Annotated in this window: 121 protein-coding genes (1 of these 121 running past the window's edge); 47 read left to right on the top strand and 74 right to left on the bottom strand. The window is 56.3% G+C overall.

The genetic code is table 11. The annotated features are described in order from the left end of the window. The 22 genes from LUQ43_RS05615 to LUQ43_RS05720 all read right to left on the bottom strand — a co-directional run. The coding region (locus tag LUQ43_RS05615) for a type IV pilin (RefSeq protein ID WP_299964907.1) at positions 1–260 on the bottom strand (260 nt) is incomplete at its 3' end. A 7-nt stretch (positions 261–267) separates the two neighbouring features. Beyond that, entirely contained in the window at positions 268–804 is a 537-nt protein-coding gene (locus LUQ43_RS05620) for a type IV pilin N-terminal domain-containing protein (RefSeq protein ID WP_299964910.1), read from the bottom strand. Next, positions 804–1,490, bottom strand: a complete 687-nt coding sequence (locus tag LUQ43_RS05625) for a type IV pilin N-terminal domain-containing protein (protein WP_299964913.1) — start codon at positions 1,488–1,490, stop codon at positions 804–806. The genes LUQ43_RS05620 and LUQ43_RS05625 overlap by 1 nt, the downstream gene beginning before the upstream one ends. Positions 1,491–3,212: 1,722 nt before the next feature. Further along, a complete protein-coding gene (locus tag LUQ43_RS05630) occupies positions 3,213–4,481 on the bottom strand; it encodes an ATP-binding protein (protein ID WP_299964916.1) in 1,269 nt (422 codons plus the stop codon). A gap of 666 nt (positions 4,482–5,147) precedes the next feature. After that, positions 5,148–5,453, bottom strand: a complete 306-nt coding sequence (locus LUQ43_RS05635; RefSeq protein ID WP_299964919.1) for a type II toxin-antitoxin system RelE/ParE family toxin — start codon at positions 5,451–5,453, stop codon at positions 5,148–5,150. Beyond that, entirely contained in the window at positions 5,450–5,644 is a 195-nt protein-coding gene (locus tag LUQ43_RS05640) for a hypothetical protein (RefSeq protein ID WP_299964922.1), read from the bottom strand. Before LUQ43_RS05640 ends, LUQ43_RS05635 begins: the two co-directional genes overlap by 4 nt. A 359-nt stretch (positions 5,645–6,003) precedes the next feature. Further along, positions 6,004–6,306, bottom strand: a complete 303-nt coding sequence (locus tag LUQ43_RS05645; RefSeq protein WP_299964925.1) for a hypothetical protein — start codon at positions 6,304–6,306, stop codon at positions 6,004–6,006. A gap of 49 nt (positions 6,307–6,355) precedes the next feature. Then, positions 6,356–7,258, bottom strand: a complete 903-nt coding sequence (locus tag LUQ43_RS05650) for a methyltransferase domain-containing protein (RefSeq protein WP_299964928.1) — start codon at positions 7,256–7,258, stop codon at positions 6,356–6,358. Between the two features lie 584 nt (positions 7,259–7,842). Further along, on the bottom strand, positions 7,843–8,493 hold the full coding sequence (locus LUQ43_RS05655) for a type IV pilin N-terminal domain-containing protein (protein ID WP_299964931.1): 651 nt from the start codon (positions 8,491–8,493) through the stop codon (positions 7,843–7,845). A gap of 10 nt (positions 8,494–8,503) precedes the next feature. Then, positions 8,504–9,457: a type IV pilin N-terminal domain-containing protein gene (locus LUQ43_RS05660; protein ID WP_299964934.1), complete on the bottom strand. Its 954-nt coding sequence runs from the start codon at positions 9,455–9,457 to the stop codon at positions 8,504–8,506. Positions 9,458–9,482: 25 nt separating this feature from the next. Beyond that, positions 9,483–10,124 carry a type IV pilin N-terminal domain-containing protein gene (locus LUQ43_RS05665; RefSeq protein ID WP_299964937.1) on the bottom strand — a complete coding sequence of 214 codons (642 nt, stop codon included), beginning with the start codon at positions 10,122–10,124 and terminating at the stop codon, positions 9,483–9,485. A gap of 7 nt (positions 10,125–10,131) precedes the next feature. Then, positions 10,132–10,938, bottom strand: coding sequence for a type IV pilin (locus tag LUQ43_RS05670; RefSeq protein ID WP_299964940.1), 807 nt, complete (start codon positions 10,936–10,938; stop codon positions 10,132–10,134). A 26-nt stretch (positions 10,939–10,964) separates the two neighbouring features. Beyond that, complete coding sequence (locus LUQ43_RS05675; RefSeq protein WP_299964943.1) at positions 10,965–11,576, bottom strand: type IV pilin; 612 nt, start codon at positions 11,574–11,576, stop codon at positions 10,965–10,967. A gap of 4 nt (positions 11,577–11,580) precedes the next feature. Beyond that, on the bottom strand, positions 11,581–12,384 hold the full coding sequence (locus LUQ43_RS05680; protein ID WP_299964945.1) for a type IV pilin N-terminal domain-containing protein: 804 nt from the start codon (positions 12,382–12,384) through the stop codon (positions 11,581–11,583). Positions 12,385–13,889: 1,505 nt separating this feature from the next. Beyond that, the gene (locus tag LUQ43_RS05685; protein WP_299964948.1) at positions 13,890–14,750 is read right to left on the bottom strand and encodes a hypothetical protein; all 861 of its coding nucleotides are present in this window, start codon (positions 14,748–14,750) and stop codon (positions 13,890–13,892) included. Positions 14,751–14,924: 174 nt separating this feature from the next. Then, a complete protein-coding gene (locus LUQ43_RS05690) occupies positions 14,925–15,551 on the bottom strand; it encodes a type IV pilin (RefSeq protein ID WP_299964951.1) in 627 nt (208 codons plus the stop codon). Between the two features lie 4 nt (positions 15,552–15,555). Then, complete coding sequence (locus tag LUQ43_RS05695) at positions 15,556–16,410, bottom strand: type IV pilin N-terminal domain-containing protein (RefSeq protein ID WP_299964954.1); 855 nt, start codon at positions 16,408–16,410, stop codon at positions 15,556–15,558. Between the two features lie 218 nt (positions 16,411–16,628). Beyond that, positions 16,629–17,417 carry an ATP-binding cassette domain-containing protein gene (locus LUQ43_RS05700; RefSeq protein WP_299964956.1) on the bottom strand — a complete coding sequence of 263 codons (789 nt, stop codon included), beginning with the start codon at positions 17,415–17,417 and terminating at the stop codon, positions 16,629–16,631. Continuing rightward, on the bottom strand, positions 17,410–18,345 hold the full coding sequence (locus tag LUQ43_RS05705; protein WP_299964959.1) for an ABC transporter ATP-binding protein: 936 nt from the start codon (positions 18,343–18,345) through the stop codon (positions 17,410–17,412). The genes LUQ43_RS05700 and LUQ43_RS05705 overlap by 8 nt, the downstream gene beginning before the upstream one ends. Beyond that, positions 18,342–19,163 carry an ABC transporter permease gene (locus LUQ43_RS05710; protein ID WP_299964963.1) on the bottom strand — a complete coding sequence of 274 codons (822 nt, stop codon included), beginning with the start codon at positions 19,161–19,163 and terminating at the stop codon, positions 18,342–18,344. Before LUQ43_RS05710 ends, LUQ43_RS05705 begins: the two co-directional genes overlap by 4 nt. Next, positions 19,160–20,140 (bottom strand): ABC transporter permease, encoded by a 981-nt coding sequence (locus LUQ43_RS05715; RefSeq protein ID WP_299964966.1) that lies wholly within the window; start codon positions 20,138–20,140, stop codon positions 19,160–19,162. The genes LUQ43_RS05710 and LUQ43_RS05715 overlap by 4 nt, the downstream gene beginning before the upstream one ends. A 24-nt stretch (positions 20,141–20,164) precedes the next feature. Further along, the gene (locus tag LUQ43_RS05720) at positions 20,165–21,802 is read right to left on the bottom strand and encodes an ABC transporter substrate-binding protein (protein ID WP_299964969.1); all 1,638 of its coding nucleotides are present in this window, start codon (positions 21,800–21,802) and stop codon (positions 20,165–20,167) included. A 143-nt stretch (positions 21,803–21,945) separates the two neighbouring features. On the opposite strand from LUQ43_RS05720, the gene LUQ43_RS05725 reads away from it, so the two are divergent. Both LUQ43_RS05725 and LUQ43_RS05730 read left to right on the top strand, forming a co-directional pair. Continuing rightward, on the top strand, positions 21,946–22,365 hold the full coding sequence (locus LUQ43_RS05725; protein ID WP_299964972.1) for a hypothetical protein: 420 nt from the start codon (positions 21,946–21,948) through the stop codon (positions 22,363–22,365). Positions 22,366–22,394: 29 nt separating this feature from the next. Continuing rightward, entirely contained in the window at positions 22,395–23,138 is a 744-nt protein-coding gene (locus tag LUQ43_RS05730; protein WP_299964975.1) for a metal-dependent hydrolase, read from the top strand. A gap of 101 nt (positions 23,139–23,239) precedes the next feature. Here LUQ43_RS05730 and LUQ43_RS05735 read toward each other — a convergent pair whose 3' ends face one another. From LUQ43_RS05735 to nifS, 5 genes are all read right to left on the bottom strand, one after another. Further along, complete coding sequence (locus LUQ43_RS05735) at positions 23,240–23,662, bottom strand: molybdenum cofactor biosynthesis protein MoaE (protein WP_299964978.1); 423 nt, start codon at positions 23,660–23,662, stop codon at positions 23,240–23,242. Positions 23,663–23,677: 15 nt separating this feature from the next. Further along, positions 23,678–23,956 carry a ubiquitin-like small modifier protein 1 gene (locus LUQ43_RS05740; RefSeq protein WP_299964981.1) on the bottom strand — a complete coding sequence of 93 codons (279 nt, stop codon included), beginning with the start codon at positions 23,954–23,956 and terminating at the stop codon, positions 23,678–23,680. Further along, positions 23,953–24,702 (bottom strand): HesA/MoeB/ThiF family protein, encoded by a 750-nt coding sequence (locus tag LUQ43_RS05745; protein ID WP_299964984.1) that lies wholly within the window; start codon positions 24,700–24,702, stop codon positions 23,953–23,955. Before LUQ43_RS05745 ends, LUQ43_RS05740 begins: the two co-directional genes overlap by 4 nt. Positions 24,703–24,805: 103 nt before the next feature. Next, a complete protein-coding gene (gene nifU, locus LUQ43_RS05750; protein ID WP_299964987.1) occupies positions 24,806–25,243 on the bottom strand; it encodes a Fe-S cluster assembly scaffold protein NifU in 438 nt (145 codons plus the stop codon). Then, the gene (gene nifS / locus LUQ43_RS05755; protein WP_299964989.1) at positions 25,233–26,429 is read right to left on the bottom strand and encodes a cysteine desulfurase NifS; all 1,197 of its coding nucleotides are present in this window, start codon (positions 26,427–26,429) and stop codon (positions 25,233–25,235) included. Before nifS ends, nifU begins: the two co-directional genes overlap by 11 nt. A gap of 196 nt (positions 26,430–26,625) precedes the next feature. Between nifS and LUQ43_RS05760 the strand changes: the two genes are divergently transcribed. Genes LUQ43_RS05760 through fdhD (LUQ43_RS05770) form a run of 3 tightly spaced genes read left to right on the top strand, consistent with a single transcriptional unit; the run spans position 26,626 to position 28,621 of the window. Beyond that, positions 26,626–26,970: a transcriptional regulator gene (locus LUQ43_RS05760; protein WP_299964992.1), complete on the top strand. Its 345-nt coding sequence runs from the start codon at positions 26,626–26,628 to the stop codon at positions 26,968–26,970. 26 nt (positions 26,971–26,996) lie between these two features. After that, complete coding sequence (larE, locus tag LUQ43_RS05765) at positions 26,997–27,806, top strand: ATP-dependent sacrificial sulfur transferase LarE (RefSeq protein ID WP_299964995.1); 810 nt, start codon at positions 26,997–26,999, stop codon at positions 27,804–27,806. Next, a complete protein-coding gene (fdhD, locus tag LUQ43_RS05770) occupies positions 27,803–28,621 on the top strand; it encodes a formate dehydrogenase accessory sulfurtransferase FdhD (protein ID WP_299964999.1) in 819 nt (272 codons plus the stop codon). Before larE ends, fdhD (LUQ43_RS05770) begins: the two co-directional genes overlap by 4 nt. Here the strand turns inward: fdhD (LUQ43_RS05770) and LUQ43_RS05775 are convergent, their stop codons facing one another. Both LUQ43_RS05775 and LUQ43_RS05780 read right to left on the bottom strand, forming a co-directional pair. Beyond that, entirely contained in the window at positions 28,622–29,554 is a 933-nt protein-coding gene (locus tag LUQ43_RS05775) for a TIGR00269 family protein (RefSeq protein WP_299965002.1), read from the bottom strand. It abuts the gene before it with no gap. A gap of 4 nt (positions 29,555–29,558) precedes the next feature. Further along, positions 29,559–29,753, bottom strand: coding sequence for a MoaD/ThiS family protein (locus LUQ43_RS05780; protein WP_299965005.1), 195 nt, complete (start codon positions 29,751–29,753; stop codon positions 29,559–29,561). 104 nt (positions 29,754–29,857) lie between these two features. Between LUQ43_RS05780 and nadA the strand changes: the two genes are divergently transcribed. Next, a complete protein-coding gene (nadA, locus tag LUQ43_RS05785) occupies positions 29,858–30,778 on the top strand; it encodes a quinolinate synthase NadA (protein WP_299965008.1) in 921 nt (306 codons plus the stop codon). A gap of 714 nt (positions 30,779–31,492) precedes the next feature. Here the strand turns inward: nadA and LUQ43_RS05790 are convergent. Both LUQ43_RS05790 and LUQ43_RS05795 read right to left on the bottom strand, forming a co-directional pair. Further along, positions 31,493–31,741, bottom strand: coding sequence for a hypothetical protein (locus tag LUQ43_RS05790; RefSeq protein WP_299965011.1), 249 nt, complete (start codon positions 31,739–31,741; stop codon positions 31,493–31,495). 3 nt (positions 31,742–31,744) lie between these two features. Next, complete coding sequence (locus LUQ43_RS05795; RefSeq protein ID WP_299965014.1) at positions 31,745–32,443, bottom strand: SOS response-associated peptidase; 699 nt, start codon at positions 32,441–32,443, stop codon at positions 31,745–31,747. Between the two features lie 84 nt (positions 32,444–32,527). On the opposite strand from LUQ43_RS05795, the gene LUQ43_RS05800 reads away from it, so the two are divergent. From LUQ43_RS05800 to LUQ43_RS05820, 5 genes are read left to right on the top strand one after another with little or no spacing between them, the layout of a single operon-like run. Beyond that, entirely contained in the window at positions 32,528–33,082 is a 555-nt protein-coding gene (locus LUQ43_RS05800; RefSeq protein WP_299965017.1) for a hypothetical protein, read from the top strand. A gap of 42 nt (positions 33,083–33,124) precedes the next feature. Further along, entirely contained in the window at positions 33,125–33,352 is a 228-nt protein-coding gene (locus LUQ43_RS05805) for a hypothetical protein (protein WP_299965020.1), read from the top strand. After that, positions 33,339–35,390 (top strand): type B DNA-directed DNA polymerase, encoded by a 2,052-nt coding sequence (locus tag LUQ43_RS05810; RefSeq protein WP_299965022.1) that lies wholly within the window; start codon positions 33,339–33,341, stop codon positions 35,388–35,390. The genes LUQ43_RS05805 and LUQ43_RS05810 overlap by 14 nt, the downstream gene beginning before the upstream one ends. Before the next feature lie 42 nt (positions 35,391–35,432). After that, positions 35,433–36,962: a small ribosomal subunit Rsm22 family protein gene (locus tag LUQ43_RS05815; RefSeq protein ID WP_299965024.1), complete on the top strand. Its 1,530-nt coding sequence runs from the start codon at positions 35,433–35,435 to the stop codon at positions 36,960–36,962. Positions 36,963–37,020: 58 nt separating this feature from the next. Beyond that, positions 37,021–38,388, top strand: coding sequence for a hypothetical protein (locus LUQ43_RS05820; protein WP_299965026.1), 1,368 nt, complete (start codon positions 37,021–37,023; stop codon positions 38,386–38,388). A 331-nt stretch (positions 38,389–38,719) separates the two neighbouring features. Here the strand turns inward: LUQ43_RS05820 and LUQ43_RS05825 are convergent, their stop codons facing one another. The 3 genes from LUQ43_RS05825 to LUQ43_RS05835 all read right to left on the bottom strand — a co-directional run bounded on the left by LUQ43_RS05825 (position 38,720) and on the right by LUQ43_RS05835 (position 43,879). Beyond that, entirely contained in the window at positions 38,720–40,543 is a 1,824-nt protein-coding gene (locus LUQ43_RS05825) for a PKD domain-containing protein (RefSeq protein ID WP_299965028.1), read from the bottom strand. 178 nt (positions 40,544–40,721) lie between these two features. Then, positions 40,722–42,356, bottom strand: coding sequence for a PKD domain-containing protein (locus LUQ43_RS05830; protein WP_299965030.1), 1,635 nt, complete (start codon positions 42,354–42,356; stop codon positions 40,722–40,724). Continuing rightward, entirely contained in the window at positions 42,353–43,879 is a 1,527-nt protein-coding gene (locus LUQ43_RS05835; protein WP_299965032.1) for a hypothetical protein, read from the bottom strand. The genes LUQ43_RS05830 and LUQ43_RS05835 overlap by 4 nt, the downstream gene beginning before the upstream one ends. A gap of 501 nt (positions 43,880–44,380) precedes the next feature. Here LUQ43_RS05835 and LUQ43_RS05840 point away from each other — a divergent pair. The 3 genes from LUQ43_RS05840 to LUQ43_RS05850 all read left to right on the top strand — a co-directional run bounded on the left by LUQ43_RS05840 (position 44,381) and on the right by LUQ43_RS05850 (position 46,920). After that, positions 44,381–45,373, top strand: coding sequence for a radical SAM protein (locus tag LUQ43_RS05840; protein ID WP_299965034.1), 993 nt, complete (start codon positions 44,381–44,383; stop codon positions 45,371–45,373). Beyond that, positions 45,370–46,137, top strand: coding sequence for a polyprenyl diphosphate synthase (gene uppS, locus LUQ43_RS05845; RefSeq protein ID WP_299965036.1), 768 nt, complete (start codon positions 45,370–45,372; stop codon positions 46,135–46,137). The genes LUQ43_RS05840 and uppS overlap by 4 nt, the downstream gene beginning before the upstream one ends. A 75-nt stretch (positions 46,138–46,212) precedes the next feature. Then, complete coding sequence (locus LUQ43_RS05850) at positions 46,213–46,920, top strand: hypothetical protein (RefSeq protein WP_299965039.1); 708 nt, start codon at positions 46,213–46,215, stop codon at positions 46,918–46,920. Positions 46,921–46,929: 9 nt separating this feature from the next. On the opposite strand, the gene LUQ43_RS05855 is transcribed toward LUQ43_RS05850, so the two are convergent. The 3 genes from LUQ43_RS05855 to LUQ43_RS05865 form a co-directional block, all read right to left on the bottom strand. Continuing rightward, positions 46,930–47,556: an undecaprenyl diphosphate synthase family protein gene (locus LUQ43_RS05855; protein WP_299965042.1), complete on the bottom strand. Its 627-nt coding sequence runs from the start codon at positions 47,554–47,556 to the stop codon at positions 46,930–46,932. Between the two features lie 73 nt (positions 47,557–47,629). Then, entirely contained in the window at positions 47,630–49,612 is a 1,983-nt protein-coding gene (gene feoB, locus LUQ43_RS05860; RefSeq protein ID WP_299965044.1) for a ferrous iron transport protein B, read from the bottom strand. After that, positions 49,609–50,325, bottom strand: coding sequence for a metal-dependent transcriptional regulator (locus LUQ43_RS05865; protein ID WP_299965046.1), 717 nt, complete (start codon positions 50,323–50,325; stop codon positions 49,609–49,611). Before LUQ43_RS05865 ends, feoB begins: the two co-directional genes overlap by 4 nt. Positions 50,326–50,491: 166 nt before the next feature. Here LUQ43_RS05865 and LUQ43_RS05870 point away from each other — a divergent pair, with 166 nt between their 5' ends. From LUQ43_RS05870 to LUQ43_RS05895, 6 genes are all read left to right on the top strand, one after another. Beyond that, positions 50,492–51,199 carry a hypothetical protein gene (locus LUQ43_RS05870; protein ID WP_299965049.1) on the top strand — a complete coding sequence of 236 codons (708 nt, stop codon included), beginning with the start codon at positions 50,492–50,494 and terminating at the stop codon, positions 51,197–51,199. Further along, the gene (locus LUQ43_RS05875; protein ID WP_299965051.1) at positions 51,196–52,368 is read left to right on the top strand and encodes a GTP-binding protein; all 1,173 of its coding nucleotides are present in this window, start codon (positions 51,196–51,198) and stop codon (positions 52,366–52,368) included. The genes LUQ43_RS05870 and LUQ43_RS05875 overlap by 4 nt, the downstream gene beginning before the upstream one ends. Positions 52,369–52,384: 16 nt before the next feature. Then, positions 52,385–53,134 carry a diphthine synthase gene (gene dph5, locus LUQ43_RS05880; protein ID WP_299965053.1) on the top strand — a complete coding sequence of 250 codons (750 nt, stop codon included), beginning with the start codon at positions 52,385–52,387 and terminating at the stop codon, positions 53,132–53,134. After that, complete coding sequence (locus LUQ43_RS05885; protein WP_299965055.1) at positions 53,131–53,712, top strand: DUF357 domain-containing protein; 582 nt, start codon at positions 53,131–53,133, stop codon at positions 53,710–53,712. Before dph5 ends, LUQ43_RS05885 begins: the two co-directional genes overlap by 4 nt. 120 nt (positions 53,713–53,832) lie before the next feature. After that, complete coding sequence (locus tag LUQ43_RS05890) at positions 53,833–54,864, top strand: flippase-like domain-containing protein (protein WP_299965058.1); 1,032 nt, start codon at positions 53,833–53,835, stop codon at positions 54,862–54,864. A 52-nt stretch (positions 54,865–54,916) separates the two neighbouring features. Beyond that, on the top strand, positions 54,917–55,369 hold the full coding sequence (locus tag LUQ43_RS05895) for a bifunctional nuclease family protein (protein WP_299965060.1): 453 nt from the start codon (positions 54,917–54,919) through the stop codon (positions 55,367–55,369). A 51-nt stretch (positions 55,370–55,420) separates the two neighbouring features. On the opposite strand, the gene hisE is transcribed toward LUQ43_RS05895, so the two are convergent. The 3 genes from hisE to LUQ43_RS05910 all read right to left on the bottom strand — a co-directional run bounded on the left by hisE (position 55,421) and on the right by LUQ43_RS05910 (position 57,081). After that, positions 55,421–55,723, bottom strand: coding sequence for a phosphoribosyl-ATP diphosphatase (hisE, locus tag LUQ43_RS05900; protein WP_299965272.1), 303 nt, complete (start codon positions 55,721–55,723; stop codon positions 55,421–55,423). 8 nt (positions 55,724–55,731) lie between these two features. Next, positions 55,732–56,175, bottom strand: coding sequence for a NusA-like transcription termination signal-binding factor (locus tag LUQ43_RS05905; RefSeq protein ID WP_299965062.1), 444 nt, complete (start codon positions 56,173–56,175; stop codon positions 55,732–55,734). 165 nt (positions 56,176–56,340) lie between these two features. Further along, positions 56,341–57,081 (bottom strand): SIMPL domain-containing protein, encoded by a 741-nt coding sequence (locus LUQ43_RS05910; protein ID WP_299965064.1) that lies wholly within the window; start codon positions 57,079–57,081, stop codon positions 56,341–56,343. Between the two features lie 193 nt (positions 57,082–57,274). Here LUQ43_RS05910 and LUQ43_RS05915 point away from each other — a divergent pair, with 193 nt between their 5' ends. The 3 genes from LUQ43_RS05915 (at position 57,275) to LUQ43_RS05925 (ending at position 60,137) form a co-directional block, all read left to right on the top strand. Continuing rightward, a complete protein-coding gene (locus LUQ43_RS05915; protein WP_299965275.1) occupies positions 57,275–58,474 on the top strand; it encodes a 3-isopropylmalate dehydratase large subunit in 1,200 nt (399 codons plus the stop codon). 68 nt (positions 58,475–58,542) lie between these two features. After that, positions 58,543–59,031 carry a 3-isopropylmalate dehydratase small subunit gene (locus LUQ43_RS05920; RefSeq protein WP_299965278.1) on the top strand — a complete coding sequence of 163 codons (489 nt, stop codon included), beginning with the start codon at positions 58,543–58,545 and terminating at the stop codon, positions 59,029–59,031. Next, entirely contained in the window at positions 59,019–60,137 is a 1,119-nt protein-coding gene (locus LUQ43_RS05925; protein WP_299965070.1) for an isocitrate/isopropylmalate family dehydrogenase, read from the top strand. The genes LUQ43_RS05920 and LUQ43_RS05925 overlap by 13 nt, the downstream gene beginning before the upstream one ends. A gap of 145 nt (positions 60,138–60,282) precedes the next feature. Here the strand turns inward: LUQ43_RS05925 and LUQ43_RS05930 are convergent, their stop codons facing one another. The 6 genes from LUQ43_RS05930 to cfbC form a co-directional block, all read right to left on the bottom strand. Next, positions 60,283–60,912, bottom strand: coding sequence for a TMEM175 family protein (locus tag LUQ43_RS05930; RefSeq protein ID WP_299965072.1), 630 nt, complete (start codon positions 60,910–60,912; stop codon positions 60,283–60,285). 65 nt (positions 60,913–60,977) lie between these two features. Next, the gene (locus LUQ43_RS05935; protein WP_299965074.1) at positions 60,978–61,916 is read right to left on the bottom strand and encodes a PAS domain-containing protein; all 939 of its coding nucleotides are present in this window, start codon (positions 61,914–61,916) and stop codon (positions 60,978–60,980) included. 167 nt (positions 61,917–62,083) lie between these two features. Then, positions 62,084–62,494 carry a hypothetical protein gene (locus LUQ43_RS05940; protein WP_299965076.1) on the bottom strand — a complete coding sequence of 137 codons (411 nt, stop codon included), beginning with the start codon at positions 62,492–62,494 and terminating at the stop codon, positions 62,084–62,086. Between the two features lie 112 nt (positions 62,495–62,606). Further along, positions 62,607–63,728 carry a nitrogenase component 1 gene (locus tag LUQ43_RS05945; protein WP_299965079.1) on the bottom strand — a complete coding sequence of 374 codons (1,122 nt, stop codon included), beginning with the start codon at positions 63,726–63,728 and terminating at the stop codon, positions 62,607–62,609. Continuing rightward, positions 63,721–64,761, bottom strand: coding sequence for a nitrogenase component 1 (locus LUQ43_RS05950; RefSeq protein WP_299965081.1), 1,041 nt, complete (start codon positions 64,759–64,761; stop codon positions 63,721–63,723). The genes LUQ43_RS05945 and LUQ43_RS05950 overlap by 8 nt, the downstream gene beginning before the upstream one ends. After that, positions 64,727–65,539, bottom strand: coding sequence for a Ni-sirohydrochlorin a,c-diamide reductive cyclase ATP-dependent reductase subunit (cfbC, locus tag LUQ43_RS05955; protein ID WP_299965083.1), 813 nt, complete (start codon positions 65,537–65,539; stop codon positions 64,727–64,729). Before cfbC ends, LUQ43_RS05950 begins: the two co-directional genes overlap by 35 nt. Before the next feature lie 166 nt (positions 65,540–65,705). Here cfbC and LUQ43_RS05960 point away from each other — a divergent pair, with 166 nt between their 5' ends. Continuing rightward, positions 65,706–66,047 carry a hypothetical protein gene (locus LUQ43_RS05960; protein WP_299965085.1) on the top strand — a complete coding sequence of 114 codons (342 nt, stop codon included), beginning with the start codon at positions 65,706–65,708 and terminating at the stop codon, positions 66,045–66,047. Positions 66,048–66,076: 29 nt separating this feature from the next. On the opposite strand, the gene LUQ43_RS05965 is transcribed toward LUQ43_RS05960, so the two are convergent. The 10 genes from LUQ43_RS05965 to LUQ43_RS06010 form a co-directional block, all read right to left on the bottom strand. Continuing rightward, positions 66,077–67,534 carry a potassium transporter TrkG gene (locus LUQ43_RS05965; protein ID WP_299965086.1) on the bottom strand — a complete coding sequence of 486 codons (1,458 nt, stop codon included), beginning with the start codon at positions 67,532–67,534 and terminating at the stop codon, positions 66,077–66,079. A gap of 82 nt (positions 67,535–67,616) precedes the next feature. Continuing rightward, positions 67,617–67,988: a desulfoferrodoxin gene (locus tag LUQ43_RS05970; RefSeq protein WP_299965280.1), complete on the bottom strand. Its 372-nt coding sequence runs from the start codon at positions 67,986–67,988 to the stop codon at positions 67,617–67,619. A 22-nt stretch (positions 67,989–68,010) separates the two neighbouring features. Next, a complete protein-coding gene (locus tag LUQ43_RS05975; protein ID WP_299965088.1) occupies positions 68,011–69,195 on the bottom strand; it encodes an FprA family A-type flavoprotein in 1,185 nt (394 codons plus the stop codon). Positions 69,196–69,199: 4 nt separating this feature from the next. After that, positions 69,200–69,358: a rubredoxin gene (locus tag LUQ43_RS05980; RefSeq protein ID WP_299965090.1), complete on the bottom strand. Its 159-nt coding sequence runs from the start codon at positions 69,356–69,358 to the stop codon at positions 69,200–69,202. 107 nt (positions 69,359–69,465) lie between these two features. Beyond that, the gene (locus LUQ43_RS05985; protein ID WP_299965092.1) at positions 69,466–70,005 is read right to left on the bottom strand and encodes a hypothetical protein; all 540 of its coding nucleotides are present in this window, start codon (positions 70,003–70,005) and stop codon (positions 69,466–69,468) included. Next, a complete protein-coding gene (locus LUQ43_RS05990) occupies positions 70,006–71,271 on the bottom strand; it encodes an AAA family ATPase (RefSeq protein WP_299965094.1) in 1,266 nt (421 codons plus the stop codon). A gap of 133 nt (positions 71,272–71,404) precedes the next feature. Beyond that, positions 71,405–72,004, bottom strand: a complete 600-nt coding sequence (locus LUQ43_RS05995) for a DUF2179 domain-containing protein (protein WP_299965097.1) — start codon at positions 72,002–72,004, stop codon at positions 71,405–71,407. A 130-nt stretch (positions 72,005–72,134) separates the two neighbouring features. Then, positions 72,135–73,028 carry a hypothetical protein gene (locus LUQ43_RS06000; RefSeq protein ID WP_299965099.1) on the bottom strand — a complete coding sequence of 298 codons (894 nt, stop codon included), beginning with the start codon at positions 73,026–73,028 and terminating at the stop codon, positions 72,135–72,137. Positions 73,029–73,047: 19 nt separating this feature from the next. Next, positions 73,048–73,899 (bottom strand): thiamine pyrophosphate-dependent enzyme, encoded by an 852-nt coding sequence (locus LUQ43_RS06005; protein ID WP_299965101.1) that lies wholly within the window; start codon positions 73,897–73,899, stop codon positions 73,048–73,050. Further along, positions 73,896–75,563, bottom strand: a complete 1,668-nt coding sequence (locus LUQ43_RS06010; protein WP_299965104.1) for a 2-oxoacid:acceptor oxidoreductase subunit alpha — start codon at positions 75,561–75,563, stop codon at positions 73,896–73,898. Before LUQ43_RS06010 ends, LUQ43_RS06005 begins: the two co-directional genes overlap by 4 nt. A gap of 308 nt (positions 75,564–75,871) precedes the next feature. Between LUQ43_RS06010 and LUQ43_RS06015 the strand changes: the two genes are divergently transcribed. Further along, entirely contained in the window at positions 75,872–76,777 is a 906-nt protein-coding gene (locus tag LUQ43_RS06015; RefSeq protein ID WP_299965106.1) for a HEAT repeat domain-containing protein, read from the top strand. Positions 76,778–76,799: 22 nt separating this feature from the next. On the opposite strand, the gene LUQ43_RS06020 is transcribed toward LUQ43_RS06015, so the two are convergent. From LUQ43_RS06020 to cutA, 5 genes are all read right to left on the bottom strand, one after another. After that, positions 76,800–77,186 (bottom strand): response regulator, encoded by a 387-nt coding sequence (locus LUQ43_RS06020; RefSeq protein ID WP_299965108.1) that lies wholly within the window; start codon positions 77,184–77,186, stop codon positions 76,800–76,802. A 162-nt stretch (positions 77,187–77,348) separates the two neighbouring features. Further along, complete coding sequence (locus tag LUQ43_RS06025) at positions 77,349–77,624, bottom strand: DUF1894 domain-containing protein (protein ID WP_299965110.1); 276 nt, start codon at positions 77,622–77,624, stop codon at positions 77,349–77,351. Next, positions 77,612–78,085 carry a DUF1890 domain-containing protein gene (locus tag LUQ43_RS06030; protein ID WP_299965112.1) on the bottom strand — a complete coding sequence of 158 codons (474 nt, stop codon included), beginning with the start codon at positions 78,083–78,085 and terminating at the stop codon, positions 77,612–77,614. Before LUQ43_RS06030 ends, LUQ43_RS06025 begins: the two co-directional genes overlap by 13 nt. A gap of 89 nt (positions 78,086–78,174) precedes the next feature. Further along, the gene (gene fdhD / locus LUQ43_RS06035) at positions 78,175–78,921 is read right to left on the bottom strand and encodes a formate dehydrogenase accessory sulfurtransferase FdhD (RefSeq protein WP_299965114.1); all 747 of its coding nucleotides are present in this window, start codon (positions 78,919–78,921) and stop codon (positions 78,175–78,177) included. Further along, positions 78,918–79,280, bottom strand: a complete 363-nt coding sequence (cutA, locus tag LUQ43_RS06040; RefSeq protein WP_299965116.1) for a divalent-cation tolerance protein CutA — start codon at positions 79,278–79,280, stop codon at positions 78,918–78,920. Before cutA ends, fdhD (LUQ43_RS06035) begins: the two co-directional genes overlap by 4 nt. Before the next feature lie 121 nt (positions 79,281–79,401). On the opposite strand from cutA, the gene LUQ43_RS06045 reads away from it, so the two are divergent. From LUQ43_RS06045 to LUQ43_RS06065, 5 genes are all read left to right on the top strand, one after another. Then, positions 79,402–80,550: an LL-diaminopimelate aminotransferase gene (locus LUQ43_RS06045; protein ID WP_299965118.1), complete on the top strand. Its 1,149-nt coding sequence runs from the start codon at positions 79,402–79,404 to the stop codon at positions 80,548–80,550. Then, complete coding sequence (gene lysA, locus LUQ43_RS06050) at positions 80,547–81,839, top strand: diaminopimelate decarboxylase (protein WP_299965121.1); 1,293 nt, start codon at positions 80,547–80,549, stop codon at positions 81,837–81,839. Before LUQ43_RS06045 ends, lysA begins: the two co-directional genes overlap by 4 nt. Before the next feature lie 15 nt (positions 81,840–81,854). Beyond that, positions 81,855–83,159: a nucleic acid-binding protein gene (locus tag LUQ43_RS06055; protein WP_299965124.1), complete on the top strand. Its 1,305-nt coding sequence runs from the start codon at positions 81,855–81,857 to the stop codon at positions 83,157–83,159. Between the two features lie 81 nt (positions 83,160–83,240). Then, positions 83,241–84,218, top strand: a complete 978-nt coding sequence (gene radA, locus LUQ43_RS06060; RefSeq protein ID WP_299965126.1) for a DNA repair and recombination protein RadA — start codon at positions 83,241–83,243, stop codon at positions 84,216–84,218. Continuing rightward, positions 84,212–84,910, top strand: a complete 699-nt coding sequence (locus LUQ43_RS06065) for a phosphoglycolate phosphatase (RefSeq protein WP_299965128.1) — start codon at positions 84,212–84,214, stop codon at positions 84,908–84,910. Before radA ends, LUQ43_RS06065 begins: the two co-directional genes overlap by 7 nt. Here the strand turns inward: LUQ43_RS06065 and LUQ43_RS06070 are convergent. The 3 genes from LUQ43_RS06070 to LUQ43_RS06080 form a co-directional block, all read right to left on the bottom strand. Then, on the bottom strand, positions 84,892–85,146 hold the full coding sequence (locus LUQ43_RS06070; RefSeq protein ID WP_299965130.1) for a PRC-barrel domain-containing protein: 255 nt from the start codon (positions 85,144–85,146) through the stop codon (positions 84,892–84,894). The two genes, LUQ43_RS06065 and LUQ43_RS06070, sit on opposite strands and share 19 nt — an antisense overlap. 84 nt (positions 85,147–85,230) lie before the next feature. Next, the gene (locus tag LUQ43_RS06075; protein WP_299965132.1) at positions 85,231–85,440 is read right to left on the bottom strand and encodes a histone; all 210 of its coding nucleotides are present in this window, start codon (positions 85,438–85,440) and stop codon (positions 85,231–85,233) included. A 54-nt stretch (positions 85,441–85,494) separates the two neighbouring features. Then, positions 85,495–86,373, bottom strand: coding sequence for a CBS domain-containing protein (locus tag LUQ43_RS06080; protein ID WP_299965134.1), 879 nt, complete (start codon positions 86,371–86,373; stop codon positions 85,495–85,497). 65 nt (positions 86,374–86,438) lie between these two features. Here LUQ43_RS06080 and LUQ43_RS06085 point away from each other — a divergent pair, with 65 nt between their 5' ends. From LUQ43_RS06085 to LUQ43_RS06100, 4 genes are all read left to right on the top strand, one after another. Continuing rightward, positions 86,439–87,506: a GTPase gene (locus LUQ43_RS06085; protein ID WP_299965136.1), complete on the top strand. Its 1,068-nt coding sequence runs from the start codon at positions 86,439–86,441 to the stop codon at positions 87,504–87,506. 638 nt (positions 87,507–88,144) lie between these two features. Continuing rightward, complete coding sequence (locus LUQ43_RS06090) at positions 88,145–88,648, top strand: hypothetical protein (protein ID WP_299965139.1); 504 nt, start codon at positions 88,145–88,147, stop codon at positions 88,646–88,648. Positions 88,649–89,068: 420 nt separating this feature from the next. Then, entirely contained in the window at positions 89,069–89,803 is a 735-nt protein-coding gene (locus LUQ43_RS06095) for a TIGR04255 family protein (RefSeq protein WP_299965141.1), read from the top strand. Next, a complete protein-coding gene (locus tag LUQ43_RS06100; protein ID WP_299965143.1) occupies positions 89,803–90,357 on the top strand; it encodes a hypothetical protein in 555 nt (184 codons plus the stop codon). The genes LUQ43_RS06095 and LUQ43_RS06100 overlap by 1 nt, the downstream gene beginning before the upstream one ends. A gap of 529 nt (positions 90,358–90,886) precedes the next feature. Here LUQ43_RS06100 and LUQ43_RS06105 read toward each other — a convergent pair. Next, the gene (locus LUQ43_RS06105; protein WP_299965145.1) at positions 90,887–91,852 is read right to left on the bottom strand and encodes a presenilin family intramembrane aspartyl protease PSH; all 966 of its coding nucleotides are present in this window, start codon (positions 91,850–91,852) and stop codon (positions 90,887–90,889) included. A gap of 69 nt (positions 91,853–91,921) precedes the next feature. Between LUQ43_RS06105 and LUQ43_RS06110 the strand changes: the two genes are divergently transcribed. Both LUQ43_RS06110 and fen read left to right on the top strand, forming a co-directional pair. After that, positions 91,922–92,236 (top strand): hypothetical protein, encoded by a 315-nt coding sequence (locus tag LUQ43_RS06110; RefSeq protein WP_299965147.1) that lies wholly within the window; start codon positions 91,922–91,924, stop codon positions 92,234–92,236. 28 nt (positions 92,237–92,264) lie between these two features. Then, a complete protein-coding gene (gene fen / locus LUQ43_RS06115; RefSeq protein ID WP_299965149.1) occupies positions 92,265–93,266 on the top strand; it encodes a flap endonuclease-1 in 1,002 nt (333 codons plus the stop codon). 121 nt (positions 93,267–93,387) lie between these two features. Here fen and LUQ43_RS06120 read toward each other — a convergent pair whose 3' ends face one another. Beyond that, on the bottom strand, positions 93,388–93,999 hold the full coding sequence (locus tag LUQ43_RS06120; protein WP_299965151.1) for a TetR/AcrR family transcriptional regulator: 612 nt from the start codon (positions 93,997–93,999) through the stop codon (positions 93,388–93,390). 125 nt (positions 94,000–94,124) lie between these two features. Here LUQ43_RS06120 and LUQ43_RS06125 point away from each other — a divergent pair, with 125 nt between their 5' ends. The 4 genes from LUQ43_RS06125 to LUQ43_RS06140 are packed head-to-tail and all read left to right on the top strand — an operon-like array spanning position 94,125 to position 97,719. Next, positions 94,125–95,294, top strand: a complete 1,170-nt coding sequence (locus tag LUQ43_RS06125; protein WP_299965154.1) for an SAM-dependent methyltransferase — start codon at positions 94,125–94,127, stop codon at positions 95,292–95,294. 47 nt (positions 95,295–95,341) lie between these two features. Beyond that, positions 95,342–96,100 carry an alpha/beta fold hydrolase gene (locus tag LUQ43_RS06130; protein WP_299965156.1) on the top strand — a complete coding sequence of 253 codons (759 nt, stop codon included), beginning with the start codon at positions 95,342–95,344 and terminating at the stop codon, positions 96,098–96,100. A gap of 41 nt (positions 96,101–96,141) precedes the next feature. Next, positions 96,142–96,774, top strand: a complete 633-nt coding sequence (locus tag LUQ43_RS06135; protein ID WP_299965158.1) for a DUF2284 domain-containing protein — start codon at positions 96,142–96,144, stop codon at positions 96,772–96,774. Positions 96,775–96,789: 15 nt separating this feature from the next. Next, on the top strand, positions 96,790–97,719 hold the full coding sequence (locus tag LUQ43_RS06140) for an MBL fold metallo-hydrolase (RefSeq protein ID WP_299965161.1): 930 nt from the start codon (positions 96,790–96,792) through the stop codon (positions 97,717–97,719). 60 nt (positions 97,720–97,779) lie between these two features. Here the strand turns inward: LUQ43_RS06140 and LUQ43_RS06145 are convergent, their stop codons facing one another. Beyond that, positions 97,780–98,445 carry a cytochrome c biogenesis protein CcdA gene (locus LUQ43_RS06145; protein WP_299965163.1) on the bottom strand — a complete coding sequence of 222 codons (666 nt, stop codon included), beginning with the start codon at positions 98,443–98,445 and terminating at the stop codon, positions 97,780–97,782. Between the two features lie 167 nt (positions 98,446–98,612). Between LUQ43_RS06145 and LUQ43_RS06150 the strand changes: the two genes are divergently transcribed. Both LUQ43_RS06150 and LUQ43_RS06155 read left to right on the top strand, forming a co-directional pair. Then, complete coding sequence (locus LUQ43_RS06150; protein WP_299965165.1) at positions 98,613–99,824, top strand: YcaO-related McrA-glycine thioamidation protein; 1,212 nt, start codon at positions 98,613–98,615, stop codon at positions 99,822–99,824. Further along, a complete protein-coding gene (locus LUQ43_RS06155; RefSeq protein WP_299965167.1) occupies positions 99,787–100,452 on the top strand; it encodes a TfuA-related McrA-glycine thioamidation protein in 666 nt (221 codons plus the stop codon). Before LUQ43_RS06150 ends, LUQ43_RS06155 begins: the two co-directional genes overlap by 38 nt. A 208-nt stretch (positions 100,453–100,660) precedes the next feature. On the opposite strand, the gene LUQ43_RS06160 is transcribed toward LUQ43_RS06155, so the two are convergent. From LUQ43_RS06160 to LUQ43_RS06185, 6 genes are read right to left on the bottom strand one after another with little or no spacing between them, the layout of a single operon-like run. Next, the gene (locus tag LUQ43_RS06160; RefSeq protein WP_299965170.1) at positions 100,661–101,257 is read right to left on the bottom strand and encodes a CDP-alcohol phosphatidyltransferase family protein; all 597 of its coding nucleotides are present in this window, start codon (positions 101,255–101,257) and stop codon (positions 100,661–100,663) included. Beyond that, complete coding sequence (locus tag LUQ43_RS06165; RefSeq protein ID WP_299965172.1) at positions 101,254–101,766, bottom strand: adenylate kinase family protein; 513 nt, start codon at positions 101,764–101,766, stop codon at positions 101,254–101,256. The genes LUQ43_RS06160 and LUQ43_RS06165 overlap by 4 nt, the downstream gene beginning before the upstream one ends. Continuing rightward, on the bottom strand, positions 101,763–102,821 hold the full coding sequence (gene hisC / locus LUQ43_RS06170; RefSeq protein WP_299965174.1) for a histidinol-phosphate transaminase: 1,059 nt from the start codon (positions 102,819–102,821) through the stop codon (positions 101,763–101,765). Before hisC ends, LUQ43_RS06165 begins: the two co-directional genes overlap by 4 nt. Beyond that, complete coding sequence (locus LUQ43_RS06175; RefSeq protein WP_299965176.1) at positions 102,805–103,935, bottom strand: acetylornithine/succinylornithine family transaminase; 1,131 nt, start codon at positions 103,933–103,935, stop codon at positions 102,805–102,807. Before LUQ43_RS06175 ends, hisC begins: the two co-directional genes overlap by 17 nt. Positions 103,936–103,960: 25 nt before the next feature. Continuing rightward, positions 103,961–104,878 (bottom strand): glutamine-hydrolyzing GMP synthase, encoded by a 918-nt coding sequence (gene guaA / locus LUQ43_RS06180; protein ID WP_299965178.1) that lies wholly within the window; start codon positions 104,876–104,878, stop codon positions 103,961–103,963. Positions 104,879–104,896: 18 nt separating this feature from the next. After that, positions 104,897–106,477 carry a CTP synthase gene (locus LUQ43_RS06185; protein WP_299965180.1) on the bottom strand — a complete coding sequence of 527 codons (1,581 nt, stop codon included), beginning with the start codon at positions 106,475–106,477 and terminating at the stop codon, positions 104,897–104,899. A gap of 160 nt (positions 106,478–106,637) precedes the next feature. Between LUQ43_RS06185 and LUQ43_RS06190 the strand changes: the two genes are divergently transcribed. Continuing rightward, positions 106,638–107,366, top strand: coding sequence for a tetratricopeptide repeat protein (locus LUQ43_RS06190; protein WP_299965182.1), 729 nt, complete (start codon positions 106,638–106,640; stop codon positions 107,364–107,366). 50 nt (positions 107,367–107,416) lie between these two features. On the opposite strand, the gene LUQ43_RS06195 is transcribed toward LUQ43_RS06190, so the two are convergent. Then, positions 107,417–107,848, bottom strand: coding sequence for a PaaI family thioesterase (locus tag LUQ43_RS06195; RefSeq protein ID WP_299965184.1), 432 nt, complete (start codon positions 107,846–107,848; stop codon positions 107,417–107,419). A gap of 126 nt (positions 107,849–107,974) precedes the next feature. On the opposite strand from LUQ43_RS06195, the gene LUQ43_RS06200 reads away from it, so the two are divergent. The 4 genes from LUQ43_RS06200 to brxD all read left to right on the top strand — a co-directional run. After that, positions 107,975–108,205 carry a hypothetical protein gene (locus tag LUQ43_RS06200; protein ID WP_299965186.1) on the top strand — a complete coding sequence of 77 codons (231 nt, stop codon included), beginning with the start codon at positions 107,975–107,977 and terminating at the stop codon, positions 108,203–108,205. A 122-nt stretch (positions 108,206–108,327) separates the two neighbouring features. Then, complete coding sequence (locus LUQ43_RS06205; RefSeq protein ID WP_299965188.1) at positions 108,328–109,035, top strand: dolichyl-phosphate beta-glucosyltransferase; 708 nt, start codon at positions 108,328–108,330, stop codon at positions 109,033–109,035. Beyond that, positions 109,032–110,849 carry a hypothetical protein gene (locus LUQ43_RS06210; RefSeq protein WP_299965190.1) on the top strand — a complete coding sequence of 606 codons (1,818 nt, stop codon included), beginning with the start codon at positions 109,032–109,034 and terminating at the stop codon, positions 110,847–110,849. Before LUQ43_RS06205 ends, LUQ43_RS06210 begins: the two co-directional genes overlap by 4 nt. Then, a protein-coding gene (brxD, locus tag LUQ43_RS06215; protein WP_299965192.1) for a BREX system ATP-binding protein BrxD crosses the window boundary here: on the top strand, positions 110,830–111,050 show its 5' end (the start). Its footprint extends 1,090 nt past the window's final position; 221 of the gene's 1,311 nt are visible here — the first part of the coding sequence; the start codon lies at positions 110,830–110,832; its stop codon lies off the right edge, out of view. The genes LUQ43_RS06210 and brxD overlap by 20 nt, the downstream gene beginning before the upstream one ends.

Raw genomic sequence — 111,050 nt, forward strand, 5'->3', positions numbered from 1 at the left:
AGGTCTTTTGTCGGGATCGGCTCGCTCACCCCGGTGACCGTGGCATAGAATCCGCTTCCCTGCCAGTACCCCGTGTTCACGACTTTCACATCCATGGAGAGCGTCGGGGCCTTCTTTGCGGAACTTCCGCTCATCAGGTTTCCCGAGAACCCGGAGACGATGGCCGCGATGATGATCACGACAACGAGCATCAGCATCACGCCAACCACCGGTGAGACCCCACGCTCACTCCCGTACGGACGGCTGTTCTTGGTCATCATAATACCCTCACGTGGCGATCGTCACGGTGCTCTGCCCGATGGACTTCCCTGCGGAATCCAGGAACAAAAGGTTAAACGAGAGCCCGATGTTCGCTGTATTGTTAAACCCGTACTCTGGGGAATCCGCATCGCCCGTCGAAAAGTCGGGCCGCTGCTGGACATAGGTCAAGTTGCGCTTACTGACGGTGGCTGTGTCGCCCGGTTTGAATGCCTTGACGGCTGCTAAGGTCTGGCCCGAACTGGTGATGACATAACTCTTGTTGACAACCCAGGAATACCGGGTAACATTCTCCCCGAACGCTCGCGAAGGCTGCACCATGATCGTTGTCGAGCCCAGCGGGATCGCATCCCCGCCGTTGTTGGAGATTGTCATCCCGTTCGACTGGCTGTAGGTGGCCTGAACAACTGCCGACGGGGCTTTCGTGGTCCCGCTCACGGCACTCCCGCTGAACGCAGAAACCAGTGCCGCGATGATGATCACGACCACGAGCATCAGCATCACGCCGATGACCGGTGAGACTGCCTGTTCATGACGCTGCATCATTATCCCTCCACCATGACATTCTGGTCAACGAGCGTCTTTCCGGACTTCAAATCGACAACACGTACCGTCACGGTATCTCCCGTCCTCAGGTAACTCCAGTTGCCGCCAAGGATCGACTGCATGGGATCGGGATTATGCGAAGTGCCATACGCATACGCTCCGTTTGCTGCCAGCCCGTACTGGGAGGGCCGGTCGAACGTCGAGGTCCCGGATGTCAGGGTGAAGTTACCCCACATGGCATCCGGCGGGTGAGAGATGTCATTCGCCCATCCGGTCACCCCGTTGCCGTACCCGGTCGGTACCGTCAGGCCGTTTTGGGTTTCACCGTTAACAAAGACTCCACCGCGTCCGGCAGAACTCGTGTTTCCACCCGGCGGGATGCTCGTACCATCTGTCTTGTTGGTGGTCGTCCACGAGGTGATCAGCTGCAGGTTCCTGGTCGGGATCGGTTCGCTCACGCCAAGCACTTTCATGGAAAAGTACGATGTTGCATCAGTTCCCCCGTTTTTTATGTGGAACTCTGCGTTCAGTGTCGGTGCCTTCTGGCTCCCATTCATGGATCCCCCCGCAAATGCGGAGACTACCGCTGCAAGAATGATCGTGACGACAAGCATCAGCATCACGCCGACTATCGGCGAGACGCCATCGTCGCCATTTTTTTTTGTTTGTCTTTTCAGATAATGCATAGAATATTCCTCTTGCTCAAATTCCCATGAGTAGTATCATGACGGAGCACGAGCGGCAGCCGGCACGACTGCTAACAGGTTCGCCATGTCCACCAAAGGTATTAATTAAAAATATTTAACAATGATCATTTGTTAATTTTTCGACGTTGTTTTAAATTTTTTTATTTGGATCAAAATCAATTTTATTGATTTAATTGATTATTAAAATTTCATCCTCGCCGGAGACGGATCAACACAGGATACTACGATAAAAATTAAAAGAAATTAATACTGATATTGAGGTACCGGACGTACCAGGAACTCTTTTTGAACCCTACCTCACTCCCGTGTGCTACGGGAATCATCAAGGAGGAAAGACAGGGATTTCGGGATCCGGTTTTTCCCGATGCTGGTGATCTCTATGATGAGAAGATCATATGCATGAAAAACATTGCACGATACTCTCCGATCCCGGTACTTCACTAAATTTAAGCCCGAATTAAGGGAAAGCGTAAGATCTCAACAGGCAGCGGGTGCCGGATATGGTCACTATATGGCAAAAAAAGCCAGCCGGATACTAAGACATCTTCCAGAAACAGTGCGATCCGGTACCTGCTGACCATCATCTTGTTCCTGTACAAGAATATCCGGGTGTCTCTTCGATGGATTTGCCTGGCCCGTGTTCTCCGTGGTCCCAGAACGATTGACGAAGATTTATTCCGGTTTGATCTCTTCTGGCTCTTCGTCCGGGAAGGGATCTGGAAAAAAACCCAAATCTGTTACTTTTGTTACGGTTCTTCGTAGTTTCAGATGATTGAGATGTGATACGGGTTGCTGACTATCCACTATGCACGGAAGAAATTTCTGAGACGTACCGGGTTCATACAATTTGTCTTGACTCAGGTATTCTCCAGGGCATATTTTTTCAAGCAGACTCTGCTGAAAAAATTTCAATCGCGATCATGAGGTGTCAGTTGATGAGGCTACAATCGGATAATTATCCGACAATATGTATGTACATGCTACAAAATTTTTGATTTGCCGGCGTGAGAGAGGTTGCCGATCAACCGGACCCTGCCTGAAAAATTTTGAGCTGGGGGTGAGGGGGTGGTTGAAATTTTTTTGCCGGAGATCGATTGCGATGCTCATAATGGTGAAACTCACTCAGGTTTTTGGCAGGTAGTGTACACTGCCAGGATTCACGAAGAAATTATGAGAGAAGTACTGGATCCTGAACTAATACCCTGGTACACCCCAGGGACTGTCCTTTACCTTCACCACGTCATACTTCTGATCCGGGCCGGATGGATCCGGTCAGGGTGCAGGTGTACGTTTTATTTTTACCGGTTCCCGATACTTGCCCGTGGCGCAGCTTATCTGTGTATCCCCTGAAAAATCATTGGATTGGGTGAAGAATCCTGCAAGATCTCCGTCGGAGAACCTTACCGTAGAGTACTCCTCCTGCCAGGGAACCCTGTTTCCCAAAACAACCTCATTTTGCAAAACGGAGTTCATTTTGAACGATTCGTTCCAGCCCGGGAGATTTCGGGTACCCGAAAAACTTCGTAATTCACCTAAAACACCCCACTAATTCATTTTAAATCGTTCTATAATGACCCGGATTCCCGGATTTTACGCCGGAGGGGCAAAACTTCGTAAATAGACCCCTTGTAATTTCGTGATCAGCATGCAAAACAGGCTGCGGAAGGTGCCGGAAAAAGGGGATGTCTGGGGATCCGGCAGTTATCGTACACTCTCTTCCAAAAGCCACTTCCAGACCGGTTTCAGGACAATCGTTTTTCCCTCAGCCTGCAGCTCATCTTCCTGATCGTAGGTAAGGATCATGCCCCTCGAAAGATCGAATGTTTCCATCGCTTCAAGGAGACCTTTGGTCTCCCGCTCCCGGTTCTCCGCAGTGAATTCATAACAGACCTGGATTGCCATGGTGATTTTTTTCTGGTCCTTGAGAATGAAATCGCACTCCCGCTTTCCGGCAAAGTAAAAGATCTCCCCGCCCCGCCTCTTCAGTTCAATGAAGACAACATTCTCAAGGAGCCTCCCGTTATTCGGTGTGAGGGAAAAACCGTTCAGGACACACAGGGCAGTGTCGATGCAGTAAATCTTACGGGGGGAACCGAGCTGCTTTTTCAGGGAATAATCAAACCGCAGGAGTTCAAAGAAGAGATATGCGCCACTTAAGTACGAGATGTATTCCTTGACCGTGATCGCATTCATCAGCCCGAGGTTTTTTTTCAGTGAATTATACGTGAACGGAAGCGTTACGGTGGATGCAAGGATCCCGACGAGTTCGCGGATCAGTCTCTGCCTGCGGATGGAATACCGTGCAATGATATCCCGGTACAGGATGTTGTCATACAGGGTTTTGAGGTACTCGGGATCATTGTTCCGGAGATATTCCGGCATCCCTCCGCTCTCGACATACCGGCCAAATGCCCGGGTCAGGTTTACTTTCTCCTCCACAAGATACAGCGACTCTTTGCGTACTGCGGTTTTTATAAAGCGTAAGTATTCGATAAACGAGAACGGGTATACTTCAAAGAGCTTGTATCTCCCGGTGAGCCGGGTGCCGAATTCCCGGCTGAGCAGGGATGCATTGGAGCCGGTGAGAATAATTTTCTTGCCGTTGTCCTGAAGGCGACGGACAAAGGTCTCGAACTTTTCCACGTTCTGGATCTCGTCAAAGAAGTAAGTACCGGCCGACCCGTATACTTCAATGAGGACTTCGTCGAGTATCCCGAAATCCTCTGCGCGGAAACTGAGCAGCCGCTCGTCCTCGAAATTGATGTAACAGTAATTCTTCGCACCCTGCATGAGCTGCTTGAGGAGCGTGGACTTCCCGCATCTCCTGATCCCGGTAAGGATCAGCACCCGGTTGTCGTTCATGGCATCGAGTACATGGCTGAATATGGTCCGTTCAACAAGATCCCCCGGTTGTTCTATCTGGGTTTTCTGCTGGATAACGAGATGTCGCAGGACCTCTTTTGAGACCATACTAATTAGTAATTAGTAAAAAGCAATGAATGTTTTCATTGGCAGTTAGTGGCAGGGTGATCATGCGGGAGGATCGGACAGCCCCCCTGAGAGGCTTCCCGTTAGTGCGGCCTCACGGGGGAGGACGATCGCGTGATGAGGACTGCCCCTGCAGTTGCCCCATGATCTGAAATCAGCCCCCGTTTGGCAATCAGGCCTTGTTACGGGCGATTCGTTCCTGCCCGGGAGATTCAGGGTCCCCGAAAAACTTCGTAATTCACCCAAAACACCCTACTAATTCATTTTTAATCGGCCTATAATGACCCGGATTTATGGATTTTACGCCGGATGGGCAAAACTTTGTAAATAGACCCCTTGTAATTTGACGATCTGCCCCTCACGAGGGGTTTGGGACGTGTGCGGGGACCGGCCGTGGGGTCAGGATCGGGGGATCCGGGTGAGAGACGCGGGAGTTGTTATAGGGTCTCAGTAGATAACGGACCGGGAATCAAACGCCGGTTTGCAATCATTTGGATCCGGGAAAATTTTTTATCCCGGGCAAGTCTGCCGGGTTTTTGCATCACGTAGGCTGGTGCACGATCAGTTTGTAAAAAGAAACATAATGGACAACGCTGCATTTTTCCATCTATCACCCATGAAATACCGGATGACAGAATATGTTAAAAATTATTCAGAAAAAGATTTGAAATTACCATATTTTTTATGAGCCTGTCCGATAGGCATCACATCCAGGATCTTTACGATCTTTTCCGTATCATAGACTCGATAAAATGCAGTCCAGGATCTTCCAATGTGCTGTCGGTAAAGAATATAGCCACCCTTAAGACAAAATTTTTCTTTATCGCCCCGCTTACCCGGACAGGGATTTTTCCGAAGGGTTTCAAGATGTTCTTTAATGATCCTTCGGCTTTTCTCATCGAATCCGTTGATCTTATCTACCTGATCCTGTTCGATAAGAATCTTGAACGTCAATCGTCAATCTCCGAGAGTGAGACAAATTTTCCCTCTTCTTCAATGCGTTTCATATCGGAGACGAGCCGCTCCTTTTTTTTGGTCTCCATCAAATCTTCCAGAAGTTCCGCGTAGGTCTGGCCGGCTGAACGCATCTCGGATAGTTCTTTCCATACCGGTTCTGTTACGGGGATCCGCTTCACTACAGACATGATACTATGGTAAACATGGCACATATGAATACTTTTGGAATGTTGTATTCATGGGGCATCGCAATCGGGGGATACCCACGCGGCAAGGGGCGAAAGCCCCTAAAGAGCGAGATGAAAAATGAATGATTTTACCAAAAAAACAAGATGCTGATAGAGATCTTTGTAACAACAATTTCAAAAATCGTCTGCCGGAAAATTGAATAGTGTTCTTTGGTTTTGTTCCCCTCAAAAGAGACGGAGAAATGTCATTTTCATTGTTCGGGTACGAACGTCCGTTCATGCTCATTTTTTTAAGCAGAATTTTTTCTCCGGACGCTCTGCAGGAATTTTTTCATCACGTACACAGATGCCCGATCATTTCAGAAAAAAGAATCCATCGTGAAATTGCGGCAGAGTATCAGGAACGATTTGCATGCCAGTTCATACATTTTACACGAATTGTCGATTGCCGTTACGCGGAGATCCGAAAGGTGGGAGCGGGCAATCGCCAGCAATCCTGGCCCGGATCCCCCATCAAGGCAGGTGCCCCGGGTGATCCGGGTCCGTTCAACGATCTGGTCCGCAATGACAGGATAGATCCGGGCAAAGGTGGCCCATGCAAACTCGTCGTACTGCCTGGCATCTTCTTCGGATTTCCAGAGCAGGTCACAGGTCTCGGTCATAGCGGGATTATGATGGGGTATCGATCAGAGGACCGGAGATCCGGGAATTTCAGCGGTTCCGGGACGTACAGGAACTGTTGACATTCCACCAGATGTGCGCCCCGAGCGCCTCTCCTGCAACACAGTATCCCCGTTCAGTCTTTGCAAGGGACGTCCCGCAGTACTCGCGGACCGCACGCTCCTGCTCCGGCGTCGTGCAGTCAAGACGTTTGCAGAAGTCGTTTGCCGCATCATCAACCGAGGGGAAGTACGCAGGCTCGCAACTCGCTTCCACGGCAAGATTTGCAGGGATTCCCATTGCGTAGAGCATCTGCCAGAGGCAGTCTGCCGTAGGTTCGCCGGGGAATTCCGCACCATGGACTTTTGGCCAGAGCGCGGTATTGAGGATGGCGGTGTATGGCTGGGTCAAAAACCAGTAGAGGTGTACCTGGCCGGTACAGACTGCCTGCATCTTCCGGATCGCATCGCCAATGTCGGTGATCATGAGGCTGTAGGATGCGATCACGATATCGAAGGGCGCACCCAGTTCCTCCGGTGTCACGTCTTCCCAGCGCTTCGGGATGATCGTGACAGGCCGGACCTGCTGCTGTTTTTCATACAGCACGAGAGCATCGCGCATTGCTTCACCGGGTTCCACGGCCACGACATCGCAGCCATGGGCTGCGAGGGGAACGCTCAGGACGCCGGTGCCGGCCCCGATATCGAGCACCCGCGACCCGTCGCGGATCCCCATGGTGGCAATCCGTTCCTCCGCGTCCTTCCTCCCGCTGTCCAGATTCCGGATGAAGTGATCCGAGAGCCGTTTTTTATTGTTCCAGAATGAATCCGGGGAACCGGTGCGTGGCACGGCAAGCCGGGCAAGGCGCTGCTCCTTCCACCGCTCCTGCCAGTATGTTTCCGGGGAGTGTTCTGATTCAGCTGCTGGCGCATTCATGGAAGATCTATAGTTCATGATTACCACATTTGATTAATTTTTGTGGTTATCAAGTACAATGATTTTATATCGTGGACCAGCCTGAAGGCGCTGTATGTGGCCGGGAGTAATCTGCCCGATACAGGAATATTCTGGAACATATCCGGTGATGAGTCGGGAGAAAGGCCACTTCTCCAACAAGCCCGTTCAACTGCGTTCCGGTACATGGCACTGGACAACCCGGGCGGGAATTATCGTGTCGGAATGTTCACCGGGTGCGGAGTGGCACCCGGGAAAATCCGGGAAAAACGCAAAAAAACGCTGGAGAGATCATTCAATTCCCCGTGTAACACACCTGGGGACTTATCCCGCCATGGGGCATTCCCGATTGCGATAGTACCGTATTGCACATAAAAACGCAAAAATTTTCTGTGCAGATACACCGGGATATCGCAAGAGGGGCGCAATCATATCACAAAAAAGGTTCTACCGAGCACAAAAAAGAGGATGTACAGGGTAAGCGGCAGGAAGCCTGCCTCCACCCGACGTGATTCCCTGGCAGATTTTATTGCCGTTGTATGAGATCCCGTTTAATTTGAGTCTTCTCTTTCCGACGCTTCCCGTTACGGTGTGATCTTTACCTCACTCTTTGCGATCAGGTTTCCGGCCTTGTCACTTGTCTGGATGATGAAAACCTTACCTACATTGTTAGGATTCCGGAAACAGAGCTGCCAGAATGCGCCGCAGCCTCCCTTATATGTTGTTGGGCTGGTTACAGGGTTCCACCATGGACTACATTTCGTATTCCCACGAGATGGACCGATCAACGCCTCAGATATCACGGGTTGCAGGGGATAGCACGTACTGTTCTCTGCACTGATGAAGAGCGTGTCCCCGGGCTTGAAAGATGTCTTACCGGTGATCTGGCCGGTCGAAAACACCGGGTTCCCATCCTGATCGGTGATCAGATTCGTATTGATGTTCTGCGTAGAAACCGATTCTGTATTTGGTCCGAATCCGGGTCCAGTCTTAATAATGAAGACGAGATTATTGTAGGGAATTGCATCCCCACCAGCATGACGGATGGTCATGCCGTCCGCGACGCTGAATGTAGCCTTGATCGTTGCCTGGGGGGTCTTGGACTGACCGCTGGCAATCCCGCCACCAAATGCGGAGACGATCGCCGCGATGATGATCACCACGACCAGCATCAGCATTACGCCAACTACAGGTGAAACTGCATCGGCATTATGAGTGTTATGAAAATTCATCATGATGATCGCCTCATGTAGAACTCACCACGATATTCTTATCGAATATCGTCTTCCCGGACGGGACATGGACAATCTTCATGTTCACAATATCCCCGGCCCGCAGATTCTCCCAGCCGCATCCCAACAGGGCCTGCATACCATCGATCTCACCATTGTCCGCGAGAATCTCCTGAGGGTTGGTTTTACTCCCGGTATATAGACGATAGAAATTCCCACTTACGTATGTATACGGATTTGTTTTACTACCTGCCAAAGAGCCATACCCTCCCATATCGTAGGAATCTGGTATTCCCCCGGTCGTGGGCCAGTTAAGACACCGCCCGCCCGCTTCGGCCATCATCACGGTTCCCTGCTGCAGGCTGTAATTGCCGAAGTGAGTTACCGTGAAAGCCTGCCAGTTGAATGCGGGAACCACCGCACCCCCGGTAGATCCTGTTGCCAAATCAGAGGTGGAAGTGTTTTCAACACCAGGTCCAAACCCGTACGGTGCTACGCTACAAGGAGTTCTCCCCGTACACGAATTTGTGATACCCGGTATGACTTCAGCACCGCCATGATAGACGGTTCCGTTTGGAAGATTGACGATACAGCCGACACCTGCTACCGAGGGTTCACGATAATCATCGTCGTCGATATAGTAATTCTGTTTAATTGTCGTCGTCCATGAAGTGATAATCTTCAGATCCTTTGTCGGGATTGGTTCGCTCAAACCATTGACTATCGCCGATAGTTCTGTGCTACGGTAGCTTCCCGAATTGATGATCTTCACATCCATGTTGAGGGTCGGGGCTTTCTGGTTGTTGCCCCCGACCAGTCCCCCACCAAATGCACTCACGATTGCCGCAATGATGACAACGACAGCTAGCATCAGCATCACACCAATTACTGGTGAAACGGCATAATCACAGTTCTGGTTATGTGTTTCTTTTCCATTACGGGGGTTTGTCTTTTTTTTGTTTTTCATGATATCATGACTCCCAAAAAAGGGATTATGCAGTAATCACCACATCACTTTTTGAGATCGTGTGCCCTGCTGTGTCACTCACTTCGAGCGTGAAGCTCTTGCCAATGCTGTTCTGGTTTCGGATACAGAGTGCCCAGACTGCAGGTTGTGCACCGGTGTGTTCTGTGTCGTACGTGTAACCATCGGATCCTACATTCGCGGCAAAATCCGTTGGTACAATTCCCTTCTGGAGAATGTTGCAGGTACAGTCAGCCGGTTTAATCGTTACCATGTCTCCGGGATTGAATGAGGTCATATAAAATGCCGCGTCAACTGTCATCATTGGGCCGGCTGCTCCAGTTCTGCTCAATCTTGCACTGACCTGAATTGTCGACATGTTCACGGTCTGTGCAGTGGACGATTCAAGGTTTGCCCCGAACGTCGGGCTGTCACGGATCGTGAAGACCAGGTCCTTGGTCGCCAGCGAATCCCCGCCGGCGTGTATGATGGTCATGCCATCCGCTATGCTGAACGTCCCTTTGATCTGAGCCTGCGGTGCTTTGGAATGACCGCTGGCAATCCCGCCACCGAATGCGGAGACAATGGCCGCGATGATGATGACAACGACCAGCATCAACATCACACCGATAACCGGGGAGACTGCACTGTCGTTATGATTCCTTGTCATGATCTTATCAGCCCTCCGTTACTGCAACATCTTTGGAGTACAACGTCTTTCCGCTCGGGATATGGACAAATTTTACGGTCACGATATCACCGGCACGAAGTTCCTCCCAACCATAGCCCAGCACTGCCTGTATAGGATCGGTATACACATCGCTGTCCGTGGTGTAGGCAAAGGGGTACTTGAGTCCATATCCGTTGGTATAAGGATCCCCGGTTCCATCCTGTTTGCTTCCATACGGTTTTGCGCTCATACTTACGCCAGGTGACAGGGAATAATTCCCAAACTGCTGGTCCAGATTTTTATAGGGGGTTTCCTGGCTCTGGGGAATTGCAGCCTGCCCGGCAGCCTGCGGCATCCCGAATCCATAAGGTGCAATGCTCATGACAGATTCAGTCAGACTGTGATCCGGTTCCACCACAATGACATTTGCTCTCCCACCGAGAGTGGTATTCCCACCGCTAATGACAGTCCCGTTATTAATCAGGCTCAAATCGGTATTCGCAGTCCCGAGATTGTTTTTCATCCTCGTCTTCCAGGATGTGATGATCTTAAGATCGCTGGTGAGGATGGGCTCACTCACACCGGTAACGGTTGCGGAGAACCCACTCGCAGTCCACGACCCTGAGTTCACAATTTTCACATCCATGGTGAGGGAGGGGGTCTTCTGATTGCTCCCGCCAACCAGCCCTCCGGCAAATCCGCTGACAACCGCTGCGATGATGATCACAACGACCAGCATCAGCATCACGCCTACCACCGGGGACACTGCCATATCTCTCTGGTTTTTCATCATGTATTCACCTAGTTCACTCATTGATCCGTTCCGTACACATCGCCGGATCATGAGGCGATCGTTACCTCGCTACGGGAGATGAGGTTTCCGTTCTTATCGCTGATGTCGAAATAGAAGGTTTTGCCGATGTTATCATTATTCTTGAAACAGAGACCCCAGCGCTGCGTCTCCCCTCCGGTATACGTGAATTCGTCTTTTGACGAGATCGCGGACTCATAATTAGTGGGGACTATGACCGGCTGGAGCCAGTCGCACCGGATATAGGTACTGTTGATGAACAGGGTATCCCCGGATTTGAACGATGTCACATTCGTGCTGCCGTCGCCATTATCGAGCCACAGGCCAGTCCTGTCCTGGATCGTTGACTTGTTGAGGATCTGTGCCGTGGTCTGCTCAAGGTTCGGCCCGAAGACCGGGCTGTTCCTGACCGTGAAGACAAGATCGTTTGTTGCAAGCGCATTCCCGCCCGCGTGGGTGATCTCCATACCGGTGGCTACACTGAACTTTCCCTGGATGGTTGCCTGGGGAACTTTCTTCTGGCTGCCCACCGCACTACCGGCAAATGCAGATACAACTGCCGCTATGATGATCACCACGACAAGCATCAGCATCACACCTACGACCGGTGAGACTGCACGTTCTGTATATTTCCTTGTCATGATCTCAGCCCTCCGTTACCACAACATCCTTGTCAAAAATTACCTTGCCAGTCGGCAGATAGACCACCCGTACATTCACGGTATCCCCGACTCTCAGGTTCTCCCACCCGGTTCCGAGCACGGCCTGGGTTGCATCAAGAGATCCCTTGACAAAATAACCCGCCACTGTCGTATATTTATACGGTCCTTTCGACGACGGGTTGACCGAGACCGGGATGCCATACCCGCCAAGATCGCTCTGACCCGTTGCAGAACCGATAGCCGTTGCAAGATAACTTCCGTAAGGTACTGCGGTCAGGCCGGTTCCCTGTACCAGGGTGTAGTTGCCGAACTGCTGGTCCGGCTTTGAATAGGGATCGGTCAGGCTCTGTGCACCGGTCGATCCATTCACACCGGAACCGGTGCCATAGGGTGCATTGCTGGAAAGGAGTTCGCCACTTCCAATCTTCGGACTCCGTACATTTTTCACCAGCGGCATTGAGGTATTGCCCCCGGAGAGACTGGCCCCGGTATCCTTATTGGTAGTCTTCCACGAAGTCACGAGTTTGAGGTTCTTCGTGGCAATCGGTTCGCTCACGCTGGTGACCGTTGCCGTAAACCCGCTGCCGATCCAGCTTCCCGTGTTCGAGATCTTCACATCCATCGTAAGGGTCGGGGCTTTCTGGTTGTTCCCCCCGATCAATCCGCCTGAAAATCCGCTCACTACTGCCGCGATGATGATCGTCACAACCAGCATCAGCATCACGCCAATCACCGGTGAAACTCCCTCGTCGCCATATTTTCCGGATAATCGATTCAGATAATGCATAGAAAATCCTCTGATTATTCTCCCTAAGAGAACACACCATGACGGGACCTAAAAAACAGCCACACGACTGCCCACCTGACCCGACATGCCCTCTACCGTTATTAATTAAAAATATTTAACCGTGATCATTTGTCAATTTATTCGCATTAACTTAAATTTTTTCATACCGGAATACATCGTTTTTATTGATTTTTGATTAATTCCAGCCAGCTCATACGCGTCGCAGAAAACCCACATTTATATCGCAGATAAAAAACAAACGAGTGAATTAATTCCGCCACCCCGAAACCGGTCCGATCGGATCTCTTTCCGGATTATATTGTACTCCCTCGCGCCATGGCAATCATCCGGAAAAAAGAGGGGACGCCGGCAGGTATCGTGTATTCATATCTGAAAGCCGCTTCCGGTACTATCATCACAATCATTACCCCGCAGTACGCAACTCACCTGCCTTATCAGGGATGGGGATTATGTGCTCTCCGGGAGACGCCCCGGTAACAGGGTCTCACGAGGGAGAGCCGGCCTATCCGGAAGCCGACCTCCCCGTATTCCGTGATCTGAAATCTGCCTTATTTCGGCAAAATAAGGTCATTTTGAACGCTTTTTAAAATCAAAAGGAATACTGTGCATAGTAACCTTCGTAATTCACCCAAAACACCCTGCTAATTCATTTTTAATCGCGCTATAATGCCCCGGATTACCCGATTTTACACCGGAGGGCAAAACTTCGCTAATAGACCCCTTGTAATTTGACGAACTACCTCTCGATCAGGGGATGGTGGGCGGGATCGGCAAGAAGGCCTGATCCGGGATGGATCGGGGGAGAACAGGGAACGTGCCGAATGAGAGTCCTGCCGGGTTCATGGCAGGGCACTCTTGCCGGTTCACGATCATTTGACCCCGGGGATCTTTTTATCCCAGGGAGAGCTGCCGGACCTTTTTCATCACCCGCTGATGCCGGATCTTTTTTTCATTTCAACAGAAAACAGAAAATTTGTAAAACGAATCGGCAGAGATCCGGCGCATACCGGATCAGCGTTCGATACGTTTCCATTTTCAAACTGGTTTAAACGATCCACCGGTATCATTTGCACATCAGGAAAGTGGCTCTGGTACACTCAAACGTCCAGGAGATCTTACAAAAAAGTGTCTGGTGAAACGCACATGAACGAGCGTGAGCGTCCACACCCGGACTATGAAAATTAAAAATCCAGATTTTGTTCTGATATGAATCGTTAACTCAACTTAGTAATTTTTCATGGGAAAACCGGATTCAGCCGATAGGATCACTCCCCTCTCATACCACCAGTCCCCCCAGGAGACGGGGTGTTATTAACGAGGTCTCCGGTAAATGCAATTTATCCACAATACCGGGTAATTCTTCCGGTAATGCAGCGGAATTGCACCCGGGGGATTCCCACGCGGCGGGGGCGAATTCCCCAACGGGCGTCACGTAAAGGATCAGATGATTTCTCCAGATAAAAAATTTCTACTTCCGGGAAAAATCACAAATTCATCCCATAAATGGAAGTGATGTTCGGGTTGTATGCATAGTTTTGTCTGGCACCGCTTCCATCTACCCGGACAACAACCACCGTGTTTCCGGATATCTCGATTGTCCCGGACAGGGAATCGATACCAATATTCCGGTTCAATGCCCCGCTTGAGTTAACGAGTACGCGTCCACCGGAGATCCTGACACCGCCATAGGTTTTTTCAGCATCCAGCTCGCCAGAGTCAAGACCAAAGGTATTGCTCCCGCCGTGCTGGGTAACATTGACAAGACCACCGGCGATGAGGACGAATCGTGATGCATAGATTCCTTTATTCTTGTGGCGCGGGGTTTCAACGGTAGTGAATACCGATCCACCGGAGATCGAGACATTATCGGATTCTGCACAGATTCCATAGGCATTGCTGGTGCCGTTCTGGTTCTTCCCCTTTACGACTATGTTGATATGACCGCTCTCAATGGAGACCGAGGGTGCCCTGATTCCATAGATCATCTCAGATTCATTCGTTACCTGAATCGAAAGTGTCCTGCCATCCGGGGACCTGATCGTCACCGGGGCCGCAGATTCAATGCCGGCATCGGTGTTGCTCTCGATGGTGACGTCATCTTCGATCCCGATAACCAGTTCATCCGATCCCGTGTAGCTGATGCCCTGTCTGAACTGTTCAATCGATGTGGTGTTGAGGGTATATTCCGTTGCGGACGCCGCAGGGATGACGAGGAGAAGGCAGATTGAAAGTATCACCAGCATGCTGCACAAACGGGGTACGGGACAGCGGATGGCTGGTTTTTCTAACCCGACCGGGTTCACGGGTTCTTTCCATGCGAGGGTATCTGGTATCTGAACAGGCATTTATCCCTATTAGGAAAAATGGTAATTAAAAGTGTTGAATTTATTCTTATTGTTAAGTATAAAAAACAGGATTCTTAAAAAAATGTGGCGGGACAGTACCGGCATGATCAACCTGTTGACTGCAGATCTGTTCTGGTCATAGAGACATTTATTCGTATGACTTCACAATCCCCGTTACCCGGTGATCTTGACCACTGACCGTGAGATCAAAGCTCCACTTGCCTTGTCACTCACATCGAGATAGAACGTCTTCCCGATGTTGGCTGGGTTGACGAAGTTCAGTGCCCAGAAACTGTCTCCTGATTTGCTGAACGTCCAGTGGGTGCCATCGTATGTATAAGTTCCCTTAGATGAATATACCGTTTTTTGGAAGAATGTCGGTTCACAATTTGTGATGTTTACAAAGTATGTGTCTCCCGGGCTGAACGCGGTGATGTTGTACCCGTCAATCTGTCCGGATGTAGGGTTACGGAACGCAACTGGTGTTCCCGCTGCATTGGTAACATTTGCCATGTCCACGGTATTGAGCGTGTAGGACTCCAGGTTCGAACCAAATGCCGGGCCGTTTGCAACGGTGATGACCAGACCATTTGTCGGGAGCACGTCGCCGCCTGCATGGATGATCTGCAGGCCGGAGGTGACACTGAACTCTCCCTGGATGGTTGCCTGGGGAGATTTTGTCTGGCCTTTTGCCATGCCACCTGCAACTCCGCTCACGATTGCAGCAATAATGACAACAACGACCAGCATCAGCATGACACCGACAACTGGTGAAACTGCATGTTCATTGAATATCTTCATGATCTTATCCCTCCGTAACCGAAACATCCTTGGTGAAGATCGCGGCACCGGTTGGTGTATAGATCACCTTGACACGCACGGTGTCCCCGGCCCGGAGCTGTTCCCAGCCGTTTCCAAGTACCGCTGCTGTGGGATCAATCTGTCCTTGAGCATAACTGCCAGTGGCATACGCAAACGGAGTCACGCCGTTATATCCACTGGTCGATGCAGCTCCGGAAGCCCCACCAATTGCCATGCCGGAATCAGATCCGTACGGATAAGCAAAGAGATTGACACCCTGTTGGACTGTGTATTGTCCGAACCAGCCCGCCTTCCGATCGCTTTGTGAGGTTAAACTACCGATGGGATCGGTCGGATTTGACTGATTAATACCCACTCCCACTGCGAAGGGAGCTGTCGCCCAAGTAGTAACGGTTTTTGTCTTCATTCCCTGGTAACAATTTACATTTGCGCTGTTCGGAAGCGTGGTGTTTCCTCCGGTAAAGATATTTCCCTCAGGTACACCTTTCTGGGTATCGGACAGATCCACACTTTCATTATCCTTCATTGTCGTGGTCCACGTTGTTACAATCTTGAGATCCTTGGAAGCGATTGGCTGGCTTACTCCGAGCACATTTGCCGAGAAACCACTACCGATATAACTCCCGGTATTCGAAATCTTCACTTCCATAGATAGTGTCGGGGACTTCTGCTGCCCGCCAATCAGCCCGCCGGAAAATCCGCTCACCACTGCCGCGATGATGATCGTCACGACCAGCATCAGCATGACGCCAACCACCGGTGAGACGCCATCGTCGCCATTTTTTCTTGAAACTCGTTTCAGGTAATGCATTGAATAACCCTCGTAATTATTTTCCATGAGAACACGTCATGACGGGGTACATACAGCAGTCCTTTAACTGCCCGACTGTCCAGCCATGCCAATTATGAATTCTTAACTTAGTATATTTAACTACGATCATTTGTTAATCATTTTATGTTAATTATTAAGGTTTCGATCCTGGAATGACCAATCGGATCAGTCGGAATTTAAAAAGAGGGGACAATCAAGCGATCCTACCCGTTACCGGCGCTATATTATTTATCTTTCCCGAACCACTCCTCGCTCTCCCGTGCTGCTTCGAGAAGGCGAATTGTGTACGGATCGGAAGGCCGGCGCAGGATCGCATCGGTCTTCCCGGACTCCACGAGTCTTCCTTCGTGCAGTACCGCCATGGAATCGCTCATCCTCCCAATGAGCTGGAGATCGTGGGAGATGAAGAGGAGCGTGAGATTCATCCTCTTCTGGAGCACCTGGACAAGACTCAGGATCTGTGCCTGGACTGAGAGATCGAGCGCCGCGGTCGGCTCATCAAGGACAAGGAACTCCGGTTCCAGCGCAATAGCCCGGGCAAGCGCAGCCCGCTGCTTCTGGCCGCCGGAGAGCTCGAACGGGCGGCGGTCAGCGAGCTCCGGTTGCAGGCCCACCATCCCGAACAGCTCTATGACCCGGTCGTCACGCTCATGCCGGCCGGCCTTCTGCCAGACCACGAGCGGTTCGGCAACGGATGCCCCGATCGTGAGCCGGGGATCGAGCGAGGTATCGGGATCCTGGAACACGATCTGCATCCGGGGCCGGAGCTGCCGCAGGGCCGGTTTTTTCAGTGCAAGCAGGTCGATCCCGTCAAACACGATCCTTCCTGCGCTTGGCTCCACGAGCCGGATCATCATCCTCGCGAGCGTTGACTTCCCGCTGCCGCTCTCGCCCGCAAGCCCCAGGGTCTCGCCTTTCCGGATGGCAAGCGACACGTCATTGACAACATATGCTCGTTTCCTGCACAGGAACCCTGATGAATAATACTTCGAGACCGAGGTGAGTTCAATCATACCGGAGACACCTGACCTGCCGGTTGTTCCCGGACTTCTTCAGGGAGGGATGGGTCGAGTTGCACCGGTCCATGGCACTTGAGCATCGCGGGCAGAACCGGCAGCCGTGCGGCACCTGCCCCGGTGCCGGGCTCATCCCGGGAATCGGGTGGAACCCTGCGGACGGGGATGACGCGAGGAGCCCCTGCGTGTACGGGTGCATGGGATGCCGGAACAGCTCATGGGTCGGGCCGTACTCCACGATCTCTCCCGCATACAGCACGGCCGTATGGGATGCAAGAGCGGATGCGGTCCCGAGATCATGGGTGATCAAAAGGAGCGTCCGGTCCTGCATCACAGACTTAAGGAGCCGGAGCGTCTGGGCCTTCACCAGCGCATCGAGCCCGGAAGTCGGCTCGTCCGCAATCACCAGATCCGGATTGCAGGCAAGCGCCATGGCGATCAGGATACGCTCCCGCATGCCCCCGGAGAATTCGTGCGGGTACTTCTGCATATTCTCTTTTGGGCGCTCGATCCCCAGGCTCGTGAGCAGCCGGATCACCTCCCGCTCCAGGCCCTCGCCCCTGCATGACGTGTGAAGGGTGAGGGATTCTGCGATCTGGTCGCCAACCGTAAGGACCGGGTTGAGGGCGAATGCGGAGTTCTGGGAGATCATGGCGATCTTTTTCCCGCGGATCTGCTGCATCTCCCGCTCGGAAGCCCGCAGGATATCCCGGCCGGCATACAGGGCGGATCCCGTGATCCGGGCATTCGACGGGAGCAAGCGCATCACCGACATCCCAAACACGGTCTTGCCGCACCCCGATTCCCCGATCAAAGCCACCCGTTCGCCCGTGTTGATCGCAAAATCAATGTGGTCAAGCACCGGCACCGTGCCGGACCTGCTCTCGAACTGCACGGACAGGTCCGCGATCGCAAGCAGGCTCATATGCGGTTCACCTCCAGCCGGGGATTGAAAGATTCCTCAAGACTGTAACCGGCAAGCGCAAGGGCAAGCGAGATCCCGACAACCGCGAGGCCGGGCGGGAGGATCCACCACCAGAGACCAAGGGAGAGTGCCCCGCCGGAATAGGCGTTCTGGATCATCGAACCCCAGTCTACGGTCATGGTATCCCAGAGCCCGATAAAGCTGAGCCCCACCCCCATTACGAGAAAATGCTGCGAGGCCGTGACGAACTTTACGGTCACGATAGGCATCAGGTTGGGAAGGATGTGGCGGGACATGATACGAAGATCAGAAGCGCCGATCGATTTTGCCCCTTCGATAAACGGCGTCTCCGCAAGCGAGAGCGCCGGGGCCCGGATGAGACGGATCCCGTGGATGCTCCCGAGGACCCCCATCACGATACTGACCTGCACTACCCCGGGATTAAAGAAGGTTGTCAGCACGATAAGCAGCGGGAAGATGGGGATGGGCATCAGGACATCGAGGACCCGGCAGACCACCTCGTCGACACTGCCCCCGTAATACCCGAGGACAATACCGGCACAGGTGCTGATCGAGACCGACAACAGCGCAGAGCAGAACCCGAAGATCAGGGTGACCTGCGATCCGTACACCAGCTGGGAAAAGATATCCTGGCCCACGTTGTTTGTCCCGAGCAGGTGTTCGCTGTCCGGGGGCTGGAGGGGAGCGCCGACAATCGCCGTGGCACCATAGGGTGCGATGAAGGGAGCCAAAAGCGCGACCGCGAAGTAGAGGAACAGAATCGCAACACTTACCCGGAGGAGAATATTCCGGGTCATTGGCCGCCCATCCTGATCCGCGGATCGAGATATGAAACAAGAATATCGGCAACCAGCATGGCGCCAATGGTCATGAGGGCATCCAGGAGGAAGATCCCTTCGAGAAGGGGCAGGTCCCGCATCGTGAGCGCTTCGGTGGTCAGGAGCCCGATCCCCGGCCAGGAGAAGACCGTCTCGATGAAGACATTGCCCATGATGATGCCGGCAACCTGGAAGGTCGTCATCGTCACCATGGGCAGGAGGGCGTTCTTCAGCGCATGGTTCCAGAGGACCGCATGCTCGTCCAGCCCCTTTGCCCGGGCCGTCGTGATGTAATCCTCGCCGATGACCGCGATCATCGAATTGCGCATCACGTAGTAGTTCCCGGTCGCGACAAAGGAAGTCATCAGGCAGATCGGGAGGATGGCATGGTACAGGACATCCCACGGGTCCAGGCCGGAATCCAGGACGCTGATGCTGGAGAATCCCCCGAGCGGGAACCACTGCAGGGAAAAGGCAAAGACCCACACCGCCATGATTGCCCACCAGAATTCCGGGATCGCACGGAATACGATCATGAAATTGAAGAGCGCCAGGTCCTTTTTTCCCCCGGACCTCCACCCGGACCATGCCCCGAGCACGATGCCGATGATAATCCCAAAGAGGACTGCGGGGAGCAGGATGACGAGCGACCAGGTGAGTTTCTCCATGATCAGGGGAAAGACCGGGAGGCCGTACTGGTACGAGTACCCCCACTGCCCCTGCAGAATATTGTAAATATAGATGAGGTACTGTTCCCAGGGGGGACGGTCAAGCCCGTACTGCTGGTAAAACTGCGCTACAACTTCCTTGGGCAGGGTGTTCGATAAGGAGAGGAGGTAATTGGTGATATAATCCCCGGGCATCAGGTGCAGGATGAAAAACGTAATCGAAACGCAGACGAAGAACGCGGCACCGCTATAGCCGATCCTCCGCAGCAGGTACTGCCCATCGATCATGCCACTCCGTACGGATTACCCCGGTCACTGCACCGGGGTAAGGTTGGTCAGCACCCGCGGATCCGTGACCGTATAGTATCCCGGCCCGAGATCCCACCCGGTGAACCGGTCGGAACGGTACGCGACAATCGTATCGGATGTACAGATCGGGACGGTCGGAATATCCTCGGCAAGAATATCCTGGAGCTGGTATGCCATCCGCAGGATCGCCTGCTGGTCTGCGGTATTATGAATCGAATCCAGCAGGGCATTGTACCTGGCATTGTTGTAATTGTAATAATTCGTCTCCTGGAGGGGAGTGACCGCAAAATCCGACAGCGCATCTGCATCGTCATGCAGGGTCACCGGGAATGAATCGATGAAGACCGCGTTGGCACCGACTGCTTTGCGGTACTGCTTCTTGTCTTCGTACGCAACCGTGCTCACCTTAATCCCGAGGGTGCCCCAGTCATTCTTCAGGACCGATACGATCTTCTGGATATTGCTGTCCGAGCTCAGGGTGTTCATCGGGATGGTCAGGGTAACCGCTTTCCCATCCGGGCTCAGGAGGGTCCCCTCATTGTCCCAAGTAAACCCGGCACTCTTCAGGATCTCCCGAGCCTCGGTCAGGTTATAATTATACATCCCTACGTCAGCCGGGTTCACGTAACTGCCGGCAAGGCTGGGGACCAGGAAGGTGGTCTCGGTAGGCCTGCCGGTGCCGAACAGGGAACTGATCAGGTCACGGTTGACAGCATGGCTCATTGCTTTCCTGAAGGCGGTGATGTTGGATGGGTACTGCCCGAGGTTGAAAGCAACTTCGTATGCACCGGTATCGTTGATCGTGTACATGGCGATATTCTTCTCGCCCTTCAGGCTCTCTGCCACGGCGGGAGTGATATCGGAGACAACATCGACCTCGCCGTTCTTCAGGGCAAGCACCTGGCTGTCCGGGTTGGTGATCACCTTGAGGACCACTCCGGTGACCTGCGCCTTCTTTCCGTAGTAGGCATCGTTTCTCAGCAGCCGGACATACCCGGCGGTGTCCTGGTCAAAGACAAACGGGCCGGTGCCGATGAACTGGTTATCCTCGTAGTGCTGCGGGTCGGTGATGTTCTGCCAGATGTGCTGGGGGGAGATCGTGATACCCGGCTGGCGCGAGATCTGGTCGAGGAACCCGGAATAGGAAGTTTTCAGCGTGACGACTGCCGTGTTGTCATCGGGACAGTCAACAGTCTCTACGTCATGGAGTACGTATGCCAGCGTGAGGTTGTTAGCTTTCATGTAATCATTGGTGAACTTCACATCGGCACAGGTGAACGGGACGCCATCGCTCCATGAGGCATCCTTCACAAGGTGAAAGGTCCAGACTTTTGCATCGGCAGAGATATCCCAGCTTTCTGCAAGAGCGGGATCGAACGTGCCGTTGAGATCCTTGATGACAAGCCCCTGGTAAACCCCCGGAGGGGTCCCGCCTTTCTGCATGTTGCTGGAATAGGTAATGGATGAGGACGAGTCCTCAGGAATGATGACTTCTGTCGTGGACGGGGTCTTCGTCACACTGCCGGCAGCAGTGCCAGACCCTGTACCCCATGCAGCAACGCATATGGCAGCAATTCCGATGATGCATAAACACGCGTAGATAATGATACGGTTTCTCTTCAGGTCTGGCTTTTGTTCCATGAATCTTCACCCAAAACGGTACTCCGAGTAGCCAGTACCAATCGACCACGGGTTTATTTAACCATTTTTGTTTAATTTTTACTGAAGTAAAACACATTTCCTAAAACTTATAAGATCGCACTTCCAAACGGAGTCTGATACATATGGGCTCGCAAAAAGATGTCATGGAACTGTTTGCGGAGCGCGATCTCCGCCAGATTTTTTCCGAACGCGATGGATGGAAGATAACACCGGCCAGCACCACCAAATCTGACGGGGTACTGTACCGTATCTCCCGGAGCAAATGGGTTGGCGAGGAAGTCGCCTTTGTTGCCGCATCGTTCACGCAGGTTCCTTCTGATGAGACGATCGCAGCACTCGATACCCTGCCAAACGGCAGCAACACCGCCCGCATAAAGAAATACCTGCTCACACCGCAGGCAACCGATACCTCGTGCGTCCCGCCCCATGTCCGGGTCATGCCGATGCAGGCATTTGCCTTTGTGCAGGGAGAACTGGTCTGGCTGACAAAGAAGAAGAATGCCAAGAAATTCACTGCACCGGAACAGGCTGCCACAGCGTAACCTGCGCTCACCCTTCTTTTTCACCGTTAATGATCACCCGTCATCATGTCGTGCTCGGGCTGTTCTGCAGCCTGATCCTGGGCAGCGCCATAGCGGAGATGAATCCGGTTCCTGCGGTTCTCGTGACCACAGGGACGGTTGCCGGTGTCATTCTCCCGGATATCCACATGACGCGATCAAAAAGCAACATTCTCCGGAGGATGGGATGGTGGGTCGTCCGGGCAGGCAGATGGATCTGTGTGCCGGTACTGTGTTTTATCTACCGCCGGTTCCTGAACATCGCGTGCGAACCGGATGACAAGCGGCTGACCCATTCCCTCCCGGGGATTGTCGGGTATTTCGTGATCCTGGCCGTAATTACATCTCTCCTCACGATCCCGTTCAGGAGTTTTATTTCGGTCTCCATGGTCATGGTGTTTCTCGGGGGACTGCTGCTGGGACTCCTCCTTCACCTTGGCCAGGATCTCTGCACCCACAAGGGAATCTTCCCGTTCTACCCGTTCAATGACATCCGGTTTGCCGGGTCCATCCGGCCCTGCGACATATTCGATAAAAGAATTCCCCGCATTCAGATCTGCCACGGGCTGGTCCTTATCCTCTTTCTTGTGCTCCTGTATACCCTGCACTGGCCGATCTACGACCTGCTGATCTGCAGTTACCTGGGTGTCTGTACCTGTATCGGGTACATGTTCTGCGTTTCAGAGATCAGCATCAAAAGACCCTTGAGGGATAATTCCGTCAGCCCGTATGCAGCCGCTGTGCGGAGAACCTGACGCGATCGGGTAAGCTCTGGGTCAGGGACAGATGCAGATTCCCGCAGTAAAAGTACAGCGCTAAGAAAAATCGTGAACGCCAAAAAACGATTGCGGGCTCATCAGGAGTTTTTTCCCGCACCGTGCGCATGCTCGCCCGGCACCCACCGCCCGCCATCTTTGGTGAGTTCCTTCTTCCAGATCGGGACGCCCTTCTTGATCTCCTCGATGATATAGCGCGAGCCTGCGTACGCATCGGGGCGGTGACCGGCGCTGACCACGATGATGAGGATATTCTCGCTGACAGAGAGCCTGCCGATCCGGTGGATGATATCAACGTGGAGAAGGTTGTGCAGCCGTGTTGCATCGCCTGCGATCTTCTCCAGTTCCCTGAGGGCTACTTCCTCGTAGGCCTCCAGTTCCATCTCCCGGATGTTATCGTCACGGACTACGCCGTCAAAGACAACAACCGCACCGGTCCCGGCACTCTTGGCCGCGCTTATCAGGTTCCCGATATCCACATCTTCATGCTGGATGGCAATCATGTCAAACCCCTGTCCTCACCCACCGGCAACCGGCGGGAAGACCGCAATCTCATCGCCGTCAACAACAGCCGTCTTTCCCGCATCGGCAATCTCGACGCGTTTGCCATTCCGCATCACGATGACGAACTCGCGGAAGCTGCCCTGCTCGTCGAAGATGGCATCATACCCTTCTTTGTTCTTCTGTGCAATATCCCGGACAAGGTTTGCCAGGACTGTCCCGTTCCCGGGCTCTGTGATGATATCCGTCCCGAGCAGTTCCCGGAACCGTGCAAAAAAACGTACTTTTACGGTCATTTCTTCTTCCCCTCACTCTTTTTTGCTGATCCGCAGGCAGGGCATGCCGGGTTCCTGGCAATGGCGATCTCCTCAGCGGTCGAGGTCAGCCCGTCCCAGATGAAGAGACGACCGGACAACAGCTTCCCGCTCTTGGTGAGATACTTGATCACCTCGGTTGCCTGCACCGTCCCGATGACACCCGGGGTCACGCCGACCACCGGGAAGACCTCCTTTGGCGGGGCTTTCGGGAAGATGCATTCAAGGCAGGGGGTTTCCCCCGGCAGGATCGTGGTCACCTGCCCGTAGAACCCCCGGATGGCTCCATGGAAGAACGGGATCTTCTTCTCAAGCGCCGTCCGGTTCAGCAGGTAGCGGACGGGATAGTTATCCATAGCATCGACAATTCCGTCGGCCCTGCCCACAAGGTCGCGGACGTTTTCAGCGCTGATGGTTGTGTCGATCGCATTGATGGTGATGTCCGGATTATACTCCCGCAGTTTTGCAATGGCGGAGACCGTCTTCTTCTTCCCCACATCCCGGTCGGTGTGCAGGATCTGGCGGTTCAGGTTGGACTGGTCAACGCGATCCATGTCCACGATCGTGATCGTTCCCACGCCGGCAACCGCGAGATAGATGGCAATGGGCGAGCCAAGACCTCCCGCCCCGGCAATGAAGATATGCGCACCTTTCAGCCGCTCCTGCCCCTCCTCACCGAAGAGGAGGATCTGCCGCTTGTACCGTTCGCGTTCACGCTCTGAAAACATGATTCACCAGTTGCCGTATCGCTGATCTCCTGTTGGATGAGGCGATTATATATGCCGTCTTGTTCCGGCGGGGGTTACCGCTATCCGGTTCCTGCCATCACATCTAGTGCTGGCAGGTTGCGCCTTCCCCATCCTCATCATGGGAGTGGGGATTCTTCTCTTCCCAGAGAGGGAGGCCCTGCTTCTTCCGGTATGCGTTGATCGCCTTGTGGATGCCTTCCTCGGCCAGAACCGAGCAGTGCATCTTGATCGGTGGAAGGCCTTCGAGGGCTTCCGCGACTGCCTTGTTGGAGACCTCCCAGGCCTCTTCGAGCGTCTTGCCCCGGACCAGTTCCGTTGCCATGCTGCTCGATGCGATCGCAGCCCCGCAGCCAAAGGTCTTGAACTTCGCGTCGGTGATGACGTTGTTCTCGATCTTCAGGTAAATGTTCATGATGTCCCCGCAGACCGGGTTACCAACCTCGCCGACACCGTCAGCGTTCTCGATCTCACCCACGTTCCGCGGGTGTTTGAAATGGTCCATGACCTTGTCACTGTACATTGCAGCCACCTTCCTTTTTGCCCTTATACAAGGGTGACATCTCCCGCAGGCGGGATACCACCTTGGGTAATTCTTCGAGCACGAAATCCACGTCCGCGTCCGTGTTCGCATCCCCCAGCGTCAGCCGGAGCGACCCGTGAGAGATCTCAACCGGCAGGCCGGTTGCGAGCAGGACATGCGACGGTTCGAGCGAACCGGATGTGCAGGCGCTGCCGGTCGAGGCACAGATCCCTTCGTCATCCAGCCAGAGGAGCATCGATTCGCCCTCGATGAACTCGAAACTGATGTTGATATTGCCGGGCAGGCGTTTCTCCGGGTGCCCGTTGAGATAGGCATGCGGGATCTTCGCCATGATCCCCGAGAGGAGCCGGTCGCGGAGGGCACGGATACGCTTGTTGTGTCCTTCGATGTCAGCAGTTGCCAGCTCGATCGCCTTGCCGAGCCCGACAATCCCGGCGATATTCTCTGTTCCCGCCCGGCGCCGCCGCTCCTGGCCGCCGCCATGGATCAGGTTGTCGATCTTCGTCCCTTTCCGGATATAGAGAACGCCTACGCCTTTTGGGCCATAGAACTTGTGGGCGGAGAGGGAGAGCAGGTCGATGTTCTGGGCCTTTACATCGATCGGGACATTGCCGATTGCCTGCACGGCATCGGTGTGGAACGGGATCCTGTGCTTTCGTGCGATTGCACCGAGTTCGGCGATGGGCTCGATCGTGCCGATCTCGTTGTTGGCATACATGATCGTAATGAGGATCGTCTTGTCGGTGATCGCCCGTTCGAGCTCGGTCGGGTCCACGAGGCCGTACTTGTCAACCGGGAGGTACGTGATCTCGAACCCCTCTTTTGCCAGGTACTCGCAGGTGTGGATGACTGCGTGGTGTTCGATCTTCGTGGTGATGATGTGGTTGCCCTTCTTCCCGTTCGCGTACGCGATACCCTTGATCGCCCAGTTGTCGGACTCGCTCCCGCAGGAGGTGAAGTAGACCTCATCCGGTTCGGCGCCAAGGGCCTTTGCTGCCTGTGCCCGGGCCGTATCGATCGCTTTCTTCGAGTCTCCGGCAAGGTGGTAGATGGACGAGGGGTTGCCAAAATGTTCGGTGAAATAGGGGATCATAGCATCGAGTACGTCCTTCCTGACGTACGTGGTCGCGGAATGATCCATGTAGACTGTGCGTTTCTCTCCCATGCTCATCACGGTTACCTGAATATGTGCGCTGGTCGTCTGATTATTCTTTCCATAATGGAACGGGGCTGCACCGTGCAAAACCGGTGCCGGCAACCTTCCGTATCAGGAGTAAATTATATGTGCTGACACAACCAATTCACAATTGTGAATACAATCTCTTATGTCAGATATGTAACAACATAAAGGTTGTGTTGTGATGGAAGCTCCGTGTCAGAAGATCGTATGGGACGTCCTGCCGGCCATCCGTGCCGCCATCGCGGTGGAGCTGGTCCGGTGCGGCGTATCCCAGGTGGAAGCCGCGAGGATGCTTGAGATAGCGCCCTCAGCGGTATCGCAGTACCTGTCGGGAAAACGCGGGTACCGGATAGAATTTGAGAACGATGTGAAGCACTCCATCGAGCTGCTGGCGCAGGACTTAAAAGAGGGAAAGAACCTCAACCTTGTCCAGCGCACCTGCGACATCTGCCACCAGCTTCGCGAAGGGGAAGAGAACCAGTGCGGCGGTTCCGCTGCCTCCTCCCACGAGCGGTGCGGTTCGTAACATCATCTAATCCCGTTTTTTCGTTTATGATGACCATGAGTATTTCCGGGAAGAAACAGGCGCTTCTGGAGAATATCCGGAACCATGGCTCCATGCTGGTCGCATTCTCCGGCGGAACCGACAGCACGCTCCTTGCAGCCCTTGCTCGCGAGGCAATGGGAAAGAAGAGCCATTGTGTCCTCCTCGACAGCCCCGTGGTCCCCCGGGCCGCGGTGGAGCAGGCAAAGCAGATCGCAGCAGACCTCGGGCTCACTCTGGATATTATTCCCGTTCCCCACCTTGAGGACGGGAACTTCTGCAGCAACCCGGAGAACCGCTGTTATCACTGCAAGAAGATCTCGGCCATACACCTCAAAAAACGGGCGGGGGAACTCGGCCTTACCTGCATTGCGGATGGCATGAATGTCTCGGATACGAACGAGCACCGGCCGGGGCTTGTCGCATCCAATGAGGAGGGAATCCTCCACCCGTTCATCGAGACCGGGTGCACGAAACAGGACATCCGGGAGATCGCCCGGGAGATGGGCCTCTCGGTCTGGAGGAAGCCCTCGGCAGCCTGCCTCTCCTCCCGTATCCCGTACGGCGACCCGATCACCACGGAGAACCTCTCTATGATCGAGGAGGCCGAGGCATTCCTGGAAGCCAGGGGGTTCGGCCAGCTCCGTGTCCGGCTGCATGGGAACATTGCACGGATAGAAGTACATAAAGAGGATATGGGCAGAATACTGGAACAGAAAGATGCCGTGACAAAAAAACTCCGGTCCCTCGGGTTCGCGTATGTCACGCTCGATCTCACAGGCTACCGCACCGGCAGCATGGACGAGGTGCTGAAATGAGCCGGCCAACCGGTTCCCCCGGAGATCATGAGAAAACGGGCGTCACCATGTTCAAGAGACTTCCCTGTATCAAGGTCGATGGCGAGACAACGAAAAAAGACCTCCACGAAGTGATCGAGGAGGTACCCCTGGCCCTTTTCGTGAACGGCCGGCACGCGATGACCGCGATGATGAGCCCGGTGCAGCTCGAGGACTTCGTGACCGGCTACCTCTTCACCGAGCAGATCATCAAGGGAGTGGACGAGATCGAGTCGATCAAGATCGACAAGAACCGGATGAGCGTCATAACGAAGAACCTCTTCAAGGTGCTGGGCCCGAAAAAGACGATCCTATCAGGATGCGGAGGGAGCACATCCTATATCGACACCGAAAAACTCCCGAAGATCCAGTCCGGTTACGCGATCAGTACCGCGAATATCTGGACTTCGGTCAAGGCCGTGCTGAACTCCGAACTCCATATAACAACCGGGGGAATCCATATCGTGGCACTGCTGGACAAGGAGAAGGTGATCGCGGTCTCCGAGGACATCGGGCGGCACAACGCGCTCGACCGGGTGATCGGGTATGCCCTCCGCAACAAAATCGACCTTTCCAGGACCTACGTCATCGTCTCCGGGCGGATCTCCTCCGAGATGGTGCGCAAGTGCCTGATCGCGAACATCCCCATCATCGTCTCCCGCGGGGCAACCACCACGCTCGCTGTTGAAACCGCAGAAAATACCGGCCTTACCGTGGTCGGGTTTGCGCGGGGCGGCAAGATGGTCATCTACACCCACGCGGAACGCATTGAGGGCGCTGCACCCGTCCCCCGGTGATTATTTTTTCAGGGTTTTCTTCAACTGGCAGAGCTGGCAGATTGCCCCGCTGCACGGGTCGCCGCACTCAGCACAGGGACGAATCGCTTCCTCTTCCAGCCTGCCGGCGCACTGCACCTCGATCTTCGCCTTGCTCTCCATCAGGTGCAGCATCGTGCCCGGGTGCTTTGATTCAAGCGTTGCCAGCATGCCCCGCACCTCTCCGCGAAGGGCGTGGACCGCATACGGGCATTCGGGAAGGTCCGGCCATGCCCCATGCAGCATGAGGTACACGGCAATCTCCTTCTCCGAGACAAACATGAGTGGTTTGATGCGGGGGATGAACCTCCCCTGCGAATCGCTGCCGGAGTCCCGCACGAGCCGGGGCAGGTCGCCCCGGAGCACGTTCATGAAGACCGACTGGGCTTCATCGTCAAGATTGTGCCCGGTGGCAAGTTTTGTTGCCCCGGTCCGCTCTGCTGCAACATTGAGCGCCTTCCGCCGCAGGATCCCGCAGACGCTGCATGCCTCGGGCTCCCTTCCGTTGAGGAAGGCATCGAGCGTTCCCCCGAAGAGTTCCGTAAAAGAGACCGTTGAATGGGAGAGCCCGTACTTCGCCACCAGATCGTCCGCGGACCGGATAGTATCCTCGCGGTACCCGTGAATTCCCTCATCAATGGTGATAGCAGAAAGGCGGACTGATTCCCACGAGGGCAGGAGGCGGGCAAGGATCATCAGGAGGGCAGTACTGTCCTTACCCCCACTGAGGGCAATGACCACATGATCGCCCGGCACGATCAGGTTCCGGGAGCGGATGGTTTCTGCAACGCGCTCTTCGATACCAGCGATGAAATGCCCGCGGCAGAGGTGACGGCCCGTCATCCGGTCATGAAAAACAGCCGGCTCATCGCAGAGCGAGCACCGGGGCGTTTTCACCGGAACATCAGGAGCCACAATCTCATCCCCCGTGGGCGATCCGGATGATCCGGACCTCGTCACTGTTCTCCACGAGGGCATCTTCCGTAACAAGCGTCCCGTTCCGTGCAACGATCACCCCGATGGGATCGATCCCGAGATCCCGCAGGAGCGCTTCCACGGTTACGGAACCCGCATCTGCCTCGCGGCAGCTCTTGTCCGGAAGGAAGATCTTCATAGCCTGATGTAGGTACTGGGTGGGCTGTATGCATAAATATCCGGTCCAAAGATCCCCGGGAGCGTCGGTTTAATAAAAACCTGCGATGAACAGGATACAGGAATATGGACAGGATGGCTGGCACTGCGCAGATCATTGACGATATCCGGCAGCTCAAAGCGGAGCGCGATGCAATCCTCCTTGTCCACAACTACCAGCCGGATGAGATCCAGGATCTCGCGGATCTCACCGGCGATTCCCTGGAACTCTCGCGGGCGGCAGCAACAATGGAGGGCGAGGTCATCGTCTTCTGCGGTGTGGACTTCATGGCCGAGACCGCGGCGATCCTCTCTCCCAAAAAGACCGTCCTGCTCCCCGCGGAAGATGCCTGCTGCCCCATGGCGCAGATGATCACGGCCGCCGAACTGAACCTTGCAAAGGAACGGTACCCCGATGCAGCCGTGGTCTGCTACGTAAACACGAGTGCCGAAGTCAAGGCCGGGAGCGACATCTGCTGCACGTCCGCAAACGCGGTGAAAGTGGTCAACTCCGTGAAGGAGGACACCATCATCTTTGTTCCCGACCGGAACCTCGGGCAGTACGCCCAGCGGTTCACGAAGAAGAAGATCCTCCCGTGGGAAGGGTTCTGTATCGTCCACGACCGGATCACCCCGACACAGGTAAAGGCCGCACGGGCAGCCCACCCGGATGCCGAGGTGCTCGTGCACCCGGAGTGCCGGCCGGAGGTCATCGATCTCGCGAACCATGTGGCCAGCACCTCCGGCATAATCCGGGAGGTTGCCACCTCAGCGAAGAAGGAGTTCATCATCGGGACAGAGGTCGGTATCCTGCACCGGCTCAAAAAAGAGTGCCCGGGCAAGTCCTGTTACCCGCTCGCTTCCGGGGCGATCTGCCGGAACATGAAGAAGACGAGCCTTGAGAAGGTGCGGGACTCCCTTGCAACCCTCAAACCCCGGATCACCGTGCCGGATGATATTGCCGCACGGGCCCGTACCGCCATCGAACGGATGCTCGCCCTGCCATGAAAATGGCATATATTTATACAAACATATATTATCCCTGACTGAAGATACTACGATTGATAAAGTATGGACAATAGTAAAACGGCGGGGATAAAAGCAGGACGGTCACCACTCGCGCGGTTGGTGGTATTCATGGTTGCTCTGTCGGTTGCTGGAATTTTGTTGGTTGGAGCAACGTATGGGATCTCAGGAATCCCTCACCAGATGCAGGAATCCGCAGGCATACCCGACGGGCAACAATGTCAGTGTTATATATTCGAGCATCAGCAGGATGGGAGCGGACTGGGCGTCCAGCACGCAGAGATAGGATCGCCAATAGAGTGCACAATCCGCGGAGGCACGTGCGTTGAAGCACCAAGAAACAACCGGTTCGGCCTTACCGGGGTTGACATATATGATTGCATATTATACGGGTGGGTGTATAACGCCTGCTGCTGGAACGGTTATCAGCACTGTGAGTTGGGATGACAAAATCTCACATGACACCAACCGGGTTAAGGGCTCGCAACCTCTCATAAAAAGGGACCCGGGTTCATGGTAAAAGCTGGGCATGCCATGGGAATCAGGTGTGAGATATTCACGCAGTACCCTCTCATACTATCAATGCCATCCGGCCAGCCGGACGCATGAAAAACCAACAGACTTTTCAGAACCGGTAAATGAGATATTGAAGTCGTTCCCTTCATTTTTTTGGTGAGGGTATTGTACCATTACCAGTTATTTTCTCTCCTGCGCTTTCACCCGTGCCATGATCTTGTTGTATGTCTCCTCGCCCACGCACTCCTTTGCGTACTTGCACCACTGGACGCAGGAGATGGTATCGTTGTACACGACAAAACCGCAGGTGCTGCACGGTACCGATATATCGTTCGAGAAGAGTTCAACCTCCTCACCGCACTGCGGGCACTTCTTGATCGCGAGGGTGGGGGTGCGCAGGTTCGCTGCACCCGGGCAGTGATCGAGCATGATCTAGTCCGTCAGGTAGGTCTGCCTGCCGGCAGATGAAGGCAGCGGTCGTACCATCCGCTCGTCGTCCACGGCAGGATTATTCACAAAATCCGCAACCGGCATCCCCGCCATTGCCGAGTCAGAAAAGGGCGTAAGAATTTCCGCAAGGTTATCGGTGGTGAGTGGACCCTGCGAGAGCCAGCGGTCCTCCACTTCGCGGGAAAGGATCACCGGCATCCGGTCATGGACTTTGGCCATCAGGGCATTGGGCCGGCAGGTGATGATCGTATACGATGAGACCGTCTGACCGTCCGCTCCCTGCCACGAATCATACAACCCGGCAAAGGCAAAGAGCGGGCTCTCTGGCAGATGGAAGTAAAACGGGATCTTCCGCCTGCCTTCCGTCTTCCATTCAAAGAACCCTGAGGCAGGCACAAGGCAGCGCCCTGATTCGAGAAGGCGGCGGAACACCGGCTTCTCTGCAAGGCTCTCTGCCCGGGCATTGATCAGCCGTGGTGCAGCGGCACTCCCCGTTCTTCCCTGCGGCACGAGTCCCCAGGTCATGAGGGCAATCTCCGATCTTCCCCCGTTGCGGACAATGACCGGCAGCCCGCTCCCCGGCGCAATATTGAACCGCGAGCGGGCGCCGATCATCGGGTTGTGCACCCGGAAACGGTTGCCAAGATCATCGATACAGACAAGCGAGTACCTGCCGCACATCACAGTTCACTTCACCTCCTCCCGTTCATCAATCTTGCGATACATCCCGGGCACTTTCACCCCCCGCCAGCCTGAGCCTTATCCATGCGGGTGCAGCAGCGATCCGGTGCCATGCTGATCGAACTCTCGCGGGGGATCACCCTCCAACCGGGCACGTTTACCGCCGTTATCGCACCGGAGAAGAAGATCCTCTCCGCGCTCAACAGCAACAGGGATCTCCAGCGCTTCCTCTTCCTCTACGTCAGCGGCAACTACTCGCGCATTCTCACCGGCATCAGCCGCACTTCGGGGAATTTCGAGACCCGCAGGCCATTTACCGCCGACCAGCTCCTGACCGTGATCCAGGAATCAGGCCACACGATCCTCTTTGTCGAGCACGACCCGACCCTCTTTGACGGGGCGGAGCGGCTCTATGACCCGGTTGCCTCGGCACTCCGTCAGGCAGGGAGGGAGTCCCTGGTGATCCTCTGGGCACCGGCAAGCGACCGCTCGTTTGCGGCACTGGCCCGGAGGGCAGACCGGATCATCGAGATCATTGCCGATAATACGGGTGACGCGGGGCACGGTATCCCCTCCCGCAGGTCATGCCGGGAACAGGGCAGGGCATCCGGGGCGCAGAGGACACTGGAGGTGTCCTGAATGGGCAGGAGTTTTGTGAGTATACGGCAGGGAGTGAAGAGTATGACAGAACGCTGGACCCGGTCCCCACGGGCATGCAGGCAGGAAGATCAGGGGCACGTTGAGCACATCGCAACATCTGCACGGAAACATTCGAGCGAGGCATTCTATGGCTGCAACGACCCGCTGGAGGCGGCGATCTTCTCGGCACTGGTCGAGATCGCACGGCAGCGTGCGGAGCGCTTTGTTGACGGAGAGACAGAGGGGGAGGTGCCCGGTGTGGATCCTTGACTCGGCATACCGCGAAGGGGGCGTTGACCTGTGGAGCAAAGGTGAAAACGGGACAGTACAGCGAATCCACCATGCATACGATCCGCCATTCTGTCTCACGCTCCCGGACCCGGACGCCCACCATGAGATGCTCGTTGCACTCGAAGAGGAGTACCGTGCAGAACCCTGCCGGTTTTCAACCATCTTTGGCGAATGCGAAGGATACCGGGTCTTTGCCGGGCGCCCGGTGGCGGAGGCGATCGAGCAGCAGACGGGGTTTGCCGTTCAGCTCTTCAACGTGGACGTGCGGCGCGACCAGCGCTTCATGGCGGAACACGGGATCGTCCCGTGCAGCACGGATATGACAACCCGGTTCTCACCGGAGATTGCCCATGACCTGAAGATCATGGAGATCCGGATCAAAGGCAACCCATCCCCAACCCGCTCCTGCACCGCAATCGAAGTCATCCACGACCGCACCGAACACCTTGCCGGAAGCGAACAGGAAGTGCTCTTTGATCTCTGCACGCTCCTTACCTCCTGTGACCCGGATGTCATCCTCATGCCCCATGCCGATCTCTGGATGCCGATCCTGGCAGCAAAGGCGGGTAACGCCGGGCTCACCCTGCCCTTCAGCCGGAACGGGAAGTACCGCTCCATAGGCTCCCGCTCCTACTGGAGTTACGGGAGGGTCGAGCACAAGGATGCCGCACTCATCCCGGACGGCAGGATCCTGATCGATACCGAGCAGTCCTTCGTGTACCGCGAAGGGGGTCTTGCCGGCGTGCTCATGGGTGCCCGGCTCTCGGGACTTAACCCCTGTCTCGTCTCCCGGCTCACCCCGGGCACCCTCATCTCATCCTACGAGACGTACGAGGCGGTGAGACGGGGGATCGCGGTGCCGTTCCGCAAGAGCGATGCAGAATCCTTACGGAAACTCGCCTCGCTCCGGACCGGCGACCGGGGCGGGATGATGTTCCAGCCGGAGCCCGGTATCTTTGAAAACGTGGACGAGATCGATTTCACCTCCATGTACCCCTCCATCATCGTCAAGGCAAACCTCTCACCGGAGACCATCCGGCACACGGATACAGAAAAACGGGGATTCCTCCCCATTGCCCTCGAACCCCTGCTCGACATGAGGATTGCCACAAAGCAGCGGAAGAAGATCGATCCATCCCTTGCCGGCATCGACGCGATCCTCAAGTGGATGCTCGTCACCTGCTTCGGCTACACCGGTTATAAGAACGCGAAGTTCGGCAGGATCGAGGTGCACGAGGCGATCACCGAACGGTCGCGCGAGATCCTGCTCGGGGCAAAAACGATTGCCGATACCTTGGGGTTTGCCGTGCTGCACGGGAACGTGGACTGCCTCTGGGTCCAGGGCTCACCGGTCACTGCACTCCAGGACGCGATCAACCGGCAGTCCGGGCTATCCTCTGAGATCGATCACTATGACTGGATCGTCTTTCTCCCGCTCAAAAACGGCTCCGGTGCCTACACCCGCTACTATGGCCGGCTTGCCGATGGCAGCGTGAAGGTGCGGGGCATTGCTGCACGCCGGCACGACACGCCGGAGTATATCCGGACCATGCAGGCAGCCATGCTCGCCGCAATGGGCCGGGCACGGACGGTTTCAGAACTGGCCGGAGCGTGGGACGACGTCCGCAGCATCTACCACCAGGCAGCGGAGCGTCTCCCCTCGGCACCCGCAGGCGAACTGGTCATCAGCCGGAGGATCAGCCGGCTGAACTACTCCCACCGCTGCATCGAGGGGGCGGCAGTTGACGCGTACCGGAAGAGCGGCACGGAGCTTGCCCCGGGCATGAAGATCCGGTACGTTGTCCGGGATGCACGCACGTACCGGGTGGACCCCGCCGGGAGTGCAGAGACCTTTGATCTCCCGTACTACCGGCAGCTGCTGGAGAAGGCATGGGACGAGATCGCGTACGCGTTCCGGGCGGGACGATCCAGGAGCGGGGGATCCGGTTGGCCTGCCGGCGGGTCAGCACCCGCAGACACGGAACCCATGCAGGGATTGTGTCCTGACGAATTCTGACGAAAGATGTATGTGGGCGGGTCACCAACTATCCGGCAGGATATGGCCGGAAACACGCTGATCTCTACCATAAAATATGTTGCCGGGACAAAACCGGTCTTTCGTCTCTCCGAGATCATCCCCTATCTCGATGAGCCAAAACCGGTCGATGACCTCTACCAGAGTATTGCCCCGGAACTGGCCCGTCTCGGCCTTGTGGCAAGAAAGGTTGGCGGGGATGTGGAGATCTCGCGGATCCTTCCGACAGAGCCATTTGTCCTGAATACCGGGGAACAGGAGCGCACCGCAGCGTTCCTCGACAGGAAGGAGATGCCGGCTGCCCTTGCCGAAGCGATCGAGCGGTACATCACCAGGAAGGTGGGAACCGCATGGGACGACCCCGTCATCCTCGACCGGCTCCGAAAGGCCATCGTTGCCCAGAAAGACGATTACTGGAAACCGCTGCAGAAGCGTTCCCTCCGGTACACAAAGGGGTACAGCGTGCTCGGCTACCTCGCCTACCATTTCCCGGTCTACTTCATGCAGACGGAGCACCTGCTCGCCCGGCTCGCGAGCGACGGGATGCTGAAGCGATCGATGACCATCCTCGATGTCGGCACCGGGCCGGGCGTTGTCCCGCTCGCCATCGCCGACTTCTTCTCACGGCTTGACGAAGTAAAAGCCAGCGTCTATTCTATCGAGCGTTCCGAAGAGCACGTAGAAGCATTCCTTGCCCTGCGGGAAGCATATGTCCCCATAGGGGGAAAGGTCTCGATCAAGAATCCCGCAAAAGCAGACATCCGCGACCCTCTCCCGTCTTCGCTTCCGGAAAAATTCGACCTCATCATCTTCTCCAATGTCCTGGGCGAACTGGCGGATCCGGCAGATGATCGCAGGGCAGAGATCGTGGAGAGGATCGCAGGGAGGCTGGTACCGGACGGCGTGATCCTGATCATTGAACCTGCCGACGAGGAGAATTCCCTTCGCATGCGGAACCTTGTAGTCGGGCTTGCGGAGAAAGGGCTTGCCGTGCATGCCCCCTGCCCGTTCATCCGGGGCACACCCTGCACAGCCCCGCGGTGCTGGAGTTTTGCCACGGCTCCTGCCATCCGGCAGACCCGGCTGATGGAGACCCTTTCCCACTGCGAGGAGTACTACCGGTACATGAATACCGACATCAAGTACAGTTATGCAGTCCTGCGCCATGCCGGGCTGAACCGTGACGGTTACCGGGTTACTTCCGAGGCAAAGTTCCCCCGGCTCTCGAAACTGCAGCTGCACGTGGAGAAACGGATCAATGTGGTTGTCGCAAAGATGAGCGGCGATCTGGGGGATGCAAAAAACCATCTCTTCAAGATCTGCGACGGGACCGCAAAGACACCCGTCTACGCTGTCGTTCCGGCGTTCCATATGACGCCGGAAAACGAGGTTATCAGGGAAGCACCGTATGGCACGGTGCTGGAGATACGGGGTGTCCTCGTCCGGTACAACAAGGAGCACAATGCCTACAACCTGCTCGTGAACCGGAACACGGAGATCCGCGAATCCCAGGCGGGCGAACGATCGTATGCAGCGGGCCGAACGACCCGGTGATTACGCAGTGATTATAATGAGGGATACATACAGTAATTAGAGTGGAGACCGGTGCCCCATGGATAACCTGAACCTCGATGATAATGAGGCCGTCATGCATACCACGCAGAGGCTTATCATCAACGGGGTCAGTTACGAAGGGGTTTTCACCGACAGCCGTCTCATTCTCGTGAACACGGAGTCACGGATTCCGGCAGAGAACATCCCTTTTGCCAGCATCGCACTTGCCGTTGCAGACACCAACAAACTGTACGAACCATACATACGCCTGACACTCCCCCTGCCGGAGGGCGGTACACGGGATATCATCCTCATTTATATTCACCTGGACGCCGGCAGGAATGTCCAGAACCGTGACAAAGGGATGGCAATCCTGAAGGATCATGACGTCCCGATCCGGATTGCCCCGAACCAGCCCCCCTTCCCCACGCGCAGTATCCATGAGGAACTGGATCCCGTCATCCCCGTAGGAGGTCTGGCATCGGGCCGTCCTGCAGCCCCGGAATGGACCGTGTATGGCATGCTGGGGGGCACTACCAGTCCTCTCCCGGAGGAACCAAAGCCCCCGTCACCGCTCGTGACAATCCTGTCGATAATTCTCATTATCGCGTTACTGATTGGCGCCATGATCGTCCCGATACCGGGGCCTGAGGATAAGGCCGCCTCATCCGGCCTTGCCGGGGGAAAATCCGGCATCACGCCAGCACCCTCCCCAGCACCAGGCCCGGCCACGACACCCGTGCCCGTTGCAACTGCCACGCCGGAGGTGCCCCTTCCGCCCGGATCGGTACCGGGAAAAGGTATCTACGCAAAGATCATGTGCCCGGGGAATTATACCGGCTTCCTCTCGGCAGGGGGTTGGCGTATGGACGTGAACAGTTCCGGGACGCATGTGTACCAGCTGCCGGTCCAGGATACCATGATCACGGCGTTCATTGAGAAGCTCGAGGGATCCTCAGACCCCCTTGAAGTGGGGATCTATAATGGCGGGGTTCCCGTTGAACGACAGGAAACCACCAAACCCGGGGGCATTGTCGAGATGCATGTCTCCGTTGGACCGGCAATTGCAGGAACCGCCCTTCCCGCAACGGCAGCCCCGACCGTGACAATTACCCCTGTCACACCAGAACCGACCGCTTTCCCGGTGCAGTATTCCATACCCGCGACCGGTGTCTGGGTGCATGTTGCCTACCCGGGGAACTATACCGGCACCCTCAGCCCGAACGGTCAGCGACAGGAGATCAATGCATCCGGGGACCGGATCTACCAGATGGTGATGAAGAACGGGACCATTGATGCCGTGCTGGAGAAGGCGGACGGGTCTGCAAATGCCCTGGCAGTGGAAGTGTATAAAGACGGGACCGTGATTGATCTCGCCAATACCACAATCCCCCTGGGCAGCGTGGAGATCCATACGAGAATCTAAGCCTGCCCGGGGTGTTCCGGGCAGATGACTGCAATAACGGTGTAACACCGGTTACAGCAGTTGAAATAACCTCAATCAAGGCGTGCAGAACGACCCCGACTCACATCAAATAGTACAGATTCGGATGCACGGCACGCGGTGTATCAGGTCATAGTACAATAATCATCAGGTCATGCCTTCGGTATCATGCATGGTTCTTTTGTGATTCTGCCGGGTCAATAAGGGGAATACTGCATGCGCATGATGTTCTGTCCGTACAACTGGATTACCGATGAGACGATTACATGCCATGTTACACTACGGGTACATCAACAGGGCTCCACTAAAAAAATCAGAAGGGATAATCAGCTGAGCTGCTGAAATAGTCAGCAAGATTCTTGAACGTTACCGTAGTTCCGCCATTATAAACATAGAAACCATCCTTCGCGATGACCAGCCCTTCAAAGTCACCTCCGGTAAAGCTCACCCTCCCCCCGGGGGCAAATAAAACCCCGGTAAGATCTCCCCAACCTCCACCCTGGGCCAGGGTGATATCTCCCGTGCGGGCGACAATGACCACGTTGCTCGCCGCAGATCCCCAGGAACTGGACGAATAACCCGTATCCGCAATGATCTTCATATTGCTGACCAGCGGTCCACTTGACGATGAAGTATATCCGTTCGTTGCATACCAGGCAGGGGTTTTCGCCGCAGGTATCGTAAGGTCGGGCATAGTCCTGGTTGGCACCGTTGCCTGCTTGACACACTTGTCTAATATTGCCTGATTATAGGAGGAGGGATGATTGAGCGTACCGGTATAGTAAATATATGAATTGGCATCAAGTGTTGGTGTCCAGCCAAGGGTAACATCACCATCTACATAGACAGTTCCATGGATCTTTGCATCTTTTATATCGAAATTATCCGCAACATATACGTCACCGTAGAGATCACGTCCCCCGGACAATACCGTCATGTCCCCGTTGACAAAGATGATCCCGGGACTGGATGACGAACCCCAGCTTGCACTGCCAGTATTCAGATTAACATCCCCGTCAACGTAGATATTACTGACATCTATAAAGGCACCGCCATTAAAGTCACCGGTGGTTATGGAGGTTCCGGTAATGATAACCGTGGAGCCGGGCCCGGTTACGCGTTTACCCTGGAAATACAGCTTGCTGCCATAGACAAAAACATTCTCGTCGGAAACGTACTGGGCAAAGGTCTTTACCAGGATGTAGTCTGCTTTCGTCCGCGTATTGGTTACACCAGAGGATGTATTTGTCACGGTCAGGGAGACCGTGTACGTCCCGGCAACGGTATACTGATGAGTGGGGTTCTGGAGGACTGACGTTCCACCATCACCGAAGTTCCATGACCAGGTGGTCGGGCTGTTTGTCGACAGATCGGTGAATGCAACGGTCTGCGGGGCATAGCCGGATAACGGAGTTCCGCTGAAGTTCGCTACGGGTCCATTACCCGCAGTGACCGTGATGTACTGTGATTGGGTCTCTGAATCACTACCCGCAGAATTTGTTGCAGTCAACGTCACCGTGTACACCCCCACCAGCGTGTACGTGTGGGAGGGGTTTTGTTCCGTCGATGTGGTCTCATCACCAAAATCCCATAACCATGATGTCGGGGTGTTGAGGGAAGTATCCGTGAAGTTCACCGGGAATGTGATATACACGGATCTCGGGGTCGCGTTAAAACTGGCATCAGGGACATGTACGACGGGAACCGGGGTAGATATACCTTCAGGCCCGAACTGCGCTTCCGAGAGAACTGATGAGGCAGCGCCGCCACGGGCATAGATGATCTTCACATTGCTGATGGGATCTGTACCGGGAACGGTATATGCCAGTGTATCCCCGACACCCCAGGTGGTCCAGTTGAAATCACGGTTCTTGGAGAACGATCGCTGCTGATCGTTGACAAGAATGATCGCATCACTGCTGGACAGTGCATCCCCGCCATTATGGTAAATATAGACGGTGCGATCGATATTGGAGATAACCGCATCAAGGGCAGGGACTCTTTGGGGAGTTCCTGCTGAGGTGAGCATCACGCCGATAATGGCTATTCCCGCAATGACGATGGAGATGAGTAAAATAGCGCCGATAAGTTCGGATGCACCGGATTCACGGGCATGTGGCAGGGATTGTCGCGGCATGAATTACCTACTTTTTTAGTTCACTCTTAAATTATGTAATGCATTCTCTTCTCATTAGTATTTCTTGCCTGCAGGCCCGTGCCGTCTGACCGTTGAGCAGTGAGTATGGCGGCCATTCAGCAAAGACGAAAGAACCGTCCGAAGCCCGGATATCAGGGAGATTCTCCCTATAAAAAAATCAGAAGGGATAATCATCAGGACTGCTGAAGTAGGTCTCAAGATTCGTGAAGGTCACGAGTGTCCCTCCGCTGGTGACATCAAACCCGTCACGGGCGATTACCACCCCTTCGAAGAATCCTCCACTGAACGTCACCCTCCCGTTGGGGGCAAACAACACACCCCGGACACCGCTCCCGCCAAGTCCGGTGATGGAGATATCGCCCGTGCTCGCGATAATGACCACATCGCTGACAGAGGTGGTCCATGAACTGGAGGTGTAACTGTTGGCAAATATTTTGAGGTTGTCTGCCAGGGCCCCGCTCGATACATATCCCCGAGCCGCGTACCATGCTGCAGATTTTACCGAGGGGATCTCCTGCGTGGGCATGGAAAATCCCGGAACGGTATCCACGTGGAGACATTTGGTGACAATTTCCGGATGATTATAATTATCAGGAATCGTGAGCGTGCCGGTGTAATAGATGTAGGAATCCGCATCAAGCGTGGGAGTCCAGCCCAGGGTAACGTCGCCGTTCACATACACGTTCCCATGGATCAGTGCATCCTTTAACGCGAAATTACCGTTGACATAGACATCCCCATAGATATCCCGTTGACCATTCCACAGGGTCATATCACCGTTGACATAGATATTCCCGGGATTGGTAGACGAGCCCAGTCCGGCACTTCCCCCGTCAAGGTAGACATCACCATCGACATAGAGAGTGTGTACTGCAATTGAGGTTCCCCCGTTAAGGTCACTGGTGATCAGTGATTCTGTGAGGATGACCGTGGCATTGGGTCCGGTAACATAATCACCGGAGAAACTCAGCTGGTTTCCGTAGACAAAGACATCATTCTCTATGACATACGTCACAAAAGGCACCTCAGTTACCTGGATGTAGTCCATCTTTGTCAGGGTACTGGAACCCGACGCACTGGTGACCGTCAGGCTGACCGTGTAATTTCCGATCGCGGTATAGTTGTGTACCGGGTTCTGCACCGAGGACATATTGCCATCGCCAAAGGACCAGTTCCATGCAGTAACCGGGCCGGTTGATTGATCGGTAAACTGCACCGAGAGCGGTACATAGCCGCTCGTGGGTGTGGCGTTGAACAGGACAAACAGGGGTACCGGTGTCGGGGTTGTCGTGACCGGTGTTGAAGTCGAGGTCGTGATTGAGGTAGTGACCGTGGTCGTTGTTGCGGTGGGAGAGAGGGTTGCGGTTACCGTTGTGTCCGGGCTGACCGGTTCACCCCAGGATTGAATCAGGTAGGAGTTTTGCCCGTTCAGATAGATGATCTGCACACCTCTGGGGAACTGCTGACCCGATGGAACCTGGTACACAAGGGTATCACCCACGGTCCAGCTCGACCACGGATTGCCATTCAGGAGCGTGAATGCAGCCGTTTTATCCACCCCGTCAACCATAATTGCCATCTCGGATTTCCGGATAGTGTCGCCCCCGTTATGGGATACCAGGAGCTGGTTGTCCAGAGGTAACACTTCAGAAGACACGGCAGGGATTGTCTGCTTCTGGGGACTGGAGAGGATTGTCACTCCCGCGATGGCGATGCCAAGCGTGATGACGGATACCAGGATAATGGCACCGAGAACTTCCGATACCCCGGTTTCCCGGTGCTGCTGGTTCATTCGAGTGTTCCGCCAATCCCGTGGATGGAGGTCGAATAAATTGCTTCCGATGCTATCACGTTGATATCATAGACAGATGACGCAGTGACCGTGTCATCATAATACCCGTTGATACGGATGAAGACTTCCGTCCCGTCTTCACCAACCGTGTAATGGGGGATGTTATTGACGGTTGCCGAGTAGTCAAAATAATTCTTCCACATTTCCCGTGCCTGGCTGTCGGAAGTGTTCACCGCAATTCGGATCCATTTGGTATTGGCTTTACCCGTTGCATAGGGTAACTGCGTAACATTGGTCATCTGGGTTTTTATCTGGACCGGGCTGTTCCCTCCGACAATCCCGCGGTTATTGAGATCGATTACCAGGGCGTTGATGTTCACGGTCACGATATTCCTGGTGGGATCGGTGAGAGAGACATTGTCGTAGGAGAAGGTGATCTCCGGGGGAAGTTTATAGGTGGTGTTGCCATCGTTCTGGGAGAGGAAGATCCCTCCCATCTGGTAATAATAATCCTGGGCAATCCAGTAACTGTTCTGGGCGCGGTATTCAACCGCTCCGAGCGGGATCGGGGATATCGTGTAGGGATTTAATTCAGTAAAACCATAACTGATATTTCCCGTTGCATTGATCGATCCAAGTGGCATATCCGTTTTGATACTGATACCATCAACAGTCTGAATCGATGAACTGATGCCGTATGCCGGATCCATGAGGTCAATAGTATAGGTTGAACCAGCCTTGACATTCCGGTATACCGGGTAATTCTCCATCGTAACGACACCCCCGCGATTTACAGAAATGGAGAGATCCGTGCCATTGAAGGCATATGCGTTCATAGGGACGAGACAGATGCTGTTACTAATAAAAATAGGAGTCCCATTTTGATTTCGAGGGGAGGCTAGACAATCATTAGAAGACGTTGGATCATATGTCTGGTACCATTGATAGAACGATGTTTCCGGCGTGAGGTTCACATAAACAGCCCATGTGGTCGTATTAACCGTTGCCCCGAATCTATTGCTGGCGGAGAGATCCGAGCTCTGTATTCCTGAAATATTGACATACACATGGCTTGGCGTATAATTAGCCTGCGCCGGAAGATCGACCGAAGTGCGGTATGTATTATTCAGGATCAGCGATCGGGACGAGATATTCAGCGTCTCGGGCGTCGTGGTCCTCTGGTTGATCGCGATCGTACCACCGGAATTGACCGGGCTCATAATAGGGATGAAGCTCAGCATCCCCTCCGTATATCCCCCGCTCGTACCTAGCGTGAACGAATTGCTCAGGGTGGTACCCACCTTGTCATTGGTAAAGAGCGAGTCAAGACTGAGTTTGAACGCGACAAACTGGTCCTTGATCGCGTTCATATGGAGGATCTCGTTCTCGCGGCCCTGGGCGGGAACACCATAGGCAAGGTACAGTGATGCGACAACAACCAGCAATCCGAGGATCAGCACAAACCCGATCACTTCGGAGAGGCCGGTATCCCGGCTTCCTCCCGCAACACCGTCACTCATCATCCAATAACTCGTGTATGGCTTGGCTAATAAAGGTGCCAGTGCCGTAAATGCGGGCATCCGGAATTCTCATAGTACCGGACCCCGCACGGGGCCAGAAGGGGGTCGGGCACATAATTACAGATCCCCGTACACCCGGTCTCCTGCGGGATTCACCACCGTAAAATTTCACGCTGTTTCCTTGCCAGACATCCCGATCCAATCGAAAAAAGTGGTCCGACCCCCTACATCCCCTTCCGGATTTCCGCTGAAAAACAGGCACTTTTTACACCGGAGAACCGGATAAATTAGGGCCTTTTTGGGTGAGGGGGGTCGGATGGGTACAAATCGATCTCCCGGGGGATTGCAGGCAGGGCCCGGGCACCATTACCGGGATCTTCCGGCATTGATATGACCAGCCGCTTTACCGGGCCCTGCACAGAAGGGTTTTGATGCCGGCACACCAATACTGAGATCACATTTCATTTCCGCTCTCCCCACCGGAGTACGGGAACAGGTGCAATTGTGTCGCTCGCAAAAGGATGTGTGCTCTGCCACCAGGGCGCAAAGATGGTGCTCTTTGTTACGGGACGCTGCCACCGCTCCTGCTGGTACTGCCCCCTCTCATCGGAGCGGAAGGGAACCGACACGGTCTATGCGAACGAAGTCCCCGTTGATATCCCGTCCCAGATCATCGAAGTGGCAGAGATGATGAGCGCCCTCGGGACCGGGGTCACCGGCGGCGAACCGCTCCTCTGCCTCGATAAGGTAACGCTGTATTGCCGGATGCTCAAGGAGCATTTCGGACCTGAACACCAGATCCACCTGTATACCGCAAAAGCGCCGACAGACGAGGAACTGGGGCAGATGAAGGGGCTCGTTGACGAGATCCGCCTCCACCCGCCCCGCGAATTGTGGGACACGATCCTCGATACGGACTATATCCGGTCTGCGAAGAGGGCAAAGGAGATGGGATTCGATATCGGCATCGAAGTCCCCGCACTCCCGGGGCTCGAACTGCTCATCCCGGCACTCCCGTACCTTGACTTCCTCAACATCAACGAGCTCGAATGGGGGGAGACCAACGCGTATGCAATGCGGGAACGCGGGTATGACCTTGCCGACGAGCTGCACAATGCCATTGACGGGGCAAAGGCATGGGCGGAAGAACTCTGCCGGCACGGGAAGGTGCACTGGTGCTCCTCGGGCTTCAAGGACTCCGTCCAGCTCCGCGAACGCCTGAAGCGGATCGCTGAGAACACCGCACGGCCGTTCGATGAGATTACGGACGACGGCACTATTGTCTACGGGGTTCTTGAACCTCTCGAAGGCCGGAAAGAGGCCATGATCCAGGTCTGTGGCGAGCGGCTGGAACCGGACAGTTTCGAGGAACGCGACGATCATATCGAGATGGCATGGTGGCTCCTTGAGAAATATGCCGGTGAGTTCCCGGGCAACAAGTACGTGATCGAACGCTACCCGAACCGGGGCATGGTCGTGGAGATGACACCGCTATGACCTGGCGCGAGCTGCTCGAACCAGTATACGAACGACAGCTTGTGCGGCAGTGCCGGCACATTCCCAACCACATTGCCATCATCATGGATGGCAACCGCAGGTATGCAAAGATGCTCGGGTTCGATACCACCTACGGCCACAAGGCAGGTGCCGATAAGCTGGAGGAGGTGCTCGACTGGGCGCAGGAACTGGGCATCCGCCATATCACGCTGTACTCGTTCTCCACCGAGAATTTTTCCCGGAAGAAGGATGAAGTCGGCTATCTCTTCACGATGTTCCGGGAGAAGTTCCTCGGCGTCCTGACGGATGAGCGGGTGACCCGGTACAAGATCCACGTGCAGATGGTCGGCGACCCCTCGCTGCTGCCGGATGATCTCCGGGAAGCAGTCCGGAAGGCTGAAGAAGCCACGAAAGATCATACGGGTTTCCACCTCAACATTGCGCTGGCATACGGGGGAAGAAACGAGATCGTGCTTGCCGCACGGGATATCCTTGACGAGGTCAGGAAAGAGGGCATCGATCCGGAGAAGATCGATGTCCGCATGGTCGAGGAGCACCTCCACCAGGGAAAGGGCATCCCCCCGGTTGACCTGATCATCCGGACCGGCAATGAATGCCGTACCTCGAACTTCCTGCCATGGCTGGCGGCAGGTTATGAATCGGCAGTCTACTTCTGCGCACCGTACTGGCCGCTGTTCCGGAAGATCGATCTCCTGCGGGCGATCCGCATCTACGACCAGAGAATTGCCCAGAAGAACACCTGAACCCTTTTTTTTGCACCGCCGCGTATCAATCGCTTACCTTATTTCTCTTGAACAACAGATCAGGACTGATCGGTTATGACGGCAAAGAAAGGAGTGGGGGTACAATGGTGCCAGACAACCGTTGTCCTCAGGGAAGATATCCTCGTACAGGCGCAGGCATCCGGTCTTGATATCAATGATATCTGCAACCGGGCGCTGGCCGGTGCAGCCGGGATCGATTACCGCCCGCAGGAACCTGCCGGTGCAATCCCCGCTGCCCCGGTTATTGTTGCACAGAACGGTGCCCTGTCACCAGGAGAAACCGTCCCCCCTGCGACCTCCCGACCTGCACCCCCGGCGGGAATCCATCCGGTCATCAATGCCGACGACCCGCATTCCCCTGTTGCCGTGAAACTGGTGCCGCGGCTACCGGCCTCCAAACAACCAGCCGTCCTGCCCGGGCGCGTCACTCCGCAGGAAAAAACAGAGGCGCATCCCGTTCCGGAACCCGCCCCGTCATTGCCAAAAACCAGGAAAACCGATACCCGGCCGGGAAGGAAAGGGACGGCAAAGGAGTCCCCGATCAGACGGTTCGTTGCCGAGGCGATCTCCCGCGATGACGGGCAGGAGACACCGGTTCCCAAGGATCTCCTCTACCAGACCTTTACCCGGTGGTGCAGGGAACACAAGGTAACACCGGTGCCGGACCGGAGAGCGGTCACGATAGCCCTCAAGAACCAGTTTGCCCTGACGGAGAAGACGGTTGGCGGCGAGCCCTGCTGGATGAATATCCGGCTTAAATGAACATTTTTGTTATTTCCCGAACCGCCGGATCCGCGCCTGGTAATCGCGCAGTATCCGCAGGAAGTCCACTTTCCGGAACAGCCCCCAGTTCACATCGGAGAAGAAGAGCTCCGAATAGACCGACTGCCAGATCAGGAAGTCGGTGAGGTGGTCGCCCCCGCTCTTGATCACCATATCCGGCGTATACTGGAAGGTCAGGTAGGACTCGATCAGTTTCTCGTTCACGGATTCCGGGGCGACATGGTCCTCTGCCATCTTCCGGATGCACGCGGTGATCTCCTCTCTCCCGCTTTTGCCGATCGCCACCATGACATCCATACCGGTACCTGATACTTCCCGGTGGTCACCGATAAAAAGGCTGAGCCGGGCGATTGTGCTGATCTTCCGGATCGCGGGCAGGTACTGATCCAGGTCTCCGGGAGCGGGTGTGGCGATATGGAACATAAGGCCCTGGATCCCCTCCGTTGCGGACCCGTACCGGGAAACACGGGAGGTGATCTCGTTGCACCAGGACGTTACGTGATACAGGGAGTCCGGTGCACGGGCAAGCTCCTGCCCGCTGATCATGAAACAGACCTGCGCAGGCAGATCGGTAATCTGCCGCCTGAGCAGCTGTTCATAGAGCCAGTAGATCATTCCACACTGTATTGCGGTTCCATGGTAAATATCCTTGAGGATCGGTCTGACGGGGGACCTGCCGGCTTTCCGGTTACATGAACAGGGAGAGAATCCGGAACGCAACCGCCCCGAGCGCGATGGCGAGCCCCGTCTCGAGTGCCGTGATGGAGAGCGCCCGTTTCCAGCCAAACTCATGAGCGAGCGCAAGGATGGTGGAGATGCAGGGTGCATAGAGCATCGCCACAAGGGCAAAGACGATCAGCTGCACAGGGGTAAGGACCGATGAGAAGACGGTGGTGCCAAAGAGGGCTGCAAGGGCAAGGATCGTCATCTCTTTCCGGATGATGCCGAAGACGAACACAACACCGGTGATGGCAGGGAGACCGAGCAGGAGGACGGTGATGGGGGAAAGGGCTGCATTGATCGGTTCAAGGAGTCCCAGGGCATATGCGGCAGTGATGGCAATGCTGCCTGCGATATACGCGGGGAGCACGATCCCGATGAGCGAGCGGGTCCGCTGCCAAGTCTGGCCGACCACGCCCGGGAGGTGCGGGACATGGTACTCCGGCATCTCCATGATCATACCCACTGACTCGCCCGGCAGGAGTTTGAACGCGAGCCGTCCGAGGATGATGATCAGGACAAAGTCGAGCAGGTAAAGGGCGAGCGCCCACCAGATGTTCACGAAGAGCGCAACAATACCGAGGATCACGATCGTCCGGGCCGAGCAGGGCACGAGCGTGACCAGGAATGCGGCAAGGAACTTCTGCTTGGGCGATTCGATGATCCGGCACGAGAGGCAGGCCGGGACCGTGCAGCCGAATCCCAGCACCAGGGGGATGATCGCCTTTCCGTGCAGCCCCATCTTGTGCATGCCCTGGTCAAGCATGAGAGAGAAGCGGGTGAGAAAGCCCGAATCCTCGATGAGCGCGAGGAAGAGGTAGAAGGGGATGACATACGGGATGATGAGCGTGACTGCCGCGACAAGGCCGGTCCATGCTCCGTTGAAGAGGATATCCACCACCGAACCCGTGGCCAGCGACCTGAGGGGCGCTATGCCGGACAGGAATGCCGTGAGCGCTTCAGAGATCCAGGCCCCGACAATGAAGGTCCAGACCAGCAGTCCCCCGAGCATGAGTGCGAGGAGAATATACCCGAGCACCGGGTGGAGGGCGACCCGGTCGATCCGTTCCGTGAGGGTGACTTCCTGGTCGCCGGGCGACCGGAATGCGACGGTGTCCGAGACCAGCTGTTCGGCAACATGGTAGCGTTCCCCGCTCAGGATCGTGGATGCCTGTTCTCCATGGATCTTCTCCAGTTCCCGGGCAAATCCCTGTGCGGCAGTTACCGCATCGGGCGCCAGTTTCTTCACCTCCCAGAGAGTGTCCGGGTCACCCTCCAGCAGTTTGATCGCCGTCCAGCGGGGAGGGTAGCCTCCTGCACCGGCAGGCAGGAGATCCCGGATGCGGGTGATCCGGTCTTCAACTTCCCTGCCGAACGGCATGAGGTGCGGTCTGGGACGGGCGTGGATGGCTTCAACGATGGCATCCGAGAGTTCCAGGATCCCCTTTCCCTGGATCGCGACCATCGGGATGACCGGTATGCCCAGCAGGCCGGAGAGCTTTGCATGGTCGAGCACGATCCCTTTCTGTGCCGCAAGATCCATCTGGTTCACGGCAAGGATGAGCGGGCTCTCCAGTTCCACCAGCTGGAGGGTGAAGAAGAGGTTCCGTTCCAGCGCAGATGCATCCACGATGTTGACAACCACATCGGGATGGTCGTGGGCGATGAACTCGCGGGAGACCTGCTCTTCGGTCGAGAGGGCCGAGATCGAGTAGATACCCGGAAGGTCGATCACCCGGATCCGCAGGCCCCGGTACTGGAGGATGCCTTCTGCCCGTTCCACGGTCTTGCCCGGCCAGTTGCCGGTCTCCTGGTCCACGCCGGTGAGCTGGTTGAACGTGACGCTCTTGCCGACATTGGCATTGCCGGCAAGGGCAACAACGTATTCCGCCTTTTTGACCATTGGGGGGTGGGATGCACAGTTCCCGCCACAGCCCGGGCAGCCGTTCATCGGCCCTTCTCCCCGCAGGAAGCAACGAAGATATGGTCGGCAATGGCATGATCGATCGCCAGCCGCGTCTTGCGCACGGATATCTCAACAGGGCCCTGCAAAGGAGCCTTCCGCACCAGCTGGATCTCGGTCTTCAGGGTGAGACCCAGATCCGTGAGGCGCTGGACAACGCTGTTGTCCCCGCGGATGAACGCAATGGTACCCTTCTGGCCCGGGGCAAGGGAGGTGACCGGGATGAGCGGCTCGTCGCGGGAACCGGCAGCAACCGGTCTTGTCTCCTCAAGACAGGCCGAGCAGCTCTCGACCTGGCGGTTACAGGCCTCGATCAGGCTGCCGTGGGGGCAGCGGGCCGGGGCCTTGAGCAGCTTGCAGAGCGCACATTCCGTCTCGTCCGAGAGGGTGTGCTCCATCTTGCAGGCCTCGTCGTGCACGTTCTCCCGGTTGATATGAAGCACGTCGGTTAAAAAAACCTCGAGGAGCCGGTGACGGCGCTTCACCGTGCGTGCCATCTCCCGGCCGGTGTCGGTCAGGGTGGCACCCTTGTAGGGCTCATAGTGCACCAGCCCTTTCTCCGAGAGAACCTGGAGGACTTCGGTGACGCTTGCAGGGGCAACCTTGAGGCACTTGGCAATTGCAGAGGTCCGGGCAATCCCCTGCTGCTCTTCGATATCGAGAATACTTTCAAGATACTCTTCGAGCTGCTCTGAAGCCATGTACAATTTTTAGGTTTCCCTAAATTAATAGATTTCGGGAACCCTAAATCTCCGAATGGCAGACGGGGAAATTTCCCGGACCCGCCAGCCCTATTCCGGGCCCGTTTTTACCGCCAGAATAGACAGGAGAGATTATAAGTATCGTGACGAAATGATCAATCGACTGATGTATACTTATAAATCCGGTATTGCACAGATCGACCAGATATCCGGGGGTTTTGATGCCGGGACAAATATCCTCATCCTTGCTCCGCCCATGAGCCTGGGCGATCAGCTGGCATACGCCCTCACCAGACCGCTCACGGGAGAATATGCGATTATTCTTTCCACCAACGAGCGTGCAGCCGAGGTGGTCGATGCCTTCAAGCTGGCCGGTGCAGACAAGCGGTTTACCGGTGTCATCGATGCCATTACCAAGAGTTCGACACCGACCATTGTCGATACGCCCCGCCTGATGTTCGTGTCGAGCCCCACCGACCTGACCGGGATCGGCATCAAGTTTTCCAATATGATCGAAACCATTTTCGAGGGCGATTTCTCTGACGGGGAAGCCGGACTCTTCCCGCCACCCATACGGTTCTGCGTCAACTCAATCTCCACCCTGCTGATGTACCGCAGGCTCGAAGTCCTCTACCAGTTTCTCCACGTCCTCACCGCCAAACTGAAGAAGATCGAAGGCGTTGGCGTATATCTCCTCAACAGCGAGTCGTTCGATGAGAAGACCCTCTCCCTGATCAAACAGCTGATGACCTGTGTTATCGAGATCAAAGTGGAGCAGAACGTCAACTTCCTGCGCATCCGGGGAATTACCGGTGTGAGCGGGGACTGGATAAAATTCCAGGTTACGAAAGGCCAGGTCGTGATCCTGCCATGATATCGACCGGCGTGAACGGTCTTGACGAGATGCTGGGCCGGGGCATCCCGCAGGGCAGCAGGGTTCTGTACAGCCTTGAACCGGGTGCCAACGGCCAGCTCTTCATGATCTCCACACTCTCCTGTGCCCTGGCACGGGGGCACTCCTGCATGGTCATATTCCCGAATACGACCGTGGACGCGTACCGGAATGATGCTGCCAGGATGTATGGAGCACACCTGGATCTCACATCAGGACCGGTGACATTCCTGGATGCCATTGATCGTGAACGGATCGGGAAAAGCGCCGGTTCCGCTGAGGCACGGGCCCGCGAATGGAAGGCGCGGATACAAAAACTCTGCCATGATCACAAGGTCACCGTGATCTTTGTCTATTTCGACCTGTTGTACGAGGAGTTCGGTCTTGAAACGGCCATGGAGATCCTCGAATCCGCACAAGAAGGCGCGGGGGGCATGAAGGTCACCATTATCCTGGAACACCTGAACCTTGAAGGGGCACCGCTGCTCGAACGGTTTATCCGGGATCTCTCCTTTGACTTTGTTCTTGCCATTCGTTCATCGTTCCGCCCCTTCCCGAATTTCAACTATTTCACGCTCGTCCACACATCGTGGGGACCGGTACCGGTCCGGTCCCTGCCCTTCATCATTGCAGAAGGACGGGTCATTCCCTATATCCCGAGAATCGTGGTCACCGGCCCGGCAAATTCCGGGAAATCCACGTTTGTCATGAATGCCGCCGACGAGGGTCATTCCATAGACCGCCAGGAATCTGACGGGGGGTCAACAACCGTTGCCCTCGACTTCGGGTGGCTGCGCTGGAAAGATTTTGATATCACGCTGTACGGGACACCGGGACATACCCGGTTCGATCCCCTCATGCCCCCGTATCTCCGGCATGCGATGGGGGCCATCGTGGTCATTGATGCCACAAAACCCGAGATGCTGCCGAGGGCCCGCCATATCATCAGCATGATCGAGAAACGGAGGATCGCCTATGCGATTGCCGCGAACAAGAACGACATGCCCGGTGTCATGAGTGCCGGGGAGATCCGGGAGGGTCTCGGCATAGGCGAGGATATCCCGGTCTTCCCGATCTCGGCAACAAAGAAGGCCGATGTCCATTCTGTCCTCGAATCGCTGGTGGCTTCCATAACGCAGTTCTCCAACTAAAAAGGTGTCGCAGAGCATGCTGACGTTTATTGGCCTGGGGCTTTTCGATAAGACTGACGTATCGGAGAAGGGACTCCGGCTGATCCATGCTGCCGACCGGGTCTTTCTTGAATGTTATACTTCGCGCCTTGGCGGCACGACCCGCGAGGAACTTGAGGAGTATTATGGCAAGGCGGTCACCCCGCTCTTCCGGGCGGACGTGGAACAGCACCCGGACGAACTGCTGGCAGCGGCAGAGAAAGGCAATGTGGTCTTCCTCTGTGCCGGCGATCCCATGGTCTCGACCACCCACTCGGACATCCGGATGCGGGCCGCTGCCCGGGGCATCAGAACCGCGATCGTACACGGCGCATCCATCTCCAGCGCGATCTGCGGCCTCTCCGGCCTCCAGAACTACCGGTTCGGCAAGTCCTGTTCCCTGCCGTTCCCGCAGAAGAACTGGTTCCCCACCACCCCTCTCGACGTGATCCTTTCAAACCTCTCCCAGCGGCTCCACACGCTGGTCTTCCTCGATATCCAGGAAGAACGGTACATGACAGTACCGGAAGCAGTTGCCCTGCTGGAACAGATGGCGGCACCACGGAAAGCAGTGATTCCCCTGTACGTGGGGATTGCCCGTGCAGGGTCTGATGCGCCGGTGGTCCGGGCCGGATCTGCTGATACGGTACGGGCCACGGACTTTGGCCCGCCGCTCCACATCCTGGTGGTGCCGGCCGAGCTGCACGACATGGAACGCGAGTACCTGGAGATGTTTGCCGGCCTATGAAACGAGCGGAACTGCAGGCCCTGCTCTTCACCTCTCTTGCCATGACGGGGTGCACTGCCCCTGATGACTCGCCGTACGGGAGATGCGGCCGTGCTATGATCCGCATGGCATCCGCATACGAGAGCGACGGGAAGACCTTCCTTGCCGGTGGCGATCCGGTCAATGCGCTGGCCGCGTTCCAGTACGGCCTCGGGTGGCTGCACTGCGGAGAGGCATCCGGCCTGCTGACCTGCCGGGGGGAACACCCGGGATGCCCGTTTAACGAGGCGTCCGAGCCGGTACCGGCTTCACACTCTGCAAAACTCGACGAGAAGACGAGGAGATACGCGCGACTGCTCGACACTGCCCTTGCGTCCGTTACTCCCGCACCCGATCCCGGGGCTTCCCCGTATACCTTTGCCGTGCAGGTTCAGTTCATCGCCATGATATACCTCAGGCAGGGAACAATGCTTGCAGCGTCCGGGAAACGGGAAGATGCACTGGCCTGTTTCAGTTACGGGCACGGCTGGCTCGATGCCGGCGTTCAGGCAGGGCTTTTTATCATCCATGCAAACCGGGAGATCTTCACGGTGGACTAAAAGCGCCATCCCGTTTCCCGTCATCAGGGGTTTTCACGAGATAAAGAGGTAAATACTATGGCTCATAACCTGTTAGGTTAACAGCCGATCCAGGATAGATCGTGCAAGAGCGGGGAGATCATGGATAAATCACAGGTAAAATGGCTCTATATTTCCGTTGGTTTCTCCCTTGCAGTCCTCGTTGTCATCCTCATTCTCACCATCAACGAGAACACCCTTTCCTACCTCACCAAGATCAATCCCTGGTTCCTCCTCCTCGCATTCCTCACCCACCTCCTGACCATGTGCTTCTGGGCAATGCGGGTCAAGACTATGTCCGGTTCGCTTGGCTACCGGGTCGGGTTCTGGTACAGCCTTAACCTCGTCTTTGCCAACCTGCTCGCCTCGGCCATCACCCCGGCCCAGGCCGGCGGGGAACCGGTCAGGGTTCACGAGCTCTACAAGGCAAATATTCCCCTCGGCGATGCAACCGCCGTGGTCATCATGGAGCGGGTGCTGGACGGGATCGCACTCGCCGGACTGGCAGCATTTGCCATGATTTTCCTGACCGACCAGTGGAAGAGCCTTGGCTCGATCTCCGAGATCATGGTCTTCATCACCTGGATCTTCGTTGTCGGGTGCCTCTTCCTGTTCTACCTGGCAATCCGGCGTCCCGACGTGGTAAAACGCGTGGTGGCCCGGTGCACGGTCTGGCTGACAAGGAAGTGGGAGAATTCCCGCGTCGAGGCACTCCAGAACCGGGCAGACAAGGAGATCGACAACTTCCAGGGGGCAACGATCAAGTTCGTCCATACCGCCAAGTGGGGTCTTGTCCTGGGCATGATCTTTACCCTCCTCTACTGGGTCTCCGAGATCGTCACGGCGTCCCTCATCCTCATGGGCCTGGGACAGCCGCCCCTCTTCCTCGAATCGTTCGTGATCCAGCTCATCCTCGCCATCCTGATGATGATCCCGCTCACACCGGGCAGCTCGGGTATTGCCGAGGTCGGTGCAACCACCATGTACGCCCTCTTCATACCGGCCTCTGTTGTCGGCATCTTCGTTGTCCTCTGGCGTATCGTCCTCTACTACTTCAATATCGCCCTGGGCATCCTCTCCAGCATCATCATCGTACGCAGGGAAGCCCGGAACAGCCTGAACGAGAAGACCTGACCATCGCTACCTGTATCCTTATCACGCTTGCCGGCAATCTCTGTGCACAGGCATGACACAGGTCCGGTGCGAGGTCAAAGGGGTATTCATGGCTATCAGCGATGCTGCCACGGTACCGCTCGTGATCCTCACGGATGGTTCCGGCCGCCTCCTGCCGATCTTCATCGGCATCTGGGAAGCCGTCTCGATCAACAGCGCCAGGAACGGGGAGATCCTGCCCCGGCCGTTCACCCACGATCTCTTCCTGGACCTGTGCGGGAAGTTCTCGATAACCCTGCGATCTCTCCAGATCGACAGTATCGAGGACGGGATCTATTACGCCCAGCTGGTCTTTGTCAACCACCGGCACGAGGAGTATCTTGACTGCCGCCCGAGCGATGGGATTGCCCTTGCACTCAGGGCCGATGTCCCGATCTTTGTGGAGGAGAGCGTGCTTGCATCCTCTGCACAGAAAGCAGAAGACCTGCCGCAGGTGGTCGAACTCTCCTCGTTCCTCCAGAAATAAGCGGGAACCCAAGGGGAATACGGCTGGCCCCTCAGGAAAAAAGAGGGAGAATTACTTCCTGCGGTGCTCCAGTTCCTGCATCACCAACGAGAGGTCGACATCTGCTGCCCGGAGTGCGACAAGCAGGTGGAAGAGGAGATCGGCTGCCTCGCTCGAAGTCCGCTCCGGGACACCGTTCTTGACGGCAAGAATGAACTCGGTCGACTCCTCGCCAACCTTCTCCAGCACCTTGTCGATCCCTTTCTTATCCGTGAAGAGGCTGGTGGTATAGGATCCGGTTTTCGGGTTCTCTGCACGATCGCAGATCACCTGCCAGAGTTCGGCAATGATCCGGGGATCCACGTCGGGTTTCATACTGGGCTTCATGATTCTTCCTTTTGCAGCAGGACTTCTCCCACTTCGATCCCATAAAACCTGCGGCAGAGGATGCGCGCTTTCTCGATATTGCACCCCGCTTTGCCGATAGCGATTCCTAGGTCGCTCCTCTGCCTGACGAACACGTTCACCGGCACGTCCTCTGCGGTCCGTTCGACCCCGGTCACCTCGGCAGGCTTGAAGATATTGGCGATAAACGCATCAGGAGTGTCGGCAAACTCGACCATCTCGATCCGCTTGCCCAGCACATTCTGGAGCCGCTTGATATTCTCGCCCTTCTTGCCGATGGCAAGACCCATGTCACCCAGCCGGATCACGTAGATTACCCGGTCGAACCGGTCGTCTATCACGCAGTCGAGGGCTGTCGATTTCGTGAGGATCCGCAGTTCTTCAATGTACCTTCGCTCCTTAAAGCCGATATTGCGCTCCATGGTAAAATCAATCCTATTGTATCCGCTGATTCCTGGATATTCGAAATTTGAGAGATGTACGGGTCACGGGTGACCCGGCATCCGCACTGTGATTTTATGAAATGATCACACTGCTATTTTAAAAAAGTTGTGAAGAGTGTGTGAACGGGAGAGTTGCGAAAAAGGTTAGTTATAGGTGTAGGTCACCGAGACCTGGGCGGTCACCGTGATGTCACCGGACTTGATGGGGGTTGCGACTGCGGATTTTCCCATTGCAGCGGTGTCCATCGCGTAATTGGAATAGACAACCGGCATGTATCCCTGGGAGATGTCAACGGTTCCCGTACCGGTGATGGTGGCATTCATGGCACTGGCAACAGAATCCGCATCTGCACGGGCATTTGCCACTGCCTTCTTCAGCGCCTCGCTGCGGAGCGCCAGGGCCTGGGCATCGGAGAGCATGAACTGGATGGACTCTGCCTGGTTGACACCGTTTGCAACCGCGAGATCGATCACTTCACCGGTCTTGCTCACATCATGGAGCGTGACGGTGAGGGTGTTGGTAACCTGGTAGGTCTTGACCTTGGGGTTCAGGATACTGCTGCCGGACGACTCATCGTAGACGGTATTGATGTTATAACCGGTGGTCTTGAGGGCGTCTTCGGGAATACCGGAGGCAACAAGGGCGTTGATGACCTTGGTCATCTTTGCAGCATTGTCTGCCTGGGCAACCTTGACATCTGCGTTCTCCGTCTCCACGGAGAAGGTCACCTGGACGCGGTCGGGCGTTCCGATCACGTTCCCGCTGCCGGAGGCCTGGATCACTTTGTCGGTAACCGAATCAGATGAGGCAGCGGATACGCTGCCAACTGCTGCCATCAGGAAGATGGCAAGGAGTGCACAGAGAAAACTCACATTTCGTTTCATGGTGTTCGTACAGTCTTGACCTGAAATGGGGTTAAACCTTGCTTTGACTGCGAATCTGGTCGCAGTTATCGGACGTGGTGCACCCGGGTGGTGCACGAGAAACTACATGATAGGGGAGTGTCAATAGTAGAGACGATCGAGCATGACAGCGACAATCGTAGAGAAGATATTCTCGAGGAAGTGTGGCAGTGAGATCAGGGCGGGCGAAGTGGTCATGGCCCCCCTTGACGGGGCGATGATCCACGATATCACCGGCCCGCTTGCCATCCAGAAGTTCTACGAGATGGGTGGGAAGAAGGTCTTTGACTCAAAAGCGATTATCATGCTCTTTGACCACCAGATTCCCGCCGATTCCATCGAGGCTGCGAGCAACCAGGTGTACATGCGGAAGTTTGCCGCGGAGCAGGGCATCCACAACTATGATATCAACGAAGGTGTCTGCCACCAGGTGACGATCGAGAAGGGCCGGGCAGCACCCGGTGAGATCGTTGTCGGGGCGGACTCGCACACCTGTATGTACGGTGCGACCGGGGCGTTTGCCACGGGTATCGGCTCAACCGACATGGGATTTGCCCTGAAGTTCGGCTCCCTGTACTTCAAGGTGCCGGAGACGATCCGCGCAGAGGTATCCGGAAAGTTCCCAAAAAGGGTCGGGGCAAAGGACCTGATCCTTGCGATTGCAGCCGATATCGGTGCTGACGGGGCCACCTACAAGGCAATCGAATTCACCGGAAAGACCGTGCGGAAACTCGACATGTCCGGCAGGATGACACTCTGCAACATGGCCATCGAGATGGGCGCAAAAGCCGGTATCGTTGCACCGGACAAGGTGACGTGGGAGTACATGAAAGGCCGGCGGAAGATGAAACCGTTCGAACTTGACAGCGACGAGGATGCGAAGTTCGCCGAGAAGCGGCCCTACAATGTTTCCGACCTTGAGCCGCAGGTTGCCGTGCCTCACAACGTTGACACGGGCGTCCCGGTCAGCAAGGTTGCAGGAACGCACGTTGACCAGGTCTTCATCGGCTCCTGTACGAACGGGCGCTTCGAGGACCTTGCCGAGGCCGCAGATGTGCTGGGCAGGAAAAAATTCAACCCGAAGATCCGGGTCATCATCATCCCGGCATCCCGCGACGAATACCTCAAGACCTTGAAGGCCGGGCTCATCGAGAAGTTCGTGAAGGCGGGAGCACTTGTCGAAGCACCGTGCTGCGGGCCGTGCATGGGCGGGGCATTCGGCCTGATTGCACCGGGCGAAGTTTCGCTCTCGACATCCAACCGGAACTTCAAGGGCAGGCAGGGCAGCACGGATGGTAAGGTCTACCTCTGTTCTCCCGCAACAGCAGCAGCGAGCGCAATCACGGGCGAGATCACCGACCCGAGGGAGGTGTGATCATGGCAGCGAAGAAGACCGTTCCCGTCAGGAAGGTTGTTGTCAGGGAACCCCAGACAGCAAAGAACATGCGGGTCTGGAAGTTCGGCGACAATATCGATACCGATGCGATCATCCCGGGACGGTTCCTGACCCTCAACAACCCGGACGAGCTGGCAAAGCACGCCTTTGAAGGAACCCGCGACGAGTTTGCAAAGAAGGTGCAGCGGGGCGATGTTATCGTAGGGGGGCGCAACTTCGGCTGCGGTTCCTCCCGCGAACATGCACCCCTTGCCCTGATCGGTGCCGGCGTGAAGGTGGTCGTGGCCCGGTCATTTGCCCGCATCTTCTTCCGGAACTCGATCAACGTGGGAGTGCTTCCCGTGGTCTGCCCGGATGCAGACAAGATCGCTGACGGGGCAAAGGTTACCCTGAATATCAAGGAAGGATACCTTGAAGCGGACAAGACGAAGTACGCAATCGAGCCGGTGCCGGTGTTCATGCAGGGCATCATCGATGCCGGCGGGCTCGTGGAATATGCAAAGTCATTGAAGGAGGTTCCGGTATGTACAAGATAGCATCAATCGGAGGGGATGGAATCGGCCCGGAGATCGTGGTCGAGGGAAAGAAAGTCCTGGAAGCTGCAGGAGAGAAGTATAACTTCGATATCCAGTGGACGGACTTCGATATCGGCGCAGACCGGTATCTCGCAACAAAGCAGCTGGTAACCGAGGATGACTTAAAAGAACTCAAAAAGTTCAAGGCGATCTACTTCGGTTCCATTGGTGACGAGCGGGTGAAGCCGGGCATCCTTGAGAAGGGCATCCTCCTTGCCCTCCGGTTCCACTTCGACCAGTACGTGAACCTCCGGCCGATCAAGCTCCTCAAAGGAGTCGAGACCCCGCTTGCCGGGAAGGGTCCAAAGGAGATCGACTTCGTTGTCGTCCGCGAGAACACCGAGGACTTCTATGTCGGCATCGGCTCGCGGTTCAAGAAGCACCAGAAGATCGAGCTTGACGTTGTCCGCGACATCTACAACGTGAAGTTCGGGCTTGATGTGACAAGCGATGCCGAGGAGATCGCCTACCAGATCGGCGTCATCACCCGCGAAGGCTCCCGCCGGGTCCAGACCTATGCGTTCGATCTTGCGATGCAGCGGAAGAAGAAACTCACCTCCGTGGACAAAGCAAACGTGCTCTCGGATGTGTACGGCCTCTGGCGGGATGTCTTCAATGAGAACGCAAAGAAGTATCCTGAGGTCACGACAGAGTTCAACTTCGTTGACGCCGTTACCATGTGGTTTGTCAAGAACCCCGAGTGGTTCGATGTTGTGGTCACACCCAACATGTTCGGGGACATCATCACCGATCTCGGCGCCATGATCCAGGGCGGGCTCGGTCTTGCCCCTGGCGGCAACATCAACCCGAAGGGGACCTCCATGTTCGAGCCGATCCACGGCTCTGCCCCGAAATACAAGGGCATGGACGTCGCAAACCCGATCGCAACCATCTGGGCGGGCTCGATCCTGCTCGATCACCTTGGCGAGCACAAGGCGGCTGCCGGGATTGTCAAGGCCATCGAGAAGAGCATCAAGGATGGCGTGGTGACAAAGGATCTCGGCGGCAAAGCAGGGACGGCAAAGGCCGGGTCGTATATCGCCGAGTGCGTGAAGAAAGGAAAATAATTTTCACTCTTTTTTCTGGTGCGGTCAGGATCGTATGATATCGTCTGCTTATAGGACGACCTGATACACGATTATCCGCACCCCGCCTCGGACAAATGACCCGGCAAATCTCCCCATCCAAAAAAGGTACGGGGGGATACCAGTATCAGGATAAGTATCGATCCACCACATAATCGACAACAGGAAGCGTCATGTAAAGGACCGTACTATACAAGGATCCTGTCAGTGCCACAAGAATGCATATGATGGAGACTACGGGGACGACAAGATTTCCCCTCAGGACCCGCCGGATATATTCGGGTTTCAGCGTGGACTCTGCCAGACGGAAACCGGTTGTTGCATACCACCACTGGCAGGTCATGCCTATACCGATCACAAAGAGGTTTGCCTCAAATACCATTGCACCTATGGACGCGCCGGGGAAGTCACCGGAGAAGGAGGTGGAAAAGGGGAGGAGTGCCACAAACATGAGGGTCACGAGGTTGATCCAGATGAACAACTTGTCAGGGACTCTCACAGAATGGAACTGCTGGTGCTGGCTGAGCCAGAATGCTCCCAGGATCATGAATGCGAGGACATAATGGAAGAAATCGGAATAGAGCGAGAGGAGTGAATGCAGGGCAAATGCGTTCGACTGGATGAGCGTTGCCTTGTCCGGGAGATCAATCCCGATGACCAGGAGTGTCATTGCGAACGCGAAGATGCCATCAGAAAGCGCTTCAAGCCTGCCCTTGGTGAGGTGGGGTTCCTCACTCCGGTTATTTTCTTCAGCCATAGTATCCTTCCTCCAAACCATGTTTCGGGGTGACTTCTGATCTTACGTTTCCCATCCCCGGGGGTTTATTTCAGGTTTTCCTGCGATACCGCAGATACGTCCCCGACATTCTCCTCATCCGATGATTTCGAGAGAATGGATCGGAAATATCCAAGGGGCCCTTTTACCTTCCGGCCGGAAACCCGGGCACGGTATTCGCTGACGGTCTGTTCACCGGACACATCCTTGATCAGGAATTCAGCCTCCGCACGGCCTTCCTCGACTGCCATCAGGTCAGTCACATCGGTAACGGACCCGGCAATTACCATGGTCCTGCCGTTCTTTACTACCGGCACCTCATTGACCTCCACCCAGATCTTCCGCCCGTCGCGGGTGGCCATCTCCAGCCGGTACGGGGGCTCACGCTTTCCGGATGTAATCGCACGGATCGTCCGCTCAAGGCCGGAGGCGTTCATGGGATGATCGGTGAGGTAATCGGTCCAGGTCCGTTTCCCTTCTCCCGGGTGACAGCCCAGCAGATCACGGAACCGGGGGCTGACAAATATCAGGGTATGGTCGAGGGTATGGGTATAATACATCTGGCTGCCGCTCTCCAGCAGGACCATCAGTTCCTCATCCCGCTTCCGCAGGGATTTCTGGTCGTTTTTAAGCGGGGTGATATCCCTGCCTGTTGCAACAATGGATACTACTGCCTTGTCAGCACCGAATACGGACTTTGCCGACCAGCTGATGCACCGCAGGCCCTTCTTTGTCTGCATCCACTGCTCCACGATACAGGCATGCGGTGGCCGGAAGAGCTTGGTCATCTGGGTGGCGATTACATCGGAATAGCGTTCTTCGGTCACCGGCATGAAGACGCTGCCTGCCAGATCTTCCCGGGTCTTCCCGACAGTATCGCAATAGGCCTTATTGACAAAAAGGAGACGGCCTTCGAGATTGAACTGTACAATGAGATCCTGCTGGCTCTCAACAAGATCCCGGTATGCTGCATCCGTGGTATCCATTTCTGACCGCCATTACCTGTGCCGGTTCACGACCGTTTTACCGGAGTGTAAGGAGGGATTTCTCCACCTATGATCATCTGTTTTTTGACTATTAATGTTGCACGATGCCGTTAAAAAAGGGGGCCACCGCCAGAGAGGGAAGAGGCGGGTGGCCGGACAGTGGGGGATCAGACAACCGCACTGATCGTCTGCTGGCCTTCGGCAGCCCTGCGAATCCTGACCGCTGGTGTTTCCGGTATCCTTACGATCCCGACAGAGCGTTCCTTCCCGTATATTACCGCCCGGAGCATGGACAGGGAGAGGGTAAAATTCCCGGCCCCGAACAGGTCGATATTGAGAGCTTTGCCGGATACAGAGACATGGGCAAGACCCCGGGTCAGTCCGAGGTAATCGTTCCAGTTCCGGGTGACTTCCTCGACCTGCACGTACATCCGGCCTGAGAGGGCTTTCATGAGGTCAGACTTCCGTATGGCGTACCGGTTCCCGAGAATGTGCAGCTCGACAATGTCATGCACCTGGCCTTCGTTGTCAAACGCCTGCGACCTTGTCTGCTGGAGATATCCTGCTTTTTCCATCATACACGACCACCTTTCTGTCGTATACTGGCATTGCCGCGGAGGGTATATATCCCCCCGCCATGCGCAGGGTGAAAGTGATCTGCCGACGAAGATAGTGGGGGGAAAACAGGTTTCAGGGGGTATGATCCATGCAGGCATTCAGTACCTGCTCGACAAACGACAGGGTCCCGTTGATGCCGGCAAGCGGGGTTGGAGCCAGCCGTATACTCCCCCGCAGGGGGGGGATGATACCGACGAAGGCCGCAGTCCCGCTGACCGAACGTTCGAATGAAGACCCGATGACAAGATCGGGATTGTGGATCTGGATGAGGTTCTTCACCTGCGAAAGGCCGGCCGCCTCCACCATCGGGACTGGAGCATCACCGGGTGCCGTGCGGGAACCGATGCAGCAGATCTCCGCATCCAGGTACTGCCGGAGCACCCGGGCGGCAAACGCCGCATACGAGGAACCCGCAAAGACGGCAGCAACCGGGGGATCGTACCGGTGAAGATACTTGTCGCACGCCCGGACAACACGCTCCTCCTGCTGGTCCAGTTCGGCATAGACCGGATCGCACTCCGCTCCGTCGATCACCTCTCCTATCCTCGTGAACGTGGCACGGATCGCATCAAACCCCAGCATCCCGCCCAGGTATTCCCCGACACCCGAGGGAAAATCAGTATTGGTGCCAACCGTGAACGCTGATGCGCGGAACGCCCGGTCAAACCGGTCGCGGGAGAAAACCGTCCCCACCGGAACCGAAGCAAGGGTAAACAACCGCCGGATCTCCTGCTCGTTCCCCACGGCAAACGGGTCGAACAGGCATACCCCGTCGATATTGACACTCGGGGAGGCGGGATTGATACGGGGCTCCAGCATGGCGAGAGCTTTGGCATACCCGGTCTCGACATTGCCGGAGAATCCCGGGCTGTCCACAAGGATCACGTCATGCCCGTCAAGCATGGACCGTATATCTTCTCCAAGGATTGCAGGCACGCAGGTCGTGATCACCGCTATCCGCTTGCCGGTTCCCGAAAGCCCGTCGATCACTTCCACGAGCCGACCCTCGGATCCGAAGATCACGTCATCCTCGCAGATGAACGTGCCATGAAGCGGGGCATGGAGAAGGGTGGTAGGATAATAGTAACACCCGCTGGAGCCATGGATGACAACCGCGATACCATCAAACCCGGCAAGGCAGGCCGCGGCACCGGTCATGGCACAGGGCCAGAGAGGATTGTTGCATTCAGGCATGGATAGCCCGCCTCCAGCGGTGGAGCATCCTCCGTGTCCCGACAGTTCCGATCGCTGCGCTGACCGGAAGGCGGGAACTCTTGCCAGGAGCGCCGACCACAAGATCCAGAACCGCGGCCAGTTCCTCGGCAGCCAGGATCTCCTCCGCACCTGAAAGGGTGTGGTCAAGTGAGGCCGGCTTGTTCGCTAGGTCAGAAAAGCCGGCAATCATCTCTTCCTGCCGTACGCATTCCCCGGAAACGGCCTCCTGCCCGTCAATACCGCAGGCACCGGCAACTGTCCTGATAAACGAGAGCGTTCCGGAAAGCCCGTGGGGAAACGAGGGGATATACGGGGTGCCGAACCGTTCCTTCAGCACCTCCCCGACCGGCACAAGCGCCGGGCTCCGGAGGATATTGAGCTGCGCTGCCCCGAGACGGGCAAGCTGGTCGTACGAGATATCGTGCACAAAACGCAGGTTCACGGTCAGACCGAGCAGCGAGAGGAGCCGGGCAACCTCTGTGTAGTTCTCTTCAACCTCGTACTCGAGGTTCATCTCCCCGATAATATTGATGCCGCCGGTCTTCCGACAGGGTCCGGCCGTTGCCGCAAGGGCGATGAGGGCGTTGTTGACCCCGTCGTGGAACGTTCCCCCGAGGAATCCCGCAGTCGGAACCGGGACAACCGGGATCCCGTACTCCTCTGCACAGACCGCCGCCACATCATCCCCGATCGTCTCGACAATACAGGTAGAGAGGACGAAGATGGCACGCACATCCCGCCCGGCAGCATGCCGGATTGACTTCCGAAGCGTCTCTTCGCTCCCGAACACGATATCGGTTTCCGAGAGGCCGGTGGAGACCAGTTCCGGCAGGATGGCATGATCGTTGTCCAGCCAGCTGGCGTGCAGGAGCGAGACGTTATGGTGGCTGCACCCGGCCGGGCCATGGATAATGGTGACTGCGTCGCGGACATGGGAGGTCACCGAGATTGCACCGGTGAGCGTGCAGCCGCCGAGCCTAGATGAATTCACGGGCAAGGGATTCGAGGTCATCGATCTCAAGGGGGGTGGGAATGGTCATCCGGGTGTTCTCCATGATGCGCTGCGCAAGGGAACGGTAATGATCTGCCTGCGCCGAGTCGGGGCTGTATTCGATGACGGTCTGCCGGTTCACCTCGGCCTGCTGCACGACATGGTCGCGGGGGATGTACTGTATCATTGCGCTGTTCACCCGGCGGGCGAACTCAGAGACCAGTTCCTCTTCCCGGGGCTGCCCCTTCGCGTTGCAGATCACACCGCCCAGCCGGCACTTGCTCTTTGCCCGGGACGCGAGTCGCTGGACTGCTTTGCAGATATTGTTGGCCGCGTACAGGGACATCAGTTCGCCGGAGGTGACCAGGTAAATCTCCTGCGCATAGCCCTCCCGCATCGGCATGGCAAACCCCCCGCAGACCACGTCGCCCAGCACGTCGTATACGATCACGTCTCCTTCAAGGGCCCCGAATTTCTCAAGGATCTGGAAGGTGGCGATGATCCCCCGGCCGGCACACCCGACACCGGGCTCAGGCCCCCCGGCCTCGACACACCGGATACCGTTGTATCCCGTGAAGACAACATCCGAAAGGGAAAGGGCTGCATCACCCCGTTCCCGGACCAGATCCATCACGGTTGGAATGAACCTGCCCTGCATCAGCATACGGGTGCTGTCCCGTTTGGGATCGCAGCCGATCTGCAAAACCGAGAGTCCCCTGCCGGAGAGTGCCGACGAAAGGTTGGCCGAGGTGGTGGACTTGCCGATACCGCCTTTCCCGTACAGGGCGATCTGCTTCATTATACAACAATGGGGCGGCAATTTATATTAGATCTCCTGATGTTAACAAAAGTGGACTTGCGTTCGATGCAGAAATGTTCGCAATTCCCCTGGGGGGTGTTTCACGGTGCGCTGCATCTCACCAGCAGAGAATTTTTCATCACCGGAAACGATGATCGTACCTGTCATGGAATACCTGCACACGCTGCTCAAATTCATAGCCGGCGGGAGTATCATTGTCGGCGTGACCTATATCGCGCAGCAGGTAAACCCGAAATATGGCGGCATTCTTGCCGCGGCTCCCATCATCACCACTCTTGCATTCCTCTTTACCTATAACGATGCCGGCGTAGCCACCACTCGTCAGCTGGTTCTGGGGACCTTCTTTTTTGCCATCCCTTCGCTTGCCTTCCTCATCGCCCTGTATTTCCTCATGAACCGGTGGGGCTTGTTAGAGAGTCTCGGGGGAGCATACGGGATCTGGCTTGGCTGTGTCCTCGTTATCAGCCGGTTTGTTTCGGGGATCTGACCGTCTTAAAAAAAGCCGGGTGTAGGGGATCAATCAGGACCCCTGAACAGGGCCACGAAGAGGATGACGACCGGGATCACTTCCAGTCTGCCAATCCACATCACAAGAATAAAGATCCATTTTGAGATAACGGGCATATCCGGGGTAACATACCCCGTATTGATACCGCACGTAGAGAATGCGGAGACCACCTGGAAGACAATCTCCGTCAGGGAATACGTGGTGAGATGATACTGGAGCACGGCAAGGGACGCAACAAAGATGATGACCACGGAGAGGAGGATGATCAGCATGTTCTTTGCCGTTTCCAGTTCCGCTGTCGCTTTCGGGATCACCCGGCCTTCGATCCTGAACGGCACAAGCACCTTCCCGCTCACAAACAGCCGGCGGAACCACCACATGAGTGCCCTGACCGCAAAGGAGACCCGATCCAGCTTGATCCCCCCGGCCGTGCTGCCGGCGGCACCTCCGACAAAGATGAGCATGGCAAGGAAGAGCAGGGTCACTCCCGCCCAGTTCTGGAGATCCACGACCTGGAAGCCGGTGCTCGTCAGCGCAGACACAGTCATGAAGAACCCCTGTCCGGCTGCCGTAGCCATATCAAGATCGGCAAAATAGATCAGGTCGTACGTCAGCACCGAGGTTCCCAGCAGGAGGAAGAGGAAGAACAGTTTCACCTGTTCGTCGCCGAAGAGACTCAGGCGGCGGTGCTGCACGATCAGGAAGTATAACTTGAACGGGAGAGCACCGGCAATCATGATCGGGATGAGCAGGATTTCCAGCGCAACATTATCGTAATAGAGAATCCCTCCGCTGTGCAACGTGAACCCGCCGGTCGAGATCGCTGACAGAGCAAGGTTGACCGATTCCCAGAGCGAGAGGCCGGTGAAGAGGATCAGGCCGATTGCGCAGAACGTGAGAACCGCATAGATCTTCCAGAGCGAACGCCCGGTGGCAACAACACTTGGCAGCAGGGGCTCTTCCCGGCCCTCGCTGCGGGGCAGTTTTGACCGGAAGAGTCCCGTGCTGCTGGCAAGGGCAACCGAGAATGCGATGATCCCGATACCGCCGACCCATTGCATATAGGAGCGCCAGAAGAGGAGGGTATAGGGTGCGGTGTCAAGTGAACGGATCATCGAGAATGCGGTGCCGGTCCAGCCCGCCATACCCTCGAAGACCGCATCCGTGAAACTCATATGCAGGCCGAGCATGAACGGGATGCCGCTCACCATGGCACAGGCAAACCAGAAGAGTGCCACCGAGCACATAGCAGTGGAGAGCCGGCTGCCCTGCCGTCCGCGGGGGAGCTGTTTGAGAACCACACCGGAGAGGAGAAAGATCGCGGGCACGGTTGCCATCGGCAGGAGCATGTCCCATTCGGCAAAGAGGATTGCCACGATCAGGGGGACTGCGGTCACCGGGGCGACAAAGGTACACAGATCCCCGAGATCCGCAATTATCGTGGAGAAATACCCGAGCCGGCCCATTACTATTGGGTTGCCGCTCGTGCTCTATTAGTGTTTGCCCGGAAAAACTATACCATCCAAAAAGAGAGGCTGGATTACAGACCTATGCCTTGTCGGTCCAGAGCCCGTGCACATTGCAGTACGCACGCACTTTCATGCGGCCATCCGGTACCGTGAACTCCGCTTCAGGCTTCTGCCCGGGTTTCAGCCCCTGGACAAGGAGAGCGTCACCGGAGATCACTTCTATCCACTGGATATAGTGCTTCTCCTCCATAGGGTGGGGGATCGACCCGAGTTTCACCCGGATGCCCTGCGGGGTCTTCTCAACAACGGGGACATGTTTCTCCTTTCCCGCATCCTCTGTCTTCTCCACCTGGAGGGTCATGGGCTGGCCGCAGCAGACAAGGGTGCCACCCGAAGGGCTGACAACCATCGTGGTGTTCCCGCATACGCTGCACTTGTAGATCTCAAGCATTTTTGTCACGATCGCTCTCTCCTTAAAGGATTCCAATCTCCTTGTGTTTCCTTGCAATGTCATCGGCAAGCCGGTTGAGCGCAACAACAGCCGCCTCATCCGGCGCACCTTTGATGACCACCGGTTCAAGGACTTCGACCTTCACGTGGTCGAGCATCTTCACAATCGTCTCAACCGATTTGCCACCCCAGCCAAAGGACCCGATCACCGAGGCAAACCTCACTTTGGGTTTCAGGACGTTCGCAAGGTACGTGGCATAGACAACCTGCGGGTGGGGTCCGAAGAGGACGGTCGGCGTGCCGACAACCACGGTCGCTGCATCCACGAGAGCATACGCCAGTTCCCCGATATCCGTCTTCGTGAGGTTGAAGGGTTTCACGTTCACACCCCGCCGGATAAGTGCGTCAGTCAGCTGGTCAACCATCTTCTGCGTGCTCCCATGCATGGATACATAGGGCAGGACCACGACATTCTTCACATCGTCCGAGACCCAGTCGGCATAGGCATCGAGGATGAATTTCGGGTTCTTGTTGATCGGGCCGTGGCTGGGTGCAATCATGACTGGATTGAGCTCACGGACCTTCTGGACATAGCCTTTGATACTGTTCCGGAAGGGCATCATGATCTCGGCATAATACCGTTTCGCTGACCGGTAGGCATCCGCCTCGTTTGTCACGAACAGTTCCGTTGTGGCAGTATGGAATCCGAAGAGATCGCAGGGGAAGAGGATCCGGTCCTCGACAAGGAAGGTTATTTGCGTCTCCGGCCAGTGAGTCCAGGGAGTGAGGAAGAACTTAAGCGTCCGGTCGCCAAGGGAGATTGAATCCCCGTCCTTTACGACCTGTACCGCTTCCGCCGGGATCTGGAGCAGGGCAACGAGGAGATCGCGACACTTCTCATTGGTCACGACCTTTGCCATGGGGTACATCTCGAGGACCATAGGGAGGGATCCAGCATGGTCCTGCTCAGCATGGTTGATGATGATGTAATCGATCTGTTCGATGCCGAGTTTCAGGAGGTTGACAATCAGTTCCTCCTCGTATTTCGGGTCAACCGTATCGATCAGGGCGGTCTTGGTGCTTCCCCGGACGAGATACGCATTATAACTCGTGCCCTCCGGCAACGGGATCAGTTCATCAAAGAGCCGCCGGTCAAAGTCCAGCGCCCCGACCCAGAATACTCCCCGTACAATCTCGCGTGCTACCATCCCTTCACTCCTTCACGAACACGTTCTTTGCAGCAAAACAGACCGGGCACTGCCAGTCATCCGGGAGATCCTCAAATGCTTTCCCGGGAGGAAGGTCCAGCTTGGGTTCCCCTTTCTCCGGGTCATAGACATGACCGCATATCGTGCATACATACCTGTCCATACTATACCCCTGAAAATTCAGATACTACAGAATGGCGCCACGTTTTTAAAAATGGTTTCTATTGGGGAACTGCCCGGCAATGGACCTGATGCCCTTAAGGATACGGTTCACTCGCCGGGATTCTCCTGGATATGGTAGCGGTTGACAAAAAACGAGAAGGAGTGGTTCTTCCGTGCCGCCGTCTCAAGGGAGAAGGACTTGAGGATCTCGAACATGAAATCAATCCGGGAATCAAATTTCTTGGGAATGCGGGCATTGAAGTCCTCCTTGGTCAGATCATCCGTTGACATCATACCCGTGATACCCAGTTCCTGCTCAAGAGGCCCGGCAATTCCCGCATAATACCAGCTCTCGATCTCCCGGATAACGATCACGACACTCCCCCCGTCCAGGTTGCTGAACCGGTAATACAGGATCTGCTTCTTGTCCCGCACCGAATGCTCAAAATCGATGTCGGCAACGAAGATGTAATCGTTCTTCATCAGCACGACGCTTTGTAAGAACTTGTTCACCTTCTCGCGCTTGATGCAGGCATAGGGTACGATCTCCACCGAATCGTACCGTGGCGCAAGGAGGGGCTTGATGATGCGGCCAAAGAACCGCACGTCATCCTCTCCCTCAACCATGATGAACAGGCGTTTCTTCATTTACATTCCCAGCAGGTTCTGGATGTAGAGTTCCTCGATGCCGATCTCGTTTTCAAGGAATGTCTTTACTTCTTCCTTATCTGCCGGCCGGGAGATGATGGAGAAGCCGTCGCTGTCCCGGGAGATGAGGATAATGTCAGAGATACCGGTGTGCTTGACCACCTCTGTGCTGTGCGTGGTGACCATGATCTGTTTTTTCTGAGAGGCCTCTTTCATCATGGCAATGACCCGTCCTACCAGGAACGGGTGGATATGGCTCACCGGCTCTTCGATGACAATGAACGGTTTGTCCTCAAAATAGAGCATAACGATCATGGCAAAGATCGTGATCGTGCCATCCGAGAGGGAGGAGGCGGGCAGGTCGCGGCTCTTTGCATACCGCTCGCGGAGGGTGAGGATGAGCGAGACGTCCATGAACTTCTGCACGGAGAACTCTTCAACGAACGGCAGGGTATCCCGGAGCAGGTTGGAGAACTTCCGCTTCTTCTCCGGATCCTCGATGATCCGCTTCAGCACGAGAGCAAGATTTCCCCCGTCCGGTTCCAGTTCCCGTTTCCCGGTGATGACAACACCCTTCTTGGGGAGTTTCGGGTCGATATCGTATACGGCAATCCGGTCGAAGAAGCGGTTGAAGTGCGGGAGCGGGAACCCGTAGCTCGTTTCAAGAAGGAGGGTCTTCTCCGGCAGGCGCTTGTTGCGGAAGAAGAGCGGGATGATCTCGTCCTCTTTGAACGGGCAGCCTTCCGGGACATGAACCTCATACCGTATCACCCCGTTGTCGCTGGAGACAACGATCTGCCCCCGGCCGATCGCGCTGCTCTCGACAATGGCCGCACCATCCCTTCGGCAGGTCGAGAGATCGCAGCCGATGACAAACCGATCCTTTGTGATGGTAAACTCGTCCTGGTGCCCGGTGAACCGCAGGGAAAACTCGTACGTGGATTCGCAGGCCTTCATACCAACGAGGGATGAGCCATCCTGCTGTTTGTCGATATATTCCATGTCACTGTCGGGAATATAGCGGACCCGGATTGCGAGGTCGCGTGCCGTGCCAATCGTGGCATTCATAAGGTAGTCTACTCCCCCCTGCATGGCGATCGCGTTCACAATTCCCGACGTTGCGATATCCCGCAGGAACCGGAAGATACTGATGAAATTGGATTTTCCCGCTGCGTTCGAACCGATCACGACGTTGAACCGGGCAAGGTCAATATCGATCTCGGAAAAACTCTTGAAATTCTCCACATGGATCTGCTGGATCGGCATACACGTTCCTTACGTCATCGTCACTCTTGAACAAAAAGAAGGTATTGGTTATATACAGGATATACAGGACCATCGTCCCACCAAAATCCCATCCCCCATCCCGTCCGAAGCCTGTTTTAAAAAAGGTATCCGGTTACTTGCCTTTCGGGCCGGAGCCCATCGCGTAGAGCCAGTGGATGAGACCGCGAGAGTTCTGCTCGGGGAACACACCCTCTGCCACAGACTTCACCTCTTCGATGGAATAGAACGCATTGGGGTTGAAATCCTTGATGAGCCCCACCACGTGCTGGAGATCCTGCCTCCTGATGATGGTGAAGACCATCGTTACCTTCCCGGTACCACCTTCCCCGTCGATACTTGTGACACCATAGTTATGCGAGCGCAGGAACTGGATGAGTTCCGCTGGATCCTCCTTGGTGATGATCCGCACGCTGGTTAAGCCCAGCGAGAGTTTCTCCTCGATGGCCATGCCGACAATCGTCCCCGTGGCAAACCCTGCACCGTAGGCGATATAACAGACCGCGTTCGTCAAGTTGTTCATCACCTGGCCTATGGCAACGAGCCAGATGATCACCTCGAAAAAGCCGATGATCGCCGGGAGGTACTTGATCCCTTTCGACATGAAGATGACCCGGATCGTGTCAAGGCTCATGTCGCAGACACGGGCAAGGAAGATCAGGATTGGCACGATAACGAAGGCAAAGACCCCGGGTGTTACCAGAGAGATCGTCATCAATACCTGATCACGGATCGCCAATATTAATAGTTGCGGTGGGCATGGCTGAACTGTACCTTCGGAACGTGAACATCCTGAAAGCCCCCGCCCGCATTCACCTCACGGGAGGATCAGGGAGTGCCATGGATCATGCAGCCGGTGCGGGTATCGTAACATAATGCCGGGACAGGTGCCAGTGGATAATCGCCAGGATCCCTGTCGTGAGTACCGCGGCAGCGGATATGGCGGGAAACACCGGGACGATAGTCGTGGTATCAGCCCGCCCGGCCATGAGCCAGACAAGACCTCCCGTCACCGCAACAGAGGTGGCCCAGACATCCCGCACCGCAAAGAAGAAGATCGCCGCAAGGATCCCAAAGGAGAAGTACAGGACAAGACTGCCAGGGATCCCGACCCCCGGGTTGAGAGCGACAAAGGAAAGCCCGGACAGGATACCCGTGACGATGACACCGGTACAGATAGAGTGGAGCACCCCGCCATTGCGGACATATGCCTGGACATGCGTGCCGGCAAGCACCCAGCAGGTCATGACCATGGCAATCCCGGTCGGCAGGAACTGGAGAAAGACCACGGCAAAGGAGAAGCGGTCCGTGCCAAACGGGTTCTGGAGCGCAACCGCCGCCCACACGAGAAGCAGGGTCAGGGAAGTCATGAGGAGGGTCCGTCGCAGGGACCGGAACCCGATCTGGTGCATATTAATATCGCCGGTAAAAAATGCCCGGCGCACGAGCATAACCGGGACAACAATACCGATAAGAATGCACGTCACGGTCGTATACAGCAGGAATGCGAAGGCATCGGGAGCGCCAAAGAGCCCCAAAGAACCTGCAAACAAGTAAGTCTCTGCGGTCCAGACCAGGTATACGAGAAGCGGGAGCAGCAGGAGGCGGTTGAACGCACCCCGTGATACTCTCCCTGATCCGGGAAGAATACCGCTTCTTCGGTCCGGTTGTTGCCTGTTGCCGCTCATCGAATCACCGTTCCCGCAGGTACCCCGGGCTTTGAACCGGAAGTCTACCATATCCGTATGACTGCCGTAATTATATGCGTGATGCCAGCAGGTCGCGGATTCCCTGTTCCCGCTCTTTTGGACTCTTCTTTGGTGTGCCCAGCCGTTCGTTGAAACTCGGGAAGGTTGTCCGGTAGAATACCCCGAGCGCAATCCGGGCGTCCGCATTGTAATCCCACTTGCGGGCCAGCGCACAGGCAAGGTCGAACCGCGATGGGTCATGATCCCCAGGCTCGTACACCCGGGGCGTGTAATAATCCGCTGCCGGGAAGAACGTGGCGCAGATCTGGAGCACGTCGATGAACGAGAAGCCAGGGTGATCAATCCCGCCGCGGATGAGGGTTTTTAACTGGTCCATCTTTTTCGTATAGCCCCGCGCGATATAGGTCGCGCCGCTCGCAAGCATCAGCTCAACCGGATTAAGGGGGAATTCCGCTGTGCCCAGGGGGGTGGACTTGCCCCGGAATCCCAGCGGGGATGTGGGAGTGTACTGTCCGGTCGTGAGCCCGTACACGCGGTTGTTGTGGACAATGACCGTGATATCGATGTTCCGTTTTGCGGCAAAGATCAGGTGGTCCAGCCCTTCCGCATAACAGTCCCCGTCGCCACAGCAACAGATCACGGCAAGGTCGGGATTCGCAAGTTTGATACCGGTTGCCACGGGAATCGTCCTGCCGTGGAGGGTGTAGAAGGAATTGATGTTCAGGTAGTCAGCGATCTTTGCATGGCAGCCGATACCTGATACCAGGACCACATCATCCAGCGACCTGCCGGTGGCTTCCCTTTCCGCGAGAATGGTCTTGAGCGTATGCTGGATGGTGAAGTTGCCGCAGCCCGGGCACCAGGTGTTCTGGACCTCCGTAATGAGCGCCCGACCGGTCATGAGACCTCCTCCCGGATTCTCCCAAGGAGATTCTCGTACGTAAACGGGCGGCCGTCATACCGGAGGATCTTCGCATCCACGCTGATCCCATGCTGCCGGGCAAGTGCTGCCAGCTGTGCGGTTGCATTCTCCTCAACGCAGATGATCTTCGTCGTCCCGGCAAGCGCTTGTTTCATCTGATCCTCCGGGAACGGTTCGAGCACTACCGGCTGGACAACCCGGAGCCCGAGTATGCCGGCAACTTCCCGGCACACGCCTTTTGTTGACCCCCAGCAGAGAAGTGCTGTCGGGGCACCGGCAGACCCGAGGACATTGACCTGCTTAAATCCGTCCATTGCGCGGGCCAGCCCGGCCTCCTTGCGCGACCGTTTCTCTGCCATCAGGGCAACCATGGGCGCTTCCTCGGTGGTGTACCCGTCTTCATCGTGGGCATAGCTGTTCACCTTCACCACGGTATCCTTCATGCCGGGGAATGCAAGGGGCGAGACGCCGGACGGGGTGTCCGCATACCTGCGATAAGGGGAATGCCCTTCCAGAACGGGAGTCTCCCCGGTTACGGGTGCAATGGTACTGCCCGTATCAATATCCATGCTGTAGGTACCTTCCGACAGGGTCTTATCGGGAAGAATGAATGCCGGGATGTGGAATTTCCAGGCAATCTCCATTGCAATGGCTGACCATGCGAGTGCCTCGGCTGCATCCCCCGGTGCAACAACGAGGCGGGGGAATTCTCCCTGCCCGGCATGCATGACAAAACGGAGTTCGGACTGCCCGGTATACGTGGGGAGCCCGGTTGATGGCCCGGTCCGCTGGGAGACCACGATCACCAGGGGAAGCTCTGCCATACCGGCAAGGGAGAGCCCCTCGGTCATGAGACAGAACCCGCCACCGGAGGTACCGACAGCAGCACGTTTCCCGGCATACGCAAATCCGAGAGCCATCAGGATAACGGCAATCTCGTTTTCGGGATGTACAACGGTTATGCCGAATCGCTCTTTCTCCCCGGCAAGGAAGTGAAGCAGGCTTGATGACGGGGTCATCGGGTACGACACATAAGATTCAAGCCCGCCCCTGACCAGGCCAAGACCGATAGCCTCGTTCCCGGTGAGAAGCGGAAGGGGCGGGTTGCTGCACGGTACAATACGGCGGACCGTTGCAAGCTGGTCGTATGCAGCCCGGGCCACGTTCAGGTTCATGTCCGTTCCTTTGGGAATATGGGACCGGAACACCGCCTCCACGATCTCCCAGTCAATACCGGCAGCCTTTGCAAAACCCCCGATTACTGCCGAGTTCCCCATGATCTCGGGCGCATTCTCGTGCGAAAGCAGGGCTTTTACCGGAATACCCTGGCCATCAGACTTAACCAGGTCTGCATTGAATATCACCGCAGTACCGGCATGCGCCTGTTCGCGGTGACGGTTTGCTGTTTCCTGGTTCAGGGCCAGGATGAAATCAACCTTCTCCCGACAGGTTGATACGTCCTGGTCCGAACCCCGGATTACCGCAAAATTATGGCCTCCCCGGATCAGCGACGGATAATCGAAATACAGGTAAACCCGGTAGCCGAGATGATTGAGCAGCTGTGCCACCAGTGCACCGGCGCTGTTGATACCATCGCCGGCTTTCCCTCCGACAAGGACAGACACTTCCCTTTCGTCAGTCATACAACCCCGTATGATACGATCCTGCAGGTTCAGGTATATACGTTGGCATGGGGATACCTCCTGCCTGTGCGGCGTGCTATGCCGGAGACCTCTCCGGCAGCACCCGGTTTCCGACGTCAGTTCTTGCCGTTATATTCAAATAGGTCGGAATCAATCATTCATGACTATAGATAGATCCGGGTCGCCGGGCATGATACCCCCCTGTCCGGACATCCGGGATCGACGGAATTCTCTGCGATTCTCTGTGCCAATTATAGAATAAGGAACGCTGCATTCCTCCGCATCAGCAACGGGAGACCCTTGTGAGCATGAAAGAACTGGGATCGGAAAAGAAGGCTTACTATATCCACACGATCGGCGGTATGGATATGGACAGCCTGATCAAGGCGATCCGTCATACCAATCTCGGGATACGGTGGAGAGCGGCGCTGGCTCTCGGGGATATCGGGGAGCCGGCAGTCAAGCCGCTGATACGCGCACTCAAGGAGAATGACAAGGATGTCCGGTGGCTGGCCGGTCTCGCCCTTGGCCGTATCGGCGTGGCAGCACTTCCCCAGCTGATCCGGGCACTGTCCGAAGAGGACCATGATATACGCTGGCATGCAACCCGCGTCCTCGCGGAAATCGGGGAGCCGGCCATCCCGAAACTTATCGAGATCATGCGGGATGAGGACGGCGACGTCCAGTGGCGGAGCGCGTACGCACTCTCCCTCATCGGGGAACCTGCTGTTGAACCCCTGATCCTTGCCCTGAAAGACAAACGCTGGTGGGTCCGTGTCAGGGCCGCCTGGGCACTGGGGGAGATCCGCGACAACCGCGCCGTTGAGCCCCTGATCCAGTCAGTGAACGACATGGACTGGTATGTCCGCTGGAGTGCAGCGGATGCACTGGGGAAGATCGGCGACAAGCGCGCTGCGATGTGCCTGGCAAAAGCCCTCAAGGAACCCGACTCGTTTGTCCAGGTACCTGCATCATGGGCACTGGGCAAACTGGGCAGTCACACATCTGTCGATACCCTGATCCTGTGCCTCAAAAACCTGGACTGGTATGTCCGCTGGGGATCCGCTGATGCCCTTGGCAACATCGGGGATGAGCGGGCACTGGAACCCCTTGAAAAACTGCTCGCGGACAAAGACGAGTACGTGCGCAGGGCAGCAGACGAGGCAATCGGAAAGATCCATAAAAAATGCGCAAAAACCAGGAAACCGGCATAATAACCGATCCCCGTACCGGTTTTCAGAGTTTCTGCAACTGTTCCAGGATTAATTTTACATCATTGATCTTGTAGGGTTTCGACAGGACCCCGGAGAACCCGTACCCTGCATAATCCGTGACAACCGGATCATTGGAATAGCCGCTTGAGACAATGGCTTTCACGGCAGGATCATATGCCCGTAGTTTCTGGATGGTCTCCTTTCCCCCCATTCCGTTCGGAATAGAGAGATCGAGAATGACGATATCAAACGGGGCACCGGCTTCCTTTTCCCGCATATACAGGCTGACTGCATCGGACCCGTTCTCGGCAAACATCACGTCGTACCCAAGAAACTTCAACACTTCCTGGGTAACATCGAGGATGATCTGCTCATCGTCCATCAGCAGTATTTTTCCTTTGCCCGCCATACAAAACCCAAAATATTTTTGTATTATTCCCCTTCAATCCGCTATATAATATATCATTTGTGGATCGGGAGATCAAATCCCCTTTCAGACCCCGGTCCCCCGCACCTCAAAAACCGGATTGCGAAGATCATACGGGTACACAAACGGCAAACCGGTATACGATCACTTTTTTCCGGCCCGCAGCCGTGCCGCCTCTTCCTTGTCTTCTACGCGGAGGAGGAAGGTGCCGTGGCAGGGCTTTGTGTACGGGAAGATGACAAAGTCGCCGTCCAGCCCTATCGCGATCGGGGGCAGGCCAATCACGTGGACGTCGAAGACCTTGAACCCGGGCTGCACATCGATGGATTCTTTGAAATTCGATCGGACATACTCGCGGGACTCCTTGAAGGTGGCATCCCGCAGGACAATCTCATAGTTCATCTCTTCTACGCAGCCCATGGGGTCACCTCATCGATTGCTTTCTTTAAGGGCAGGGGGTTGTGGACGGCCTTTGCCGCAATGACCGTGCAGGGGAAGTCGATCTTCTTCACCTGTTCTTCGTAGTGTTCCCCGTACACCAGGGCATACAGTTTCGCGTGGGAGATCGCGCCCATTGTTGCCGCGTAGCTGACACCTGCATCATTATGGATGAAAACGAAACAGCGGTCAAAGTCCCGTTTCTTGTCAGAGATCAGTCCCACGGCCCGGTCGAGATCTATCACCTCGCCGAGATAATGGCGATCGGGATCCGAGACCACGAGCAGGGTGTTTGCCGCCTTGTTGCCGGCAACCACCGGTGTGATACCGGCCTTCCTGAGCCGGTTGATGAGATAGAGCGCGATACTGGTCTGCACCGGTACCTGCGGACACCCGAGCACAAGGAGTGCAGTTACGGTTTTTGCTGCTGGTTCGTCTGCCACGATCGATCAGTCCTGACTACTGGTAGATTCTTTTCCCGTTTGGAGGAAATAACCTTGCGCATCACGGCACCTGCCCGCCGGGTGCCGGTCTAATCCCTGCCCCGGAGCATGACCCGGTCGGGATGCGTGTAGATGGTGAACCGGTCTTGCCGCGAGAACCCGATGAGGGTGATACCTGCCGCGTCTGCCGCAGCGATCCCCTTGTCGGTCGATGCCGCCCGGGAGATGATGATCGGGATACCTGCATGGGCGCTCTTCCGGACCATCCCCGCCGGCTGGCGGCCGGTACATCCGATTACGCACCGGGAGAGGTCAATATGATTCAGGGCCGCATACCCTACGAGCTTGTCGACCGTATTGTGCCTGCCCACGTCGCTGCTCTTGGCAAGGAGCTGCCCGTTGCAGAAGAGAACCGAGCAGTGGACCCCCCCGGTCTTCCGCCAGAGTTCGGTCTCGATCTCCCGGGTAATGGCAATCACGTCATCCGGTGAGACCCGGACATCCGAGACCACCCGCTGAGGCGGGGTGATAAAACTGAGTCCCCCGGAGGATCCGACCTCCTGTTTTGCCCATTTCAGGTCGCAGCCGGTATCGGAGTACACAAGGATACGATCCCCGTCAACGGACACCTTATCGACGCAGCGGACCAGCCCCTCGTTGATCACGTATCCTGCTCCCAGTTCCTTCAGCTGGTCGCGGCTCGCAACCATGCCGGTCACGAACCGGTCATTCAGGAAGAGCTCGAACCGGTCCTCAATGACGATGGCATCATCGGTCTCGTGCGGCTCTCCTGCAACAACCTGGATACCGTGATGCATATGGATCATGGGGATCATGGAGCGCGTATCTCCCGGGTCTCCTGGTGTACCCACTCAAGATAGGGCAGGTGCCCGCCGGTTACGGGCAGTTCGATGATCTCCGGCACCTCGTACGGGTGCAGTTCGCGGATGGCACGGATAACCGTACCGGCCAGTACTTTCTGCGTCTTTGCAATCAGCAGGTGCTCTTCGTCATCACAGAACTCCCCTTTCCAGGAATACCATGACCTTACCGGGGTCATGTTGACGCAGGCAACGAGATGACGGTCGATAAGCGTCCGGGCGATCTCTTTTGATCGTGCTTTGGGAACCGTTGAGAGTATCACGCAGATCTCCGGGGCTGCCGTTATCGTCCCCGTATCCCGATTCTTCTCCATACCGGTGAAGTTATAAGTACGGCATGATAAGCCTGATTCTTTGAACCTCCCTCCCGGGAGAAAGAGCCATTCCCTGCAGGGAGTTAGATTCTATAGCGTCCAGCGCCAATAGTAAGTACTTATGTACGCATCACGCATGAGCAACCTTCCGCCGTATCTCTTTGCACGGATCGACGCGATGAAAGCTGAACAACGGAAATTAGGCGTTGACCTCATCGACCTCGGCGTAGGGGACCCTGACCTTGCAACACCGCCCCATATCGTAGAATCCCTCATCAGGGCAGCAAAGGATCCAAAGAACCACCACTACCCTGACTATGCCGGGATGCCGGCCTACCGGAGTGCCGTTGCCGGGTGGTACAGGAAGCGCTTCGGTGTCACCCTTGATGCAGATAAGGAAGTTGTGGCGCTGATGGGTTCCAAGGACGGCATCGCCCATATCGCCGAGGCGTTCGTGAACCCCGGCGACTATGTCCTCGCCCCGAGCCCGGGCTACCCGGTGTACCGGACCGGTACCCTCTTTGCCGAGGGGAAGGTGCACGATATGCCCCTCCTGCGGGAGAATAATTTTGTTCCCGTACTTGCCGATATCCCGAAGAAGGTTGCAAAGGCAGCAAAGATCCTGTACATCAACTACCCGAACAACCCCACGGGAGCCATTGCACCGGCAGGGTTCTACAAGGAAGTAGTCGACTTTGCGAGCGACAATGAGATCGTCGTAGTCTCGGACAATGCGTACTCCGAGATCTCGTACGACGGGTACCGTGCCCCCTCATTCCTCCAGACAAAAGGTGCAATGGACGTCGGTATCGAGATGCATTCGCTCTCCAAGACCTACAACATGACCGGCTGGCGGATCGGCATGGCAGTCGGCAATGCAGAAGTCATTGCCGGGCTCGGGCGTGTCAAGACCAACGTGGACTCCGGGGTCTTTGACGCGGTGCAGCACGCAGCCATCACGGCCCTCTCCGGCCCGCAGGACTGCGTGAAAGACGCATGTAAGATCTACCAGGAGCGCCGCGATGTGCTCGTCAAAGGACTCCAGAGTCTCGGGTTCGACGTCCCGCTCCCGAAGGCAACGTTCTATGTCTGGGTGCCGGTCAAGGATTGCATGGCATTTTCCGGGCGGCTTCTCACCGAAGTCGGCATCGTGGCAACGCCGGGCGTCGGGTTCGGCGCAAGCGGCGAAGGATACGTGAGGTTTGCCATTACCCGGCCGGTTGAGCGGATACAGGAAGCGATCGAACGGATGCGGAAGATGAAATTATGAGACTCGCCCATCACCTTACCGTTAAAAACAGTCACCTGCTCATCAACGGGCAGGACTGTGTAGCGCTTGCAGAGAAATACGGGACGCCGCTCTACGTGACGAGCGAAGACCGGGTCGTGGAGAACTTCGAGAGTTACAAGAAGGCCCTCGGTGCCCGGTACCCGAAGGTGCAGGTGCTCTTTGCAGCAAAGGCAAACGGCAACCTTGCCCTGATGCGGGCACTGGCAGCAAAAGGCGCCGGGGCAGATGTCTTCTCTTCGGGAGAACTTGAGTTAGCGCTCAAAGCGGGCATGGCACCGGAGAAACTCCTCTTCAACGGGAGCTCCAAGACCCCGGCCGACCTGAAACTCGCGGTGGAGAAAGGCGTGAAGGTCTCGCTCGACTCCCTTGACGAACTCCACCAGCTCGATGCCGTGGCGACGAAATCAAAGAAGACGGTCAAGGTCTCGTTCCGCGTCAACCCGGCGCTCGAAGTGCCTACCCACCCGAAGATCGCCACCGGCCTCGCCACGAGCAAGTTCGGCATCCCGCACAAGGAGATCCCTGCTGCGTACAAGGAAGCCCTTGCCTGCAAAAGTATCCGACCGGTCGGGATCCATTGCCACATCGGCTCGCAGATCCTCGATGTCGAACCGTTCGCACGGGCGGCAGAAGTGATGGTGCGGATTGCAAAGGAACTCACGGACATGGGAGTTACACTGGAGTTCATGGACCTTGGCGGCGGCCTTGGCATCCCCTACCACCACGATACCGATCCGGTTCCCACGCCGAAAGATTATGCTGCAAAGGTTGTCCCGATCTTCAAGGCGGGTATGGAAGCCTGCGGCATCACCCCGGAACTCTGGGTTGAGCCCGGCCGATTTCTCGTGGCCGACTCTACTGTGCTCCTCACAAGGGTCAACTCCACCAAGAAAGCCCACAAGCGGTTTGCAAACGTGGACGCAGGGTTCAACCTCCTGATCCGGCCCGCCATGTACGACTCCTACCACGAGGTCATCGTGGCAAACAAGGCCGATGCACCACTCAATGCGGAATACACCGTCACCGGGCCCATCTGCGAGACCGGCGATATCCTTGCACCGGACCGGAAACTCCCGGAACTCGCTGCCGGGGACATCGTAGCGATCCTCGATGCAGGAGCCTACGGGTATTCCATGGCATCCCAGTACAACAGCCGGCCGCGCTGCCCCGAGGTTCTTCTCCACGGTTCGCAGGCAGCACTCATGCGCAGGGGAGAGACCGTTGCAGATCTCACCGCTGCCATGGAACACCCTCCCTGGCAGAAGTAAGCGGAGGTTCGTGCAGTGCACTTCCACTATGCGCTGGTCGATGACCTCATCACCAAGGAGGAGTTCGAACAGCGTGTAGAGAAGAAGATCAACGAGTGCGGGGACCTGGTAGACGAGCCGACCGCCGCGATGATGGTGGTCGGCGAGCTGGGCCGGGAGCACGTGAAGATCAAGGGGCTCTGTGCAAAATCCAGCCTCTTCTCTTTTTTCGGGAAGATTATTGACAAGACCGAGCCCCGGGAGTTCGACCGGGCAGATGGCGAGAAGGGGTGGGTGGCCACGATCCTGCTCGGGGACGAGACCGGGACAACACGGCTCGTACTCTGGGACCAGAAAGCAGGTGCGGTGCTGGATGTCGCGGAAGGTGAAATGCTCGAAGTCATCGGGCGCCACCCGGGGAAGAGCACCAAAGAGATCTATGCCCTTGCGCTGCGAAAAGCCAGCTGCGAGATCCAGTGCGAGATGCGAAAGAATAGTACAGGTCACGGAAGCCTCTCGAACGAACCCGTTGACCTGGATGTTATCCTGGTAGCACGCGGGGAACCCCGCACGTATACCAAAAAGGATGGTTCCAGCGGGGAGATGGTGGATGCCATTATCGGCGATGATGAAGGAACCGCACGGATGGTTGCCTGGGCACCGGAGCTGCTCCTCTCTGTTTCTCCAGGTGCTGCCCTTCACATCACCGGTGCAAAGCTGAACCAGCGCGATGAGGGGCGGAGTTACAGCCTTGACGACAAGAGCACCGTCACCCCCACTGACCAGAGCATCGCCATCCCGTTTACCCCGCTCAATGCCGTCGGCGATCAGGGTATCTATACCGTCCGGGGCAGGGTGAAACTGGTGCAGCAGCCGCGATCATTTACCACGCGGAACGGCACGCCCTCGTGGGTCAGGAACGTGACGATCTCCGATGGCAAAGACGACCAGAAAATTGTTCTCTGGGGAGAGAATGCGCTGGTCCCGCTGGCTGCCGGGGATGCAGTTGAGGTCTATCATGCCACGGCAAAGCCCGGGCGGTTCGGGGATATCGAACTCGCAGTCGGGCGGGGAAGCGCACTGCTGGTGCCAGAGGAGACCGCACAGCCGGTTCCGGTCGTCTTCTCCGGCACCATCATCCCGGGCCAGGGATGCATATTCATCGATAACGGGAAGGACCGCTACCTGATTGAAGGCAGTTTCCCGGAAGGGACCGAAGTTCATGTGAGCGGGATCCTTGCCGGCAGCCGTATCCTTCCGGACTCCGTGCAGCCGGAGGAGATCAGTGCAGAAACCGTACTTGCCCACATCCGGCAATTCCGGGAGCAGCAGGACTCCTGAACCACACTTTCACCCCGCGCAGTCCGGGGGTTTATATGCCAGTCTTTAACATCTTGTTGTGCCATAGGAGTGTTACAAGAAATGGCTGAAGGACCATTGGAAATTGAAGATTTACCGGGTGTAGGCCCGAGCACAGCAGAGAAACTCCGGGAAGCCGGTTACCTTTCGGTTGAGAGCATTGCAACGGCAGCACCTGCCGAGCTCTCGGAGGTCTCAGAGATCTCGGAGGCAGTTGCAAAGAAGATCATCAAGGCTGCCCGCGAAGTGGCGGATGTCGGCGGGTTCAAGACCGGGAAAGATATCTTCGAAGCACGCAAGGACATCCGTAAGCTCTCGTTCCGGGTCCCGGAACTGGACACCCTGCTGGGCGGGGGCCTTGAGACCCAGGCCATTACTGAGATGTACGGTGAATTTGGTTCAGGTAAGAGCCAGATCGTCCACCAGATGGCCGTCAATGTCCAGCTTCCCGAGGACCAGGGCGGCCTGAACGGCAGCGTCATCTACATCGATACCGAGAACACGTTCCGTCCCGAGCGTATCGAGCAGATGGTGAACGGTCTCGGGCTTGATGACATCCCCGATGTGCAGACGTTCCTCGACAATATCCACATTGCCCGGGCCCACACGTCCGATCACCAGATGCTTTTGATCGACAATTCCCGCGAACTGGCAACCGAACTGAAAGCCAGCGACAAGCCGGTCAAGCTTTTTATCATTGACTCGCTCACCGCCCACTTCCGGGCGGAATACGCCGGACGCGGGACCCTTGCCGCACGGCAGCAGAAACTGAACCGGCACATGCACGAGCTCTTCAAGCTGATCGATGAGCACAATGCCGTAGGCCTCGTCACCAACCAGGTCATGTCCAACCCTGCCGTGTTCTTCGGCGACCCGACCAAACCCATCGGGGGCAACATTGTCGGGCACACGGCCACCTTCCGGCTCTACCTCAGAAAGAGCAAGGGCGGCAAGCGTATTGCACGCCTCGTGGACAGCCCGAATCTTCCCGAGGGCGAGGCACCGTTCATTGTAGAAGAGGCTGGTCTCAAACCGTGTTGAAAGCACTCATCACTGATATCGACGGGACGCTCACCAGTCCCGACCGCAGGATACATACCGGCGCCATCGAGACCATCCGGTCACTGGTTGACCAGGGTGTCATCGTAGTACTGGCAAGCGGGAACACATCCTGCTTCATGGAATCGCTCTCTAAAATGATCGGGACGCAGGGGTCATTCATCGGAGAGAACGGGGGAGTGTACCGGACCGGATACGCCGGCCCCCTCCGGATCACCGGGAACCAGACCGTGTGCCTGCGGGCACTCGAAGCCGTGCAGGCACATTACCGTATGCAGGGAAAGGAACTGGAACTCTTCAGCCCCACATACCGGTTTTCCGACCTCGCCTTTGCACGGACCGTCCCGGTTGAAGAGGTGAGAACCATACTCAGGGACCACCCGGTACAGGTGATCGATACCGGGTTTGCCATCCACCTCCAGACACCCGGCATCAACAAAGGAACCACGCTCGCCCTCCTTGCAGAAACACTCGGTCTCCATCCCGCAGATTTCCTGGCAATCGGCGATTCCGTCAATGACATCCAGATGATCGAAGCAGCCGGAATAGGTATTGCGGTTGCCAACGGGCATCCCGATACCAGGGCAGCAGCAGATTATATTACAGAAAAGACGTACGGAAACGGATTTGTTGAAGGGGTAAAAAAGTATTCTTCTTATTTCCGCGCAAGGTAGCGGTCAACGACAATATAGTCCTTGATATCCTTGACTGCCTCGAACGGTATGAGCAGCAGGTTGTCGTCCTCAAGAGTGTATCCGTCCGTTGAGAATGACTGGTCCGGGTGGACGAGCATCTCCTGCACCTGGCCGGAATCGAAATCAACGCGGAGGTTCTTCAGGGTTCCGATGAGCTTTCCGTCATTCGTCATGATCTTTTTTCTTGAGAGGCTGCGGGCAAATACACGAGTCATGAAAAAATTGACGATGTATAAATATTTAAATTGTTCTGAATTGACGGCAAAAAAGAGGTTTTCAGATTTCGTGCAAAAATGAGGTTATTTGAACAGTTCTGCGGCCATTTTGACATCGACCCCCCGGAGGGTCTTCCTGCCGGCATGGTCCGACATCTTCTTGGCTTCCTTTGCAAGGAGTATCCCGTACTCTTCCATCATGCCGGCAAGGGCTTCGGTGGCATCGGCACTGACACGCTCGGCACCGGCTTTCTTGATGATCCGTTCAACTGCTGCCTGTGATAATTCCGACATAAAACATTGATTCCTCCCATAACATTTGGCGCAGGATATCTAAAAGTATTGGATTTAGAGCGAGGGAAAGACCCGGATGATATCCGACTGGGTGATGATCCCGACCGGTTTTCCCTCCTCGATAACGATCAGCCGCCCGATCTCCCGCTCCTTGAACCGGTTGATGACCTCGAACAACTTGATGTGAGAGGAGGCCTCGACAACATCCGGGGTCATGCATACCGAGACGCTGGTGGAGAGCGGCAGTTCTTTTTCTATCGCCTTGGCAATATCGCTCATCGTGATAATACCGGAGAGTTTCCCGTTGTCGATCACCGGGGCACCATGGATGTGGTTGTGGTTGAAGAGGATGAGAGCCTCTTTGAGGGTGTCAGTGGTCTTCAGGGTCTTTAACGGGGTGGTCATATAGTGCTTGATCGATTTCTTGGGGAGGGAGATGATCTCGGAGGTGGCGATGAGAAGGGCCTGCTTTGCCTCATCCTTGCCAAAGATCTCGCCGCGGATCAGCAGCCTGTTGACCGGTGTCGGCCCGATGGTAACCTGGTCGCCGATCTCGAAGAGCTTGGCACTCCCGACCAGCTTGATCATCGCATGGCAGATGTCCGGGTGGCAGAGCGTGGTGAAATCAACTTCCTGGACATTGACCCCCCGGATGTCCTCCCCGTTCCGGCTGATCTTCACATCATAGTCGCCTTCGGCCAGGCTCAGGTTGAGTTCCCGGTACGCGATTGCCGTTGGGATGTAACCGCCTTTTGGACCGGGGACGCCATCCACAAGACCTACCGCCTTCAGGGCCTGCATCTGGTTGCGCACCGTCCCGGGGTTGCGCTGGATCATGTCGGCAATCTCCTCACCCTTGATGGAGTGCGACTGCTGGTGGTAGAGGGTGATGAGGGTGATGAGGATATCCTTCTGGATAAGGGACAGGTCCATAACGATAAACCGTTTGACGTTCCATAAATAAATAGATAGGCAGGCAGTTTGTGGAATTCGAGAAGATGCCAACGGTGCCAACTGCGGATGAGATCCTTGACCGGAGTTTCCGCCGTGCGGCAAAGAAGATGAAGGAGAAGGACAACAAGGAGCGGGCGAACGAGGAGTTCGTCCGGGCGGTGGGGGCCGCAGTCCACGACCGGCTGGTGTATATCATCCGCGGGTTCCCCGAATTTGACAAGATCTCCCCGTTCTACCGCGAGATGACCGACATCCTCTTCGGCGTTGAGAAGATCAAGCAGTCCCTTGGCGCGGTGGGCTGGGCAGCAAAGCACACGAAGATGGTCGGCAACCAGATCGCATTCCAGTCCCGCAAGTCCGAGGAGACCCTGGTCCTCAGGAAGCGGGCGGTGGCGCGGCTCGCTTCCATGGTCCACCAGATCAACAAGGACCTGCTCTTCCTCAATGAAGTGAGGAACGTCCTGCGGAAACTCCCCAATGTGGAGGAAGCGTTCACCATCGTCATCGCAGGCTACCCGAACGTGGGGAAGTCCTCGTTCATCCGCAGGGTCTCATCCGCCGACCCGGAAGTGGCATCGTACCCGTTCACCACGAAAGGGATCATCGTGGGACACCGGGAGATGGGACGCGAGCGGATCCAGTTCGTGGACACGCCCGGCATCCTCGACCGCCCGGCAGATGAGCGCAACCCGATCGAGAAGCAGGCGCTCTCCGCGATGATGAACGTGGCCAATGTCATCCTCTTCATCATCGATCCCTCAGAGCACTGCGGGTACCCGATGGAGGTGCAGCTCCGCCTTCTTGAGGAAGTAAAAGGCATGGTCAATGTCCCGGTCATCATCGTCGCGAACAAGTCGGACCTCGTCACCGCTGATGGATACGCCACGATGTCAACCGCGGACGGGACGGGCGTTGATGCGGTGCTCGAAGAGATCCTTACCCACAAACCGGCACCGGAGGTAAGGACCCGGGCGGTGGATATCCGCTCGTCCCTCCCGCAGGAAGCCGAGGACATCGTGGCATTCGATGGGTTTATCGAGGATGAGGACGGCGTGCGGAAACCAAAGCCCAAAAAGGCCAGGAAACCCCGGACAAAGCCGGTGAATTCCTGAAAAGTCCGCGAGGGTAAGATCCTTTTTTTCGGGATACCAGATTCCCCATTTTACGCCACTTTATTCCCCGTTGGGGGAGAGGCGCACGTGCGATGCCGCCGGAACAGGCACTGCCGCGTCACCATGGACGACAATGCCCCGACAGCGGGGACGAAGCCCCAGGGGTGCATCAGCAGAGGCTGAACGAGATGATCGCGATTGTCTGCCGGGAACATGCTACTTCCCTGAAATACCCAAGTACACCGTCAGACCCCCCTCACCCATCCAGCCATCATATTCGCTCCCCTGCTCCTCTTTTTCTGTCGTGAAAATGCAAAGCCATTGCAGGATTTGCGGGCCCTGACCCTGATCCTAATGGGGGGGTCGGGCGGTGTACTTCATGGGTAACCGGACGTTCGGTTCACCAAACCGGTGCGGCAGATGAGATGCCGGTGCATGAAAATAACGTCGCAGGAAAAATGTTCCAGATGGCCCGGCGCACCATAGGACCGTACTCGTGCGACCATTGAAGTACACCGCCCAACCCCCCAACCCGACCACCAAAGATTTATACGACCCTTAAAATAATCTGAACCTAATCCATATGTCCCGGTCTTCCCAGGGGAACGACCGGGCAGGAGACCGGAGGGAAGAGACTCGTGGCCCATTTTAACCAGAGACCCGGAACAAAGAGTGCCGTCCATCACCTGAAAAAACCATTCCCGGACCTAGCAGCATTCAGTGCGGTGGTCCAATCGCTTGTCATGGACAACCCGCTTGGCTGCACATCGTACTTTCACGGCAGGAAGAACCACCCGCCGTTCGAGAAGGTCCGAGAGATGTATACCGCGAAGTTCCTGTACGAGAATACGGACGGGAAGCGGACCGGCGCCGGGCAGGAGACGTACAATTCCGCTGAGGGATACGAGTACGGCATCGCTGCCATCCTTTCTCATATCGCGAATTTTAACGCCCACGGGGGAAAGGCCCGGCATATCCCCGCAGTCGACCTCTTCTCGGTGATCCTGAAATGCCATGACCCGGATGGGGAACTGTATTTTATTGCTATCTCCCGGGACCGGGTGACCGTGGCATCGTATAATGATGATGGGATCCGGAGAAGGGTCGAGTGGTGGACGGAGGGGGTACCGGGGTTGGAGTGAGGGGGGCCCACAGGTAATGATCGCCCCCCTTACGCCAGCCCTGCCCCAGCTAGGGGCGGGGGCGCAGGCGATTCTTCTGTATTACCGTACGGGACATCCCTCAGAACAGTGGAACCGATAATACGACGTAATCGCGGCTAGGGGTGCGCAAAAGTGCGTGATAGGTACGGGGGCAGGGGAATTTCTGATGACTCAGTGAACCGGACAAAAAGATTATCTTCATAATGAGTAATAGTATGAAAACTGGTCATCTCCAATACATTTTATGTGAACACCCAATCAGTAATCAGGACACCACGCAATGATTTTTCAGTTTTTTAAGGCAATACCGATACTGATTTATAATATTATAAAAGTATATTCACGTATACAAGTCGTATTTTCCCATTGGAACTCACCTGATAGGGGACACTGTAGAATATGAAATACAAGAATCCTCCCATCGTAGAAGCGATCTGTGAATTCCGGTTTTCCAAAGAAACAAAATGGGATCTGACCATTCCGGGATCTGTATACGAGAAAGTAAAGGATCAGTTCCCCAACAAAGAAAACCGGTTGGAACAGGAGGTGATCCTGAAGGCTGGTGAGACCGGGGTCAACCAGGATCTAGTTGCATCACAAAAAGCGCTTATGCTCTCTTCTGATCGTTCATCTTTGATTCAGGTTGGCCAACACCTTCTCTCGATCAATCACTTGAAGCCTTATGTCGGTTGGGAATCATTCAAGCCAAAAATCCAGATGGCATATGATACACTTAGTGAAATAACGGAGATTAATGGTATAGATCGAATGGCATTGGTGTATATTGACAGGATTGAAATTCCTGGCAACAGGATCCATATGGAGGATTATTTTAAATTTTATCCTCATCTGGGAGCCGAATTGCCTCAAGATCATAATAGTTTCATGGTGGGGGTTCAATTACCCTATCATAATAACCGGGATTTCTGCAAGCTCCAGTTGACCTCTGCAATGGCGACAAAAAAAGATCATGTCGCTTTTCTCATGACAACGGAATATTCTCTTGCGAAGAAAAATGCCATTCCTTCCGATAAGGCACTAGAATGGATGGAAGCTGCACATGCCATAATAAGGCAATTATTCAAAGGATGTATCACGGAAAAGCTTGAGGATATTTTTGTGAGGCTTGATTAATGACAGAATATCCAGTTATCGGGTTCTATGGAAATTACCGGCCAACAAGAACATTCGATAACATTCCCTTTGAAGATCCAGAGACTTGGCGGGCACGATTATACGGCCACATAGACTTCCGGCTCCAGAATACATTTGTGGAATCCAGTCTGTCTGAGTTCATTTTTAATTTCAAGGATATTGTAGGTAATACCATCAATGCTGCAACGATTGAACAGTCTTTACTCTATTTACAACATTATCTTGGATTCCGGTTCTCACACCCGGGAGAGGTTATCGATTATCTCCAGAAACACCGTGGGATTTATGATTTAACTCTTTACGCTTGTACTCTCACTGAAGAGGAATTTGGATCTCGGGCTCAAATCTCTCTTGAATTGTATAAAGATCCGGAAATAGATGATCAATACTTGACCATTTATGTCAGGCAAAACGAGTACGAGCCGGATATAATTAAAAAAATTGATGCGATCTGCAAGGAGTATGCATCAGCGATGACTGGGGAAGAAGGATATATCCTTGTTACAACTGATTTTCATCCCCCATTGGAGTAATGAATGGTATTTGTATGGTCAGAATTCCTTGACATCGCACGATTTCTTCACATTCAAGGAAAATGTAATTCGATGCCCCAAGAGGCAGCATTTCGCTGCGCAATAAGCAGGGCATACTATGCTGCATTTTGTCACTCTCGATGCTATGCAGCGGCAAGACTTCAATATATTCCTCAGGGTAATGAAAAAGATCACTCACTGTTAAGAGTGCATCTCTTTCGTCGTGGACTCCAGACAGAATCTTTGAAGTTGGATCAGTTGAGGCAATGGAGAAATAATTGTGACTATGAAGATCCCGCATATGCAGCAACGGAGACAACCGTCGACGAAGCGATTACAAAAGCAGATAAAATCGTATCATCACTTCAATTACCATAACTACCAATCACATGTCATTCAACGAAGTCAATACTATATGCATGCATTAAACAGTATAATACATCTTGTTTTTTCTATAAGACTTTGATAATATCATTATCCCATATACTCTACCAGATTCCCAAATCAAGGGAAGAAAGTCAGGGGCTACTCACACCCACCCCATCGCCGCCCATCCAACCAGAAATCCCATGATAGTCCCACCACAAAGAGGCGGCAGTCCCGCCTGCGGCTTACCGGACATGACAAAGTGCATCAGCACGGCAAGCCCGGCAAGCGATCCGACAATCGCCCCGATGGCCGGGAGATTGATGAGCCCGCCGAATTTCACACCGGTCACAAAGACATTGGCAGAGACCACAAGAATTGCGGGCATGATCATGTCGCCCATCCCTATGATGAAGGCAGCCCGCTCGCCTCCGTCTCCCAGCTTCCCGATCCCCTCCTTAATAAACGAGTAGTCCTTCCGCTTGGGGATGACGAAGAGGATGGGTGTCTTCTGGTCGATCACCCCTTCTGCCAGCGTGATCATATGCTTGGTCTTGTATACGGAGATCGCATCGTAGACTGCGAGGAGGACCAGAAGGACCACCACCGGGAGGATCTCGAGCGAGGCACCGAAGATCGCAGCAACACCGGCCCCGATCAGGATCCCGAGGCTGTCAATGACATACCATTCCGGGTATTTGTACAGAACGGCCGTTGCGAGCACGGCAAGGAGAAAAACGATAGCGGTTGCAACGATGGTTTCAGCGGTCATTGAAAAGACCACAACAGCGGGAATCACGGCCTCCCACCATGCCTGCGTTGCCACTGAGGTCATATCCATCGCCGCATAGACCACCGCGGCAAAGATATACACAAAGGTCAGGAAGATCGAGAGCCCGATCACGGTGCCAATCACTTTCTTCATATCGTACTTGATCAGCACCAGCAGGAACGCAGTGAAGACGAGCAGGATGGCGATGAACCAGATCGGGTTGGCAACATCCGAGGGATCCTCGAACGCGGTAATCCCCGATGCCTGGACGGGAAGCGAGAGGAGGATGGCTCCGATCTCCACCACGAGGAGCAGGAGCGGCATGGCGATGAGCGGGGCGAGATTCTTGGTATCCATGAGATATCTCCGTGTTGTAGTCAGCGAATGTTCGTTAGCTTAATTAGTGCGCTCTCATCATCTAAAAGCATGGAGATACGCGAATATTTACCGGATATCATTCTTACGGCCATCATGGTGGTCTCCACGCTTGTCCTGATCCTCCGCTTCTGGCAGGACCTGACCATCGCGGTTGCCGCTGCCCTGATGATGCTCTCGATCGGGGGTCTTTTTCTCTCGCTGGAGGTCAAGATGCGCCGGCTCGAGCAGAGCGTGATCACCCGCGAGCGGATGCTGCGGACAAACCTTGAGGAGATCTCCAACCGCATGGTGGAGAAGTACGACATGGCGATCACCCATCTCGACGAGCACGTGGCCGAGCTCACGCGGCGTGCCTATAAGTGAGCACGGACTACACTACTGGCGATACATCATGGGCGTTGCACTACGGGATATCATTGCGGATTACAAGACACCGGTCACGTGGGATGCCCTGCCGGGCATTGCGGCGGTTGATGGCAACAATACCCTGTACCAGTTCCTCACCATCATCCGGCAGCCGGACGGTACGCCCCTCATGGACCAGCGGGGCCGGGTCACCTCCCACCTCTCCGGCATCCTCTTTCGGATCTCCAACTTCATGGAGAAAGGGATAAAACCGGTCTTTGTCTTTGACGGGAAGCCCACGCACCTGAAACAGGCAACCATTGACGAGCGCCGGAAGATCCGCGACACCGCTGGCGAGAAGTGGAAGGAGGCGCTGGAGCGGGGCGACGAAGAGGAGGCCTACAAACAGGCCCGGTCAGCAACACGGGTCGATGCAACCGTCATCGCTACGTCCAAGGAGCTGCTCGGGCTCATGGGTATCCCGGTTGTCCAGGCACCGGGCGAGGGCGAGGCCCAGGCAGCATTCATGGTGGCAAAGGGGGATGCCCGGTACGTGATCTCGCAGGACTACGACACGCTCCTCTTTGGCACGCCGACTCTTGTCCGCAACCTGACCGTCTCGGGCAAACGGAAGATCCGGGGCCGACAGATCACGGTGAGCCCGGAGCGGATCGTGCTCGCGGATACGCTGGCAGGCCTGAAGCTCACCCGAGAGCAGCTGATCGAGATCGGGATCCTTATCGGGACGGACTTCAACGAGGGTGTTGCCGGGGTGGGCGCAAAGACCGGTCTGAAGATCGTGCAGAAGGGAGAGTTTGCAGTAAAGCTGAAAGAGAAGCAGCCGGACTTCGATCCGGCGCCCGTGATGGAGATGTTCCTTCATCCCCCGGTAACGGAGGATTACTCGGTTGCCGCAGGACACCCGGATGCGGAGGGGATCAAGAAGATGCTCTGCGACGGGTACGACTTCTCGGAAGAGCGGGTGGACAAGGCGCTCGAAGGGTTTTCGGTGAAGGCCGGGCAGAAGACGCTGGAGAGCTGGTTTTAGAACCGGGGACGGGGAGTTCCCATTCTCCATTGCTCCCTTAAAAGGGGAGCTTCCCGGGTACGTGAAAATAAACGGATGACTATCTCTTTAAAAAAGCGGATATGATTCCGGAGTTGTACTATCACGGTTTATTTTCGCCGTACGTTCCGGTATACGAGGGCTTGAGAAGGATCTTCGCTCCTTCGAGCCACATCGCCTTCATCTCCTCGTTGTAGGTCCAGACTCCGTTGTTCTGGAGTCCGATAAAGAGTGCAGCAAGAAGCTGCGCGAGCCGGTGGGCATCGGCATGCGTCTGGATGAAATTCTTCCTCTTTTCCTTCACGATCGCATCTTCAAATGTTGCGACCAGTCCTTTATGGTATTCGATAGTCGCATGCCGGACCGCCGAATTGCGTGATGCGAGCGCGAATAATTCAAAAAAGATTGCCCGATGCCGATCATCGGCATGAGAGAACCGGTCGAAGATCAGCGACAGTGTCTCTTCCAGGGGACGGTTGTAAAATGACTCAAACGTCATACTCTGGATTTCCAGCTGGAATTTATTCAGAACCGCGGCGACCAGTTCCTCCTTGCTCCTGAAGTACCAGTATACCGCCCCCTTGGTAACGCCCAGTTTCTTTGCCACCTCATCGATGGTCATCTGGTCGCAGCCGCGCTCCGCGATCACGTCCATGGCAGCCTCGACGATCCGGCGTTTGGCATCCTCCTTGTATTCCGGGACGACCTTGGGCATTGCTCCTCATATTCACTTCAGCCGTGAGAGGTAAAAAAAACATCGTATGCGGATGAAATGCAAACCGTTTGGTATTTATACATTCTAGCAAGTATGTTATTTTACAACAGGGAATGTGATCTGACATGACAAAGGAATTAAACGCTCTCTGGAGTTCCCGGACGGGTGGCCCAAGCATGATGGCGGAAGGGATAGCACTGCAGCGGTTCGCGGAATCAATGCTGCCGGAGGATGTCCGGATTTTTTCTGATCCCTATGCAATTCATTTCCTTGATCCGGTAAAAGTTGCATGGGCAAAAGAGCACCCTGCGGAGACTCAGGCGCTGGCAGCAGAGGTTGAGCGGAAGATGCCGGGGTGGGATAATGCCATCCGGGGACGTATCCGGTACTTCGATGATGTTGTGCGGAATGCTTCAAGCGAAGGATTTACCCAGGTGGTGATCCTTGGCGCCGGATATGATGCCCGGGCGTACCGCATTGACACGCTGAAAGGACACACCAGAGTCTTCGAGATCGACCGGCCGGCAACTCAGGAACGAAAGACCGGGATCGTAACAAAGGTATTCGGGCAGCTCCCGGACCATGTCTCGTTCATCCCGCACGATATCGGGCAGGGGCCGTGGTGGCCGGCACTTGAAACCGCCGGGTATTCCCCGGCAAAAAAGACACTCTTCCTCCTTGAGGGGCTTGTCATGTATCTCCCCCGCCCCGCTGTCAGGGAGCTGCTCGCCGGGATTGCCGGACACGCCGCTGCCGGCAGTACCGTGCTCTTTGATTTCGTCCCGCAGTCAATGGCAGACGGGTCCTCGGATGCAGCCTCCATGGGGTCGCAGGTCGCCCAGGTGTTCGCCGCAAAGTACCCGGACCGGGTCCGGTCGCTCATCCTTGTTGTGGGTTTCCCCCGGGCCCTGCCGCTGATGAAGGCGATCGGGTATGTGGCGACCCATATGCCGGGGATAAAGGAGAAGATGACCGGCTGGATGTTCAAACAGCCCTACCCGCCGACCCCGGCCTCGTTTGACCGGATGACAAAAGCGGCCAACCGGTGCGATACCCGGCCGCTGCTCAAGACAATCCGGGCCCCCACACTTATCGTGAACGGCAGACAGGACGGGATCGTCCCGATGAAGCTGACACGGGAGCTCGCGGATGGTATCCCCGACGCCCGGCTGGTCCTCGTTGACGGCGACCACCTGTTTTCGGCAAAGGATCCCGATCTCCTGGTAGTCCCGGCCCGGGCCTTCATGGCAGAGGTGGATGGGGGAACAGAAAGGACTGCCGGGGAAGTAGGATGATCCGGGCGCTCTGGTGAACAGGTAGAATTCGATACGGAGCTGATGGTATGCCAAAAGTACACGTGAACGATATTGAGATGTATTACGAGACCCGGGGCGGGGGTGAGCCTCTCATCGTCATCTGGGGGATCGGGGGAGAGATCCCGCCTCTTGCCGACCTTCTTGCGGAGTCCGTGGACGGGAAGTACAGTCTCATCCTGTTCGACAACCGGGGTTCCGGCCGGACAGACAAGCCGGATATGCCGTACTCGATCGACCTGATGGCAGACGATACCGCGGGCCTCATGGACGCGATCGGCATTCGGCAGGCCCACGTCATGGGGATATCGACTGGCGCCCGGATCGCGCTCTCACTTGCGGCCCGTTTCCCGGGACGGGTAAAAAGTCTCATCCTCCACGTAGCCGCTGCACGCTCCCCGGACAAGGAGGACAAGGCCGCAGGCACGTCCTTTGAACGGCTGCGTGCTGCGATGACACAGCCGGGGTTTATGGAGAAGGTGCTCCCCCATCCCCCGACCATTGCCTCATTTCTCCGGCAGTTCGAGGCCCTGCGGGAATTTGACGGTCGGCCTCTGCTCGGGAAGATCCGGGCCCCGACCATGATTGTGAACTGCACCGGAGATCCGTCGACTCCGGTCCGGTATGCAGAGGAACTCCGGGACTGCATCCCGGGCGCCCGGCTCGTCATGCTTGATGGCGATCACCTGGTGGCACGGACAAGTCCCGACCGGCTGGTACAACCCCTGATCGCTTTCCTTGTAGAACAGGGCACCAGGCCGGCCAACCGCGAGAGTGAAGAACCATGAACCACAAAACCGTTATAAATCAGATCGGGAGGAAAACGATGATGCCAGATAAAGAACCCGAGGATTTTGCCTTTCTCGTAGAGGCCGCCCGCACGCTCGGGGCAGCCGACGCGAAGGTGATCCCGACATCGGACGTGGTCGTGGAGAACCGCGTACCCCTGAAATGCCGGGCCGGCTGCATCGGGTACGGGAAGAAACTGACCTGCCCGCCGCACGTCCCGACCCCGGACGAGTTCCGGAAGATCCTTGCCGAGTACCGGTATGCCCTGCTCGTGAAGTTCATCTCTCCCGCAGAAGCCGATCCCGATGTCATCTGCTCAATCTACAGGTACTGGCTCGATCCAGCCGCCCCTGCTGACAAGAAAGAACAGGCAACGCAGTTCTGGAAAGATCACTTCAATGGCACCGGCTCGTTCGCCCCGATGATGCTCGAACTGGAACGGACCGCGTTCAACGCGGGTAACCCCTTTGCCCTTGCCTTCATCAACGGATCCTGCCGGCTCTGCGAAACCTGTAATGTCAAGGCCGGGATCTGCGTTCACCCCACGCAGGCACGGATTCCTGAACATGCCGTGGGCGTCAATATGGTGAAGACCGCAGAGAACGCGGGGATGCCGATCCGGTTCCCGGTGCAAGGGCACCCGGAGCTGATGGCGCTGCTGCTGATCGATTGACGGAGAGCTAAAACTATGAAACAAACCCTGACACCAGCCGATCGGGTAGAAGTAACCGTTCTTGTCGACAATTATATCGATATCTTTGTCCCTCAGGCAACTCCGGTGGACCACCGGTTGCCATTCAGACCCTCCCGCCAGATCCTTGCCGAACATGGATTCTCCTGCATGGTCCGGATCATTACCGGGAAGGAAGAACACGCGATCCTGCTCGATGCCGGGCTCTCCCGGGAGTGTATGGCATGGAATGCCCGGCAACTGGGCATTTCACCTGACGCGATCGAGGCTGTTGTCCTGAGCCACGGGCACTTCGATCACACCGGGGGACTCACCGGGCTCTTTGCCGGGGCAGGACGGCGGATCCCGCTCATCACGCATCCGGATGCATTCATCCGGCGCAGGCTGAACAACCCGGCCAAAGGCCCGGTCGAACTCCCGCAGCTTGATGCTGTTGCGCTGAAGAAGGCCGGGGCCGACATCCTGCTCCGCAGCGAGCCCTCAACGCTCGCAGCCGGCCACCTGCTCGTCACAGGAGAAGTGGAGCGAAAGACCCCGTTTGAGAAGGGAATGCCGGGCATGGAGATGTTCACAAACGGCCGCTGGGAACCCGACCCAATCCGCGACGACCAGGCGCTCGTCATCAACGTGAAGGACAAGGGCCTTGTCGTGCTGAGCGGTTGTGCCCACACGGGGATCATCAACACCGTGAAGTATGCACAGAAGTGCACCGGTGTCAATCACATCCACGCGGTCCTTGGGGGATTCCATCTCACCGGGCCTGCCTTTACACCCATCATCCAGCCGACCATTGATGCCATGAAAACGATCGGACCGGATTACATTGTGCCCATGCATTGCACGGGGTGGGACGCGATCAACCGGTTCATGACCGCAATGCCGGAGAAGTGCATCCTGAACACAGTCGGGACAACATACGTGTTCTGAACCGTGCTGTACGGGAACTGCCACGATCAAACCGGCACCGGGATCCTGCCGGTATCCCGATTAAAAGAATGCCAGGTACAGGAAATAACACCCGATGATGATGATGAGCACTCCCACGATCCGGTCGAAAACCTCGCCGCTCACCCGGGCCTTCTCCTTGATCCGCTGCCCGAACGCCCCGCCAAGCGAACTGATAACAATCAGAGGGATGGAGAGCCCCACGGCATAGATGAAGATCGTGAGAAGTCCCTGCAAAGCAGTCTGGTACAGGGCGATATAGGTCAGGACAATAACGAGCATCGGGGCACCCCGGCCCACGGTGATCGCACCAAACGAGAGCCCGAGCAGGAAAGCACCGGTCACCGTATAGGAGATCGGCCTCCGGAAGAAGTCGAAGATGCTTCGGATGGGCGGCTTGTAGAGATGGAGGAGCTGCAACCCCATCAGGACAAGGAGGATGCCACCGAAGGCCCACGCGATCGTCTCGTTGAGGAAGAGGAGATAGTGGCCGATATATCCCGCGATAAGGCCGAGCGGCAGGAGCACGAGGATAGTCCCGGTACAGAACGAGACCGTCAGTTTGAGAATATTCGCAAGGGAGAGCTGCGTCTTCCCGCTCGTCAGGTACCCGATCAGGCCAAGACAGAGCACGCTGTTGCAGGGGCAGGTGCCGGCAATCAGGCCGAAGATGAATATGCCCAGAAGCGAGGGATCGAATGCGGCCATCGTACACTCTACTGGGCAGTGTCAGGTAAAAAGATACGTGGCCCAAATTGAGGCCTGACCCGGATCCATTATGGGCATGTATAAACCCCGGAAGCGAGCACCATTTACATACAGAAAACATCCCGGAACCCCTTTCCACTTCCTCACAAGAACTACCGGTGAACCCCATGCAGATCAGATCGTGCAAAAAGACGTACAACAACGAAACCCAGCGTGCTGTGCCCCTGAAGGAGACCCTTGCCCGGATCGAGCCGAAAGTGCCTGCTGCCGGTATTACGCGGGTTGCAGATATCACGAATCTCGACCGGATCGGCATCCCGGTCTTCTCCTGTATCCGGCCTACCGCGGAGAACGGAGCCATCACGGTCTACAACGGGAAGGGGGCCACGGTCGAGGAATCGAGGATCTCCGCCATAATGGAGGGCATCGAGCGGTACTCGGCCGAGGTGCATGACCGGGATCTCCGGGTAGCACTCTACGATGAGATGCTGGCCTCCGGGCCTGTGATCGATCCCCATGACCTGATCCTGCCGGAAGGTGCGGAGACGGACCGGTTCACCTCGTGGTGCGAGGGATACGATATCGTCAGCAACAAAACCGTGTGGGTCCCGGCCTACGCAGTATTCCATCCCCTCCCCCCGAAATACCGGGGACCTGCCCGCACGAACACGAACGGCCTTGCCTCGGGAAACACCCGGGAAGAGGCGATCTTCCACGCCCTCTCCGAAGTCATCGAACGGGACGCCTGGTCGATCGTTGAGACAACGCGGAACACCGGGCCCGCGGTTGTGGGGATCGATGACCCGGTGATCCGGGAGATGCAGAAGAAATTTGCCGATGCCCAGGTCGAGGTCACGATACGGGACATCACGAGCGACATCGGCATCCCGACAATCGCTGCGGTGGCAGACGACGTGCTCACAAAAGACCCCAGCCTCCTCACCATCGGCATAGGTACGCATACGAGCGCACGGATCGCCGTGATGCGGGCACTCACCGAAGTTGCCCAGAGCCGGCTCACCCAGATCCACGGGGCACGCGAAGACACCACCCTTGCCGAGATGCGCAAGAAGATGGGCTACGAGCGGGCAAAGCGGATCAACGGGTACTGGTACCGGGACAACGGAATCGTCGAGTACGCGGATATCCATTCATCGGACACCGACGATTTCCAGAAGGATATCCAGAACGTCATTACGGCGCTGAAAGCACAAGGACTCGACCGGGTCATCATCGTGGACCTGACCCGGGAGGAGATCGGGATTCCGGTCGTGCGGGTGATCGTGCCGGGACTTGAATTGTTCGCCATGGACCCCGAACGAAAGGGAGAACGGGTGAAGCATGCACAGGATCATCGTCTTTCTCGGGCCAAGTCTTGACCTGAACGCGGCAGAGAAGATCCTCACCGCGGAGTACCGGCCTCCTGCAAAGAGGGGTGACCTTCTCCGGGCCTCAGAAGAGGGTGCGACCATCATCGGCCTGATCGACGGGGTCTTCCACCAGGAATCCGCGGTCGCCCACCGGGAGATCCTTGCTGCGGTAAAAAAAGGGGTTACGGTTGTCGGGGCGTCCAGCATGGGAGCCCTCCGGGCAGCCGAGATGGACACACTCGGAATGATCGGTATCGGGGAAGTGTACCGGATGTACAAGAGCGGGGAGCTCATTGCCGATGACGAAGTTGCGCTCGTCTTCGATCCCGAGACGGGTCTCTCGCTTTCCGAGCCGCTCATAAATATCCGGTTCACGCTCCGCGAAGCGGAGCGGCAGGGGATTATTACCCCGCAGGACCATGCAATCCTGCTCTCGGCAGCCCGCTCGGTCTTTTATCCGCAGCGGACCTACCCGAAGATCGTTTCATCGGCCGGAGATTCCCTTGATGCCCTCACACAGAAGAGGTTCCTTGCCTGGGCGCTGGACTATGCCGTTGACCAGAAACGGCAGGACGCAATCGAGGCGCTGGAGTATATCCGGGGGATGGTTACTGAGATCCCGGAAGCGGAAAAATAATTGTTTTATCGAGAAAACACTCCTGGAACAAGTCCTTAAAATATGACGATTTTCCCTCTCATGGCCACTTCCACGCACGAGGGAGAAAAAATGCCAACAGTCCCGGGATCCGCCGCGGGGACGCCCCGTCGGGGGCGGCGGCGTTCGTCGCACCACCAGTGAATTGTGTTAACTTAAAAAAAGAGCATTTTCCAGGGGAACGTTCTCCTCATTCCACCTTTGCCCAGACATACGCGAACCGCTGGAACGCGGTGATATGGCCGAAGAACCCGAAGAGGACGAGCATCCAGCCAAGGAGCGAGAGGCTGAGGAAACTCAAGGGGATGAGCATATCGATGATCCCCACGACCAGGATCATGACCAGCCGGTCCGCACGCCCGAGGATACCACCGTAATACCGCCCGACACCGACAGCCTGCGCCTGGGTCCCGAGATACGAGGACATCAGGACACCGGTGAGGGCAAAGACACCGATCTGCCACGGGACAAGGCCCCCGGCAAAGATACCGGTGATGATGAAGATGTCTGCGTACCGGTCCACCGCGTGGTCGAGGAAATCCCCACGTTTGGTCTGGTTATTCGTTGCCCGGGCAACAGCCCCGTCCATCGCGTCGCAGAAGGCATTGAGGGCAACAGCAAGGACCGCCCAGAACTCCATCCGCAGGTAGAACAGGATACCGGCCACGGCCGAAGCAATGAGGGCGGCAATAGTGAAGAAATTCGGCGTCAGCCGGCACCGTATCGCCACGGCGACCAGCGGATCGAAATACACCTTCACGTGGGAACGGTACTGGTCGAGGGTCATGGCCCCACCTCAAGGAACGAGGTCCAGTCGATGTGGCCGTAGTCCGCCGGTATCTCTCCCTTGACAAACTGCTCGATCCGGTCGGCGCAATAGGGAGCGTCGCGGCCGGTAGTGTCGAGCTCGAAGATAGTGGCGGGATCGTAATCCTCTACGGTCTCGATGAGGCAGGAGTCGAGCGCCTCGGCCTCCGCATTCTCCCGGATCTTTGATGCCCGGTACTTGCGCTGCGCCAGCCGGGCTTTCAGCTCATCGGGACGGCAGCGGAGGACAATGACCTTGTCACAGGGAAGCAGGTGGGCGAAATGCCCCTCGACAAAACCGTCAACGGGTCTGAACTCTGCGGCCCACCGGTCCACATCGATGATCTGCACGTCCCGCTTCTCGTCATCACCGGTCACGTACGGCCCGACCGTATCGGTGAGGTGGACAACCCGGTGCCCCCGGCGTGCCAGCTCATCGCCGATCATCGATTTTCCTGTGCCGGGCGTGCCGGTGATACCGCACATCATAAGGTGTTTATCACCTTCACGAAGAGCTCGTTCTCCCAGTCCTCGCCAACGCTGACCCGGATGTAGTGGTCTTCAAGCCCGGCAAAACTCCTGCAGGAGCGGACAACAACTCCCTTTCGGGCCAGCTCCTCGACCATCTCATCGCTCCTGTGCGGGGCGACATCGATCATCACGAAGTTTGCGTCCGATGGCAGGACGGGATACTTCACTTCGTCCGTGAACCGCGTCCTCCAGCGCTTCACCTGCGCACGGTAGCGCTCCGCGTGAGCAGTGTCCCCGAGCGCTGCGGCTGCGGCTGCCATCGAGACCGCGTTGACGGTAAACGGGGTGCCTGCCCGCTGGTACCACGGCGGCAGCCAGCGGGGAGTGAAGGCATACCCGATCCGGAGGCCGGCAAGCGAGTGGACCTTCGACATGGTCCGCCCGAGCACCAGGTTCTCGTGCTTCTTCATCAGCGGGAGGTAATCTATTCCCGAGAACTCCACGTAGGCGTTGTCCAGGAAGAGCAGGCCTTCGATCCCCTCAAGGATCTCCTCAACCACGGGAATCGGCGTTGCATTCCCGGTCGGGTTGTTGGGTGAGCAGAGGACGGTGATCTTCGCATCCTTTGCCGCATTTACCAGTCTCTTCGGGTCGGCCGAGAAGTCCGCTTCGCGGGGAATGGTGACGACCTCTGCACCCTGTCCCATGGCAGCAAGGGCATAGAAGGAGAAGGTAGGAGTCGAGATCGCAACCTTCTCACCGGGTTCGACCAGCGTGCGGATGATGGTCTCGATGACCCCGTCCATCCCGACACCGGTGACGAAATGGAAATCCCCGTACGTGGCCCGGAGGGCGTTCATGAGCACGTTCACCCGCTCGTCGGGATACCGGTTCACGGTCTTTAAGGCCGCCTCCGCTGCCTCAAGGGCAGCGGGGGAGAGCGGTTCGGGATTCTCATTGCTCGCGAGCCGGGCTATGCGGGTCATGCCGTACTCACGGGCGATATCCTCTGCCTTCTTGGCAAAGACATAGCCGCTCTTCTTCTTATAGCAGGATCTAACCAAGCGCTCCATTGAGAACCTTCACTACGCGGTCGATTTCCGCATCGGTGATGACAAGCGGGGGAACGAGACGGAGGTTGCCATCCGCTGCGCAGTTGACGAGCACACCCTGTTCTGCGCACTTCTTCTGGATCTCCGGGCATCTGTCGCCGACACTGATCCCGATCATGAGCCCGCGGACACGGGGGTTGAACTTCGCAAGGCCCTTCCGGAACCGCTCGCCTTTGACTGCCACTTCGGGCAGGATCTTTTCGATCACATTGAGCGTGGCCACACCCGCGGCACAGGCCAGCGGGCCGCCGGCAAAGGTACTCCCGTGCTCGCTCTTCTTGAACTCCAGCCCTTCGCGGGCTGCGAGGGCTCCCATGGGGAACCCGCTCGCGATACCCTTTGCCATGGTGATGATATCCGGGCTTACTTTCGTGTGCTGGATGGCCATCCATTTGCCCGTGCGGCCCATGCCGGTCTGCACTTCGTCCACGATCATGAGGGCGCCGGTCTTGTCGCAGATCTCCCGGATGCCCTTAAAGAAGCTGTCCGGCGGGATGATGACACCGGCCTCTCCCTGGATAGGTTCGACGATGATACCTGCGGTATCGCTGTCAACCGCCTTCTTCACGCCTTCCAGATCGCCGTAGTCGACAAACGTTACCGGGAGCCCGAGCGGCTCGAACGGCTCGCGGATCCCGGGCTTGTGGGTCACGGCAAGCGACCCGATGGTGCGCCCGTGGAACCCGTGGGTAAAGGCAACGAACTTCTTCTTCCCGGTCCGGACGCGGGCAAGCTTGAGCGCCCCGTCCGTTGCTTCCGCTCCCGAGTTTGAGAAGAACGCCTTGTGCAACCCGGTGACCTCGACGATCTTCTTTGCAAGATCGCCCTGGTGCGGGACATAGTAGAGGTTCGAGCAGTGGATGAGCTGGCGTGCCTGGTCGCAGATCGCTTTCACGACGTCCGGGTGGCAATGGCCGGTACTGCAGACCGCGATGCCTGCCACGCAGTCGATATATTCCTTCCCATCCGCGTCCCAGACCTTCGAGCCCTCGCCTTTGACAATGGCGATCTCACGGGAGAACGCGGGCATATAAAAGCGCTCGTCAAGCGCTTTCATCTGTTTTGTTGTTTCCATTCCAATCACAGGTTCATTGTGTATGTTATTCGTATTCGATCGTTGCCGGGGGTTTTGCGGTGATATCGTAGACAACCCGGGCAACACTCGGGATGTCTGCAGTGATCCTCGACCCGATCTTCACCAGGTGCTCGAACGGGATATCGATCGGGTCGGCAGTCATGGCGTCACGGGAATGGACCGCTCTCACGGCAACGATCCAGCCATGGATCCGGTTGTCGCCCTTGACACCGGTGCCGAGGCCGATGAGCGCGGCAAAGCACTGCCAGGGGTGGTATTTCTCCACCAGCTCGTCCTCGACGATCCAGTTCGCCTCGCGGATGACAGCGACCTTCTCTCTCGTCACCTCGCCCAGCACTCTCACCGCAAGCCCGGGGCCGGGGAAGGGCATCCGGTGCTGGATCTCCTTGGGGAGACCAAGAGCGCCTGCCACGTCGCGGACCTCGTCCTTGTACAGGTCACGGATCGGCTCGATCACTTTCGTGAACTCGATGTCAACCGGCATCCCGCCCACGTTGTGATGGCTCTTGATCCCACCCTGGCTCTCGATTATGTCGGGATAGATCGTACCCTGCAGCAGGCATTTTGCGCCGACCTTCTTTGCCTCGCGCTCAAAGACCCGGATGAACCGCTCGCCGATAGCTTTCCGCTTGGCCTCGGGATCCGTGATGCCTTTGAGGGAATCGAGGAACTCGTCACCTGCATCGATGATCTGGAGCCGGATATTGCCAAAGATCGTCCGTATGCGATCGGTCTCCCCTTTCCGCATCAGGCCGGTGTCGATATAGATCGGGATGAGGTTGTCCCCGATAGCGCGGGCGGCAAGCGCTGCACAGACAGAACTGTCTACCCCTCCGGAGAGGGCCATGACAACCTTCTCGTTCCCTGCGGCGGTTTTTATCTCCTCGATAGCCTTTGCAATGAATTTTTCAGTATTTACCATGAGATTTGGCTCCTGCACTTATTTTGTCCGCTTGTTCGCCCTGCATGCCTCGACAAACCCGAGATAGGGCGGCGATGGTCTTGTGGGTCTCGACTTGAACTCCGGGTGGAACTGGGTGGCGAAGTAGAACGGGTGCCCGGGCAGTTCCAGGCACTCCATCCGGTTCCTGTTCGTTGCCGAGAAGACAAGGCCCGCCTTCTCCAGCGGTGCGATGAACTCCGGGTTCACCTCGTACCGGTGCCGGTGCCGCTCGATCACCTGCTTCTCTCCATAGAGTTTGTAGGCAAGGGTGTTCTCGCGGAGGTCAGCAGTATAATTGCCAAGCCGCATGGTCCCGCCCAGCTCGTGGAGACCTTCCTGCTCCGGCAGGAGCGCGATGACGTGCGTTCCTTCGCCGAACTCCTCGCTCGTGGCATCGGGAATCCCGGCCTTGTTCCGGGCGTATTCAACCGTTGCCAGCTGGAACCCGAGGCAGAGCCCGAGGAAGGGGACATTGTTCTCGCGGGCGAACTGGATCGCCTCGATCTTCCCCTCTACCCCCCGCTTGCCAAAGCCGCCGGGGATAAGGATACCGTCATAGTCCTTCAGCGTGCACCGCTCGTACCGCTCGGCATCCAGCCACGCGATCTTCACTTCTGTAGAGAGTGCCCTGCCCGCGTGCTTGAGGGCTTCCTTGATGCTGATATATACATCTTCGATGCCGTACTTGCTGACGATCCCGACCGTCACCCGGTTCGTATACTCTTTATTGACAATCCGGTACCACGTGGTGTCAGCTTCTTTCCGGTCGAGCCCGAGGTGGGAGGAGAGGACATCAGCGATTCCCTCATTCTCCATCTCCATCGGGACTGCATAGGTGTCGGGGGCGGTAGCAGCAGAGATGACGTCGCTCTGGGGGAGATCGCAGAAAGCCGAGATCTTGCGTTTCGTGCCTGCACCGATCGGGTCGTCGCTCCGGCCCACGATAATGTCCGCGTGGAGACCCAGTTCCCGCAGGGCCTTGACCGAGTGCTGGGTGGGCTTGGTCTTCATGTCGCCCATAGTGTCCTCGGGGATCAGGGTCACGTGGATCAGGATATAATCGTGCGGCGGGAGCTCGCCCCGCATCTGCCGGATCGCCTCGAGGAACGGCATGCTCTCGATGTCGCCGACAGTCCCGCCCACCTCGACAAGGCAGATCTCCGCATGCGTCCCGTCCGGGAACTCCTCTTCTGCCGCTTCCCGGATGCACTTCTTGATCTGGTCGGTGATATGGGGGATGATCTGCACGGTCTCGCCAAGGAAGTCGCCGCGGCGTTCCTTCTCGATCACGGTGCGGTACACCTTGCCCGTAGTGATATTGTGGGCAGCAGTCAGCTCGATGTCAAGGAACCGTTCGTAATTACCGAGATCGAGGTCCACCTCGCTCCCGTCCTTGAGCACAAAGACCTCGCCGTGCTGCGCCGGGTTCATGGTCCCGGCATCGATATTCAGGTACGGGTCGATCTTGACCGCGGTCACCCGGTATCCGCGGTTCTTCAGGATCCTTCCCACGGATGCCGCCGTGATACCCTTGCCCAGACCGCTCATCACACCGCCGGTAACAATGATGTATTTCACTCAAGATCTCCCCGATTGCTGTATATTTTACTCACAATCCGTATTAGTGTTATCTTACAGCGTCGGAAAATACGGATACACACGGGGGAACATGATGTCCTGCGACAGAGAGGGTGCCATTCTGGTAAAGATTCATGTATGGACACGCGAAAAACTGGTTATGCAATTTCGGTATATTCTGGCCACACTTGCTCTCCTCATCCTTGCCAGCTGCACCGTGGCACCGGTCATGGCAGGTACGGAGAACATCACGGACAATGCAACATCCTACTTCAACATTGCACAAATCGCGATCAGCACCGGCGATTATGCGAAGGCAGTCCAGTACTTCGACATGGCCCTTGCCGACAACACAACCATGATCAGCAAGAGCGACACGCTCATGTACGTTTACAAGGACAAGACAGCCGCCCTCACCGATCTCGGCAGGTACGAGGAGGCGCTTGCAACCGCCAATACGGGCCTTGCCAAGTACCCCAACAGCTCCGGGTTATGGAACAACAAGGGGTATGCCCTGTTCAAGGCAGGAAAATACAACGAGGCGGTTGATGCCTACAACCGTGCGGTTACCCTTGAGAAAGACTATGTGAAAGGCTGGATCAACAAGGGCATGGCCCTGAACGCAGCCGGGCGGTACGATGAGGCCATCACTGCGTTCAACACGGCACTCACCCTTGACCCTGAGAACAGCGATGCCACCACCGGACTTGCCGCAGCACAGAAAGGTGCCGCATCAGCCATACCCGTCACGACCATTATCCTTGTTGTCGTGGTGATCGTTGCAGCAGGGATCGCAGTCTGGTACGTGAAATTCCGCAAGCCCGCAACAAACGAGAAAGAACCGATGGATAAGAAGGCCACCAAGGAAAAGAGCAAGAATAAAAAATAATTTTTCCTGAAATTTTTTGTTTTTTTGAGTTATCCGTGTATGATTCCGGGTTATGGTTCCCGGGTTACCACAAACGCTGCGGATGTCCGCGAGAGCAGCGATCTTCCCTCGCCGTTCTCTGTCAACACTTCGCCTTCGCAGAAGGCCACCCGCCGCCCTTTCCTGATTATGCGCCCCTCGGCAAAGACCGTCCCCTCGCGGACACCTTTGATGAAACTGGTGGACTCCGAGATGGTGGCAATACCCTCGCCATCAGAAAGCCGGGTGTAGATCGCAAGCGCCATTGCCTCATCGGCAAGTGCAACGAGCATCCCCCCCTGGAGCCATCCCACGCCGTTATGCATGTCCGGGCGCACCTGCATCTTCAGGACTGCCCTGCCATCATCAGCGCTCACGACATCGATACCCATCTGGCAGAAAAAAGGATTGGCCGATCTCCCGTCTTTTTGTATCCGTTCACGGTAATTCATGTGTCTCACCATGAGGTTTTTCCGGAGGGGGGATTAAGATTGCCCCTTTTACCATTGCCAGTGGTCCCCGCGACCCTCCCCACGCTCCTTCATGACGTTACCCATCCTTAATAAGCCAAAACGTGCGACCTCTCATGCATGCAGGATACGGAGACAAAAGAGATGCTCGCCGACCTTGTCTGGCTGAATGCGGTGATTGCAACGGAACTGATCCAGATTACCGAGAACACCTCGGCAATCCTGCGGAAATCCGCCCCGCCGGCCAGCTGCCTGGTGGAACATGTGGCCCTGCGCGAAACTGCGCTCGCCATGGCAGAGAAATACAGGAAAGGCACCATGCTTGCCCAGCACCTCGGGAAGCACCAGTAACGTTATTGGCAATCTTTCCCAATCATTATGCAGATAACCCGCCGGCACCCGTGCTGCCCTGCGCATGACGACCTGCAGGGGCCGGCATATACACCATCAGGATACTCACCGCACCGAATACCATGACAACCGCCCCGGAACTTCCCTACAGCCTCGTGATCCCTGCCTATAACGAGGAGTCCCGGATCACCCCGCTCCTTGAGGGTATCGGCCGGTTTGACGGGGAACTCATCGTTGTCTGCGATGGGACTGACAGGACAGCCGAAGTGGTTGAGTCCATCGCTGCCCGGCGCCCGGATCTCATCATCCGCTGCCTCCGTTTCGATCACCGGCTCGGGAAAGGCGGGGGGGTCATTGCGGGTCTTCGTGCGGCACGGGCACCGCTGGTCGGGTACTTCGATGCCGATGGCTCAACGGGCATCGGCGAGATGCTCCGCCTTTTCTCCGCGGTCTCGTCCGCTGACGGGGCGATCGGATCGCGCTGGGTGCCCGGGTCAACACTCACGATACGGCAGGGATGGATGCGCCGGATGGAAAGCCGGATGTTCAACCTGATCATGAAGATCCTGTACGGGCTCCCCTACCACGACACCCAGTGCGGGGCCAAGGTCTTCCGGAAGACCGCTGTCGATGCCGTCCTGCCGGGCATGGTGTCGCGGGGCTTTGAATTCGATGTCGAACTTCTCTGGCGCCTCCGCTCCGCCGGGTTCACGGTAACCGAGGTTCCCATCGAGTGGCAGAACAAGGGGGACTCAAGGGTGAAGAAGCGGGACATGATCGGGATGCTCTCGGGACTGGTGAGCATCCGGTTCCGGCGGGGCCGTGCATGATCCCGATGACCGCGGAGGAGCAGAAGAAGGAGGCATTCCGGCTCTTCGAGGACGGGCGGTACCAGGAATCGCTGCTGGTCTGCAACCAGCTGCTGGAGGCCGGCCGCGACCCGGCGCTCGAAGTCCTGGCGGCAACCAATCTCTATTATACCGGCCGGCACGAGGACGCGGAAGTCTTCTTCCGCGATCTTGCCGTCCGTATGCCGGACTCTTCCTATGTCCACAGTTACCTGGCGAAGGTACTGGAAGCCCGGGGAGATGAGCGGGCGATCGCGGAGTTCGCCATGGCCGTCCACCTTGACCCGACGAACCAGGACGCTGTGCGGGGCTATGCCGAATATCTCCTTGCCCGTAAGGATTACCGGGGGGCGCTGCCGCTGCTCCGGCGCCTTGCCCGGCTTGCAGCAAAGCCTGACGATGTCAGGGACCTGATGCGGGCGCTCATCGGGATCGGGGCCGCGGACGAGGCGCTTGCCGCTCACAGCCGGTATTCGGGCGGGACGGGTATATCGCAGGAGTATATCGATGCCCTGCTCATGACCGGGCAGTACCCGTCCGCCGCAAGCGCAGCACTCTCTCTCTGGCACGAGACAAAGGATCCGGCAGTCCTCCGTAAACACCTTGCAGCACTCTCCGGGTATGACCTGCCGGGATCGCTGGAGGCCTACGCCTCCCGGGTAAACGACTGCCCGGACGGTGCAATCCTCTTTGATTACGTCCGCATCCTGCAATCCAGCGGCAGGACCGGGGAGGCGCTGGAAGTGGCAGGAAAACTCCTTGCACGCTGTCCCGGCAATCCCCGCTACCGTCTCATGGAATGCGACCTCCTTGCCGCCCGGGGGGACCCGGCCGGGGCACTGGCACGCTGCGAGAGGCTGGTGCAGGACGAACTTGCCACGAAGAACGACATGGAAACGCTCGGCCTTGCCATCGGCAGGTACCGGCAGGGTATCTCCAGGAACCTGCCTGCGGGAGAGGCGGAGCGCCGGTTCCTCGCGCTCGTCTCCGGTGACCTGAATGTTGTCAGCCTGCTGGAGACCGCACGGTTTTACGAGGACTCCGGCAACCTGGCCGAGGCGCGGTCCTGGTATTACCGGGCGTACCGGGCAGACTTCCTTGCCGGCGGGCCGGACTATGCCCTCTTCCTGACAAAGACCGGGGAAGACCGCGAGTGCGAGAAGGTGATGCTCTATATCCTTGCCAATGTGCGCAAAGGGGCAGACCTTGTGCGGGTGGCATCCATCATCGTGCAGGAGGACAGCCGGATGCGCACGATGAAGCGCCTGACCACCCAGCTGATAAAAAAACTGGAGGAGCGGAGGGATTCCTTAAGTACGGAAGGGCTCGAACTGCTGGCCATTGCTTTTTTCCTTGGGGCGTCCCATGCTCTGGAAGAGAACGATTACGCGGGCTGCAAGTACTTCTGCCTCTCGGGAATTGACGTGATACCGGCCCACACGCAGGCGATCCGGGCCGAAGATTTCCTCGCCATCCTGCAAAACTGCAAGGAGCAGTCCCTTGCCGATCGCCCGGTCATGCACGACCGGCCGGCACCGGAACGCCACGGTGCCGAATCCCCGGCACAGGCGATCATCGACCAGATGGGGCTTGACGGGCAGGAGGAGAAGATCGTCTCGTTCCTCCGGTCGCACCGGACAGCAAGCGAGATGGAGCTGCGCAAGCTGCTCGGGACCCGGAGGGTAACCGGGATCGTAAACCGGCTCGTGCAGAAGGCGGCATCGCAGGGCATCGCCCTGATCGGGAAGAAAGGCATGGGTGAAGACGGAGAGGTCTATGAATATACCGGATCCTGAACGGATGGCAACGAACCGGCTTCTGAGCATCAGCATCATCAACGCGCTCCGGAGAGGGACGGTTCCCGCCGGCGGGCTCGAACGGATCGCGGTCGGGCTTGACGTGGAAGAGAGCGTGATTGCAAAGCAGCTGGACTACGTGGCGCAGGGGGGGGCCGATCTCAAGTTCATCCGGGGGGAGTACGGGTGCGGCAAGACCTT

Source organism: Methanoregula sp., assembly GCF_028679125.1.
Classification (GTDB): domain Archaea; phylum Halobacteriota; class Methanomicrobia; order Methanomicrobiales; family Methanospirillaceae; genus Methanoregula.

What these genes read in the sequence shown, in the direction of transcription:
- LUQ43_RS05970 (WP_299965280.1), bottom strand. Translation starts at nt 67,988, where the DNA reads ATGCTTGAGATCTACAAGTGCAGCGTATGCGGGAACACCACGATGGTT.
- LUQ43_RS05650 (WP_299964928.1), bottom strand. Translation starts at nt 7,258, where the DNA reads ATGAACTATAGATCTTCCATGAATGCGCCAGCAGCTGAATCAGAACAC.
- guaA (WP_299965178.1), bottom strand. Translation starts at nt 104,878, where the DNA reads ATGGTAAATACTGAAAAATTCATTGCAAAGGCTATCGAGGAGATAAAA.
- LUQ43_RS06085 (WP_299965136.1), top strand. Translation starts at nt 86,439, where the DNA reads ATGCCAACGGTGCCAACTGCGGATGAGATCCTTGACCGGAGTTTCCGC.
- LUQ43_RS06075 (WP_299965132.1), bottom strand. Translation starts at nt 85,440, where the DNA reads ATGTCGGAATTATCACAGGCAGCAGTTGAACGGATCATCAAGAAAGCC.
- LUQ43_RS06125 (WP_299965154.1), top strand. Translation starts at nt 94,125, where the DNA reads ATGACAAAGGAATTAAACGCTCTCTGGAGTTCCCGGACGGGTGGCCCA.
- LUQ43_RS05730 (WP_299964975.1), top strand. Translation starts at nt 22,395, where the DNA reads ATGATCACCCGTCATCATGTCGTGCTCGGGCTGTTCTGCAGCCTGATC.
- LUQ43_RS05625 (WP_299964913.1), bottom strand. Translation starts at nt 1,490, where the DNA reads ATGCATTATCTGAAAAGACAAACAAAAAAAAATGGCGACGATGGCGTC.
- LUQ43_RS05980 (WP_299965090.1), bottom strand. Translation starts at nt 69,358, where the DNA reads ATGGACAGGTATGTATGCACGATATGCGGTCATGTCTATGACCCGGAG.
- LUQ43_RS05940 (WP_299965076.1), bottom strand. Translation starts at nt 62,494, where the DNA reads ATGATGGAAAAAGCAGGATATCTCCAGCAGACAAGGTCGCAGGCGTTT.
- LUQ43_RS05830 (WP_299965030.1), bottom strand. Translation starts at nt 42,356, where the DNA reads ATGAACCAGCAGCACCGGGAAACCGGGGTATCGGAAGTTCTCGGTGCC.
- LUQ43_RS05855 (WP_299965042.1), bottom strand. Translation starts at nt 47,556, where the DNA reads ATGATCTACTGGCTCTATGAACAGCTGCTCAGGCGGCAGATTACCGAT.
- LUQ43_RS06120 (WP_299965151.1), bottom strand. Translation starts at nt 93,999, where the DNA reads ATGCCCAAGGTCGTCCCGGAATACAAGGAGGATGCCAAACGCCGGATC.
- LUQ43_RS05655 (WP_299964931.1), bottom strand. Translation starts at nt 8,493, where the DNA reads ATGATGAATTTTCATAACACTCATAATGCCGATGCAGTTTCACCTGTA.
- LUQ43_RS05780 (WP_299965005.1), bottom strand. Translation starts at nt 29,753, where the DNA reads ATGAAGATCTTCCTTCCGGACAAGAGCTGCCGCGAGGCAGATGCGGGT.
- LUQ43_RS06005 (WP_299965101.1), bottom strand. Translation starts at nt 73,899, where the DNA reads ATGACCGGTCGGGCGCTCATTACGGAGGTCCAGAACACCTGGTGCCCG.
- LUQ43_RS05725 (WP_299964972.1), top strand. Translation starts at nt 21,946, where the DNA reads ATGGGCTCGCAAAAAGATGTCATGGAACTGTTTGCGGAGCGCGATCTC.
- LUQ43_RS05965 (WP_299965086.1), bottom strand. Translation starts at nt 67,534, where the DNA reads ATGGGCCGGCTCGGGTATTTCTCCACGATAATTGCGGATCTCGGGGAT.
- LUQ43_RS05905 (WP_299965062.1), bottom strand. Translation starts at nt 56,175, where the DNA reads ATGGAGCGCAATATCGGCTTTAAGGAGCGAAGGTACATTGAAGAACTG.
- LUQ43_RS05960 (WP_299965085.1), top strand. Translation starts at nt 65,706, where the DNA reads ATGGAATACCTGCACACGCTGCTCAAATTCATAGCCGGCGGGAGTATC.
- LUQ43_RS06105 (WP_299965145.1), bottom strand. Translation starts at nt 91,852, where the DNA reads ATGGATACCAAGAATCTCGCCCCGCTCATCGCCATGCCGCTCCTGCTC.
- LUQ43_RS06025 (WP_299965110.1), bottom strand. Translation starts at nt 77,624, where the DNA reads ATGGGCTGCGTAGAAGAGATGAACTATGAGATTGTCCTGCGGGATGCC.
- LUQ43_RS06155 (WP_299965167.1), top strand. Translation starts at nt 99,787, where the DNA reads ATGCACAGGATCATCGTCTTTCTCGGGCCAAGTCTTGACCTGAACGCG.
- LUQ43_RS06130 (WP_299965156.1), top strand. Translation starts at nt 95,342, where the DNA reads ATGCCAAAAGTACACGTGAACGATATTGAGATGTATTACGAGACCCGG.
- LUQ43_RS05790 (WP_299965011.1), bottom strand. Translation starts at nt 31,741, where the DNA reads ATGCTCGATCACTGCCCGGGTGCAGCGAACCTGCGCACCCCCACCCTC.
- LUQ43_RS05835 (WP_299965032.1), bottom strand. Translation starts at nt 43,879, where the DNA reads ATGATGAGTGACGGTGTTGCGGGAGGAAGCCGGGATACCGGCCTCTCC.
- LUQ43_RS05700 (WP_299964956.1), bottom strand. Translation starts at nt 17,417, where the DNA reads ATGATTGAACTCACCTCGGTCTCGAAGTATTATTCATCAGGGTTCCTG.
- LUQ43_RS06100 (WP_299965143.1), top strand. Translation starts at nt 89,803, where the DNA reads ATGACAGAATATCCAGTTATCGGGTTCTATGGAAATTACCGGCCAACA.
- LUQ43_RS05675 (WP_299964943.1), bottom strand. Translation starts at nt 11,576, where the DNA reads ATGACAAGGAAATATACAGAACGTGCAGTCTCACCGGTCGTAGGTGTG.
- LUQ43_RS05945 (WP_299965079.1), bottom strand. Translation starts at nt 63,728, where the DNA reads ATGCCTGAATGCAACAATCCTCTCTGGCCCTGTGCCATGACCGGTGCC.
- fdhD (WP_299964999.1), top strand. Translation starts at nt 27,803, where the DNA reads ATGAGCCGGCCAACCGGTTCCCCCGGAGATCATGAGAAAACGGGCGTC.
- LUQ43_RS06200 (WP_299965186.1), top strand. Translation starts at nt 107,975, where the DNA reads ATGCAGGATACGGAGACAAAAGAGATGCTCGCCGACCTTGTCTGGCTG.
- LUQ43_RS06205 (WP_299965188.1), top strand. Translation starts at nt 108,328, where the DNA reads ATGACAACCGCCCCGGAACTTCCCTACAGCCTCGTGATCCCTGCCTAT.
- LUQ43_RS05670 (WP_299964940.1), bottom strand. Translation starts at nt 10,938, where the DNA reads ATGAGTGAACTAGGTGAATACATGATGAAAAACCAGAGAGATATGGCA.
- LUQ43_RS06010 (WP_299965104.1), bottom strand. Translation starts at nt 75,563, where the DNA reads ATGACTGACGAAAGGGAAGTGTCTGTCCTTGTCGGAGGGAAAGCCGGC.
- LUQ43_RS05995 (WP_299965097.1), bottom strand. Translation starts at nt 72,004, where the DNA reads ATGACGATCTCTCTGGTAACACCCGGGGTCTTTGCCTTCGTTATCGTG.
- nadA (WP_299965008.1), top strand. Translation starts at nt 29,858, where the DNA reads ATGGACAGGATGGCTGGCACTGCGCAGATCATTGACGATATCCGGCAG.
- cfbC (WP_299965083.1), bottom strand. Translation starts at nt 65,539, where the DNA reads ATGAAGCAGATCGCCCTGTACGGGAAAGGCGGTATCGGCAAGTCCACC.
- LUQ43_RS05710 (WP_299964963.1), bottom strand. Translation starts at nt 19,163, where the DNA reads ATGACCCGGAATATTCTCCTCCGGGTAAGTGTTGCGATTCTGTTCCTC.
- LUQ43_RS05875 (WP_299965051.1), top strand. Translation starts at nt 51,196, where the DNA reads ATGATATCGACCGGCGTGAACGGTCTTGACGAGATGCTGGGCCGGGGC.
- LUQ43_RS05740 (WP_299964981.1), bottom strand. Translation starts at nt 23,956, where the DNA reads ATGACCGTAAAAGTACGTTTTTTTGCACGGTTCCGGGAACTGCTCGGG.
- cutA (WP_299965116.1), bottom strand. Translation starts at nt 79,280, where the DNA reads ATGGAGAAGAATCGGGATACGGGGACGATAACGGCAGCCCCGGAGATC.
- LUQ43_RS05695 (WP_299964954.1), bottom strand. Translation starts at nt 16,410, where the DNA reads ATGGAAAATAATTACGAGGGTTATTCAATGCATTACCTGAAACGAGTT.
- LUQ43_RS06145 (WP_299965163.1), bottom strand. Translation starts at nt 98,445, where the DNA reads ATGGCCGCATTCGATCCCTCGCTTCTGGGCATATTCATCTTCGGCCTG.
- LUQ43_RS06080 (WP_299965134.1), bottom strand. Translation starts at nt 86,373, where the DNA reads ATGGACCTGTCCCTTATCCAGAAGGATATCCTCATCACCCTCATCACC.
- LUQ43_RS05825 (WP_299965028.1), bottom strand. Translation starts at nt 40,543, where the DNA reads ATGCCGCGACAATCCCTGCCACATGCCCGTGAATCCGGTGCATCCGAA.
- feoB (WP_299965044.1), bottom strand. Translation starts at nt 49,612, where the DNA reads ATGAACGGCTGCCCGGGCTGTGGCGGGAACTGTGCATCCCACCCCCCA.
- LUQ43_RS05850 (WP_299965039.1), top strand. Translation starts at nt 46,213, where the DNA reads ATGACGGCAAAGAAAGGAGTGGGGGTACAATGGTGCCAGACAACCGTT.
- larE (WP_299964995.1), top strand. Translation starts at nt 26,997, where the DNA reads ATGATGACCATGAGTATTTCCGGGAAGAAACAGGCGCTTCTGGAGAAT.
- LUQ43_RS05890 (WP_299965058.1), top strand. Translation starts at nt 53,833, where the DNA reads ATGGATAAATCACAGGTAAAATGGCTCTATATTTCCGTTGGTTTCTCC.
- fdhD (WP_299965114.1), bottom strand. Translation starts at nt 78,921, where the DNA reads ATGATCCCCATGATCCATATGCATCACGGTATCCAGGTTGTTGCAGGA.
- LUQ43_RS05870 (WP_299965049.1), top strand. Translation starts at nt 50,492, where the DNA reads ATGTATACTTATAAATCCGGTATTGCACAGATCGACCAGATATCCGGG.
- LUQ43_RS05975 (WP_299965088.1), bottom strand. Translation starts at nt 69,195, where the DNA reads ATGGTAGCACGCGAGATTGTACGGGGAGTATTCTGGGTCGGGGCGCTG.
- LUQ43_RS05760 (WP_299964992.1), top strand. Translation starts at nt 26,626, where the DNA reads ATGGAAGCTCCGTGTCAGAAGATCGTATGGGACGTCCTGCCGGCCATC.
- LUQ43_RS06015 (WP_299965106.1), top strand. Translation starts at nt 75,872, where the DNA reads ATGAAAGAACTGGGATCGGAAAAGAAGGCTTACTATATCCACACGATC.
- LUQ43_RS06210 (WP_299965190.1), top strand. Translation starts at nt 109,032, where the DNA reads ATGATCCCGATGACCGCGGAGGAGCAGAAGAAGGAGGCATTCCGGCTC.
- LUQ43_RS06140 (WP_299965161.1), top strand. Translation starts at nt 96,790, where the DNA reads ATGAAACAAACCCTGACACCAGCCGATCGGGTAGAAGTAACCGTTCTT.
- LUQ43_RS05865 (WP_299965046.1), bottom strand. Translation starts at nt 50,325, where the DNA reads ATGGCTTCAGAGCAGCTCGAAGAGTATCTTGAAAGTATTCTCGATATC.
- LUQ43_RS06175 (WP_299965176.1), bottom strand. Translation starts at nt 103,935, where the DNA reads ATGGAAACAACAAAACAGATGAAAGCGCTTGACGAGCGCTTTTATATG.
- LUQ43_RS05930 (WP_299965072.1), bottom strand. Translation starts at nt 60,912, where the DNA reads ATGGCTGAAGAAAATAACCGGAGTGAGGAACCCCACCTCACCAAGGGC.
- nifU (WP_299964987.1), bottom strand. Translation starts at nt 25,243, where the DNA reads ATGTACAGTGACAAGGTCATGGACCATTTCAAACACCCGCGGAACGTG.
- LUQ43_RS06000 (WP_299965099.1), bottom strand. Translation starts at nt 73,028, where the DNA reads ATGGTAGACTTCCGGTTCAAAGCCCGGGGTACCTGCGGGAACGGTGAT.
- LUQ43_RS05985 (WP_299965092.1), bottom strand. Translation starts at nt 70,005, where the DNA reads ATGAAGAAACGCCTGTTCATCATGGTTGAGGGAGAGGATGACGTGCGG.
- nifS (WP_299964989.1), bottom strand. Translation starts at nt 26,429, where the DNA reads ATGGGAGAGAAACGCACAGTCTACATGGATCATTCCGCGACCACGTAC.
- LUQ43_RS06150 (WP_299965165.1), top strand. Translation starts at nt 98,613, where the DNA reads ATGCAGATCAGATCGTGCAAAAAGACGTACAACAACGAAACCCAGCGT.
- dph5 (WP_299965053.1), top strand. Translation starts at nt 52,385, where the DNA reads ATGCTGACGTTTATTGGCCTGGGGCTTTTCGATAAGACTGACGTATCG.
- LUQ43_RS06190 (WP_299965182.1), top strand. Translation starts at nt 106,638, where the DNA reads ATGCAATTTCGGTATATTCTGGCCACACTTGCTCTCCTCATCCTTGCC.
- LUQ43_RS05885 (WP_299965055.1), top strand. Translation starts at nt 53,131, where the DNA reads ATGAAACGAGCGGAACTGCAGGCCCTGCTCTTCACCTCTCTTGCCATG.
- LUQ43_RS05630 (WP_299964916.1), bottom strand. Translation starts at nt 4,481, where the DNA reads ATGGTCTCAAAAGAGGTCCTGCGACATCTCGTTATCCAGCAGAAAACC.
- LUQ43_RS05715 (WP_299964966.1), bottom strand. Translation starts at nt 20,140, where the DNA reads ATGATCGATGGGCAGTACCTGCTGCGGAGGATCGGCTATAGCGGTGCC.
- hisE (WP_299965272.1), bottom strand. Translation starts at nt 55,723, where the DNA reads ATGAAACCCGACGTGGATCCCCGGATCATTGCCGAACTCTGGCAGGTG.
- lysA (WP_299965121.1), top strand. Translation starts at nt 80,547, where the DNA reads ATGAGACTCGCCCATCACCTTACCGTTAAAAACAGTCACCTGCTCATC.
- LUQ43_RS05720 (WP_299964969.1), bottom strand. Translation starts at nt 21,802, where the DNA reads ATGGAACAAAAGCCAGACCTGAAGAGAAACCGTATCATTATCTACGCG.
- LUQ43_RS06020 (WP_299965108.1), bottom strand. Translation starts at nt 77,186, where the DNA reads ATGGCGGGCAAAGGAAAAATACTGCTGATGGACGATGAGCAGATCATC.
- LUQ43_RS06095 (WP_299965141.1), top strand. Translation starts at nt 89,069, where the DNA reads ATGAAATACAAGAATCCTCCCATCGTAGAAGCGATCTGTGAATTCCGG.
- LUQ43_RS05645 (WP_299964925.1), bottom strand. Translation starts at nt 6,306, where the DNA reads ATGACCGAGACCTGTGACCTGCTCTGGAAATCCGAAGAAGATGCCAGG.
- LUQ43_RS05705 (WP_299964959.1), bottom strand. Translation starts at nt 18,345, where the DNA reads ATGAGCCTGCTTGCGATCGCGGACCTGTCCGTGCAGTTCGAGAGCAGG.
- LUQ43_RS05620 (WP_299964910.1), bottom strand. Translation starts at nt 804, where the DNA reads ATGATGCAGCGTCATGAACAGGCAGTCTCACCGGTCATCGGCGTGATG.
- LUQ43_RS05805 (WP_299965020.1), top strand. Translation starts at nt 33,125, where the DNA reads ATGACAGAACGCTGGACCCGGTCCCCACGGGCATGCAGGCAGGAAGAT.
- fen (WP_299965149.1), top strand. Translation starts at nt 92,265, where the DNA reads ATGGGCGTTGCACTACGGGATATCATTGCGGATTACAAGACACCGGTC.
- hisC (WP_299965174.1), bottom strand. Translation starts at nt 102,821, where the DNA reads ATGGAGCGCTTGGTTAGATCCTGCTATAAGAAGAAGAGCGGCTATGTC.
- LUQ43_RS06045 (WP_299965118.1), top strand. Translation starts at nt 79,402, where the DNA reads ATGTACGCATCACGCATGAGCAACCTTCCGCCGTATCTCTTTGCACGG.
- LUQ43_RS05640 (WP_299964922.1), bottom strand. Translation starts at nt 5,644, where the DNA reads ATGTCTGTAGTGAAGCGGATCCCCGTAACAGAACCGGTATGGAAAGAA.
- LUQ43_RS05660 (WP_299964934.1), bottom strand. Translation starts at nt 9,457, where the DNA reads ATGAAAAACAAAAAAAAGACAAACCCCCGTAATGGAAAAGAAACACAT.
- LUQ43_RS06165 (WP_299965172.1), bottom strand. Translation starts at nt 101,766, where the DNA reads ATGATGTGCGGTATCACCGGCACGCCCGGCACAGGAAAATCGATGATC.
- uppS (WP_299965036.1), top strand. Translation starts at nt 45,370, where the DNA reads ATGACCTGGCGCGAGCTGCTCGAACCAGTATACGAACGACAGCTTGTG.
- LUQ43_RS06135 (WP_299965158.1), top strand. Translation starts at nt 96,142, where the DNA reads ATGCCAGATAAAGAACCCGAGGATTTTGCCTTTCTCGTAGAGGCCGCC.
- LUQ43_RS05685 (WP_299964948.1), bottom strand. Translation starts at nt 14,750, where the DNA reads ATGCCTGTTCAGATACCAGATACCCTCGCATGGAAAGAACCCGTGAAC.
- LUQ43_RS05795 (WP_299965014.1), bottom strand. Translation starts at nt 32,443, where the DNA reads ATGTGCGGCAGGTACTCGCTTGTCTGTATCGATGATCTTGGCAACCGT.
- LUQ43_RS05910 (WP_299965064.1), bottom strand. Translation starts at nt 57,081, where the DNA reads ATGAAACGAAATGTGAGTTTTCTCTGTGCACTCCTTGCCATCTTCCTG.
- LUQ43_RS05735 (WP_299964978.1), bottom strand. Translation starts at nt 23,662, where the DNA reads ATGATTGCCATCCAGCATGAAGATGTGGATATCGGGAACCTGATAAGC.
- LUQ43_RS06195 (WP_299965184.1), bottom strand. Translation starts at nt 107,848, where the DNA reads ATGGTGAGACACATGAATTACCGTGAACGGATACAAAAAGACGGGAGA.
- LUQ43_RS05990 (WP_299965094.1), bottom strand. Translation starts at nt 71,271, where the DNA reads ATGCCGATCCAGCAGATCCATGTGGAGAATTTCAAGAGTTTTTCCGAG.
- LUQ43_RS05950 (WP_299965081.1), bottom strand. Translation starts at nt 64,761, where the DNA reads ATGACCTCGAATCCCTTGCCCGTGAATTCATCTAGGCTCGGCGGCTGC.
- LUQ43_RS05820 (WP_299965026.1), top strand. Translation starts at nt 37,021, where the DNA reads ATGGATAACCTGAACCTCGATGATAATGAGGCCGTCATGCATACCACG.
- LUQ43_RS05680 (WP_299964945.1), bottom strand. Translation starts at nt 12,384, where the DNA reads ATGCATTATCTGAATCGATTATCCGGAAAATATGGCGACGAGGGAGTT.
- radA (WP_299965126.1), top strand. Translation starts at nt 83,241, where the DNA reads ATGGCTGAAGGACCATTGGAAATTGAAGATTTACCGGGTGTAGGCCCG.
- LUQ43_RS05925 (WP_299965070.1), top strand. Translation starts at nt 59,019, where the DNA reads ATGTACAAGATAGCATCAATCGGAGGGGATGGAATCGGCCCGGAGATC.
- LUQ43_RS05690 (WP_299964951.1), bottom strand. Translation starts at nt 15,551, where the DNA reads ATGAAGATATTCAATGAACATGCAGTTTCACCAGTTGTCGGTGTCATG.
- LUQ43_RS05815 (WP_299965024.1), top strand. Translation starts at nt 35,433, where the DNA reads ATGGCCGGAAACACGCTGATCTCTACCATAAAATATGTTGCCGGGACA.
- LUQ43_RS05895 (WP_299965060.1), top strand. Translation starts at nt 54,917, where the DNA reads ATGACACAGGTCCGGTGCGAGGTCAAAGGGGTATTCATGGCTATCAGC.
- LUQ43_RS06110 (WP_299965147.1), top strand. Translation starts at nt 91,922, where the DNA reads ATGGAGATACGCGAATATTTACCGGATATCATTCTTACGGCCATCATG.
- LUQ43_RS05665 (WP_299964937.1), bottom strand. Translation starts at nt 10,124, where the DNA reads ATGACAAGGAATCATAACGACAGTGCAGTCTCCCCGGTTATCGGTGTG.
- LUQ43_RS05800 (WP_299965017.1), top strand. Translation starts at nt 32,528, where the DNA reads ATGCGGGTGCAGCAGCGATCCGGTGCCATGCTGATCGAACTCTCGCGG.
- LUQ43_RS05935 (WP_299965074.1), bottom strand. Translation starts at nt 61,916, where the DNA reads ATGGATACCACGGATGCAGCATACCGGGATCTTGTTGAGAGCCAGCAG.
- LUQ43_RS06160 (WP_299965170.1), bottom strand. Translation starts at nt 101,257, where the DNA reads ATGACCCTCGACCAGTACCGTTCCCACGTGAAGGTGTATTTCGATCCG.
- LUQ43_RS05745 (WP_299964984.1), bottom strand. Translation starts at nt 24,702, where the DNA reads ATGTTTTCAGAGCGTGAACGCGAACGGTACAAGCGGCAGATCCTCCTC.
- LUQ43_RS05920 (WP_299965278.1), top strand. Translation starts at nt 58,543, where the DNA reads ATGCGGGTCTGGAAGTTCGGCGACAATATCGATACCGATGCGATCATC.
- LUQ43_RS06070 (WP_299965130.1), bottom strand. Translation starts at nt 85,146, where the DNA reads ATGACTCGTGTATTTGCCCGCAGCCTCTCAAGAAAAAAGATCATGACG.